Below are 113,469 nucleotides of genomic sequence, written 5' to 3' on the forward strand. Positions count from 1 at the left end.
CGCTTTTAGAAAAAGTGCCTGTGGAGTTTAAAAAGGATAATGATGCTTTATTTTTGATTTTTATCTTCTTTTTGGTGCTTGCTACTCTTTTGAGCATGGTATTTTTTGCAAGAAAAAGGCAAATGCAAAGATTTCCCATTAGCCCTAAGCCAAATACCAACGCAAATTTAAGCCCACTTGAAAGCACAAATATTAAGCCTGTGATTTCAAATGTAAATTTTGAAGATGTGGCTGGGGTTGATGAGGTCAAGGTTGAGCTGAGCGAAATCGTTGATTTTCTTAAAAATCCTAAAAAATACAAAGACTTTGGTATAAAAATGCCAAAGGGCGTTTTAATGGTAGGACCTCCTGGCGTTGGAAAAACGCTTATTGCTAAGGCTGTTGCAGGGGAAGCTTCTGTGCCTTTTTTTTATCAAAGTGGTTCAAGTTTTGTTGAAATTTATGTGGGCATGGGCGCAAAAAGGGTTCGCGAGCTTTTTAGCAGAGCAAAAATGATGGCTCCAAGTATCATTTTTATCGATGAGATCGATGCCGTGGGCAAGGCAAGAGGCGAGATGTCAAATGTCGAGCGAGATAGCACCTTAAATCAGCTTTTAACCCAAATGGACGGCTTTGAGGATAATAGCGGAGTCATAGTCATAGCTGCCACAAATAAAATCGAACTTATGGATCCAGCACTGCTTCGCTCCGGGCGTTTTGATAGGAGGATCTTTTTATCCTTGCCTGATTTTAAGGATAGGCTTAAAATCTTAGAAATTTATATGAAAGATAAGAAAAATAATGTAAATTTAAGCAATATCGCTAAAGCAAGCGTTGGTTTTAGCGGAGCAGGGCTTGAAACCTTGGTGAATGAAGCAGCGATTAATACCCTGCGAAGAGGCGGGGACTTGGTCGAGGAGAGCGATTTTTATGCTGTTTTTAACAAGGTGCTTTTAGGAAAGAAAAAGATCCTTACTCTAAGTGAAGATGAAAAGAAAATTCAAGCCACTTATCAAGCAGCTAAGGCATTAGCGGCGTATTATTTTGATGTGGGCTTTGAAAAGATCACCTTGATAGAGGATCGTTTTAAAGAATATGAGCATAATATCCAGTCAAAATCAGAGCTTTTAAATAAGATAAAAGTTTATCTAGCAGGTATTTCGGCAATGAAGCTTATTTATAATGAAAGCTATACAAACTCACAAAATGACTTTTTAAAGGCAAAAGAGCTTTTAAATTTCATGCTTAGCTATGATATGGTAGGAGAGCTTACCTTGCAAGAACAAAAGCATGAGATAGAGTTTTATCTTGAAAAAATGCAAGATAAAATTTTAAAACTTGCCGAAATGCTTTTAGAGCAAGAAAAATTAGAAAGCACAGATGTGGCTAAAATCATCAATGAAGCCTAAGCTAAAATATAAAAATCAAAAATATTTTTGATTTTTATTAAAAGCTTAAAAACTTCACATTAACTTCACAAAATTTTTATACACTTTCACTATCAAACATTTTTAAAGGAGAAAAAATGAAAATTAAATTAGCTTTAGCAAGTTTAGCTTGTGCAGGTGCATTATTTGCAGATATCGTGGTTGCTCCAACAGCACTTCCAGCAAATGCTCAAAATTTTGTCAAGCAGTATTTTGGTGGCGCTCAAATCGCTCTTGTAAAACAAGATATTGATTCTTTTGATGTGGTGCTAAATGATGGTACTGAGATTGATTTTTTGATCAATGGTCAGTGGAAAGAAGTAGATGCAAAGTATAAGCCTTTAAACACAGCTTTTTTGCCTCAAGCCGTTGTTGCCAAGGTTAAAGCTGCTCAACCAAATGCAGCGATTATTAAAGTAGAAAAAAAGATCAATATGTATAAATTTAAGCTCAATAATATGATGGAAGTTTATGCTGATCTTAATGGAAATATCCTAGGACAAAAATTTGATGACTAGATTTTAAGCCCTATTTTGGGCTTAAAATCATTTCTTTTTAGGACGAAAAATTTTTATCACTTCTTCATTAGCTTCTATATAAGAAGCTTCTATCAAATCAAGACAATACGGCACAGCAGGAAAAACAGGCTCTAAGCATTCTCTTATAGCTTTTGGATTGCCCGGTAGGTTAATGATAAGAGATTTTTTGCAAATGCCTGCACTTTGCCTTGAAAGTATAGCAGTTGGCACACTTTCAAGGCTTTTTAGACGCATGAGTTCTCCAAAGCCCGGAAGCATTTTTTCGCACACAGCCTTGGTTGCTTCAGGCGTTACATCTCTTAAAGCAGGTCCAGTACCTCCACTTGTGATGATAAGATCGCATTTTTGTTCAACTAAAAATAAAAGCTTTTCCTTGATAAGCTCAAACTCATCAGCAATAAGCTCACAAACAAATTTAAGCTCATTTTTGATGTAAGAGCTAAGAATTTTTTGAATTTCAGGAGTTGCTTTATCTTCATAAATTCCAGCACTTGCTCTATCGCTGAGTGTGAGAATTCCTATTTTGATATCTTGCATTTTTATCCTTCAAAGACTTATAAAATTTTTAGAAAATTATACTCTAAAATTATTTAAAGATAATTTAAGTATCATAAGCTTATAATTCTATCTTAGTTTTTATAATTTTTATCAAAATAAAAGGAGTTTTATGGATATTCAAAAGAAAATTTGTTTTTCTATCGTTCTTTCTTCTTTACTTTTTGCAGAAACAAATACTACGATAGAAAATGGGGGGGGGGGCTTCAACTTATAAGCTTGATGCTTCTGTTGTAAATGCAAATGCCTTTGCTTATCAATCAGGACAAGAAATAAACTCCCAAACTTTAAAAACTATCCCAAATGGCAATGGGGATATAACTTCTACTTTAAAAATGCTTCCTAATGTGCAGTTTGATAGCAATCAAATGAACTCAAATACTCCTGGCGAAATAGATCCAGCAAATGTAAGTATATCAGGTGGACTTTATTATCAAAACTCATTCTTGCTTGATGGTAAAAGTATGAATAATGATTTGAGTGGGGTAAATGTAGCAGCTCGTCAAAGTGGTGTACCTGATCCCGGAAATTTTAGAACAGATAGGATAGGTCGCTCCCAAGGACTTAACATTGATACCTTTTTGCTTAAAAGTATCAAGGTGCAAGATAGTAATGTAGGAGCAAGTTATGGACATTTTACAGGTGGGGTTATAGAAGCTGAGACCAAAAGAGCTGAAAAGGACTTTGGAGTAAATTTTGCTTATCAAATTTCTCAAGGAAATGCAAATGATGGAGCTTTTTCACTCACAAGGTATCATGTTTATGGAGATAAGCAAAATTTCTTAAATTCAAGTAATGCAGAAAATCAACCTAAATTTGTAAAGCACTCATTCCGCTCAAGCCTTGAAAGTAAAATAAATGATAAATTTGGAGTGATAGCTAGTTTTACCACCACTCAAAGCTTTATACCTTTGCGCGTAGCAAATGATAAGGATTTGACAACTGATTTTTCTTATGAAACAAGGACGCAAAAAAGACAAGCTTATAATTTCTTTATCAAAGGAAGTTATCAAGCAAGTGATGATGTATTAGTTGATACAAGTTATACCTACGCACCTCAATTTGGCATTTATTATCAAGATAAAGCCAAAAACTCAAAAACCACAATGAAAAATGGCGGTCATCAACTGGGCGCTGATCTTACTATAAATAACTCTCTTGGCTTTGCAAGTATCAATACCTCTTTTTCCTATCTTGAAGAATCAAGGCGTAGTGATAGTGCAACAAATATAAATTGGCTATACTCTCCAAGTAAAAATTGGGGACAACCTGAAGGAGAATCTCCTGAGGGAAGCTTTGGCGATGAGGATAATAAACAAAGTGATTTAAGTCTCAAGCTTGCTCAAAATTTTGAGCCTTACTATAATGATAGCTTTGAAAATGGTTTTAATATAGGAGCTGAGTTTTCTTATACTTATGCGTATTTTAAAAGGCTTAAGGATTCTTATGATGCAACTAATTTTCAAGCTTTGGCTAATTATGAGGATATTTATGGAGCAGGCTCAGGTATGTATAATAATTATAACGCAAATTGTGTTGATCAGTTTTGTGATAAAACACCTTTGGGTTACGATCCTATGGGAGATAATCTAGATACAAGTGGGCAATACGCATACACAGTACAAGAATACAAAGCAGGAAAAGTCGACTTAGATAATACACAAACTTCGGCATTCTTAGAAAATGAAAGCAAATTTGATTTGGGTGAAAAAGGCAATATTAGTGCAAGAGTGGGTCTAAGGCTAGACTATGATACATACATGCAAAAAGCTCCTATTGCTCCAAGGTTTAGTGCAAACTATACAGCTCCTTGGGGAAAAGATGAGTTTAGATATAACACAAGCTTTACTTTTGGAGCAAACCGCTACTATGGACGCAATATGTTTGCTTATAAGCTTTCTCAAGGTAAAGACAAATTAGAAACAACTTATATTAGAAATAATGCTAATTTAAGCCTATGGAATTTACCAGATCTTTCAACTTGTGAAACGATCACAGATCCCACTCAACAAATGGATTGCTTTTCTAATCATAAAAGCCATGATGCATATGCTTTTGATTTTACAAAGCTTAAAATCCCTTATAGCGATGAGCTTATGTTTGGAGTGGTGCAAGAAATAGGGCTTTTTAGTATCAGTTCAAAATATATTCATCGCTTTGGTCGAGATGAGATTCGTACAGTTTGTGGAAGAAAAATTGGTAATCAATGTCTTGCTTATACTTATGATAATCAAGATAAATCAGATACTGATGTTGTTACCTTAACTATCGGTAATAACGCGCCTTTTATGGCTGGGGCGATGTCAAATTTCTTTAATTTTGCCTTTGATTATACTAATACAAAAAGATCTTATAATGACTACTCATATAATGATCGAAAAAGCGATCCAACAGCTGAAGAATGGGTATCGTATAATGGTAAAATGTATAGAAGATCTGATTTGCCTGTTACAAATTTTGCTCAGCCTTTAAGCTTTAGATTTTCAACTACCCATGCTATCAATCTTTTACGAACAGATTGGACTCTAAATAATTTCTTTAGGGTGAGAATGCCTTATAATACAACAGTTTGGGAAAGAGATGCAGCGGGCAATACTATAGGTAGAGGTACTTGGGCAAATCCTTATCGCTATAAAGATGAGCGTATCCCAACCCGTTTTACTTGGGATTTAAGACTTGGTATAGAAAAGGCTGTGTATGGGAAAAATATTTTTTATACAAACATAGATGTTTATAATGTCTTGGATAAGGTAAATTCAACAGTTCAAAATAGCAACAATAAATCTGCTATATTAACCTACGAACTTGGGCGTCAATTTTGGCTTGAGATAGGGTATAGATACTAAATTAAGCTAAAAGCCATATTAAAAGCTCTTAAAAGTCAAAGTATTTTTATGCTTTGACTTTTTGCTCTAGTTTGTTTAATAAATAAAGATCAAATACGCTAAAATAAGCTTGAAATTTAAATTTTTTATTCTCATTTAAAGGCTATTAAAGCAAAATAAAGCTAAAATTATGCCTTTAAATCAAATCATAAAGGGAAAATGAGTGTTTGAGCTTATCGGTTCTTCGTTTAAAAATGCTGTTTCAAAGCTTCGTTTTGTCGATGATGAAAAGGCTTTAAAAAATGCACTTGAAACACTGAAAAAATCCCTCCTAAAAGCTGATGTTCATCATAAAGTCGTTAAGGAACTTTTAAATTATATAGAAGATGATGTAAAACAAGCTGGTATAGGACAAAAGAATTTTTTAGAATCCATAAAAATCAATTTAGAAAAAATTTTAGAAAAGGGCGGTAAAACAAGTAGTTTTACCTTTGCTTCTAAGCCTCCAACTATAGTTTTAATGGCTGGCTTGCAAGGTGGAGGAAAAACAACAAGCACAGTTAAGCTTGCTCATTATCTTAAACTTCGAGGCAAAAGAGTTTTAATCGTAGCTTGTGATTTGCAAAGACTTGCAGCGGTTGAGCAACTCAAGCAACTTTGTGAGGCAAATGAGTTTGATTTATTTTATCTTGAAAATGAAAGTGATGCCTTAAAAGTAGCCAAAAAAGCTCTAGAAAAAGCTAGTGCCTATGATGTTTTGCTTGTGGATACGGCTGGGCGTTTAGCTATAGATGAGGCTTTAATGCAGGAGCTAAAAGAGATTAAAAATATTCTTAATCCTCATGAAATTTTTTATGTAGCTGATGCGATGAGTGGGCAAGCTGGAGTTAAAACAGCCTCAAGTTTTCACGAGGCTTTGGGTCTAAGTGGGGTGATCTTATCTAAATTTGATGCTGACACTAAGGGAGGTGTAGCACTTGGTATAGCTTATCAAACGGCTGTACCTTTGAGATTTATCGGTGTTGGAGAAAAGGTTGCTGATCTTGAACCTTTTATACCTGAGCGTATTGTTGGGCGTATCATGGGCGAGGGGGATTTGGCTACTTTGGCTGAAAAAACTGCAGCCGTGATCGATGAAAAAGAGGCGAAAAAGATCACTCAAAAGATCAAAAAAGGCGAATTTAATTTTGATGATTTTCTTGCTCAAATGCAAAGCTTAAGTAAGCTTGGAAGTATGAAATCCTTGATTGGTATGTTACCTGGTATGGGAAATCTTGCTTCTCAGATCAAGGATCTTGATCTTGAAAACTCAAGCCAAATGGTGCATATCAAAGCAATGATCAGCTCTATGACGGCTAAGGAAAGAAAAGAACCAAGCTTGCTCAATAATTCTCGAAAAAAACGCATAGCACAAGGGGCTGGACTTTCTCAAATGGAAGTGAATCGTTTTTTAAAGCAGTTTGATAATGCCGCTAAGCTTGCTAAGAAATTTTCTGGTAAAAGAGGAATGGATAGTTTTATGCAGATGATGAATCAAAATAAAAGAGGATTTTAAAATTTATTTATAAGCATTTTGGTGCTTAGAAATGAATTTTAAAAGGAGAAAAAACAATGACAGTTATCAGACTTACAAGAATGGGACGCAAGAAAAGACCTTTTTATCGTATAGTTGTAACAGATAGTAGAAAAAGAAGAGATGGTGCTTGGATAGAAAGTATAGGGTATTATAATCCTATGGTAGAACCTGAATTGATCAAATTTGATGCTGAGCGTTTGGCATACTGGAAAGGTGTGGGTGCAAAACTTAGCGATAAAGTGGCTTCTATTACTAGTAAATAAGGCTTTTTATGGTTGAGGAATTTTTAAAAACTTATGCAAGATTGATTGCTGATTATCCTCAAAAAATTACAACAAAACGCATTGATTTAAATGATGATTTTGCTGAGATTATCATCTATGCTGATAAGATCGATGCCGGAAAGCTTATAGGAAAAAATGGCAAAATGATTAATGCTATAAAAACTGTTATCTCAGCTTGCAAGAGTAAGGACAAAACGAGTTACAGGGTAAGTGTAAAAAGCATAGATGAATAAACTTGCCGTTGCAAAGCTTGGAAGAGCTGTTGGGCTGAAAGGCTTTGTGAGATTTGTTGATTTGAGTGATTTTGCAAAGCAGTTTAAAAAGGGGGCTCGTTTTTATGGAAAGAATGATGAAATTTATACCATCAAAGATGTGAATAAAAATAATGCAACCTTGCTTTTTGAAGGTTTTGAAAGCCTTGAGCTTGCCAAAAATCTTACAAATACAATACTTTATAAAAGTATAGAGCAAACAAGGGCTGAAAATAAGCTCAAAAAAGATGAATATTTTTATTTTGATATCTTGGGATCTTGTGTTTTTGAAAATGAGCTTTTGCTTGGCAAGATAAGTGATATCATGCAAACTTCAGCTTCTTATCTCCTTCTTGTGCAAACAGATGAAAAACTTATTCAAAATGGCTTAAGCAAGGAATTTTATTTGCCTTATGCTGATTTTTATATCCAAAGTGTTGATATTCAAAATTCAAGGATTTTTACTCAAAATGCTCTTGTGTTGCTTAAAAGTTTAAGTTCATGAAATTTAGTTTTGTTACTCTTTTTGAGGGTCTTATCAAGCCTTATTTTGAGGAGAGTATATTAAAAAAAGCACTTGAAAAAGAGCTGATTAGCATTGAATGTATTAATCCTCGAACATTTAGCAAGGATAAACATAAAAGGGTTGATGAGTATAAATTTGGAGGCGGAGCAGGGCTTTTAATGCAACTTGAACCACTTTTTGAAGTCTTAAGTAAGCTTAGAGAAGAATCTCCAAAAGCACATATCATTTTTCCAAGTCCTGTAGCAAAGCCCTTTAGACAAATTGATGCAAAAAGACTTGCCAAAAAAGAACATATCGTTTTTGTTTGTGGTCGGTACGAAGGCATTGATGAAAGGGTAATAGAAGAATTTGCTGATGAGCTTTTTAGTGTGGGGGATTTTGTTTTAATGGGAGGAGAACTTCCTGCTTTAGTATTTAGTGAGGCTATTTCAAGAAATATCAAAGCCGTTTTGGGCAATGAGATGAGTCTTGATGAGGAAAGTTTTGAAAGCCATATGCTTGAAGCACCTTCCTTTGCTAAACCTCTAGTTTTTCATAAAAACGATAAAAAATTGCATGCAAATTCAGTATTTTTAAAGGGTAATCACGCTAGAATTGCAAACTTAAAATTTAACTTAGCATTGTGTAAAACGAAGTTTTTTCGTCCAGATTTATACAGACGCTGTAAGATAGAGGAAAACCATGAAAAACAAATACATAGAACAATTTGAAGCAAAACAGCTTGAGGGAAAGAAAGTTCCTGATTTCCGTGCAGGAGATACTTTAAAGCTTGCTATCCGCATCAAAGAAGGGGATAAAAGTAGAATACAAAATTTTGAAGGTCTTTGCATAGCTCGTAGAGGAAATGGCGTTGATGAAACTTTTATGGTGCGTAAAATGGGTGCAAATAATGTAGGCGTCGAAAGAATTTTTCCAATTTATAGTGAAAGTTTGGAAAGCATTACCGTTCTAAGAAGAGGGCGTGTTCGCCGTGCAAAACTTTTTTATCTTAGAGATAGACGCGGTAAGGCTGCTCGTATAAAAGAACTTAAAAAATAAACTCCATTAAGCCTTTTGTGAAGATTAGTGATGACTTGGACTAAGGATTCTTGGAAGAATTTTCCCATAAAACAACAACCCCACTATGAAGATCAAGAGGAGCTTAAAAGGGTCTTAGCAAGGCTTGAGAAGCTTCCGCCTTTGATTTTTGCTGGGGAGGTGCGTAATCTTAAGGAAAGATTGAAACTCGTCAATCAAAAAAAGGCTTTTTTGCTTCAAGGTGGTGATTGTGCCGAAAGTTTTGAGAATTTCGGTGCTGTAAATATCAGAGATATGTTCAAACTTTTCTTACAAATGGCTATAGTGCTTACTTTTGCAGGTGGCGCTCCTGTCGTGAAGATAGGGCGTGTTGCTGGGCAGTTTGCTAAACCTAGAAGCTCTGATTTTGAAGAGCTTGATGGAAAATCTTTGCCAAGTTATAGAGGCGATATTATTAACGGCTTTGAATTTGATGAGGGTGCTAGGAGAGCTGATGCAAAAAGAATGCTAGAGGCATATTATCAAAGTGCGACGAGTTTAAATCTTTTAAGAGCCTTTGCTAAGGGTGGTTTAGCTGATTTACATCAGGTTCATCGTTGGAATTTAGGTTTTTTGAAAAAGGCAGAGCTAGGAAAGAAATTTGAAGAATTAAGTGAGAAGATAACACAGGCTTTGGATTTTATGCAAGCTTGTGGGATTAGCTCCAAAAATACACCAACCCTAAGAGAAACAAGTATTTATACTTCTCACGAGGCTCTACTTTTGCCTTATGAAGAGGCTTTAACTAGGGTTGATAGTATGAGTGGGGAGCTGTATGACTGCTCAGCTCATATGCTTTGGATAGGCGAAAGAACAAGAGGGATTGATGAAGCACATGTGCATTTTTTGAGCGGAGTTCAAAATCCAATCGGCGTAAAAATAGGACCAAATGCTAGTGCTTTGGATATTATCAAACTTGCAAATATTCTTAATCCTAACAATGAAGAAGGTAGGCTTAATATCATCATAAGAATGGGTGCGGAAAAAATTAAACAAAATTTACCAAAAATCTTTAAAGAGATCCAAAAAGAGGGTTTAAATATTATTTATAGCACAGATCCTATGCATGGCAATACCGTCAAGGCTGGAAAATACAAAACAAGAGAATTTAACGATATCATGAGTGAGGTTTCAAGCTTTTTTGAAATAGCTATGGCTGAGAATATCTATCCGGGCGGTGTTCATCTTGAAATGACAGGGCAAGATGTTACAGAATGCCTTGGTGGGAGTTTTGGGCTTACTGAGGAGGGTCTGCAAAGTCGCTATGAAACTCAGTGCGATCCAAGACTAAATGCTGATCAAGCTTTAGAGCTTGCTTTTTTGATTGCTGATTTAGTAAAAAAGGCTAGAGCGTGCTAAGGATTTATGGGATTAAAAATTGCTCTAGTGTTAAAAAGGGACTTGATTTTTTGAATGAAAGAACTTTGGAGTTTGAATTTTTGGATATAAAAAAACTTGATGAAAAAACCTTAAATTTATGGCTCCAAAAAAGAAGTTTTCAAGAACTTATAAACACAGCAGGAACAACAGCCAAAAAACTTGGTTTAAATAAAGAAAAGCTTTTAGCCTTAACAGATAGTGATTTAAAGAAGCTTGTTTTAGATAACCCAAGCCTTATTAAAAGACCCATTATAGAACTTCAGGGGCAAATTTATATCGGTAAAGAGTATGAAAATATATGATTTATCTTAAAATGAATAAATCTTTAAAATGAACAAATACTTTCAACATATCTATATATTTATCTTTTATCCTTTGAATTAAGAGTTTTTAAATGATCAAATCGGTATTGCTATTTATACTTGCTGCATTTTTAGAAGTAGGCGGTGGGTATTTGGTATGGCTTTGTTTGAAAGAGAATAAGGGTTTATTTGTAGGTATTATTGGAGGAGTTTTCCTTGTTCTTTATGCAGTGGTGGCAAGTTTTCAAAATGAAAGCTTTGGGAGAGTTTTTGCTGCATATGGAGGGATTTTTATAGTATTTAGTATATTTTGGGCTATGTATTTTGACGGATTTAAACCTGATATTTATGATATTTTAGGAGCTTTGTTTTCGTTATTTGGTGTTTGGCTTATGATGTATGCTCCAAGGAATGCTTAATTTTGCTAAAATCTTACATAAAAAATCAAGATTTTAGCTTTTAAAACTTTTTATTTTTCTTGCAAGATCAAATATCATTAAAAAATATAAATTTAAAATTTTTAAAAATTAGACTCAATACTTGTTGTTAGGTAATTTTAGATTTGTTGTTTCATAAAAGCTCTTTTGACTTGACTAAATTTAGGGAGTAAAATTTAAGATAAATTGTTCATTGCTAAAAAAGAGCTAAAAATATTCATTTTTATTCTTTTGGCTAAAATTGAATGTATTTTAAGTTCTACTTACAAATCAAGATTTTTAGAGAATTTTTATTTATGTAGTATTATATTTTTAAATAAAAGCTTGATTTAAGTCTCGTTTTTTGGTGTTGAAATTATAAATTAAAGCTTTTACATCCATTCTAAAACTTGGCTTAATTCTTTGGCGACAAAGCACTTAAGCCCTGTTTCCTCAAGAGGTTTTGCCGGCACGATAGCGTTTTTAAATTTTTGCATTTTTGCTTCTTTTAATCTCGTATCAAGACTAAAAACCTCGCGAATTTCGCCATTTAAACTAAGTTCGCCGATAAAAACGCTATCCTTGCTTAAAGGACGATTTTTAAAACTTGAGATGATAGCAGCAACCACAGCCAAATCAGCCGCCGTCTCGCTTACCTTAACCCCACCGCTAACATTGATAAAAACATCATAATGACCAAGTGGAATTTCAAGCTTGCGTTCTAAAAGTGCTAAAAGCATGTCAAGGCGGTTTTTTTCATAGCCTGTGGCACTTCGTTTAGGATAAGAGCTTTCACAAACTAAGGCTTGAATTTCAAGCACCAAAGCCCTGCTTCCTTCCATAACTATACCTATGGCACTGCCAGCAACGCCTTTTCCTCTAGTAAAAAAGCGATTTGCCACATCTTTTGCACTCAAAAGTCCCTTAGAGCTCATCTCAAAAATTCCCACCTCGCTTGTGCCTCCAAAGCGGTTTTTAAAGCCTCTTAAAAGTCTGATTTCTTTTGTGGCATCTCCTTCAAAGTAAAGCACCACATCAACCATATGCTCAAGCACGCGAGGACCAGCGATAGCGCCCTCTTTGGTGATATGTCCGATGATGAAAGTTGAGATATTTTTTGCCTTGCTAAGACGCATAAGCTCAAAGGTGATCTCTCTTACCTGCGTGATAGAGCCTGCTGCGGAGGCGATTTTGTTAGAATAAAGCGTTTGTATAGAATCAATTATGAGTATCTTATAATCATCTTTTAAAAGCTCTTCAAGTATATTTTCAAGGCAAAGTTCCGTAAGCAAAAATAAATTTGGCGTATTTGCTTCAAGGCGGTCAGCCCTAAGCTTGATCTGGCTTTTGCTCTCCTCGCCACTTACATAAAGAACTCTTTGTGAGTTTTTGGCTAAATTTGAAGCGATTTTTAATAAAAGCGTGGATTTGCCGACTCCGGGACTTCCTCCTATAAGCACAAGAGAACCCTCCACAAGCCCACCACCTAAAACTAAATCAAGCTCACTATCGCCTGTGCTTTGGCGGTTAAAATGCTCGATTTTTACATCTTCTATACAAACAGCCTCACTTGGCGTAGTGCTTGCCTTAGCGATTTCTTTTAAGACCTCAATTTGCTCGCTTTTAAGCTCTATAAAGCTATTAAAAGCACCACAATCAGGGCACTTTCCAAGCCATTTTGCTTGCTGATTTCCGCAAGCTTCACATTCAAAAAGCACCGTTTTTTTTGCCATGATTTGCCTTATTTTTATTGAGATTATAACAAATTTAAGTTTGAATATAACTTGATTTTATGTTTGAGAATGTTTGATTTAAATTGAAAATAATGAGAATTAAGTTACAATTTGTGTGTCTTATTTAATTAAGCTTTTTTGCAAATCGTTTTTATTTTAATAAGCCAAAATAGCCTAAAATTTCTTTAACAAATTTAAGTCTGTAATTTAAAAAACACATTGAGATATCCTAAAATCAAAGAAATCAAGAGACCTTTCAAATCTCTTGATCTTGCCTAAAAAGCTAGCAGCAACGCATTCCGCTTCCGCCACCATATCTTGCTTCTAGGGCTTCTTTGAAAAATTCTCTTCTTGAGAGAATTTCTTTTTCTGGGTGCTTGGTTTTCATATGTTCAACATACTTATCATAGCTTGGCATTCCCACAAGCAAGTTGATAAAACGATCGCTTTTTTGATAAAGCTTTCTAAATTTATCAAGCAAGCTTTCTCCGCTAAGATTTAGCGGAGCGGGTAGGGTGTTTGTGCGTTTTATAAGTGCTGTTCCCATTTTAAACCTCAGTAAGTATAATCACTAGCCTTTTTGTAGGCTTCTTCTTTAAGTGGCCAAGCTTCCGCCTTTCCCTTTGTGATGAGGTAGCAAATTTTAAGCGTTTCAAAAAGAACCACAAAAACAACTATCATGAAAAATCCACAAAGCACGGCATCTAGGACATTGTTATGAATGATGGCATTTGCTCTTTGAACAAGAGCTTCATTTCCAGCTGCCAAAGCTTCAGCTTTCTTTTGTATCCAAATTTGAGCTGTTGCAACATGGCTTACAGCATCGTGGATTTTTTCGCCATTTGCTGGTAAGAGTTTTTGAAAACTTGCCCAAAGTGTGGTTAAAAGCACCCAAAATGCTGGCACTATAGTAACCCAGCTGTATTTTTCCTTGCCCATTTTGAAAAGCACCACAGTAGCAAGTAAAAGAGCTATGCCTGCAAGCATTTGATTTGCCGCACCAAATAAAGGCCACAAAGTATAAATTCCGCCAAGTGGATCAATCGTTCCTTGATAGAGCAAATAGCCCCAACCACACACGCAAATAAAGCTTGCGACTACGCCCCAAAGAAAGTTTTTAGTATCAGCCATTGGTTTATAGATATTTCCTAGTATATCTTGGATCAAAAAGCGTCCTGATCTAGTGCCTGCATCAACAGCTGTGAGGATAAACAAGGCTTCAAAGAGTATAGCAAAATGATACCAAAACGCCATAGCTTCCTTACCGCCTGCGATTTCGTGCATGATATGAGTAAGACCGATGGCAAAAGTTGGAGCTCCACCTGTTCTTGAAAGTATGGTTGTTTCGCCAATTTGAGCAGCTTGAGCTGGAATTCCTTGTGCAAAATTTTGTTCTAAAATACTCAAAGTTTCAGGTGTCATCGCAAAACCTGCATTTTGCAAGATGTGCTTTAAGTTTTCTTCAACTGTTGCTAAATTTGCCATTGTAGCACTTGTAGCTGTAGGATCAAGTGTGGCTAAAGGCGAATTTAGTGCAAAATAAAGTCCCGGCTCTAAAATGCAAGCTGCCACCAAAGCCATAATACCCACTAAGCTTTCCATAAGCATAGAACCATATCCAACCATGCGAGCATGACTTTCTTTTTCGAGCATTTTAGGGCTTGTTCCGCTAGAAATGAGTGCGTGAAAACCGCTGATCGCACCGCATGCTATCGTGATGAAAAGGAAAGGAAAGATAGAGCCTGCAAAAACAGTGCCTGTTCCGTCTATAAATTCGGTGATTTTTAGCATTTTAAGCTCAGGATTTACCCAGATGATCCCAGCTGCCATGATAACAATAACGCCTATTTTAAGGAAGGTGCTAAGATAATCTCTTGGAGCAAGCAAGAACCAAACCGGTAAAATTGAAGCAATAAAGCCATAAGCGATGATGATTAAGGCTAGGCTTTGTTTAGAAAGTAAGAAAGCATTGTGCCAAGCGTGGTTTGGATCAGCTACTGCATGTCCATAATAAAGAGCCAAAAGCAAAAGAACAAAACCTATAATACTAGCCTCGCCAACTCTTCCGGGTCTTAAAAATCTCATATAAATTCCCATAAAAATGGCGATAGGAATAGTCATAGCTATCGTAAATAGCCCCCAAGCAGACTCAGCTAAGGCATTAACCACAACCATAGCCAAAATCGCAACGATGATGAACATGATAAATAAAATTCCCACCATAGCAATGCCACCGGTTACCTTGCCCATTTCCTCTTTTATCATCTCGCCCAAAGACTTTCCGTTGCGTCTCATGGAAAGGAAAAGCACGGCAAAATCATGCACTGCACCAGCTAAAACAACGCCTACCAAAAGCCAAATCATACTTGGCAAATAACCCATTTGAGCAGCTAAGATAGGACCTACTAAGGGACCAGCTCCTGCAATGGCTGCAAAATGGTGTCCAAAAAGAATGGCTTTGTGAGTTGGGACAAAGTCTTTTCCGTCGTTGTTTATAAGAGCTGGAGTAGCTCTTTTGTCATCGAGTTCAAAAACCTTTTCTGCGATAAACCTGCTATAAAATCTATAACCGATCATATAAATACAAATCGCAGCGACAACAAGCCAAGTAGCACTAACGCTTTCGCCCTTATTTAGTGCTAACATACCAAAGTAAAAAGCTGCAACAATGGCAACTAAAACCCAAAACAAATTTGCAACAATTTTGTTCAACTGATCCTCCTTTTTTAAAGTTAATAAAAATATAACATGACTTTTGTAAAAAGCTTTTAAAAATGAAACAAAATAAAGTCCTAATATCTGTTTAATGTTTCATATAGTAACTATATCAAATCATATATACACTAAAATATTGAAAAATATAAGTTTTATAGTGGTGGTATTTAGAGAAAAGCAAACAAATTTTTTATAAATATAAATTAAATAAAAAATTAATAGCAAGATGAAAATATTTTTATTACATTGATATTAAAAATACTTTAGTAAAAAAGGGGAGGAAAATTTAAAACAAATAGCTTAAATTTAAGCTATTTGTTTGAGTGAGGTTACTCAGCAAGTCTTTTTGCAGCGTTTTCGCCCATTCTTTCATAGCCTTGAAAATTTTGGAAATAATCCTTAACAATAGTTCCTTTTTTAGCTGGATTATAAGCATCTTTTTTCTTATCGCGTTTTTTAATCTCTTCTTCGTAATACGCCACCTTTGCATTGAGCTTATCAAGAGCTTTTTGGTAGGATTCTAAAATTTTAAAGGTTTCATCTCTTTGTGCTTTAATGATATTGAGTCTTTCTTCAAAGCTTTCATCTCCTTTTAAGCAAAGATAAACATATTCTTTTATAGCTTCTAAACTAAGTCCACTTTGACGCAAACAATGCACCATAGCAACCCAGCCCAAATCACTTTCACTAAAATATCTAACACTTGCAGCACCAGCTCTTTCAATACCCGGAAATAAGCCATTTTTTGCCCAAAATCTTATGGTATGAGCTGAAATTCCTGTCTTTTTCTCAACTTCTTTGATTGTGTATGCCATAAAATCTCCTTTAAATTGAACTTTGATGAATTTTAACTTATTTTATTTAATATTAGGCTTTGTATATTTAAAAATTTTTTAATGTGTAAATTTGTTAAAAAATGGTTTTTAACCTTACTCTTAGATATTGAAATGAACTTTGATTTATTTAAAATTAGTTAATTTTTGTTACAATATGATTAAAATCTCACTTTATAGGAAAATGATACATGAAGAAGATTAAAAAGATTATAGAGCTTAGTCTTTTGGGTGGTTTGAGTGCGGTTGCAGCAGGAGCTTTAGTTGCTTGCTCGCAGGACGAGTTTTCTGGGGGTCAAAATGAGGCTCAGCAGGGCGGTGCCTTTGTTATCATAGAAGAAGTAGCTCCAAATCAATACAAGATAAAAGAGCAATTTCCAAGTGCTGAAACTAGGGTTGTTTTACAAGCGCTTGATGGCACAGAAAGAGTGCTTAGCAAAGAAGAAATGGACACACTCATAAAGGCTGAAGAAGCTAAAATAGATAATGGTACTTCAAATTTAACAAATGAAAATGCACAAATGCATAGCGGAGGTTTAAGTTTGGGCGAGACCATACTTGCAAGTGCAGCAGGGGCGATTTTGGGCTCTTATATAGGCTCAAAGCTTTTCAATAATCAAAATTTTGCTAATCAACAAAGAGGGGCATTTTCAAATCAAAGTGCTTATCAAAGAAGTATGAACAGCTTTAATCAAGCTAAAAGTGGTGCAAAGACAAATTCAGGTCGATCAGGCTTTTTTGGAGGCGGTTCAAAGTCTAGTCAATCTTCATCTTTTGGTTCTTAAAAGGATAAAAATGAATTTTTTAAAAATAGAACCCTTAAAAAAAGAATATCTAGAGCAAATGGGCTTTTCTTGGCACACAGACAAGGACGGAAGCTCTTATATAAGTGATGAGCTAATTTGTCTTAGCCAAAAAGAGGCAAATAAGTTTTATGAGGCTGCAAATGAGCTTTATGATATGTTTGTAAAAGCTGCCCAACATGTCATAGATCAAAACCGCTTTGATGAGCTTGGCATACCCTTCAATCTCATCGAGGCTATTAAGATGAGCTGGGAAAATGAGGTGCATTGGCATTTATATGGTCGTTTTGATCTAGCTGGGGGTCTTGATGATAAGCCTATAAAGCTCATTGAATTTAACGCTGATACGCCAACAGCCTTGTTTGAAACAGCCATTTTACAATGGATGCTTTTAAAGCAAAATGCTCTTGATGAGAGCCTTCAATTTAATAGCCTTTATGAGAGCCTAAGGGATAATTTTAAAAGGCTCATCACTTTGCAAGAAAGCATAAAGGACTTTGAAAGGCTTTATCAGGGCTGGAAGATAGCCTTTAGCTGTGTGGCAGGAAATGCTGAAGAAGAGCTAACCACCAAGCTTTTAGAACATATTGCTAAAGAGGCTGGCTTTAAAACCTGCTTTTCTTATATAGATGAGCTTGAATTTAGTAGTGAGGGCATTTTTAAAGAGGGCATAAATTATGAATATCTTTTCAAACTCATTCCTTGGGAGGCTATAGCCATAGAAGAGGGCGATTTAGCTATGCTTTTAACCCAAATTATGCAAAATCAAAAGGCAATTATCCTAAATCCAGCCTACAGCTTACTTTTTCAAAGCAAGGGTATAATGAAAATTTTATATGAGCTTTATAAGGATCATCCCTTGCTTTTAAAAACTAGCGACAAGCCCTTAGAAGGACTTAAATGCGTTAGAAAGCCTGTATTTGGCAGAGAAGGAGCTAATATAGCCATCATAGAAAAAAACGGACAAACTAGCTTTGAAAATTTAGGCGAGTATGCAAATAATAAGATGATTTATCAAGAATTTGTAGACTTTAACAAAGAGGGGGAAAACTTTTATCAAGCTGGGGTCTTTTTTGCTTATGAAGCCTGTGCTTTAGGCTTTAGAAAAGGAGGGCTTGTGCTTGATAATATGTCTAAATTTACAGGGCATATCATAAGGGAGTGAGTATGGATTTAAAAAAGCAGGATTTAAAGATAGTATGCTTAGATGCAGCTACGCTTGGAAATGTGGATCTTAGCATCTTTGAGAGTGCGGGCTCTTTTGTAAGCTATGATTTTAGCACAAAGGCTGAGGCCATTGAAAGGTTGCAAGGTGCTGATGTAGTTATCATCAATAAGATAGTCATAGACAAGGAGCTAATTGACAAGACAAAATTAAAGCTTATCCTAATCACAGCCACAGGCACAAATAATATAGATTTAGAATACGCAGCTAAAAATAATATAGTGGTTAAAAATGTGGCTGGTTATTCAACCACAAGCGTAGCCCAGCATACCTTTGCCCTTCTTTTTGCCTTTTTAAATCAAATTTTATATTATGATAAATTCACTAAAGATGGGCTTTGGTGCAAAAGCCCTGTTTTTTCTGATTTTTCAAAGACCCTTTATACGCTTGAGGGTAAGAAATATGGCATTATAGGACTTGGGGCTATTGGAAGAGAGGTTGCTAAGATAGCCTCTGTTTTTAAAGCTAAGATCTTTTATAGCTCTCTTAGTGGGGTAAAAAGAAAAGAAGACTATGAAGAACTTAGTCTAGAAGAGCTTTTAAAAGAATGTGATATCATAAGCATACACTCGCCCTTAAATGAAAAAACAAGGAATTTAATCACCAAAAAAGAACTTAGCCTTTTAAAAAAAGGAGCGATCTTGATAAATGTTGGAAGAGGGGGCATTATCAATGAGGAGGATCTAGCCTTAATGCTTGATGAAAGAGATTTTAGAGTGGGTCTTGATGTGCTTGAGTTTGAGCCTATGAAAGAAGGACATCCTCTTTTAAACATAAAGAAAAAGCATAATTTGCTAATAACCCCTCACATAGCCTTTGCAGCCAAAGAAAGCCTTGATAGGCTCATAGCAATGACCTTTTCAAATTTAAAGGATTTTATTGATGGCAGAGCATAGTTTTGATATAAGTGGGGCTGTTGATAGCGGGGAGCTTAAAAACGCCCTAGAACAAGCTAAAAAAGAGCTTGAAAGCAGGTATGATTTAAAGGGCATTAAAAGCGAGCTTGAACTTGATGAAAAAGAGGGGCTTTTTAAGCTAGCTTGCTCAAGTGAGGCTAAGCTTGAGGTGCTAAAGGATATCATCATTTCAAAGCTCATTAAAAGAGGGATTAATGCTAGAGGCATAAGTGAGCTTAATAAAGAAAGCGGGGCCTTATTTAGGCTAAATTTAAAGGTGGCAAATAGCATAGATAGCGAAAATGCCAAAAAAATAAACAAGGCCATTAAGGATAGCAAGCTTAAGGTAAGCTCTCAAATAAGAGGAGAAGAGCTTAGAATTAGTGCTAAACAAATTGATGATTTACAAGCTGTGATGAGGCTTGTTAAAGGGCTTGATTTAGAGCTAAATTTAAGCTTTAAGAATTTAAAATAAATTTATAATGCAAATTAGATCCCTTGTAATTTTATTTTTTATTTTTGGTCTTTGTTTTTTTGTGGCTTGTTCTTCAAAAAAGCCAGCACAGAGTAGGACTTTAAGTCTTAGTATAAATTCGCCCTTGATTAAATTTAGCGAACAAGGTTTCTTGTATGAGGATAAGACTTCTTTAAAGCTCGAAGTTTATAAGCTTGGACAAATTTTCTTTGCCTTAAATATAAGGGATAAAATTTGTATCAATCAAGTATGCTATGAAAAAAAAGTATTTAATGAGAAATTTTTTAAATTTACTCATTATGAGGATTTAATGCAGGATATTTTAAAATTTCAGCCCATATATGAGGGGAAAAATGTGATACAAAATGAATGTGGTTTTATACAAGAAATTCAAGCTTCAAATTTTAATATTTTATATGAAGTTTGTGAGAATAGACTTGAATTTAAAGATCTTTTAAACCATCTTTTTGTGAAGATTAAAAAATAAGGCTTATTATGAAAGAACTTAAGGCGTTTTTAAAGAGTAAAGATGTGAGCAAAAGTGAAATTTTTAAAGCTCTTAAAATTTCTTATGATGAGGGGCTTATTTTACAATATCTTTGTCAACTTTTTTTTGGTTCTATACCAAATATAAGTATTTTAAATTTATTGCAAGGTCTTTTTAAAGATAAGGAGGAATTTTCTTATCTTGATCATCTTAAAGATATTAGGCATCTCATGGAACTTGGGCTTGTAAAAACCGGTTATTCTATGCTTCAAGATCAAAATAAAGAGAGTTTGTTTAGCCTCTTGCATATGGATATTAGTCTAAGCGAATATTTTTTGCAGTTTTTAGAAAATAAAAAGCCTTTGGATTTAAGTATAAATGTAGCTTATGAAAATCATTTAGAGTATTTAAAAGATGAGTTTGAACGTATAAAACTTTATACAAGGCTTTCTTTTAATCCTCAAAATTTAGACTTTAAAAAAGATATTCAAGCTTATGAAGCACATATTAAAAAACGCTTGGCAAAGTCTAAATTTTACAATGTCTTGGCTGAAATTTTTAAGGAAAATAAGCTTTCAAAAAAAGAGCAAATCATCTTTATAGCTCTTTTAAAAGAAGAATATTCTCTTAAGAACGAGGAAAGTTCTTCAAGAGAGCTAAATTCGCTTTTAGCACTTGTAAGTGAAAATGAGCTTGAAAAGCTTAAAAATAGAGCCTTGCTTGATGAAAATTCTAAGCTTATAGAAAAAAATTTGATTGATTATGATGAGTTTTCTAATCATTTTTATCTTAGTGAGAGTATTTTACAACGCATTGTTAATTTTAAAAGGCTTGATAAGGACAAGCAATTGCGTTTAGAAAATGCTTTAAAAGATCAAGAAATTTTTGAGCTTATAGAGCCAAATACAGATATCAATGATGTGATCATGCCTGCAAAAACCAAAGAATTACTTGAAAATATACTCAAACAGCAGGATAAAAAAGTGCTTGAAAGGCTTAGTCTATGGGGGATTAAAAATTCTAAGGAAGTAGAAGCAAAGATTATTTTTTATGGACCTGCTGGCACAGGTAAAACTATGTCTGCTTTAAGTATGGCAAAATCAATGAAGAAGGTAGTTTTAAGCTTTGATTGCTCTAAAATTTTGAGTAAGTGGGTTGGTGAGAGCGAGCAAAATGTAAGAAAGATTTTTGATACTTATAAAGAAATTGCACAAAATTGCAAACAAAGCCCTATCTTGCTTTTAAATGAGGCTGATCAGTTTTTAAGTACAAGGGTGGAAAGTGGTGCAAGTGCTGATAAGATGCACAATCAAATGCAAAATATTTTTTTAGAGCAAATAGAAAAATTTAGCGGGGTTATCATCGCCACTACAAATTTCTTAGAAAGTCTTGATAGCGCCTTTTCTCGCCGTTTTGAATATAAGATCGAGTTTAAAAAGCCTAATTTTAAAGAAAGATTTTTGATTTGGCAAAAGGCTTTGCCTAAAAATGCTGAATTTAGTGAAGATTTTAAGCTTGATGACTTGGCTCAGTATGAGTTAAGTGGGGCTCAAATTTTTATGGTGGTTAAGAATACAGCCCTAAAGGTCGCTGTATCTAAGGACGGAATTTTTAGTATGCAAGATTTTAGAGAAAGTATAGAAAAAGAGCTTAGTTCGAGTTTTGATAAGAGTAAAATCGTAGGTTTTTAGGTTTATAACGCCAAAGTATATAAAAAATCGCAAGAGCTAGGGCTGTATATTCCCAAAACATAGGCACTTTCGGCGTTAAAAAATAATGATAACTTGCACAAAGTAAGCACAGATATGCTAGTTTCCGAATCTTGTGCATTTTTTTAAAAAATTTAAAAGAACTTATAAACATGAGCATGAGTAAAACAAAGGAGATAAAACCACTTGCTTCCAAAAAACGCTTGGATATATCATCTAAAAGTCTTAAAAGTTGTGCATTTTTGTCAAAAATAAAATAATTTAAAAAATGTAAAATTGCCCAAATACTTGCAAATATACCCAAAAGTCTAGGATAAACCCTCGTTTTTTTAAAGCTAAATAAAGAAAAGAAAAGGCTTAAATTTAAAAAAATCAGAGCAAAAAGTCCTGTATAGATATAGGCTTCTTTGACGAAGTCAAAGGCTTGAAAGATCATATAAAAGCCATATACTAGGCTTAGGAAAAAAATGACAAGGGCTAAAAGCTTGAAATGCCTTTCTTGCATCAGTAATTTTTCCTAAGATCCATTCCTGCATAAAGAGAACTCACTTCTTTTTCATAGCCATTAAACATTAAAGTAGGCTGAGTAAAGAAGTCTCCTAAGGCTCGCTCATGTGCTTGAGACCATCTAGGGTGTGCAACTTCTGGATTGACATTGGCATAAAAGCCGTATTCATTTGGAGCGTATTTTTCCCAAGTGCTTTTTGGTTGCTCTTTAACAAATTCGATTTTAACTATGGATTTGATACTTTTAAAGCCATATTTCCAAGGAACAACGAGGCGTATAGGTGCTCCATTTTGAGGTTTAAGTGCTTTTTTATACATACCAACAGCAAGTAAGGTAAGTGGATGCATAGCTTCGTCCATTCTTAAGCCCTCTACATAAGGGTATTCAACCACCGGAAAAAATGAGGCTTGATCTGGAAATTGCTTTTTATCAAGAAGTGTAGTAAATTTCACAAATTTGGCTTCACTTGTAGGTTTTGCCATATCAATCAAACGCCTTAACTCAAAACCAACCCAAGGAACGACCATAGACCAAGTTTCTACGCAACGAAAGCGATAAATTTTTTCTTCTAAAGGAAATTTCAATATATCTTCCATACTAAGACTTAAAGGTTTTTCTATTTCTCCACTTAGTTCTATTTTCCAGTTTTGGGTATTAAAATTTTGAGCAAGGGCTACGGCTCTTTTTTTGTTTGTTGAAAATTCATAGAAATTTACATAATTTGTTGCAAGTTCTTCATCGCTGATCTTGAGCTTTTTTGTATTTGTATCACTTGTGAAATTTAAGGCTAAGAGCTTTGAACTTAGTAAGCTTGAACTTATCAATGCTCCTGCACCAAGTTTCATAAATTCTCTTCGTTTTTTATAAAGTGCTTCAGGAGTTATCATAAATTTTTCCTTTTTAAAAAGTTTTATTGTTTATATCACAGCTGTTTTAATGTAGGATTAATTAAGAGTTTTTTAAAAACTCTTAAGGATAATTTAAGTTCTATTCTAGATAATAAACTGCACAAACCTTTTCTTCAAGTAGGGCAGATTTAAATTTAATACCTTGTTCTTCAAGGCTTTGCATGAGATTTAAGCGATTATCTAGTCTTTGTCTTGTGATCTTTTTATATGGATCAAAAAGATAATTAACTATGTTAAAAATATAAGCGATTTTCATGAGTTCTTGAGGAGAATTTTGCGGATCTTTAAGATGATGCAAGCTTGAAATAAGTCTTGGATCGCTTTTGTATCTTTCAAATAAAAATTCTAAAAACTCTATATGATCAAGCCCTAAAAATTTTTTCTCCACTTCCCAAACATTGTTAAAATCCCCCTCAGCTAGTTCTTGATGAAAGTCTTCATGCAGGTTTTGAAAGATAAGGATTTGAGAAAAGATGATTAGTCCTAAACGCATGAGCATTATAGTTGGTATGAGAGTATGATACTGCTTATCTTCGGCTAAAAGCCAAGTTGTGATCACTTCAAGTTCTTTTGAGCAGTCTTTTAAGAAGCTTTCTCCATTTAAGCCATAAGGAGAAAGATCGCACATACATTTGATATCCATTTGCATTTTATTTCCCTCAGTATCTCTTGGGAAGATATTAAATTTAAAAACATTGCTAATCACTTCAGCCATGAGTATATTTTTGATCGTGATAGAGCCTAAAAGGGTTACAACTCTTCTTAGTTCCACATCTTGGGGAAAATTGTATAAAGATGATTTTGCGACTTCAAGAACGATTTTTTTATCATGTTCATTAAATTCAAGTATTTTTAACATTTCATCATTTGGCATGGTAAGTCCATGTTCTCTTACATAATCATTAAATTTAACTACAGTCGCAGGTAGCTCCGGCAAGGCTTCAACAGCTTGCATTACAAAATCTTTCATTGGTATTTCCTCTTGAAAATAATATAAGATTATAATTTAAGGATAGAAATTATATTAAAGTTAAAATAAAATTTTTATTAAAAAAAGCGTTTTTTTTTTTTTGAAAAATCGAATTTTTGAAGAACAAGAAGAATTAAATTCTTCTTGTTTTAATCTTATTTTGTAGCTTGAGCTATTTCTTCTATCATAGCCTTAAAAGAAAGTAAACCGCCACCTGAAAGATACCAATAATTTGGATCAAGGTAAATAATTTTACCATTTTGTGCAGCATTTGTTTTGGCTATAAGCTCGTTATCTAAGATACTTTGTGCTCTTTCTTGATTGCCCACGATAACATTTCTATCAACAACAAAGATAAAATCAGGGTTAATGCTGAGGATATATTCAGAGTTTATGCTATTTCCATGAGTACCCACTTTTATGTTTTCATCAGCAGCACCTAGACCCAAAACATCATGTATAATGCCAAATCTTGAAGAAGGTCCAAAAGCTGACATTTTGTTAGAATTTGTAAGCACAATCAAGGCTTTTTTGCTAGGATCGATATTTTGTTTTATATTTTGTGCCTCATCTTTTAAAGCATTAAGTTTTATGGTCGCTTCATCTTCTTTGTCGTAAAGTTTTGCTAGGCTTAGGACTTTGTTTTCAAAAGATGAGATGAAATTTGCATTATCAAGACTTACAAAAAGTGTTGGGGCTATGGCATTAAGCTTGTCGTAAAATTTGGTTAATCTTCCTGAAATGATGATAAGATCAGGTTGAAGTTCATTGATTTTTTCCAAATTTGGTTCGACTACTGAGCCTGTACTTTCTTTACTTTTAAAGCTTTCAAGATAAGGAGGAAGTGTTTTTGCAGGAACTCCAACCACCTTATCACTTAAACCAAGATCTTCAAGTGTATCTAAAGCACCAAGATCAAAGGCTACGATTTTGCTTGGATTTTTTACCACTTCTATCGTTCCTAAAGAATGCGTGATTTCAAATTTATCACCCTTATCAACAAGCTCTATGCTTTTGTATTCAACCGATGGGCGGTCTTTTTTTGGTGCTTGCGCATTGCTTGTTTCATTTGATTCCGTATTTGAAACATCATTTGAAACATTTTGTTCAGTGCTTTTATTATTGTCATTGCAACCAATAAAAGCAAAAACTGCTAAAACTATGCTAAAAATTAGCTTTTTCATTTGTTCTCCTTTTTAAAATGTGTTTTTTTAATCAAAATAAATACAGATTTTTTTCCCTTCAACCTCCTTTATTTTGATATCCATATCATAAATTTCTTTTAAAAGCTCGCTTTGTATAAGCTCTTGTGTGCTTGCTTTTTTAAAGATTTTTCCATCTTTCATTGCTACGATTTCATCAGAATAAACCGAAGCAAAATTAATATCATGAAGCACGCAAATAATGCCCTTGTTAAAATCTTGGATAAGTTTTTTTAAAATTTTCATGATAGAAACGCAGTGTTTCATGTCAAGATTATTTAAGGGTTCATCAAGTAAGATATATTCCGTATCTTGAGCAATAATCATAGCGATAAAAGCTCTTTGTTTTTGTCCTCCACTTAAAGAATCCAAAAAATGATCTTGTAGCTCACAAAGTCCCATGTATTCTATGGCTTCGTTGATTTTGATTTTATCTTCAGCATTTAAAGAATTTGCCGAATGAGGAAAGCGTCCAAAGCTTACAAGCTCTTTGACTGTTAGTCTTATATTAAGATGATTTGTTTGTTTGAGTATGGAAATTTTTTTCGCAAGTTCATTGCTTTTAAAATGCGAAAGCTCAGTTTCATCGTAATAAATTTGCCCACTATCAGGCTTTATAAGCCTACTTGCTATACCTAAAAGCGTGCTTTTTCCAGCTCCATTTGCACCGATTAAAGAGCTAAATTTGCCTTTTTGAAAACTTACGCTAATGTCTTTTAAAACCTCAGTTTTTTCATAGTTTTTGCAGATATTTTGTAGTCTTATCATATTTTGTTGCCTTTAAGAACAAGGAAGATAAAGTAAATTCCTCCTATGAAATTAATGATGACGCTTATAGTGGTATTAAAATCAAAGATCCTTGAAACGATAAAAACGCCACCTACTAGGGTAATGATACTGATAAAAGAAGAAGTAAGAAACAAAATACCATGCTTATAGGTTTTCATCAGTTCATAAGAAATATTTGCCACTAAAAGTCCAAGAAAGGTTATAGGTCCCACAAGAGCCGTGCTTATACTAACTAAAACAGCCACGATGATCATTAATCTTTTGACTAAAAATTCATATTCTATGCCTAAATTTATTGCTAAGTCTTTGTTTAGAGCAAGAGGGTCAAGAAATTTGTAATACCTAGCAATCATCGCAAAGCAAAGAAGCATAAGTATAAGAGCAAGTATTAAAACCTCGGTTTGTATATTACTAAAGCTAGCAAACATACGACCTTGCACAACCATGAATTCATCAGGATCAATAAGTACTTCAAAAAATAAGCTCAACGAAGAAAAAAGTGTGCCAAAAATAAAGCCTAAAAGCAAGATAAAATAAATACTTCGTCCATCTTTAAATAAAATTTTATACAAAAGTAAGGTAAAAATCATCATCGCCATAACGCTGATAATAAAATTTGTATTTGCCTCATAAACGCTTAAATTTGCAGAACCTAGAGTAAAGATCAAAAAGGTTTGCGTGAGCATATATAAAGAATCAAGCCCTATGATGCTAGGAGTTAAAATTTTGTTATTGGCTATGGTTTGAAAGATGATAGTTGAAACACTGATACAAACTCCAACTACGACCATGGCTAGAACTTGTATGCTTCTGTTTTCAAGTACATAGGCTGGAAATTTGCCCATTTGAGTAAAAATAAAAAGAATAATGACAAATAGCGTGATGATAAAAAGTATGAGGAGTTTTTTAAGCATGGGCTTTTCTTTTAAATAAAATCAGTATAAAGATAAAAGAGCCAATTATACCAACAACAAGGCTTATAGGCACTTCAAAGGGATAGATGATCAATCTTGAAAAAATATCACAAATAAGCAAGAAAACAGCCCCAAAAAGAGCTATGTAGATAAGGTTTTTTTTGAGATTATCCCCCTTATAAATAGATATAATGTTTGGTACTATAAGTCCTAAAAAAGGTATAATGCCAACACTAAGAATAATCACTGAGGTGATAACACCTACGATAATGAGTCCTAAATTAAGAATAAATTTATAAGAAATTCCCAAATTTAAAGCCACATCTTCGCCCATACCAGCTATGGTAATTTTATTGGCAAATAAGTAAGCAAGCAAAAGTAGGGGTAAGGTAATATAAACTTGCTCATAACTTCCTTGTATGACATTTGAAAAATCTCCTTGTAACCATGAGTTGATATTTTGAATAAGATTGAGTTGATAAGCAAAAAAGGTTGTGATCGCTGAGACAATACCACCAAACATAAGTCCTATAAGAGGAACAAAGATCATATCCTTAAGTTTAATTTTTTGTAAAATTTGTATAAAAATGAGCGTGCCTACTATGGCAAAAACTGAAGAAATAGTAACTTGAATGATAAAGGCAAGATGAGCAAAAAAAATCATACTTACCAAAATACCAAGCTTAGCACAATCCATAGTTCCAGCCGTAGTTGGGGAGACAAATTTATTTTGAGTGAGTTGTTGCATGATAAGTCCGCAAATGCTTAGGCTCATTCCTGTGATAATGATGCTTAGGGTTCGTGGAAGTCGTGTAAGGCTTAATATACCATGAACATCAAAAGAAGATGAGAAAATTTGTGCTAATCTAAGCTCACTCACCCCAACAAAAAGGCTAATAAAAGATAAGACAAACAATAAAAACAATAAAATTTTAAGATCAAATAAAAATTTAAAAAACAAAGATAACCTTAATACGAAAATATTGAAATATAGATAATAATTATTGTAAATATTGTATTAAATTAAAGATAAAAATTCGATTAAAAATAAGATAATTATAGAGTATTTTTCAAGAAGTAACACAAATTTTTTACTTAGATTTATCTTAATAAGCTAGGATAAATTAAAAGTAGTTATTGATAATAACTTTTGATCATGAGATTAATTGCTTGTTCGGTAACGAAACTGCCCTTTTTTAAAGACCATAGATAAGCCTCCTATGCTAAAAAGCCAGCGATTTTCTATAGTGTTTTTCATGAAAGCTGCGATTTCACCCCAAAGTTCTTTACCATAAACTATCCCCACTCCATCAGTATGTCCTATAGAACAAACAGTTCCTCTATGTTTAAAGACAAAAGGCTTGTTAAATTCATGTCCCTTGACAAGTTCACTAATCATCGTTCCTACAAATTCGCCCATTTGAGATGAAAGCTGAGCCGTTGGAGCATGTATAGCATCTTTTGTTGTGGGTTGAGCACTATCTCCAACAACAAAAATATTATTATAATTTAGGGCTCTGAGTTGGAAATCAACTTGAATTTTACCCTTTTTGTTTGGAATGCTTGATTTTTCTATGACATCGCTACCTTTTACTCCAGCTCCCCAAAGTACGGTATTGCCTTTGATTTCTATAAGTTTAGAATCCTTTTCTACGATCACTCCATCTTCTTTAATCTCTTTTACTGTGCCATTTGTTATCAGCTCAACACTCATTTTTTTGAGCTTTTCAACCGCTTTTGAGCTTAGTTTTTCGCTAAAAACAGGCAAAATTTGATTACTCCTACCTATGCAAGTGATTTTGGGGATACTTCTATCAATTCCACAAATTTCGCAAAATTCATCAAGCTGAGAGCCAAGTTCTGCTGCAAATTCTATACTTGTAAAACCTGTTCCGCAAACTATAAAACTAAGATCTAAAGGATTTTGGGTGTGGATAAAGTCCTTAAATTTATTTTCTATATGTTCACTAAGCTTTACAGCTCTATTAAGAGTAGAGAGTTTAAAGGCATGCTGGGCAACTCCTGGTATGTTAAAATCATCTGCCCTAAAGCCAAGAGCTATAACTAAAATATCATAATCATATCTTCCTCCATTGCCATAAACACAATGATTTTCAGGATCTAGACTTTTAATTTTATCTTTTACAAATTTGACCTTATTAGCCTTTAAAATTTTTCTATAATAAATTCTTGCCTTACGCACTGAAAGCGTGCCTACTGCAACCTTATGCAAAAGCGTAGTTTGATAGTGGTAGTCGTGCTTGTTGATGAGTGTAACTTGAGGTTTATTTTCTTGAGTAAAATCAAGTGAGCTTTGAAGCTTCAAAGCTGTCATTAAACCAGCATATCCACCTCCTATGATCAAAATTTTTGGATTTTTAGGGAGTTTAAGTTTGTCTAGGCTACAAACATCGAATTCTACATCTTTTGACATGGATTTGTCCTTAAATTTAAGCATATTTTAGATAAGGATTATACAAAAAATATATTTATTTTTTTATTAAAGAATAAGATATTTTTTCACTTTTAATGCTAAGGATAGAAAATTTTACTCAAATAAAGCCCACTTGCTGGAGCTAAGGTTCTTGAAAAGCTTTTTTGAGCATTAAGTTGTAAAAGTAGGTCTTCTTTACTTAATTTTCCCTGCAAGATTTTGAGGACAAAATCAACACTCATTCGAATTTGCGCCCTTAAAAAGCCATTAGCCTTAAATTTAAAAATGCTTAAATTTTTATACTCAAAGGCTCTTGCTTCAAACATTGTTCTTACGCTTGTTTTATTCTTTTCCAAAAGCTTTGAAAAAAGTAAAAAATCTTTTTGTCCCTCAAAGTAACTTAAAAGTTCATTAGCTTTTGCAATATCAATTTTTGGATAAAAATGATAATACTTTGCTAAAAAGGGGCTAAAATTTGCGTGATTTAAAACATAATAATACTGCCTTGCTTTTGCCTCAAAGCGAACCTCGAAATTTGAGGGGATTTTTTGTATATTTTTGATATAAAGATGAGGTTTTGCAAATTTGTTGAGCGTATTTTTAAGATAGTCAAAATCTTTAAAATGATCCCCACAATCAACCTGTGCCACGGCTTTTAAAGCATGCACGCCCTTATCTGTCCTTGAAGCAAATAAGGGCTTTTCAAAGATACCAACATGACCTAAAACTTCTTGCAGATAATCTTGAACGCTATTTTTATGAGGCTGGGTGGCTGAACCCTCAAAAGAAGAACCATCATAAGAAAAAACAAGCTTTAAACGCATCAGTATTTACTTAGAATTTTTTTCTTAAAATAAATCACTGAAGCGATAAAAAAGCTTGCAAAAATCAGCATTACGCTAAGAAGCGGAGGCTTATAAAATAAACTAAAAATACCAAAATAAAGCCCTATGATAATAAAAATGCCAAAATACACCATGCCCTTATCATAGCGGTAAGTTACAAGCCCAAAAGAAAGTGCAAATAAAGCACTTGCCATAGGAAAAAGAGCAATGAGAGTATAAATCACAAATTCTTTAGCCCTATCATCATCACTAAACATTTTTTTCCAATACTGATAAATATTTTCTTCTCTAGGATCTAAATCACTAAGCTCGCTATTAATGGTCATATCATTAAAATGTCCTACATGCCAAGAAAGACTTTCGTTAAAATTATATACATTGCCATCGATGAGTCTAAAAGAAAGGCTATTTTGATCCCTTTGAAGTAAGCCTTCTTTTGCGATGATGAATTGCTCTTTGTCCTTATCTTTTGTTTGGGGATTATACATGATGATATTTTTATATTTCACGCCGTCATTTTCTTCGATAAAGATCATCCAACCTAAGAAATTTTGTCCAAATTCGCCGGTTTTGAGATTAAGCTTGACTTGAGTTTTTTTATACTCAACGAAATTTTTTTGCAGTTTTGAGGCTAAAGGCACGAAGATTAAACTGACAATAAGCATAAAACAACTAACAACAAAGGCTAGGGCTAAAAAAAACCTTCCCAGATATTTTGGAGAAAATCCTAAGGCAAAGCATACTATGCTTTCATTTTCCCTTGAAAGCTTGTGAAGCATGAGTGCTAAAGAGATGAAAAAGCTTACAGGCAGGGTGAAGATCAAAATTCTAGGGATCATAAAGCTATAAAGCTTTAAAAAGTCCATAAAACCGATCTCAATGCTTGCAGTAAGCCTTGCAAGCTGGATAAAAAAGACCATGGATACGATGAGAAAAAGCACAGAAAACAAAGAAAGATTTGTGCTAAAAAAGTGGTTTAAAAAGTATTTATAGATAAGTCTCATGGATTAACTCTGTGGTTAAGATCATAACAAAAGCTAGGCTTAAAAAAGGAATCATAGCGATTTTAACAAGTTTTTTTCTTTGTATGAGGGCTGTTAATATGACAAAAGCAAGACCAAGGCAAGCTGATAAAAAAATGAGCAAAAGTCCAAATTTAAAGCCCAAAATCCCAGCCATGCTAGAAATGATAACAATATCAGCTTCTCCTAAGCTTTGAGTTTCTTGCTTATACTTAAGGCTTAAAAAAAAGTCTAGGAACATTTTAAGCAAAAACATCGCACCACAAAAACATAAACTATAAAGCAAAAAGCCATTTGAAAAATTTTCAAATAAGATCAATTCTTTTAATTCATCTAGGGAAAAAGAATGCACAAGGGCAAAAACAAAGGCAAGTAAGAGTAAATTTAAAGGAACAGCCTTTAAGATAAGATCGATCAAACTTAAAAGCAAAAGAGTGCTTAAAAATAGGCTCAAAAAGCAAAACTCAAGCCAAGAAGTGCTACAAAGATAAGCAAGGATAAATAAAGCTCCACAAAAAAGTTCTACAAAAAAGCATTTTTTATCTATCTTGTCCTTACAAAAACCACATTTTCCCCTTAGAAATATAAAAGAAAATAAGGGCAAAATTTGATAGGTTTTGAGCTGATTTTGACAAGAAAAACAAAAGGATCTTGGAGCAAAAAGAGCTTTTTGATGAACAAATCTATCAGCATAAGTGTTGATAAAAGAGCCAACGCATAAGCCTAGTATAAAGAAAAAAGCTATCATCATTTTCCAAAGGTTCTTTCTCTTTTTCTAAATTCTTTGATGATCTTTTTGAACTCTCTTTTTGTAAGTCCGGGAAATAAAGTTTCACTAAAATAAATTTCAGCATAACTTGACTGCCATAACAAAAAATTTGAAAGCCTTTTGGCATTTCCAACACGAAGCATAAGATCAACATCTAAGGGCAAATCCAAATTTTCGCTGATATTTTGCTCAGTGATAGGCAAACCCTTTTCGATGAGTTTTTTTACCGAGCGAACGATCTCATCTTTAGAGCCATAGCTTATAGCAAGATTAACGCATAAAAGCGTGCAGTGTTTTGTGGCTTCTTCTACTTGTTTGATTTTTAATTTTAAGTGTTCATCAAGTCTGCTTAAATCTCCGATAGCCCTTAAGCGAACATTATTAGCGGCAAATCTTTGCAAGGCATCATCTAAACATTTATCAAGGAGATTAAAAATAAAATCTATCTCATCTTTTGGACGACTCCAATTTTCAGTGCTAAAGGCAAAGAGGCTTAAATTTGAAATTTTTTCTTCTACGCAAGCTTGCATGAGTCTTTCTATGGTTTTTACGCCTTGAGAATAACCAAGTTTTTCTAAAAAACCATTTTTTTTAGCCCAACGCCTGTTGCCGTCCATAACTACTGCAAGATGATTAAGAGTGTTCATTTTTAGCCTTTAAAATCTAGGAGTTTTTGAAATTCAAAAAAAGCTTTGACATTTTTATCATAAATAAGTTCTATATCACTATGTGAGCTTAAAAACTCTCCTACCTTATTAAAAGGAGTATGCAAGCTTTTTTTATCATCTTGCATGAGTAGTTTTAAGCCGCCAAAAACATTAAAATACAAAAAAAGTTCGGCGTATTTTTGTTTTTTTCTAAGTTGAAACAAACAAGGCTTATTTTCGAACACAAAAGGGATATGATAGATATTTTCAAAGCTAGCAAAAAGCATTTCTTTATAAATTTTAAAACTCTCTTTATCTTTTGAGTTGATTAAAGCTTCGATGATAAAGCTTTTAAAGTCAAATTTTTGCTCCAAAAGTTTGATGATAAGCTCAAGTCCTTCTTCAAAAAAAGGAATTTTAGGAATTCTGGTTAAATTTTTAAAGCTTGTAATCCCACCTTTTTCATTGTAAAGTTCAGCTAAATATTCTGAATTTAAGTCAAGTTCTATCATGCTTTTGGTATGAATTTTTTGATGATTTAAAAGTAGGGTATAGCGGTTGTAACCTGATTTTTCAATCACCTTTATGTGTATTGGCAGAGTTGAATTAATCAGCTTATGCATACTTAGAGTTCTTTACAAAGTTTAGCAAGCACAAAAGCAAGCTCCTTTTTGCTTTTGCGTCCTGAATGAACAACCTTATCTTTAGTGATAAAATCTAGTTCATTAAAATCAGATCCAAAGATATCTTTATCATGACTTAAGATATTTAGGCAAATCATATCAAGCCCTTTTTTATCAAGACTTTTTTTAGCGTGTTCTAGGGCATTTTTTTGATCAAGTTCTACCTTAAAGCCGATTTTTTTACCCTGTATTTTGAAGTTTTCTAGTAGGTCCTTACTATGTTTGAGGTGTAAATTTAAGCCTTTTGGATGCTCATCTTTTTTGATTTTTCCATCTATTTTTTCGCAGGTAAAATCACTTACAGCAGCTGCCATGATCAAAAAATCACATTCTTTGTGTAAATTCATTAAATTTTCAAGCTCATCAACACTTTCAAAATGAGCTATTTCGTAAGGAACTTCAAATTCTACACTGCTTAAAAAAGTTACCCTAGCACCAAGAAGATGAAAAGCATCAGCAACTGCTTTTGCCATTTTTCCACTTGAAAAATTGCTCATACAACGAACATCATCTATCTTTTCTTTTGTACCACCTCCTGTAACGAGGACTTTTTTATCCTTAAAAAATTCTTCTTTAAAAAGTTGTCTTTTACACTCGTATAAAATTTGAGTTGTATTTGCTAAAGCTCCTACGCCTTTATCTTTGCAAGCAAGCATTTTATGAACAGGATAGACTATGGAAGCTCCATGTTTTTCTAAGAGTTCTAAAGATCTTTGCGTGCTAAAGTGCAAAAACATATTGGTATTTGCAGCAGGAGCTATAACTAAAGGAAGTTTTGAAGCTGCGATGAGGGTTTGCATGAAAAGATTATCAGCTATTCCTGAGGCAAGCTTGTTGATAGAATTTATGGTTGCAGGAGCAAATACAACTAAATCACAATCCTTACTAAAAGAAATATGATTAAATTTCTTGCTCCAGCTTTCATTTTCAGAACACAAAACTCCATCACTCAAAGCTTCAAAGCTTAGTCTTGAGCCAAATTTTAAGGCTCCATCGCTAAGTAAAACCTTGATTTTAAACCCTTCTTTCTTAAAAAGAGAGATCAACTCATAAGCTTTGTAAAATGCTATGCTACCACTTACAGCAAGAAGTATAGTTTTCATTCTTTTTTTCCAAATTTTTGATAAAAATAATCTTTAATGATCTGCCCCTGAGCCCTACTGATAAACAAAGAGCCTTTAGGGATATTTGTACTAACGCAACTTCCAGCAGCTATAAGAACATCATCTTCTATAACCACAGGGGCTATGAGCTGTGTATCTGAGCCTATGAAAGCATTTTTACCGATTTTAGTTGGGTGTTTTTTGAGACCATCGTAATTACAAGTTATGGTTCCACAGCCTATATTTGTCCCCTCATCTATCTCACAATCACCCAAATAGCTTAAATGCCCAGCCTTAACCTTATATAGTTTTGCATTTTTGCACTCAACAAAATTACCGATATGAGTATCTACGATCTCGCATTTTGGACGCACATGTGCTAGAGGACCTATATCTGAGTTTTTGATTATAGAATTTTCTACAACACTTGAACTTTTAATGATGGAATTTTCAATGAAGCTTTTCCCCTCTAAACGCACGCTTTCATAAATTTCGCATTCTCCCTTAAATTCGACATCAGCTCCTATGAAGCTTGTTTGTGGCAAATGAAAGATCACGCCTTGCTCAGCCCAATGTTTTTTGATACGCTCTTGCATTAAATTTTCTGCCCTTGCAAGCTCAAATTTATCATTTACGCCCATAAATTCATCTTCATCAACATAGACAGGATTAACCTGAATGCCTTTTTCTACGGCAAGTTTTACACTATCTGTGAGGTAGTATTCTTTAGAGGCATTTTGGTTGTTGATTTGAGGGAGTAGTTCTTTTAAAATTTGAGTATCTATACTATAAACTCCAGCATTACAAATTTGTAATGCCTTTTCACTTTCGCTAGCATCTTTAAATTCGACGATTTTTTGAACTTTTTTATTTTCTATGATAACTCTTCCGTAGTTTTTGGCATTTTGTGTTTGAAAGACCGCTAAAGAAAAAGAAGAATTTTGATCACTTAAAGTTTTTAAACTTGTCGTTTGAATCAAGGGCATGTCCCCACATAAGATAAGAACCTTATCTCCTTTTGGCATGTAGTTTTTTACCGCTCCAGCAGTTCCTGGAAAATTTTGCAAATCTTGTTCTATAAATTGCGTTTGAGGATAGGCTTTTTTGATTTCTTCTTCTATATTTTCTTTTTGGTAAGAAAGCACAACGCTTACATCATCACTGATTTGAAATGCTTGTTTTAAGATATGTAAAATCATACTTTTTCCGCAAAGTTCTTGTAAAACTTTGGGTTTGTTTGATTTCATTCTTGTGCCAAGTCCAGCTGCTAAAATCAAAACGGAAATTTTCATCATTAAAGCCTTTAATAAAATTATTGTAATTCTAACAATTTAAAGTAAAAATTATGCTAAGTTTAAAATGAAAAATTATCTTATTTTTTAAAACTTAACCCAAATTTCAGTGTGTAAATATTACAATTACATTTTTTAAATTTAAGAGTTGGGTTATAAATTTTGAAGCTAGTTTTTTTATTTTTAGTAAGCTCTGTTTTACTTTTTGCAGCACCTGAGGCGACTATTCCTACCGTAAATTTAAGCTTAAGCGCTCCAAATAACCCTCAACAACTCGTAACCACTTTAAATATCATCATTGTTTTGACCATACTAGCACTAGCGCCAACGATCATTTTTATCATGACTTCTTTTTTGCGTTTGATTGTTGTGTTTTCTTTTTTAAGACAGGCTATGGGAACGCAAACTATGCCGCCAAATGTGGTTTTGATGACCATGGCTTTGATCTTAACCTTTTTTATCATGGAGCCAGTAGCTACAAAGTCTTATAATGAAGGGATTAGACCATATCTAGCTGAGCAAATAGGCTATGAAGAAGCCTTTGAAAGAGGTGTTAAACCTTTTAAAGAATTTATGATAAAAAACACAAGGGAAAAGGATCTTGCTCTTTTTTATCGCATAAGAGATCTGCCAAATCCTCAAACCGTTGATGATGTTCCACTCACTATCATTGTGCCTGCTTTTATGATTTCAGAGCTTAAAACTGCTTTCGAGATAGGATTTTTGATTTATTTGCCTTTTTTAGTCATTGATATGGTTGTAAGTTCAGTTTTGATGTCTATGGGTATGATGATGCTTCCTCCTGTTATGATTTCTCTGCCCTTTAAACTTTTGATTTTTGTGCTTGTTGATGGGTGGAATTTGCTCATTCAAAAACTTGTTGAAAGTTTTGTATATTAGCTAAATTTACTCTTTTTTCTTATAATACGCCTTAGTATATTGATATTATTTTAAGGAAAAATTATGAACGCTTTTAAGTCTATTTATTTATTTTTGCTCGCAGCTGTGGCTGGTATAGAGCTTTTTAGTGGTATTGTTGTTGCTTCTGCTGTATTTTACACGCCTTTATCTTTAGAGGATACGCCTGTAATTGATTTTTTTGGAAGAGGACTTATCATGGGGCAAATTTTTTATAAACTTGCTTTTGTTATTCTCGCAGTTTCTCTTTTTAGCGTGATTTATGAGCTATTTGCCTTGAGGCAAAATTATACAAAATTTGAAAAAATTTTAAAAATTTTACTCGTTTTGGCAATCTTGGCACTATCTTTGCTTTTTTTGTTTTATTACACACAACCTATGGTTTATTTACAAACTGAGATTTTGCAAGGAATCAAAAGTGTAGATGTTTTAGCCTCAGATGAGTTTAAAACTTTACATAAACAAAGCGAGTTGTGTGTTAAGGTGCTTTTGGTTTTACAAGTGATCTTGTTTTTCTTAAGCTATAAATCAGTCAAGAAAGAGTATAATTAATCAAGCTTTAAATGTAAGGAGTTTTACATGACAGTCAATAACAATCCAACAGCTTTACAACAAAATAGCTATCTTAGTCAGGCTCAAAAGTCTTCAGAAAAGGCTTTAGGTAATATCGCTGCCATTCGTGCTATCAGTGGGGTCGATAATGCTGATTTAGCCATAGCTGATTCTTTAAGGTCTCAATCAAGCACTATTGATCAAGGTGTAGCAAATGCTTATGATGCGATCGGTGTTTTACAGATTGCTGATTCGAGTTTATCGCAGATTACACAGAGTGCAGATAGGTTAAATGAGCTTTCCGTTCAAATGAATAGTGCTGTTTTGAACGATAAACAAAAAGATATGCTTTACACTCAAGCTACTGCTATCATCGGTTCAATCAATGATGCTTTTAATAATGCTCAGTATAATGGAAAAAATGTTTTTCAAACTATGGATTTTGTTGTTGGGGTTGATTCAGTAGAAACAACAAATCTTAATCCTGTTAATACTACAGGTTTGAGTTTGGATAACCAAGAGGGAATTCAAAATTTTTCCGATCAGGTTTCAAGACTAAGAGCTGATATTGGTGCTGGGATAAATGCTATCACTTCAAATATCAATTCAAGTGTCCAAGCAAGCGTCAATGTTAAGGCAGCTGAGGGTAGCTTGCTTAATGATGATGTGGCTCAAAATGTGAGCGATTTTGATGCAGGATATTTAAAGCAAAACTCCACAGCCTTTGCTATGGCTCATCAAAATGAAGTTCTTCAAAGTAAAATAGCTACCTTACTTCAATAATCTTTATATCAAAGCCCCTTTTATAAGGGCTTTGACTTTTTTATTTTTTCAGAGTTTGAGTTTAGATAAGATTTCCCCACTTTGTTGCTCTAAAATTTTGATATTTTCGATGATTTTATTATAAGAGTTTTGATCTATAGTTTCTTTGGCAAGTTTTGATGATTCTTGAGCACAGTTTTCTAAAAGTTTCTTGCATTGGTTAAAGTGTTCTTTGGATATCAAAGTAATGATGAGATTTTTAATCTTTGTATTATCATTTAAGATAGCAAATGAATCTTCTTCTTCAAAATCTTGACCACTATTAAGATTTAAATATAAATGTGATTTATAAAGTATATGGTTGATTCTTGTGGTGCATAGCATTAAATTTTGTGCGAATATACTGAATTCTTGCAGTAAGTTTTTATTATTTGTTTCAATATTTTCAAAGCTTTCATTAAAGTCTGTAAGCTGTTCTTGAGACTTTGAAGTGATCTCAAAGACTTCTTCTGTATTATGTTTGATTTCGGAAAAATCTTGTTGCATAGTTTTTATAGTCATTGAAATTTCATTTGTGGATTTTTGTGTTCTTTCGGCAAGTTTTTTAATCTCTTCAGCTACAACAGAAAAGCCCTTTCCATGAACCCCTGCACGAGCTGCTTCAATAGCTGCATTAAGTGCCAAAAGATCGGTTTGCTTTGCTATATCATTGATAATGTCGATGATAGAGGTAATACTTTTGGAATTTTGAACAAAATTTTCAACTCTGCTTTTGTTTGAATTTGACATTTCGCTTAGGGTATTGATATTTTGACTTAAAATTTGAATACTTTGTCTACTTTGTTCTGAAGTTGTTGAGTTAAGATCAATGATATGAGAAATATTATCCATGGAAATAATCTCAGCATTTAAGGTATTTGAAATTTTTGAAAGATCTTTGTTTTGATTATTTAGACTAAGATCAAGCAAGGCTTTTGAAAGTGCATTTGGAAAGTGGGATTTTGATGTTTCTTCTATATTTTTTAAGGAAGTATTTATAAAATTAATATTTTGTGAAAAAATTCCTTTTAATCCTTGAGACAAAGCTTTTCTATAAAATTCATTATGACTAGAGCAAGAAATAGAGGTATTGATTTCTCGAAGATAAGCCTCAAGATGATCAATAGCGTTATTTATATTGTCGCAAATACCTTTTAGATGAGGATTATAGGCTCTAAAATAAATGATTCTTTCGTTAAATTCTCCATCTTTGAGATTTTGAGATAGGGCTAAAAGTTTTTTAATGATCTTTGAATCACTAAGATATAAATAAGCAAGGATTGCGTTAAAACCAAAAGCAATGCAAATAAAGCTTAAGGTAAGATAATTTTGAAAAATTATAGCCAAGATTAAAACACAGATATAAAAAGCAAAAAGCAAATAAAAAACTATTTTCATGTTTATTCCTAAAGACTATTTTCTTGTAAGCGAAATATAAGCTCATTGTAGCTCATTTTGTAAGATCTAACTATATCAAAAAGTGCTTTTGCAGAACCTTTCATTCCTTCTTTTTTTTCTATATTTATTAAGTCGGTGTAAATAGTTTCTATCAGTTTGACAGCCTCTAAATTTGGAGCTCGTCTTACAGAATAATACCCTATGATATTTTTATTCATATCAAAAGAAGGTGTGATATTTGCAAATACCCAATAAAAATCATTTTCTTTCGTTTTATTTTTAACAAAGGCAAAAAATTCTTTCCCGCCTTGAATTTGCTCCCATAATGCCTTATAAGCAATCTTTGGCATATCAGGATGTCTTAAGATATTATGGTTTTTAAACAAAAGATCTTTCAGTTTATAGCCTGAGTATTTTATAAAATCATCATTTGCATAAGTAATAAAACCCTTAGTATCAGTTTTTGATGTGATCAGTGTATCTGCCTCAAGGTAAATTTGCTGGTTCATGAGCGTTTATCCTCAAATAAAGTAAAATTAGGAAAATTTACGAGTTATATTTTAACACAAAAAAGTAAAATATTTCAAACTCACGATAATTTAAGAATATAAATTAAAATTATATTTAATTTACCTTAATTTATTAGAATTTGTTCCAAATAAAATAAATGTCAGTTGATGAAAACTATACACATTAAGCAAGTAAAAAAAGGTTATCGCTATAATACCTACTCTTTGATACTTTATGATTTTGCAAGGAGTTTGCAACCCAAAAATGAACTTTTGGATATAGGTTGTGGTTGTGGTATTGTGGGTATTTTATTGAAAAATGAATTCAAAGATGTGAGGCTTCATTTGCTTGATATTGATAAAGCTAATTGCGAGCTAGCAAGGTATAATCTTAGCCAAAATGACTTGGAAGCTGAGGTGCTTTGCAAGGATTTTACTTGCTTTAAAAGTGAGAAAAAATTTGATTTTTTGGTTTGTAATCCTCCTTTTTATAGACAAGGGGCGTTAAAAACTTCAAATTTGCAGGAAAATCAAAGTAAATTTCAAGAATTTTTACCCTTTGATGCCTTGTTGAGTTCTGTAAATTTGATTATCAAGCCTTTGGGAAGATTTGTTTTTTGCTATGAGGCTACGGCTTTAGATATGCTTTGTATGAGTTTGAGGGAAAAAAAATTTAAGATTGTTAAAATGCAGTTTGTGCATAGTGATACGCACAAAAAAGCAAAACTCGTTCTTATCGAAGCAAGAAAGGGCGTTAAAAGCATGTGCGAAATTTTACCTCCTTTTTTTGTTTTAAAAGAGGGAATAAAAAGCAAGATGATGCGAGAGCTTGAAGAAAGGTTAAATATAATTAGCGATGATTAAAAATGAAGATTTTGATTATGCTTTTGATGAGAGCGCTTGCAAGGCTTGTGGAGGCAAGTGTTGCACGGGAGAAAGTGGTTATATTTTTGCCGATGAAGAAGAGCTTGAAAAAATAAGAATTTTTTTAAATTTAGAAAAAGAAGAGTTTCAAAAAAGTTTTTTAAAGAAAATTGGGATAAAATATAGCTTTAAAGAAGTGAAATTTGAAGATGGTTTTGCTTGCATTTTCTTTGATCAAAACAAGCGAAATTGTAGTATTTACGAATTTCGTCCTAGACAATGTAAGACTTTTCCATTTTGGAAATACTATAAAACACATAAAGAGGAACTACAAAAAGAATGTATAGGGGTTTATTTTTAGGGATATGTTTGTTGTTTTGTGCTTGTGCAAAACATGAATCCATAGCAGGTGTTCAAGATAATAATTTTACAGGACTTTCTTTTAAGCCAAGTAAGGAGTATTATTTTGATCAAGAGATGATGAAAGCGTATGCTTATGAGTTTTCAGGCGAGTATGCTCAAGCTGTAGATATTTATAAAAAGCTCTTTTTAGAGTATGAAAATTCTCTTTTGCTTGAGAGTGCTTTTCTTATCAGTCTTAATAACAACTTGCCATCAAAAAATGAGCTAAATCAAATGGCGAGTAAGTATTGGGATAAGAACTTAAATTTGGCAAGATTGAGTGCTTTTTATTATCTTTCAAATGGAGATTTAAACAAAGCTGAAGCCTTGCTCAATAAAACCTTGATCAAAGAAAAAGACACGAGAACATATGAGCTTTTGGGCGATATTTATGTGCAGAAAAGAGATTTTAATAAGGCTTTAAATTATTATCATCTAGCAAGAAAAAATTTAGAAGCTAATGACTTGCAAGTAGAAAATCTCACGATAAAAATTGCTGAAGTACAAATTTTTTCAGGAAATAAAAACAAAGCCAAACAAGAACTTCAAGCCTATATCAAACAAAATTCTTGCACACCAAAAATTTGTATATTTTTGGCTAAAATGTATAGTGATGAAAATAATATAAAGGGCTTAAAAAACCTTTATATAAAGCTTTATGAAGCAACTTTAGACGAAAAGATTATCTATGGTTTGATTGAAATTTTAATCCAAGAAGAAAACTATCAAGAAGCCTTAAATTTAAGCCTCAAATATGAACTCAATGATGAACTTGTTTTGTTTTTATATCAAGGTTTAAAAAGGATTGATGAAGCCTATATGCTGGCTTTGAAAATTTATAATGAAAAAAAAGATAAAAAATACTTACTTTTAGCGGCTGTGCTTGAGTTTGAAAGAGCCACAGAAAAAAAACAAATCGATGATAAGGTTTTAAAATCAACGATTTTAAAATTTGAAGAGGGTATTGATGAAAATAGTGAGTCAATGTATCTTAATTATTATGGATATTTGTTGATTGATTATGATCTTGACATTAAAAAAGGTATAAAACTCGTTGAAAGAGCCTTAGAGGTAGAGCCTGATAATTTTTACTATATGGATTCTTTGGCTTGGGGGTATTATAAGCTTAAAGATTGCAACAAAGCAAGGGATATTATGCTTCAAACCTTACATGATGAAGAGTTTGCAAATATCAAGGAAACCAAAGATCATGTCAAAGCAATTAGCGAGTGTGTGACAAAATAAATGATACTTGAAGATATTTTCAGACAAAGCAAACAAGATCTTGAACGCACAAAAGAAAAAGTAAGTTTTAAGCACTTGGAAAAAAAATTTGAAGAGCTTAGTTTTAGGAAAAATCCAAAAGATATTTGCACCTTGCTTAGAAAAAATCCTCATAAAATAAATATCATCGCTGAGGTTAAAAAAGCAAGTCCTAGCAAGGGCGTTATAAGAGAGGATTTTAAACCCCTGCAAATTGCTTTAAATTACGCTTCTAACTCAGCTTGTGCTATTTCTGTTTTAACAGAGTCTCATTTTTTTCAAGGAGAGCTTTCTTTTTTGCAAGAAATTCGTAAAAGTGTTGATATTCCTTTACTTAGAAAGGATTTTATTTTTGATTTGTATCAAATTTTACAAAGTGCGGTTTGTGGGGCTGATTTTATTTTGCTTATTGCTAAAATGCTTGATGAAAAGAGCTTGAAAAATTTATTTGAATATGCTAGAAATTTAGGCTTAGAAGTGCTTTTTGAAGTGCATTCAAAAGAAGATTTACAAAAGGCTTTTTTTGCAGGAGCAAATATCATAGGTATAAATCATAGGGATTTGAATGATTTTTCCATGAATATGAGCCTTTGCGAAGAACTTATGCAAGATATCCCCAAGGATAAAATCATCGTTGCTGAAAGTGGGCTTGATGATAGAAATATCCACAAACTTGATGATTTGGGCGTTGATGCCTTTTTGATAGGTGAATATTTAATGAGGGAAAAAGATGAAGGCTTGGCACTTTCAAAGCTTAAGAGGAGGCTTTGATGCAGTATTTATACGCACCTTGGAGATCGCAGTATTTTAGTAAAGAAAAAGATATATGTCCTTTTTGTTTAGATCAAAGAAATTTAAGTAATGAAGAAATGGGAGTGATTTTTAGGGCTAAATTTTGCTTTGGGATCATGAATGCTTATCCTTATTCTCCAGCTCATTTTATGGTTGTTCCTTATTTGCATGAAGAAAATATAGAAAATTTAGACCCACAAACTTGGCAAGAAATGAGTAAATATGTCCAAAAAGGTGTTCAAATTTTAAAAGAGCAAGTTCATGCCAAGGGTGTAAATATAGGAATGAATTTAGGTGAGCAAGCAGGTGCTGGCATTGCCAAACATTGTCATTATCATCTTGTGCCAAGATGGTTTGGAGATACAAATTTCATCACAACTATCGCTGATACTAGGGTTTGTGGCAGAGATCTAAATGAAATTTATAAGAAACTTTGTTTTGCGTTTGGAGATTTATGATTATTAAAAATTAACTCTTATCAATTTTAAATTTGATAAAAGATGTTACAATCCATGAAAATTAACCAAAAAGGAAGCAAATGCAAGCAATCTACCCTTATTTTCTAACCATACATTTAATTTGTGCGATTATTTTTTTAGGTTTTATTTTTACTGATGTGGTGCTTTTGAGTAGAGTTAAAAAAGTTTTAGGAGAAGAACTTGGACAAAAGCTTATTCAAGTTGTTACCCAAAGAGGCGTTAAGATTATGCCTTTATGTGTGCTTTTACTTGTTTTAAGTGGCGGAGCTATGATAAGCCGTTATATCAGCTTTGAGAGTTTTTGGGATAGTCCTTTACAAAAACTTTTGATGATAAAATTATGCTTAGCCTTACTTATTGTTATTCTTGTTTTAAATGCCTTATTTCATAAGCTTATTCTCAAGAAACCAAATCCAATCGGTGCGTATACGCATATCATCGTTTTCGTGCTTGGTTTCGGAATCGTTGTATTAGCAAAGTTAGCTTTTTTTGTTAATTAGCTTAAATTCAGCAAAAATTTGCTACAATAAAGACTTGCTTTATGCAAAATCCTTGCCTGTGCAAATGGGCTATATATCCATAAGGAGAAAGAATGAGACATTATGAGGTTTTATTTATCTTAAAACCCACACTGACAGAAGAAGAAGTTAGTGCGAAGTTGGAATTTGTAAAAGAAATTCTTAGTAAAAATGGTGCAAGTATTGAAAGTGTTGTTGAGATGGGTACTAGAAAGCTTGCGTATAAGATCAAGAAGTATGAAAGAGGAACTTATTTCGTGATTTATTTTAAGGCAGAGCCTAGTTTGATCAACGAACTTGAAAGAGTTCTTAGAATCACTGAAGAGGTGATTAGATTTCTTATCGTCAAATATGAAAATAAAAAAGAAATCGCTGCTTGGGAAAAATTAAGTCATGGAATCAAGCAAACAAAGAAAGAAATCAAGCCCCTAGAGTCTCCTGAAGTTTAAGGAAAAAACTATGTTTAATAAGGTTGTTTTGGTAGGAAATTTAACAAGAGATATTGAGATGCGTTACACTCCATTAGGTGCAGCTATCGGATCTTCTGGTATTGCTGTTACGAGGAGATTTAATGCTTCAAGCGGAGAAAAAAAGGAAGAAACTTGTTTCATTGATATTACTTTCTTTGGTCGTTCTGCTGAGGTAGCAAATCAATACCTAAATAAGGGAAGTAAGGTTTTGATCGAGGGGAGATTAAAATTTGATCAGTGGAGTGATCAAAATGGACAAAATCGCTCTAAACATAGCGTTTATGTAGAAAGTATGGAGATGCTCGGTTCAAATCCTCAATCAAGCGGAAATTTTGGACAAAATCATAACCAAAAACAAAACCAAAATTACGATCCTTATGAAACAAGGGAAGCAAAAGTTTCTCAAGCTCGTCCTACCCAAAACTATCAAGAAGAAAAGATCAAAGAAATCGATATTGATGATTTTGATGATGATAAGACAGAATTACCATTTTAGAAGGAAAAATTATGGCAGAAAAAAGAAAATACTCACGCAAATATTGCAAATACACTGAAGCGAAAGTTGAATTTATTGATTACAAGGATACAGCGTTGCTAAAGTATGCTTTATCTGAAAGATTTAAAATCATGCCTCGTCGCTTGACAGGCACAAGCAAAAAATACCAAGAAATGGTAGAAGTTGCGATCAAAAGAGCTAGACATGTAGCTTTGATCCCTTATATCGTAGATCGTAAAAATGTAGTTACAAATCCTTTTGAGGGTTTATAATTTTTTACTCAGGGCTTAAAGCCTTGAGTAAAATTTGGATATATAACAAAGTTTTTACTGATAAAAATTTCTTCATTTACCGCTGTATCAGTATTTAAAAGCACGCTAACATTTACTATAATGCTAAAATCTTTGCTTAAATTCGCATCTGTATTTAAATTTACAAGTTTAAAATTTTTACACTCTGCCAAAGGATAAAAATAAGATATTTTAATTTTGTCATTTGCATTTGGATAATGAAATTCGACAAAATCCAAGCATTCTTTTTGAGCCTTTCTTGTTTCGTATAGAAAATATTTTGCAAGTTCTTTTGAGTCGCTTGCCAAAATTTGAGCTTGGGTATATAAAAATGTATCTTTTGTTTGTCTTGGAATATAACTTGAAGTATTTATGAGCAAGATCATAAGGCTTGAAAGTATAAGCAATATGAGTGTAAATACCAGCATGTAAGCTTTTTTCAAAGACTTATCCTTTCAAAGCAAGCAGGAGTAATTTTTTGATTATTTTCAAAAAGACAAAGTTTGATGATGAGATAATCATTTTGTTTTAAAATTTCAAAGCTTTGAACCCCATTTATCAGTAATGTTTTTTGTTTTAAGCTAGATTTAAGATGAGGCTCAAGCTCATAGTAAAGTTTCTCATCTTGTATAAAAAAATGAATTCTAGCTTCAATAAGCTTAAAAAAGCCCTCAAAAGAAGCATTATTAAAACTTATATTTTCATCATCAATAACACTAAGCTCATAAATTTGTTTTTTTGAAAGCGAGTAAAATAAGAGTGTATTATTTTTAAAGCCATAAAGATCTTGGTGATTTTTTAAAATCTGCAAAAGCTTAGCTTTAGGTACATAAAAATCAGTATGATTTTTTAGAATCAAAGAGGAGTTAGCGATAAAAATGTTTTGGTTTTTTTGCATGAGTAAATTTACTCTGTCCTCTAAGAAACAGCTTAAATCTTGAAAATTTATACTCTCTTTGAGGCAGTTTTGCAAGATTTTATCTATTTGTATAAGTGTAATATTTGCATTTTGAAAAGCGTTTATAAATTTTTCTTGAGAGTTTGTAAAATAAAAGAGATTTTTAAAAAGTATAAAAATAATACCTATAAGTAACGAGCTTATCACTAAAGCAAGTAGGCATTCAAATAAACTAAAAGCTTTTTTCATCTTTGAAAAATACCTCATAGTCTTGATTTTTTGGCTTTAGACTTTGAAGTTGAATATCTTGGGTCAAAAGCTCAAAAAGGATAAAATCTTGAATATTTGTTTTGATCTTGGTATCTGAGAGTTTTGCTTGCTTGTTGTAGAGTTGCATTTCGTTTTGTTTTATAAGTGAATGAAGATGAAGATTTTGTGAATTTTTGATAATCTGGGCATAAGAAAGATAAAAAAAACTAAAGATGATCCCTAAAATGATAATGCTAAAAAGTACTTCTACTAAAGAAAAAGCTCTTTTTATCATGAAGAGCTTGTAATAATGGCTTGCATGAGAGCCGATCTTAGCTTATGATCTTCTAAAATCTTTACACCTTTTATCGTAACTCCAGCAGGAGAGCAAATTTGTTCTTTTATCATCGCTGGGTGCTCGTGTTTAAGTAAGCTCGCAAGACTTTCAAAAATGCCTTGTGTAAGCTCATAACTTAAATTTTTATTAAGTCCTTGATAAACCCCTCCATTAGCAATGCTTTCTGCAATCATAGCTAAAAATGCAGGTGCACATCCACTAATAGCCATCGCAGCATTCATTTGCTCTTCGTTATCAAGCTCAACAGCCTTGCCAAAGGTATTTAAAATCTCAAGAATTTCTTCTTTAAATTGATCATTTTGCAGTATAAAAGGAGTGGTTGAGGTTTTAAATTTAGCAGCCATATTAGGCATGATCCTTGCGTAGTTTTGCGCCTTAAAACAGCTAAGTGTTTTAAGATCAGTATTTGCAAGAACTGAGATGATAAGCCTTGCTTCATCTTTGATCTTACTTGCAACACTTTGCAAAGCATAGGGTTTAAAAGCTAAGATAAGTATCTTGTCTTTTGCATTAAATTCATCATAAAGCAAGGTTTTAAAACCTTGCTCAGCCAAAGAAGCAAGCTTAAATTTTGTCCTACCTACGATAGTAACGCTATAACTATCTTTTAAGCCAAAGGCTAAAGCACTCGCCATAGCCCCATTAGCTAGGATATAAATTTCTTTCATATCTTATTTATGATGAAAATAATTTGAAATTTTATCTGCTTGAAAAAAGTCTGGATAATTCACACTATCTAAAATCACTTGAACCATAGAATTGTTATCCAAGTTGACAACAATAGGTGCAAGAAAATTAACACAAGAATCTTCCACAGTTTTGTTTAAAGCCACGATAACATAAACTTGATATTTTGTATTTTCATTGAGATTGAGTAATTCTTGATAATAAGTTGCCACTTCAAACTCATAATCAGTTCTAAGTAAGGTAGGATCTATCAAAACAAAATCAAAGTCCTGTCCATCAAGACTATGTAACCTAAAAAATATCTCATCAATAGGTTCAAGCTCCATATTTTTAGTATCTTCAAATCCCAAAATAGGACATTTAACGCTTAATTTCATCATTTTCTCCTTAGTATCTGTAAGATTATTCTAGCATAAATAAGCAATATTAATTCCAAAAATTTTAAATTATTTATTTTATTTGATTATAATTTCAAGAAAAATAAATAATTTTAGGCTAGTATATAATGAAAAATGCTTTCATAACATTGTTAATAGGACTTTTTTTCTTTGCTTGCAGTGCAAAAAATTCAGAAGATTTATATAATTTAAGTGCTATGCAGTGGTATAAACAAATCATTAAAGATTTACAAGATAGAGATCTAGAAAAAGCAGATTTGCATTATACTTCTATGTCTAGCGAGCATGTCGCTGATGCCTTGCTTGAACCTGTTTTGTTGATCTTGGCACAAGCTCATATTGATGAAGAAGAATACAAGCTTGCTGATTTTTATCTTGAAGAATACGCAAAAAAATTTGGAAGCTCAAAAAATTTAGACTTTATCCGCTATATGCAGATCAAGGCTAAATTTGAGTCCTTTACCCAGCCTTATAGGGATCAGGCTTTGTTGCTTGAGGGTTTAAAACAGATTGAAAATTTTTCTCAAAATTATCCTCAAACTCAGTTTGAACCTTTAATGAGTACTATGCTTACGAAATTTAAACTCGCTGTTTTCGTGCTTGATGAAAATATTGCTTCCTTATATAAAAGGATAGGTAAAGATGAAAGCTATGCTGTTTATGAAGAAAGACTTGCAAATTCTGAATTTAAGGATTCAAATATTATTAAGCCGAAAATATCTTGGTATAGACGAATTTTTGAATAAATAAGGAAAAAAATGCAAATACAAAACTCACAAACTTATCCTGCCTCGCTTCCTGTTTTAGTTGAAGATGAGCTTTTTTTGTATCCGTTTATGATCACGCCGATTTTTTTAGATGATGATCAAAATATCTCAGCCTTAAATTTAGCCCTTAAAGAAGATACGATGATCTTTGTTGCTCCGTCTAAATTTGAGGGTGCAAGAAGTTTTGATGAAATTTATGATTGTGGTGTTATTGGTACTATCATGCGTAAAGTTCCCTTGCCTGATGGACGGATTAAAATTTTATTTCAAGGCTTTTCTAAGGCAAAGATCGTTAAGAAAATTTCAAACAAACCCTTAAGAGCCCTTGTTGATCTTATTCATCAAAAGAGCATAGAAGCAAGTAAAAATGACGCCTTGCTTGGGGTTTTAAAAGAAAAAGTGAGAGTTTTGGCTGGAGTAAGTCATTATTTTTCTCCTGATTTATTAAGAACGATTGAAGAAGGCGTTGATGCTGAGAGGATTTGCGATCTTGTCTTAAATACTATCCGCATAAAAAAGCAAGTTGCTTATGAGTTTTTTATAGAAAATGATTTAGAGGTAAAAACCCTTAAGCTCATTGATTTGATAGCTGAAGAAATAGAAACAAGCAAGCTTCAAAAAGAGATCAAAAGCAAGGTGCATTCAAGGATAGATCAGGTTAATAAAGAGTATTTTTTAAAAGAGCAACTAAGACAAATTCAAAAAGAGCTTGGCTCTGATAACCAAAAAGAAGATGAAACAAGAGAGTATTATAAAAAGCTCGAGACAAAAAAAGCTTATATGCATGAAGACGCATATAAAGAAATCAAAAAGCAAATCGAAAAATTTGAAAGGATAAATCAAGATAATTCCGAAGCTTCCATGCTTCAAACCTATATCGAAACGGCTTTAGAAGTGCCTTTTGAAAAGGTGGCAAAGAAAAAGCTTGATATCAAAGAGGTTAGCAAACAGCTTAATGCTGATCACTACGCTTTAACCAAGCCAAAAGAGCGTATAGAGGAGTATTTTGCAGTTAGACAGCTCTTAGAAAAACGCAAGATCGAAGATAAGGACGGAGCAAAGGTTATTTTATGTTTATATGGACCTCCGGGAGTTGGTAAAACTTCTTTGGCAAATTCTGTGGCTAAGGCTTTAAAAAGGGAGCTTATACGCATAGCCTTAGGAGGGCTTGAAGATGTTAATGAGCTAAGAGGACATAGAAGAACTTATATCGGTGCTATGCCAGGACGCATTGTGCAAGGGCTTATAGAAGCAAAACAGATCAATCCTGTTGTCGTGCTTGATGAGATCGATAAGCTTAGTAGAAACTACAGAGGCGATCCAAGTGCCGTGCTTTTAGAAATTCTTGATCCTGAGCAAAATGTGAAATTTAGGGATTATTATTTAAATTTCAATATAGACTTAAGCAAGGTGATTTTCATCGCCACAGCTAATGATGTGAGCAATATCCCAAGTGCTTTAAGGGATAGAATGGAATTTATCGAGCTTAGCTCTTATACTCCAAGTGAAAAATTTGAAATCACCAAAAAATACCTTATCCCAGATGAGCTTAAAAAACACGGCTTAAAAGCAAGCGAACTTAGCGTTAGTAAAGAAGCTATAGAGCTTATCATCAGCGAATACACAAGAGAATCAGGCGTAAGAAATTTACGTAGGAAGATTTCTGAGCTTTGCCGTAAGGCTGTAAAGAAAATTCTTCTTGAAGAAAGTAAGAAAATTGCCATTACTCCAAAAAATTTACATGAGTTTTTAGATAAAAAGGCTTACGAGATAGAAAAGCAAGACGGAGAAAATAAAATCGGCGTTGTCAATGGTCTTGCTTGGACTGCTGTGGGTGGAGATGTGCTTAAGGTTGAGGCGATCAAGATCAAGGGCAAGGGCGAGCTTATGCTGACAGGAAGCTTGGGCGATGTGATGAAAGAATCAGCACGCATAGCCTTTAGTGTGATCAAGGTTTTGATCGATGAAAAGCAAGTGAAAGTGCCTAAAAGCTCCTTTTATAAAGAAAAAGAAAACATTTATGATCAATACAACCTACATATCCATGTTCCAGACGGAGCAACTCCTAAAGATGGACCAAGTGCGGGCATTACGATGTGTGTGGCTATTGCCTCAGTTTTTAGCGAAAAGAAAGTTAAATCAAGCGTTGCGATGACAGGCGAGGTGGATTTAACGGGTAGGGTTTTGCCTATAGGAGGCTTAAAAGAAAAGCTTATCGCTGCTTATAAGGCTGAGATCAAAACAGCTTTGATCCCTCAAAAAAACTATGATAGGGATTTAAAGGATATCCCAAATGAGGTTAAAGATAATATGCAAATCATTGCCGTAAAAAGCTTAGAAGAGGTTTTAGATCTTGCTTTGGAGAATTAAGCTCCCTTATAAATATAGAGTTTATAAGGGAATGTTTTTTGTAAGTTAGAGCTAGGATAAATTTATCCTAGCTTAGTTTTTTATATCTTGGATCGCTTTTAAGCAAGTTTCTTTATCTACAAGCTCTATTTTAGCTCTACCTTGCAACCAGCCTTGAGCTACCGAGCTTTCAAAGCAGTAAATTTTATTTATTTGTGGGAAAAAGTTTATTCTAGTCTCTGATTCTGAGCGAGCAAAAAGATAGGCTTGTTTTGCGTTGCTTGACTCTAAGTCTATATGAGCATAGTTATTTCTTGATGAGCTGAAAAAATTACCCAAGTTTTCATCATCTAAGCCGACACTTACTGCGTATTTTATCGCTAGACCCATTATAGAACCCCCTCTATAAATGTAAATTCTTGATTTATTTTCAGGTGGATTAGCTAATACATCTTCATTTTCAACATTAAATGCGTATTGATCTGTTTGTTCTTTTGTGTAGTTTATGCTATGATTTGATACACAAGCACTTACCAAAATACCTAAGATTGAAACCACAAGTAAATTTAAGATTTTTTCATTCATTATCCTTATTATAATCCCTTATAATTTTATAAGCGATTGATATTATTTGATTTTTGTGAGTTTTGAGCGTTGTTCATCTGTTAGATCTTCTATCAAAGTGATGACAACTTCTTTATCATTTCCACTAACTCCTTCTCCCTCAGGCTTTAAGACATACATAGCACCCGTTATAGGATCAAATACAAGCCAACCGATAAAACCTCCGTAAACAAGATTTCCAGCTAAATACCAACCGCTTAGTCTGGAGTTAAGCTCAAAGCTTACTGTTTTATAGCCTTGTTTTGTTACTTCTATGGTGTATTTTTGAGCTTTAAAATATCCATTGCCTCTTTCCAGTTTGACCCTAGTTGGAGTTGTATAGTTGCCTACATTCACTCCATTGGCATTTTTTATAACTATGCTCGCACCGCTTGGATTAGAAGTAAAATTTGTAGTTTGATCAGAACCATTTATAAAAGTGGCACAAGCACTCACCAAAATACCTAAGATTGAAACCGCAAGTAAATTTAAGATTTTTTTCATTTTTTCTCCTTATTTTTAAAATTCAAAGTCATAAATGTAGCGTACAAGAATTGAGAAATTTTCTTTCACACTTACTTTATAGGTATTTGTTTCACCCATAACAATCTCATTAGAAAAAGGAATTTTAGCTCCTACTTCTAAATTACTATTTTGCTCTTTCATTCTCCAGCCTAAATTTAAGCCCATAGAGCCACCACTTTTATCTTTGTTTGCTGGAAAAACATCAGTAAAGGTATCACTATAAGAATAATTTGTGTAATTTAGACCTGCAAAAATACCTTGAGAGCTTTTGGACTTATCTTTATAGTTCCAAAGCACATCAATATTAGCCCCAAATTTTGTATAAGGGGCATATTCTCTGTCTCCCCAGCCATTTTCTACTACGGAAGTATTGCCATTAGCCTCGGCATAGGCACGAAGTCCAAGAGTATCCGTAAAGAAGTGTTTGTAGCCAAGTAAGACACCAAGACCCACACTCGAGCCCATGCTTGAGCCTGTGCCTTTATATACAAAGATCCCTCCATTTGTGTATTCACCCTCAGCTTCACGGGTTACCATACCTATATTTACTTGTCCGCCTACAAAAATAGCACTTTTTTCCGCATGGACAAAAGGACATAGCGATAATACAGCAAAAATCGCAACTAAAATTTTTTTCAACTTTCCTCCTTTTAAAAAAATATAAACTTGGTATTTTTTCTAGATTTTCCTTAAAATAAAACACTTGATATATGCTATTTATAAATATAAAAATATTGAATATTTCAAGTGTTTTTTATAAAGAAATTTTTATGTAGAATAAAAATCAAAAAAATTGATTTTGAGGATAAAAGTGGCTAAAAAAACTAAGCGTGATATGGCTTATCATTTAGATGTAGATGTAAGCACCTTGTATAATTGGCGTAAATATAAGCCAAATTTATATCGTATCGTTATGCTTGGTTTTAAATTTGATGAACTTTTAGAACAAAGCAAGAAAAATTATGAGGATTTGTTAAATTTAGACGAGCTTATCAAAGATGAAATCCAAAAATTTAAAAACTAACTATATTTGCTACAATACCTTAATCTAGCCTATCCATGGCTTTTTAAGTTAATTTTAAAAACGGCATTTTACAAGGGCTATTGATTAAAAAAAGATCTTAAAAATAGTTATATTATAAAATGATGATAAAAGCTTATCATCATTTATCTTTTAAATAGCTTCAAAGCGTAAAAACTAAGCCTTTTAAGAAGGCTTTTTTTAGAAGATTGAAGTAAAAACTGAGCCACTTCTTTTCGCCCAAACATTACCGCAAAAGTGTAGGGCGTCATTCCTAAGCCATTGTTTTCATCGATATTTGCTCCGTGTCCTACCAAAAGTTCGCACATTTTTAGGTGTCCCTTAAAACAAACTCCAGCCAAAGGAGTTTGCCCACGATCGTTTTTCTCATCAACCCTTGCGCCGTTTTCTAGGAGCATTTTAGCTGTGTTAAAAGAATTATTATAAGCTGCTAGCATTAAAAGGCTGTCACCTTTGTGTGTTTTTAAATTTACGCTAAGTCCTGCTTTTATCATCATTTCAAGATTTTCGCATTCATCATTTCTAGCGTAATCAAAAGCCATTTTTGCAAGCTCTTTAAATCTTTTTTCTTCTTCCTCACTCAAAAAATTATCTTTTAAATTTGTATTTGCACTCATTTTTCTTCCTTTTATGAACTTTATCCTGCCAACTTAAGGAGCTACAAAGTTAGCAGGTAAAACTCATTAAGCTTTTAAAGCGTTTTCAACACCTTTTTTATACTCAGGTGCGATTTTTTCAAAATGAGCTAAAGCCTTATCGATGATAGCCTTTTCAACGCCTTGCATAGAAGCTGCGATATTAGCAAAAAGCTGATTTTTTTGACTTTCATTCATGATATTAAAGAGTGCGCGTGGCTGGGTGTAAAAGTCATTATCAAGCGGAGCGTATCTTTGAGCGCCACCCTCTAAATTTAAATCAGGCTCAAGATAGCTTTTATCTTCTTTTGGACTATCGCTAAAGCTGTTTGGCTCATAATACGCCGCACCATTTTTATAAGTATCAAAATTCATTGCACCTGCGACATTGTAGGTATTTACCTCGCTTCTGGCACGATTTACAGGAAGCAAGTGATAGTTTGTCCCTATGCGGTATCTTTGAGCGTCAGGATAGCTAAAAATTCTTGCTTGAAGCATTTTATCAGGGCTAAATCCAATGCCCGGGACTATATTGCTAGGACTAAAGGCAGCTTGCTCAACTTCGTTAAAGTAGTTTTCTGGGTTTTTGTTAAGTACCATTTCGCCAACATCAATCAAAGGCACTATGCTGTGTGGCCAAATTTTAGTAAGATCAAAAGGATTAAAACCAAGTTTATCAGTGTCATTTTCAGCTAAAATTTGAAGTTGGACCTTCCATTTTGGAAAATCTCCTTTATCTATGGCTTCATAAAGATCTCTTTGATGACTTTCTCTATCTTTTGCGATGAGTGCTTCAGCTTCAGCATTTGTAAGATTTTTGATACCTTGCATGGTTTTAAAGTGAAATTTTACCCAAAATCTTTCGTTTTTATCGTTGATAAAGCTATAAGTATGGCTTCCAAAGCCGTGCATGTGGCGGTAGCTTGCAGGGATACCACGATCACTCATCAAAATGGTAACTTGATGAAGTGCTTCAGGGCAAAGTGTCCAAAAGTCCCAAGCTGCATTTGCATTTCTTAAGTGAGTTCGTGGATCTCTTTTTTGGGTATGAATAAAATCAGGGAATTTATACGCATCGCGTATGAAAAAAGTAGGGGTGTTATTGCCTACCAAATCCCAATTTCCCTCGCGTGTATAAAATTTGATCGCAAAGCCACGAACATCTCTTTCTCCATCAGCTGCACCTGCTTCTCCTGCAACGGTTGAAAAGCGTAAAAAAAGTGGGGTTACCTCGCCCTTAGCAAAAACCTTTGCCTTGGTAAATTTACTTAAATCAGCTGTGATTTTAAGCTCTCCATAAGCAGCACTTCCCTTAGCATGAACAGTTCTTTCTGGGATTCTTTCTCTGTTTTGATGAGCAAGTTTTTCAAGCAAAAGATAATCTTGCATTAAAAGAGGTCCTTTTGCACCTGCGCTGAGTGAGTTTTGGTTATCAGCGATGATATTACCAAAATCGTTAGTCATTTTTTTCATTTTTTTCTCCTAAACAATAATTTTTATTGATTGAGAAATTATATCTATATAAAATTAAAATTTTATTAAATAATAAAATTTATTAATTATTTTTTAATTGTCCTAGCCTATAAAGAGCAAAATCATATTTACAAGGATCATTTGGGCTAAATTTTTTAAGAGCAAAGGTAAGTTCTTCTACAGCCTTAAAATCATAAATTTTTCTTGTCATGAGCTTAAAATCAAGAGAAACCCTATGAGTATGAGTATCTAAGGGTATAAGTAAATCTTTAGTATGTATCTTAGTAAAAAGTCCCATATCTAGCTCATCTTTTCTAACCATCCACCTAAGATACATATTTATGCGTTTGAAAGTACTTTTTGGTATGGTATCAAAGATTTTTCCAAAGAAAAAATTGTAACCGTAACTTTGATAAGGATTGAGTTTATAAATTTTTTCTAAAAAAGCTTTTATAGCCTCAGTGATATTTTCATTTTTCAAATACGCTTTTGTAAAAAGCTCATTTAAAGAAATTTCTTGCTTTAATCTTCTTAAGCTAATAAAAATTTGAGCAATATCTTTTTCATTTTGAAATCTATATTTTAAACCCTTGCTTTCTTTTATGATTTTATTTTCATTTGAATCAAGCAAGGAAAAGTCAAGTTTTTTAAGAAAATTGAGTATATTTCTTGCATTTCCATAGGCGAATAAAGCACACAGCAAGGCTATGAACTCATCATTATAAATTTTAGCTATTTGCAGAGGATCAGCTTCTTCATAAAGAGCTTGAATGTTGTTTTTATCAGCACTCAAGCTATCTAAAAGTGCTTTCACTAGGATTTTAGTCCAAGTAGGGTATCAAGCATTTGATCAACAGTGGTAACAACCTTTGAAGCAGCCCCATAACTTGTTTGGTATTGAATGAGTGCTGCAAGTTCTTCGTTGGTATTAACTCCATTTAAGGATTGAAATTCCTCATACACAGCATTATAAAGTGCTGTGTTGGTATTATGAGTCATATTATTTGCTTCTCCTGTTGAAGCTATGCTTCCTGTAAATTTTCTATAATAACCATCTAAAGACTTTGTATCTACTGTGCCATCTGGATTATAAAAATTTATTTTTTGATATTGTAACTGAAGCATAGCATTAGCTATATCATTATCTCCGTCAGTCCCATTTTTACTTGCCTTAAGAACACTTGGATCTGTTATAAGTTCGTCTCTTACGCGGATATTATTTGCATTTGTTCCGCTAAAAAAGCCTCCTATGCTAAAAGCTCCTGCAAAATTTGTCCCATTATCTTGTATGGCAACTTTAAAACCGGGATTTTTAAAATTAATTTGAAAAACTCCATTATTGTTTCTAAAATCATAATTATAATTTGCCGTAAGATAGTCATCAACATCGTTTGTGGTGTTATTGTCATTATTATCATCTGTGTTTGAATTTATTTGATCTACGATATCTTGCATTGTTGTATTGATGTTGATAGTAATGGTTTTTTTATTTACTTCTTGTCCCTTATCATCATAGATAATCACATCAAAAGTTCCTGTTTGGATATTTTTATCATAATTAGTTAAAGTTGTATCATCAGTAAGATATGATAAAGTGTCAGATTGAACAGAACTTTTTGCTGATGAGGCGTAGATATTATTTGCATGAGTGATCAAGGTTTTTGCAAAGGTATTTAAATCGTCCTTGTAGCCTTGCAAAATGCCTCCATCATATCTTTGGGTTTTCTTATCATATGTCCTTCCTCTAAGTTCCAGCTGAGCACCAATTTTTCCACCTGAAAGCTTATCTGTCATATCAACTATCTTCTCATCTCTCGTTTGATAGACTATCCTATGATCGCCACTGACTTCATCTGTAATGATTTGCAAAGGGATAAAGCTTTCCCCATCAACTAAAACATGTCCTTCAAGAGTAAGATTGTAGTTTCTTCCTCCATCAGTCATGGTGGATTCAAAACGACTAGTTTGAGTTAATATGCTTTTTGAGGCTACTCCACTAACGAGCTTTGAAAGTGTAAGTTCAAGCTCATCTCTTCTATCTCTTAGCTCATTAGCATGATCAGTATCCAAAACTTCTTGTCTTCCAATCTGCTTGTTTAAATTTGCGATTTCCTTACCTACGCGATTGATTTCATCAACGGTATTAAAAATATCCTCATTGATTGTTTTTTGAATTTTATCAAGATCAGCATAACTTCTGTTAAGGCTTTCAGTAAGAGTTTGAGCAACTTTGATTAAATTTTGTTTTACAGCCCCATCATTTGGGTTTGAGGCAAAATTATTCCAAGCTGCATTATAGTTTTCTAAATCCGCCAAAACACCGCTTAACTGAACATCAGGAAATCTTTTTGCAATTTCTTCAAGCTTGGTTTTCATATAAGAGGTGTATTCAACCTTTGTTGTTCCATCTTTGAGTTTAACATAGGAGTATTCATCATGCAAACGAACTATGGCATCTATGTTTGTTCCCATGCCAAGTTCTAGCCCATTTCCTATGTTGTAAAATCCTGCCGTTGTTTGTATGGCTTTTTGTCTTGTATAAAAGGTACTATTGGCATTGGTTATGTTATTTCCGGTTGTAGAAATTTGAATTTCAGAAGCTTTTAAGCCTGTAACGCCTTTATCTAAGGTAGCAAAAATATTATTTCCCATTTTTTATCCTTTTTTATACATTAAGCTTGAACAACGACTCAGGAGTTGTCTTTTTATCTCCATAAGCATTATTCGTTCCACTTCCGTTATCAAACATAGTATTTAATAAACCATCTAAAAAATCTTTCACGATCAGCACATATTTTGCGTATTCTTTATTGATTTTATGAAGTTCTTGAAGTCTTTGTTTAAAAGAAGCAAGCTTTTCCTTGTCCTCATCATCTAAAATTTCAGCTAAATTCTTACTTCCATTTTCGCTAAGCTCTAGCAAGCTTTGGTCAATTTGTTTTTTTACATTTGTAAATTTTTGAATAAGGGCTGTTTTTTTATCTACACTAGCTTTGACGCCGGAGTGTTTTCCAGCTTGAATTTGAGTGATATCATCTTCAGTAAGAGCGATAAGCTCATCAAGTATTGTATTTGCGTTTTCTAGATATGTTTTGATCATTTTATTTTCCCTTCTTTTAGATGAACTCAAAAAAGGGAAAATAACTTAAAGCAAAGAATCAGCAATAGCTTCAGCAGTAGCTTTGGTGTCTAATTTATATTCACCATTTTTGATTTGCTCAGCTATTTTTGCTAGCTTCGTATTTTCAGTTTTTTGAGTCTCGTTCGTTTTTGACTCTTTATCTGTTTTGTTTATATTTGCGTTATTTATGCTTGAAGCATAACTTTGATTTATCCCGCTAATCATCTTTGTCTCCTTAGTTTTTATGCTTTTAAGCTAAATCGACAAAACCTAAAAAAACTTAACCCCTTTCTTTTAAAAAATCAAATAATAATTGAGAAAAACCTATACCCCCACTCAAAGCCTTGCTCATGGTATCATTATACATAGATGAGTAAATATCATCACTAGCATCTTTTTCAAAGATACTCGCCTTGTTTTTCATGGAAATATCAAGCACGGTTTTAATCAAAAAACTTTCAAAAGCATCTGTTTGTTCTTTTAAAGCCTTGTCAAATTCCTCTTCTTTTTTACTATCTTTGCTCGAAAACTCCGCCTTAGAGTAGTTTTTACTTGCCTCATAAGAGCGTTTAGAGCTGTCATTTAATATAGCATTGCTATTATAATTTGCTAAAAAATTATCTACTTTCATTAGATCACCTCCAACTCGGCATTTATAGCCCCAGCTCTTTTTAAATTTTCCATGATAGTAATGATATCATTTGCACTTGCACCTATTTTATTTAACATTCTTGCTATATTTGCTACCGTGGTTTTAGCAGATGTTATCCTTAGGGTGTTTGAATTTGGATCTATTATACCGCCATCTTTCATATCAACCTCGCCAGCTGCAAGTTCTGCTTGGCTATTTGGTTCTATTTTTATCGTGATACCCTTGTTTGTGATGACTATGGGCTCAACTTCTATATTTACTCCAGCGATTATAGTCCCACTTCTTTCATCTATGATGATTTTATTTTCAGGCGTATAGCTTATATCTTGTTCTAAAACTTGAGCCATAAAATCAACCGCTGACATATCATCAGGTCTCATAAGCTTAATGGTTCTTGAATCCACTGCTTGTGCAACTTGATTGCCAAAAGATTCGTTTAAAATTCTTTCTATATCACTTGCTGTTTTAAAATCAGCATTTTTAAGGCTAAGGCTTAGATCTTGCGTATCAACAAAATTTCTTGGAATTTCTCTTTCAACATTTGCTCCTGCTATGATAGAAGCACTTGTGGAGTGATTTCCTCCACGCCCACCAGCTCCACCTGAAATACCTCCAACAGAAATAGATCCTTGTGCTATGGCATAAATTTCTCCATCAATCCCTCTTAAAGCGGTAAGTAGGAGTGTTCCGCCTTGCAAAGATTTTGCATCTCCCATTGAAGAAACGGTTATATCAAGCTTATCTCCACTTTTTGCAAAGGCTGGAAGTTTCGCTGTTACCATAACTGCTGCTGTATTTTTGGATTTGATATCACTTGGATTGACCTTAATGTTCATACCTTGAAGTAAATTTGATATGGATTGAATGGTAAATTCGCTATTTGAGCCATCACCTGTACCATTTAGCCCCATAACCAAGCCATATCCTATGAGTTGATTATCTCTAACACCTACTGTGTTGGCTATATTTTTTATCTGCACTGCATTTAAACCGAGGCTTAAAAGCAAAACTCCTAATAAAGCTTTCATTGATTGTCCCCTAATCTTATTTTATGCTTATAAAGCAAAAAGAGTTCCAAATTTTAATTTAATAAGGATTTTTGATTTATAAATATAATTTCTCGGCTTAAATTTATATTTTAATTTTTTAAAAATCTTAAATTATTTGCTTAAATATAAATCAAGATTTATTATAAAATTTGAGATTTATTTTTAACTTTTGTGTTTTTTAATTCTTTGTTATTTTTGGTCATAGTGTTTAATGTTTAATTTTCGTAAAGCAAATGAAAGATTAATATTCTGCTATAGTAAATTTGCCTGATGAGATTTTACTACTTTTGAAATATTTTAGAAATTTTAAGATAAATACTTGAGTATTTTCACTTCTTGTTTTAACTTAAACATTAAATCTAAAATGCATAACATCGCCGTCATTTACGACATAGTCCTTGCCCTCAAGGCGTAGTTTTCCAGCTTCTTTAGCCTTTGCTTCGCCGCCAAATTTAACAAAATCCTCATAAGAAATCACTTCAGCTTTGATAAAGCCCTTTTCAAAGTCATTATGTATCACGCTTGCAGCCTTTGGAGCTTTAAAGCCCTTTGTGATAGTCCATGAGCGAACTTCGATTTCTCCAGCTGTAAAATAGCTAATAAGCCCAAGCTTAGCAAAGGCTACGCGAATAATTTGCTCAAGTCCGCTATCTTCAGCACCTAAGGACTTTAAAAGCTCGTTACTTTCACTATCGCTTAGGGCTATCATCTCTTCTTCGATCTTTGCACAAAGTTTGATCACTTCGTGATTGTTTTTGGTGGCATAATCTTTCAAAGCTTTTACAAAGTCATTATCTCTTAAAAGTCCGTCTTCATCGACATTTGCCCCATAAATTACCTCTTTTGCTGAAAGTAGTCTTAGTTCTTTATTTAAAGCCTTAAAAATTTCACTATCTTTAGCCTCAAAAGAGCTTGCACTAAGCCCTTTGTTTAGGTGTTCGAGCAAGGAATTTGCAAGCTCTAAGCTTTCTTTTGCACCCTTTAAATTTGCCTTGGCGTCTTTTGCAAGCCTTTCTATTTTTTTACTCACTTGTTCGATATCAGCTAAAATAAGTTCTGTATTGATAATCTCAATATCCCTGATAGGATCAACTCCACCTTCAACATGTGTGATATTTTCATCTTCAAAACAGCGAACGATATGCAAGATAAGTTCGGTTTCTCTTATGTTTGAAAGAAATTTATTGCCCAGACCCTCGCCCTTGCTTGCACCTTTAACAAGTCCTGCGATATCTACAAATTCAATGACAGAATGCACGATCTTAGAAGGCTTTGCTATTTTTGCAAGTGCTTTTAAGCGAGGATCAGGTACAGGAACTAAAGCCTTATTTGGCTCTATAGTGCAAAAAGGGTAGTTGGCACTTTCAGCATTTTGCGCCCTTGTAAGAGCATTAAAAGTCGTGGATTTACCCACATTTGGTAAGCCTACAATGCCAACTGAAAGACCCATTATTTGCTCCTTGAAAGTTTAAGTAAATATGCAAGACACATTCTTACACCAGCACCGCCAGCTCCAAAACTAGTATAACCCCAATTTTTCTCCACATAAGCAGGACCTGCGATATCAAGATGTAGCCACTTGTCTTTATACTCTTTGCGTATAAATTTATCAAGGAAAAGCCCAGCGGTTAAAGCACCACCATAACGACTTGAAGAAGAATTACTCACATCAGCGACATTTGAGTCTATAAGTTCATGTAAATATGGATTAAAATGAAGAACGCAAGTGTATTCTCCACTTCTTTTACTTGTTTCATAGAAAGCATTTTGAAGCTCTTCATTGTTGCCTATAATAGCACTTGTATATTCTCCAAGTCCCACTACGCAAGCTCCTGTTAAGGTTGCCATATCAATGAGTAAATCAGGTTTTAAATCCTGTGCATAAGAAAGACAATCAGCCAAAACTAAACGCCCTTCAGCATCTGTATTTTTAACCTCTATACTTACACCCTCTCTAGAAATAAGTACATCATCAGGTTTATAAGCATTACCACCGACCATATTTTCAGCTGCACCCAAGATAGAATGCACTTCAAGGTTTAAATTAAGTTCGCTTACAGCTTTTATGATCGCCATAGCTGCTGCTGCACCGCTTTTATCAGCTTTCATTGTAAGCATATTTGCAGCTTGTTTTAAGCTCAAGCCCCCTGTATCATAAGTTAAGCCCTTTCCAACAAAGATAATTCTTTGTTTGGCTGTTTTTGGTTTATAGCTTAGATGAATGAGGCGTGGAGGGTGAACAGAAGCGCGGTTTACTGATAAAAACGCATTCATTTTTTCTTTTTCTAAGAATTTTTCATCATAGATTTTGCAAGTGATATTTTTATGTGTTTTTGCTAAATTCTCAGCATCCTTTGCCATAGTCAAGGAGGTATAGTTTTGCGGTGTTTCATTGACTATATCTTTAGCAAAATTTGTTGCGTTTGCTGTGATTTCACCAATTTCAAGTCCAAGTTTAGCTTCTTCAATGTCAAATTTTTGATTATTAAGCTCTGTGCTTGAAACGATGATTTTTTCAAGAGCTGTGCTTTTTTTCTCAGCCTTATATTTATCAAATTTGTAGTTTGCAAATTTAAAACCCTGCACAAGACTAGCAAAGCTCATAACGACGCATTTTCCAAGTATGCTCGGTGTTTTTAGACTTTTAACATTAAGTTTTTCTAAAGTTTTATAAGCAGAACAAAAAGCAAGTCTAATATCTTCGTACTCAATTCCCTTAAGTTCAACAAAAAGCCTTTTATTTGCAAGATCAAGACAAACTCCTTCGCCTTTGTAATTTGTAAGCTCAAAAAGCGTTTTTGCGTCCTTGAATGCTTTTATATTCTTATCTTGAACAAAGACAAGTTCAAAGTCAGCCTTTATAGCTTCCAACTTTTTGTTTTGTAATTCAAATTTCATGTTTTCTCCTTGTATTGTGTTAGATTGTGATGAGAAGCATCTCGTTTTTTTAGTATCGATTTTTCCATTTGTTTAAAGCCAAAAATCATCAAAGATAAAAATCCAAGAATTAGCATTGCAGCATAATACCAATGTTGCTCAGCCCATTTTACAAATTTCCAAATTTCTTCTCCAAAATACCAAGCCAAAAGTATAGTTATACTTGCCCAAGCCCATGCACTAAAAAGGTTGATAATAGCAAATTTCTTAGCACTATAACGAGTAATACCTATGCTCATAGGTATAATGGTTCTAAAGCCATACATGTAGCGTTGTATAAAGATGATAGGCCAGCCAAATTTTTGCAAAAGCAAATGTGCAACGGCAAATTTACGGCGTTGGGTTTTGAGCTTTTTTTGAATATATTTTTTATTGTAGCGACCTATATAAAAATAAATTTGATCACCCACAAAGCCTCCAAGTCCTGCTACAAATATGATCATGGCGATATTAACATGTCCTTCATGAGCAAAAATTCCACCCAAGATCAAGGCAAGCTCGCCCTCTAAAATGCACCATAAAAAGATGATAAGATAAGCCAAGTGTTGATAGTTAAAAAGGAGTTCTTTTAAATATTCTTCCATGAACTAAAACTCCACAACACTATAAACTGAAGTATAATCAGTAAGTTTCTTAGATCCACCAAGCCCAACCAAGTCGATCAAAAAACAAGCCTCTACACACTGAGCTTTAGCTTTTTTGATCAGCTCATAAGAAGCAATAGCTGTGCCTCCTGTAGCTATGAGATCGTCAACCAAAAGCACCCTAGCATCCTTTATCCCACAAAAAGCATCTTGATGAATTTCTATTTTGTCTGTTCCGTATTCAAGCTCATAGGAGCAAGAAAAGGTTGCACTTGGAAGTTTTCCTGGTTTTCTTATAGGAACAAAGGGGATATTAAGTTTTGCACACAACAAGGCAGCAAAGATAAAACCTCTGCTTTCAGTACCTGCTATAAAATCAAGCTCCATATTTTTATATCTTTTTTGAAGATGATCAAGGAGAAAAAACAAAACTTTTTTATTATTTAATAAAGTGGTGATATCTCTAAAAATTATGCCCTCTTTTGGGAAATTTGGCACAACGCGTATAGCATCTGTTATGAGTTTTTTTTCTTCTGGTTTTAAGGTAATGTCTGTCATAGTAGAGCCTCGATTTTTGCTTCTAGTTCTTTGATTCTTTGTCTAAGTTTATCATTTTCAAGTCTATATTGAGAGTTTCTTGTTCTAAGCGAGGTAAGATCTGCTTTGATTTTATTTAATTCTTCGGTCAAGATGTCTATATTTCCAAGGCTTCTTTGAAGTTGGAGTTGAAGCTTTCTAATGATGATTTCGGTGTCATCGAGATTTTTTTTGATAAAGTCTTTAGAATTTTTTTCTTTGGTTAATAGCGTCTTGTAATACAAAAGCATGACAAGTAGGTAAAGACAAGCACAAATGAGTAAAGTGAGTGTTAACCAGTCAGTTAGCATTGATTTTCCTCGATCTTTTGAATTCTTTTCATGTGTCTGTTTCCCTCAAATTTAGTGTTGATAAAAATTTTTACAAGCTCACAGGCAAGCTCTATACCGATAAGTCTGCCACCTAGAGCCAAAACATTAGCATCATTGTGTCTTCTAGCAAGACTTGCACTTAAGCTTTCATTGCATAAGGCACAGCGGATATTTTTATGTCGATTTGCCGCGATTGAAATCCCTATGCCTGTACCACAAATCAAAATCCCAAAACTTTTTTCATCAATTTTTGAGCTTAGCAAGTGAGCAAAGTCTGGATAATCACAACATTCGTTTGTATGAGTTCCTAAATTTTCAAAAGCAATGTCATATTTTTCCAAAAAGGAACAAATTTTTTCTTTGAGTTCAAAACCTGCATGATCACTAGCAATGAAAATTTTTTCTCTGAGCATAAATTTCCTAAAATTATTTTAAAAAGTCTCATTCTAGCATAATAAAATATACAATAAGTTTCACTTTGACGAAATTTTGCAATTTTTTCATTTTTTTAAGCAAAAATATAAAATGTTTATGCAAGAATTCTGTGTTCTAATACGAGTTTTAAGGAAATGTTAATGAAAATTATATTGATAGGCTCTTCAACAGGGGGTCCTAATCAACTTAAATTTTTGCTCAATGATGTGGATATCAAAACTTGCAGTGTTGTTATCGCTCAGCATATGAGTGTAAAATTTATCCCTTCTTTTATCAACCAGTTTGACAAAGAGGCTGTAAGTAAAGTAAGCATGTTAAAAGACAAGGAAAGCTTGAGTAATCAAATTTATATTTGTCAAAGAAATACGATTTTAACAGGGAATTTAAATTTAAGTGCCGAATTTTCTGAGGAGCAAACAACTTTTAACCCAAATATCAATCTTCTTTTTGATTCAGCTGTGCCTTTAAGTAAAACTAATAAAATTTTAGCCATAGTCTTGACAGGAATGGGAGATGATGGAGCTTCAGGTTTGTTTAATCTCTACAAGGCAGGGGTAAAGTGTCTGTGTGAAAATGAGGAAGATTGCGTTGTTTATGGCATGCCAAAAAGAGCGAAGGATCTTAATCCTAATCTTAGACCAATGAGCTTAATAGAAATCAAAACAGAAATTGTAAAATTTATCAATCAGGAATAATATAAATGGAACAAAAAAAATTTAGTGATATGGAATTTAATGAGTTTATCAAATACATTAACGACATTAGCGGTATTGACTTAAGTGAAAAGAGAAATGCCCTAGATATCAAGATCACAAGCTTTTTAAAAGAGATGAATTTACAAAGTATTAGGGAATTTTTAAATAAAATAAGATATGACAAGGAGCTTAGACAAAAAACGCTTGATTTTGTAACCGTTAATGAGACCTATTTTTACAGAGAACTTTCTCAGCTTAAAGAAGCTGTATATTATATAAAGAGTTTAAATCGCCCAACAAGTGTTTTAAGTGCACCCTGTTCAAGTGGAGAAGAGGTGTATTCCTTTGCTATACTTGCAGCTTTAAATGCTGTCAAAGACTTGCATATTACAGGCATTGATATAAATAGAAAAATGATACAAGAGTGTAAAAATGCAAGTTATGAGGGACGTAGCTTGGATCGTTTAGGTGAGGCTGAAAAAAGAAGATATTTTACCAATGATGAGGGTTCTGTTTATAAGGTAAAAAAACAAGAATTGTGTCGTTGTCGCTTTGAGCTTTGTAATGTTTTTGATGATGGCTTTTTAAGACTTGGAAATTTTGATGTGATTTTGTCAAGAAATATGATGATTTATTTTGATTATGAGAGTAGAGTAGAGCTTATGCAAAGATTTCACAAGATCGGTAATGCTGGAGCAAGATTTTATGCCGGCAACTCGGATCAGATCCCTGATACACCGTATTTTACAAAGGTTTTTGTGCCAAGGGGTGGAAGCTATTATGTGCGTAATGAAATTTAAGTGAGTAAATTTTGCTTTTTATCTAAACTTTCTCATACCCTTTTATCCATTTTGACTTGAAATTTAAACAAAATTCTGTTATAATCCTAAATAATACTAATTTACTCAAGGATAAATTAATTGATAGAACTCAAGAATGTAAATAAATACTACGGCAAGCATCATGTCTTAAAAAACATAAATTTAAGCGTTAAGGACGGAGAAAAACTCGTCATCATAGGACCTAGTGGAAGCGGGAAAAGCACGACTATTCGTTGTATGAACGGGCTTGAGGAGGTAAGTTCTGGCGAGGTCATCGTTGGAGGCATTAAGCTTACGGCTAAAACCAAGACTGAAATTTGCAGAAAGTATTGTGCTATGGTATTTCAGCATTTTAATCTTTACCCTCATATGAGCGTTTTAGAAAATTTAACCCTAGCTCCTATAAAGCTTCAAAAAAAGAGCAAAAAAGAAGCCGAAGAAACTGCTTTTAAGTATCTTAAAGTCGTGGGCTTAGAAAATAAAGCAAATGTCTATCCCGCTACGCTTTCAGGCGGACAACAACAGCGTGTTGCTATAGCAAGAAGTCTTTGCACTAAAAAGCCTTATATACTCTTTGATGAGCCTACCTCAGCACTTGATCCAGAAACCATACAAGAGGTTTTAGATGTCATGCGTGAAATTTCTCATCAAAGCAATACAACCATGGTCGTAGTAACTCATGAAATGGGTTTTGCAAAAGAGGTGGCTGATAGAGTTGTATTCATGGAAGATGGTGCGATCATCGAAGAAAATACTCCGGCAAATTTCTTTGAAAATCCACAAAGTGAAAGAACGAAGATCTTTTTAAGCAAGATTTTAAAACATTAAATTTATAAAAAGGAGAAAAAATGAAAAAACTATATGTAGGTTTAATGCTTGGATTTGGGCTTTTAGCCTTTACAGCTTGTGGTGGTGGCACAGAAAACAAAGCAGGCAATGCGACAGGACTTGAGGCGATCAAGGCTAAGAACGAACTTGTTGTGGGTGTTAAAAATGATGTTCCTCATTACGCACTCTTAGATCAAGCAACAGGCGAGATTAAAGGCTTTGAAATTGATATTGCCAAGGCTTTGACAAAGGAGATTTTAGGCGATGAAACTAAGCTCAAACTCGTGCCTGTGAATGCCAAAACAAGAGGACCCTTGCTTGATAATGGTAGTGTTGATGTTGTGATAGCAACCTTTACTATAACAGAAGAAAGGAAAAAGGCTTTTAATTTTTCTAAGCCGTATTATCAAGATGCTATAGGGCTTTTGGTACTTAAGGAAAAAGGTTTTAAAAGTATAGAAGATATGAATGAAGCAACGATAGGTGTAGCTCAAGGAGCAACAACCAGAAAGCTTGTGGGCGATTCAGCCAAGGATAAGGGCGTGAATGTCAAATTTAGCGAATTTCCTGATTATCCAAGTATAAAATCAGCCCTTGATGCAAAAAGAGTTGATGCTTTTGCTGTAGATAAGTCGATTTTGCTTGGTTATGTCGATGAAAAAAGTGAAATTTTACCAGATTCTTTTGCCCCGCAAGATTATGGCATAGTTAGTAAAAAAAGTAATGCAGAACTTGCTACTTTTATCGATCAATTTGTTGATAATAATACGGCTTTATTTGAAGAACTTGAAGCAAAATGGGAGCTTAAATAAGTCTTATGTTAAGAGATTTTTTAGCTCCGTTTATTGATGAGCAAAGCACTAATCCTTTTGCTGTTTCTAAATTTGTAAGCACCTTAGAACATGCGGAGTATTTTCTTAGTGGCTTTGCTTATACCTTGTCGGTAAGCTTTTTAGCCCTAGCTATAGCTTTGATCTTTGGTACTATTGGCGGGGTTATGGCTACAAGTAAGAGTAAGATTTTACGAGCTTATACTAGGATTTATGTTGAAATTTTCCAAAATACTCCTTTAGTCATACAAATTTTCTTTTTGTATTTTGCTTTGCCACCCTTGGGGATACATTTAGATGTGTTTTTGGTCGGAGTTTTAGGCGTTGGAGCTTATCATGGTGCTTATGTTAGTGAGGTCGTAAGAAGTGGGATACAATCAGTTCCTAAAGGACAATTTGAAGCCGCAAGCTCTCAAGGCTTTACCTATGTGCAACAAATGCGTTATATCATCGTGCCTCAAACCATAAAAATCATCTTGCCACCGCTTACAAATCAAATGGTCAATTTAATCAAAAATACCTCGGTTTTACTCATAGTCGCAGGAGGAGAGCTGATGTATCAAGCTGATATTTACGCAGGGGATAGCTTAAATTACGCTCCAGCTTATATCATCGCTGCGATTTTGTATTTTATCATTTGCTATCCTTTGGCGTATTTTGCAAAATTTTATGAAGATAGACTTAAAAAAGCTCATTTAGCGAGGTAAAATTATGGAAAATGTTTTTAATATACAAAATTTAGAGTTTTTATTTAAGGGTCTTGTTTTAAGTCTTATCATCGCCCTTGCAACCTGTGTTATTTCTGTGATTTTGGGAACTTTTTTAGCAATCACTAGAAATTATGGGGATAAAATAAGCAGAAAACTTGCCGCTTTTTATGTTGAGGTTTTTAGAAATTCTCCTTTACTTCTTTGGATGCTGGCTGCTGTTTTTGTTTTGCCTAGTTTTTTTCCTTTGCCGAGTTTTATTAGCAATGATTATGCGAGTGCTTTTTGGGGAACTATAGGCTTTAGTCTTTATACAAGCTCGGTTATGGCAGAAATCATACGCGGAGGTTTAAACTCAGTTCCTAAAGGACAATTTGAAGCTGCTTATTCTCAGGGCTTTTCTTCCTTTTTTACGCTTTTTTATATCATTTTACCACAAGCTTTTAGAAAGGCAATTCCTTCCATGCTTTCTCAAGTTGTCACCACTGTCAAGGATACCTCGTTTTTAGCAGGGCTTCAAATCGCAGAACTTACTTATCAATCAAAAATTTTGCTTGCTCAATTAAAAAGTTTTGAAGAAATTTTAGCTATGTTGGCTCTTGTTGCTACGATTTATTTTGTGATTTGTTTCTTTCTTTCCGTGCTTGTGAGGTATTATGAGAAAAAAACAGCTTATGCTTTTTAGCTTGTTTCCTAACATTTAAAGCCTGTTATTAAAGCAAGGTTTAACGAATTTTGTATTAAAATAGGCTCTAAATTTCTAAAAGGTTTTTATATGCGTGGTTATAAAATTTTCTCAGGCTCAGCAAATATAGAATTTGCAAAGTTAATCTCAAAATACCTTTCCTTACCACTAAGCGATGCGGGGATTAAGCGTTTTAGTGATGGAGAAATCAGTGTTCAAATCGATGAAAGCGTTCGTGGTAAAGATGTTTTCATTATCCAAAGCACTTGCGTTCCTACAAATGACAATCTCATGGAGCTTCTTATCTTAACTGATGCTTTAAAGCGTTCAAGTGCAAGCTCAATCACAGCTATTATCCCTTATTTTGGCTATGCAAGACAGGATAGAAAAAGCACCCCAAGAGTTCCTATCACAGCTAAGCTTGTGGCAAATTTGATCCAAACAGCTGGCATTGATAGAGTGGCTACTATTGATTTGCATGCTGGACAAATTCAAGGTTTTTTTGATATTCCTGTGGATAATCTTTATGGAAGTATTATTTTTAATGATTATATTAGGGCTAAAAATTTTAAAGATCCTATTATCGCAAGTCCTGATATAGGTGGTATTGCAAGGGCTAGAAGTGTTGCTAAGAGTTTTGATTTGGATATTGTTATTGTTGATAAACGCCGTGAAAGGGCAAATGAAAGCGAGGTTATGAATATCATCGGCAATGTCAAGGATAAAGATGTCATTTTAGTTGATGATATTATCGATACAGCAGGAACGATCACTAAGGCTGCAGAAGTTTTTAAGGAAAAAGGTGCAAAATCCGTCATGGCATGTTGCACGCACGCTGTTTTGAGCGGACCAGCTTATGAGAGAATTTCAAGTGGTGCCTTAGATGAACTTGTGGTTACTGATACTATCCCACTTAAACAAGAGCATTCAAAGATCAAGGTTTTAAGTGTAGCACCTATTTTTGGCGAGGTTATACGCAGGGTTTATCACAATGAAAGCGTAAATTCGCTTTTTATTTAAGAAGTTTTATCCCTGCTAGCTTGGCAGGGAATTATACAAATTTAAAGGCTTAAATTTTCCAAAACTATCTTTTTGCCATTTTCATCAAGGCTCACGAAGACTGATTTTGCACTAACTAATTTTTCATGCAAAATAAAACCTTCTTTTTGTAGTCTCTTGATGTCAATTTTCAAATCAATGCTGATTGATGTTCTTCCTGTTTTGGCTATATTGGCATAGCAAAGTATTAGATCCCCAACTAATATAGGCTTATGAAAACAAATTTCATCAAAGGACACGGTTACACTTCTTTTTTGCGTGAATTCTTTTACGGCTATACCTGCTGCTAGATCAAGTTGAGAAAGTATCCAGCCCGTTTTCATAATCCCGTAAGAATCAGCATCGCAAGCCATAGCTATCGTTTTAACTTGAGGACACTGCATTAAATAAATCCGTGAATTTTTTTAAGCTCAGGATCAATAGCCTTTTTCTTTCCATCTTTCGTAACACTTACAAAAGTTACTGTAGCTGAGGTTACAGGGACACAAAGCGTAAAGCCTTCTTTGTTGACACGATCAGCTATAACCTCTACTCTTATCGTCATTGAGGTATTGCCAACGGCTATGATTTTAGCATAACAGCATACGATATCGCCAACATAAACAGGTTCTTTAAAAACAACCTTATCCATACTCACGGTTACAGCTCTTTCAGGTGCAAGTTCCCTAGCTGCGATGCTTGCAGCTAAATCCACCTGAGACATGATCCAACCTCCAAAGATATTGCCTGCAGGATTTGTATCACTTGGCATAGCGACTATTTTAAGTTTTGCTTCACCCATATCTTTTATAGCTATTTGCTGTATGTTTTCTTGCATTATTACTCCTTATTTTGAAAAAAGTATTATAATAAAAATTCTATAACAAATAAGGATAAAAAATGAATAATTTTAAAGAACTTGCCAAGCTTGTCAAAAAACGCAAAGAAAAGATTAATGCTTTATATGAAAGTAGCCTAAAAACACAAAATTTAAGCGGAGAACTCCTCGAAGCTCTTCATCTTTGCGAGTTAAAACCCAGCAAAACTTTAATTTTAGCTATTTTACGCCGTTTTGTGGATATGAAAGAAGAAAATTTAGTGGAAGAATTTAAAAAAAATCATTTCTCAAAAGAAAAAATTATAAGTTTAAAGCACCAAATTTATGATCTTGTGTGCAAGTTTTATACTAAAGAACATGAGGCTTTGATCGCCCAAATACAAGATGAAAAGCTTGTTGATGATTTTTATCTTGCTTTGATACAAGGAGTGCATGAAATAGGGCTTGTGATGAATGATTTTCAAAAGGTTTGGACAAAACAGATCATCGAAACTAATAATGAAATTCTAGCAACCCAATTTCAAAGTCTTGATGAGGCTTTAGCTTTTTTGAAAAAGCAAAATTTATATCAAAAGGATAGAAACAACGAGCCTTGCGAAAGATGTTATGCAGCCTTAGTTAGGATAGGGCAGATGTGGAAAATTTCTCCTTATGCACAAATTTTTGAAAACGAAATTCTGCGTTTAGAATACGCTTTTGATGTGATGATACAAAGGCTTCAAAATTTAGCAAAGCAAGAAGATGAATACGCTTATATAACCTATCTTGAAAAATTAAAACTTGCTTTTTGTCAAAAGGATAATGATGAAGTGATACGATCTTGGCAAGAAGCTGAACTTGCTTGGATGAGCGTAAGATCGCCTTTGCAAATCGGACACCCTTTGGAGTATTATGAGGATAATTATACGCATGCAGTCGCTCTTGAATGGGACATTAGACTTGCTGATGAGAGTGATTTTGATGCTAAAGAATTTAACACACAAATCAAAGAAAGCTTTAACAAGCTTTATAACAATACAAATTTACAAGATGAAAATTTACAAACTGAGGTCATGTCAAACCTTGAAAAAACACAGCTTTATATCTGCATGCCTATGATTTATTATGGTGCTGAAATGAATGGACTTTTTTCAGCTCAGGTTGTCCCAAATGATGAATTTGTAAGTTCTAAGGCGGGTAAGAAAATTTTTGCATTTTTAAATTTTGTATATGAAAATGCAAAAACTAAGCCCTTTATGAAAATTTCAAGTCAGGTTTTTGATAAGGAATTTTTGGACTATGGGAGGGAAATTTTATTTTATAAAGAAGAAATTTGGAAAAAGGTTTATGAAGTTTCAACCATAGGTCATGAGTTTGGGCATATCTTTTTTATAGCTAAGGATAGTGAAAAAAAGATGAATGAAAGCGGAGTTTTTAAAAACATAGAAGAATTTAAGGCAACAAGTGGAGGGCTGATGAATTTCTTTTTTCATGAAAAAGAAGAGCTTAAAATGCCTGTTTTTCATGAACTCATTAAAAGAGCTGTGGGGCTTATTGCTTGGCAAAGGGTTGAGGAGGTAAAGCCTTATTATACTGAGGGCTTGATACATCTTAGCATACTTTTTAGAAGTGGAGTTTTGGAATTTGAAGGCAATCAATTAAAAGTTGATTTTTCTTTAAGATCTTATGAAAACTTTAAAGAAGAAATGATAAGAGTATATATCAAGCTTGCGAAATGCTATATGAAAAGGCTTGATGCTTGGGAGTTTTTAAAGCATTTTTGTAAATTTGAGGATCAAATTTTTCTTCCTCTTGATGAAAAGTGTGAAAAATTTGTAAAATATTATTATGATTTACATGAACAAATGGGCAATGAAATCGATGAAAGTGGAGAATTTGAAAAATATAAGGCTAAAATTGCATAAATTTTTCGACAAAATGCAATAAAATAGCCATTTTTTACAAAAAATTATGAAAAAAAGCCTAAATTCTCTTGCTAAGTCTTTTAAAATGTGCTAGAATTAGGAACTTTAATTTTAGAAAAGGAGCTTTTATGACTAAAGCAGATTTCATTTCAAAAGTTGCTCAATCTTCTGGGCTAACAAAAAAAGATGCTACTGCAGCAACTGATGCGGTTATTGCTACAATTACTGAGGTTTTAACTAAGGGTGATACAATCAGCTTCATCGGTTTTGGAACATTTTCAACAGCAAAAAGAGCTGCTAGAACAGCTAGAGTACCAAGTACAGGAAAAACTATCGAAGTTCCAGCTACTAAGGTTGCTAAATTTAAAGTAGGTAAAAACCTTAAAGAAGCTGTTGCTGGCGTTAAAGCTAAAAAGAAAAAATAATTTTTTAGGCTAGATTTTCTAGCCTCCCTTTCACTTTCTCCTTACTTATTCTCAATTTTATCCTAATTTTATCTCTTTTAAAGTTTAAGATTGTAAAATTTATGCACAAAAATCTTAAATAAGGAGCTTTCATGAAAGTTTATGATAATGTTACCGAACTTATCGGTAGGACACCTTTAGTGGCTTTAAAAGGTTTTGGTGAAAATTTATATGGCAAATGCGAGTTTTTAAATCCTAGCCATTCTATCAAAGATAGGGCTGCTTTTGCTATGCTTAAAAGAGCATTAGATGAGGGTAAGATTAATAAAGACACGACCATTATAGAATGCACAAGTGGAAATATGGGTATATCTTTAGCTATGATAGTTGCGGCTTTGGGATTAAAGCTTATTATTACTATGCCTGAGTCTATGAGTATAGAAAGACGAAAAATGATGATACTTTTTGGTGCAAAGCTTGAACTTACTCCAGCAAGTGAGGGTATGAAAGGAGCTTATGATAAGGCTTTAGCGCTTCAAAAAGAAATTCCAAATTCTTTTATTCCGGCTCAGTTTGAAAACGAAGCAAATAAAAATACGCACAGAGAAAATACAGCTATGGAAATTTTAAATGATTTGGATGGTAAAATTGATATTTTCGTGGCAGGTTTTGGAACAGGTGGGACTATTAGCGGTGTTGGCGAGGTTTTAAAAGAAAAACTCAAAGATAAGATAAAAGTCATCGGCATAGAGCCTGTAAGCTCTCCTTTACTTAGCGAAGGAAAGGCTGGTCCTCATAAAATTCAAGGCATAGGAGCGAATTTTATCCCAGCTATTCTTAATAAGGGTGTGATTGATGAGATCAAAACTATATCTAATGAAGATGCGATCAAAACAGCCCAAGAACTAGCACGCAAAAATGGTTTAATGGTGGGTATTTCAAGCGGTGCAAATGTCTTTATTGCTTCACAGCTTGCTTTAGAAAATCCAAACAAGATCATTGTAACCATGCTTAATGATACAGCAGAAAGATATCTTTCAACCGATCTTTTTAATACCCTGTAGCTTGGGATAAAAATTTAAATTTATCTTTAAATTTATTTTTCAAGAAAAGCTTTCAAGTCTCTTTGTAAGCTTTTTTGGCTTAGATCTTTGATTATTTTTACAAGCTTTCCTTTTTCATCAAACAAAAAAATATCATTACTATGAGCGATAGTATATTCAAGTGCAGAGTCTTCAAGTTTTATTTTTTCATAAGCGACATTATAATTTCGCGTTATTTTTTTAAGTTCTTCTTCATTTTCGGCGATCAAAGCGGTAGAATTTGGATAAAAATACGCTAGCCATTCGTTTGTTTGCGTGAGCTTATTATCTCTTTGTGGATCAAGGCTGATAAAGAGTAAAAAAGGTTTTTCATCAAAGTTTTTAAGCTCTTTTGAAAGTAGGGCAAGGGTAGCAGGGCAAACATCAGGACAAAAAGAAAATCCAAAATACACAATAACTTTTTGTCCCCTAAAATTTGCTAATCCTAATTCCCCTTGAGCTGATCGCAATCTAAAATCATAGCGATCAAGACTATCACACGCTACAAAATAAGATAAAGTTAATACTAACGAAAGATAAAAAACTATTTTTTTCAAATTCATTTCTTTACATCAAAATCAAAATAAAATCCTAAAGGCTTATCTCCATCAAAAAGTTCAGCCCTATAACGCATAAGATCTAAGGGACAAGTGCTGATAACTATGCTTGATTTATAGTCTTCATGATTTATTTTTTCAAATTCAGGAATAATTTCCCCCATATACATGTTAAGGGCATATATTTTTGCATTTAGATGATTATAATTGCCTAAATTTTTGATATATAAGATATTTTCATCAAGACTTTGTATAGGTTTTTTTTGAAACTCAACAAATATTTGTCTTTCTTTAAAATTATACTCGCAAGATTTTTGATTTAAATCACAACTTAAGCTTTGTAGATTTTTAGTATCTATTAGCTCTCTTTTTCCTTGATTTTGCTCGGTTTGATAATTTTTTAGCATAAGAAAGGCAAAAATCAAAACAAGAGCGAAGATTAAAAGTGGAAAAATTTTTCTTATCAATGCAACATACTTTTGGCTGAGATATTTTTAATTTCAAAATTTGAGCCATCGTCAAATCGTAAGATAAGATCAATTTTATCTTTGTCGCTAATAGGTTTTTTAAGATTTAAGAGCATGATATGATCGCCATGTGATTCAAATTTATGCGTGGTATGAGGCTTTATAAGTATTGATTGAAGTTTGAGCATGATCATTTGCCCCTTTTCTTTTTTATGGGTGTGAAGTTCGACAAGTTCGGCATTTTGAGTGCTTGCTCCTATAAGTTTGAGTTCTTTATCGCTATGATTGATAAGATCAAGAAAGATGGCTGAGTTTGTTTGATTTGGTGCGGTAGTAAGAACAAAGGCGTTTTTGATTTCGATTAACTGGTGCATTTCTTCTGCTTTTGTTATGGACATAAGGAAAAAAAGACATAAGATAAGGAATTTTTTCATTGTATTTAGCCCTTTTTTGGTAAAAGATAATTTTTGGGCTTTATTGTAGCATATTATCGATAATATTTCTATTATTTTAACAAATTTATAGTATAATCACACTTTAAAATTTCACAAAGGAAAAAAATGCTAAAGAAAATAATATTTTTTCTTGCTTTGACGGCTTCTTTTTTAAACGCTAGTGATTTGGCTAGGATTTATCTTAATGAGGGTTTAGAAGCAGTAGGCAGAGAACTTGAAAAAGAACTTGCAAATAAAAGCTTTTGGGCAGAAGAAATAAAAGATAAAGATGTATCGCTTGGGTATTATGATGAGGATTCTACTATAGTTCTTACAAATAAGACAGATAAAACCTTTAAGGTGTATTTTTATAACAATGGAAAACTTACTCAAGAATTTGAGAAAAAAGATGTTTTAACAGGACTTATGGGCGATAAAGAAGTAGAGGGAGATCTAAAAACTCCTATCGGTTTTTATGAGCTTGGGCGTCAGTTTGATCCTAGAAATACCTACTATGGTCCTTTTGCCTTTGCAACAACTTATCCAAATTTATACGATCAGCTTCAAAACAAAACAGGAGGTGGAATTTGGATACATGGCTACCCTCTTGATGGCACAAGGATAGATGAGTATAAAACTAGGGGTTGTGTTGCCCTGCTTAACGATGATTTAAAAGACTTTGGCAAGCTCATAGCTGGCAGAAAGGCTGTTTTTGCCATGACTGAAGAAAAAGATGCCGTAAGAGCAAGCACAGATGATATCGCTAGCATTTTGGCTTCCTTGTTTGAATGGAAGCAAAGCTGGACGATCAACGATACAAAAACTTATCTTAGCTTTTATGATGAAAAGGATTTTCGCCGTTTTGATAGGAAAAAATTTAGCGAATTTTCAGCCATGAAAGAAAGAATTTTTGCAAAAAAAGAAAGAAAAAGCATTAAATTTTCTAAGATCTCTATCAGCCCATATCCAAATGTTAAGGGCGAAAAAATGTTTCGCATAGCTTTTTATGAGGATTATTATGCTCCAAGCTATCAGTTTAGAGGGGATAAACTTCTTTATGTGAAACTTGATAAAAATGGAAAGATGAAAATTTTAGCTGAACAATAATGGCTATCATCAAACTAAACCAAAAGGCTTACAAACATAATCTTTGCCAAATCGCCTCAAAAGCTGGCGGTTTTAAAAGGCTTATCTGCGTTTTTAAAAATAATGCTTATGGACATGGCGTAAAGCTTTTAGCTCCCATAGCAAAAGAACTTGGAGTTTGTTTTATCGCTCTTAAAAACGAAAGAGAGGCTTTAGAATTTGAGGATTTTTTTGATCATATCTTGATCTTATCTCATATCCCAAATGGCAAGGAAAATCCAAAATTTATTTATGCCTTAAATGATATAAAAAATCTTGCCCTACTTAAAAAAGGCACAAGAATTCATCTTGCCATTGATACAGGAATGCACAGAAATGGCGTAAAACTTCAAGATATCAAAGAAGCTTTTGATGAGGCTAAAAAGCTTGGATTACGCATAGAGGGTATTTTCACGCATTTTTTGGGGAGTGATGAAATGGATGCAAGCTTTTTTGTCCAAAGACAAAAATTTAATGAGGCTAAAAAAATCGCTTCAAGCATAAGTGAGACAAAGCTTACATTTCATGCTTGCAACTCCTCAGCACTTTTTAGATCCCAAGCACTAGAAAAAGATGAGCTTTGTAGGGTCGGCTTGGCACAATTTGGCTACGCTCAGTTTAGTTCAAATTTAAAAAAGGTTCTTTCTTTGTATGCTCATAAGCTTAGCTCAAGAGTTTTGCAAGCAGGGCAAAGTGTGGGTTATGGGGGGAAATTTTGTGCAAAAGAAGCTATGAAGATCGCCACTTATGATCTAGGCTATGCTGACGGGCTTTTTCGCTTTGATGGCAAGGGCAAGCTAAGGCTTGCAAATGGAGCTTTTTTACTTGGAAAAATGTCTATGGATAGCTTTTCTTGCGAGGATTTTGGCGAAGAACTTTGTGTTTTTGATGATGCTAATGTTTGGGCTGAGTTTTTTCATACTATAGACTATGAAATTTTAGCCAAACTTTCGCCTTTTATACCGCGAGTTTTGGTTTAAAATCACTTAAAAATATTTTTAAGTGATTTTCAAAGGCTAGTATTAAAAAATTCATTTTTAAATGCAAATTTGTATGTTAAGCTTTTGCGTAAAAACTTAAATATTTTTTAAAAAATTAAGTATTTTATAAACTCAAACAATTTTCAAAACTCAATTTTAAATTTCGTTTTAAATGAAATTTAAAAATAGCGTGGCTGTAGTCTTTGTTTAAAGTTTAGCTCAATCTAGCTTTAAAATATCAAGGATAAACTCTTTTGCTTTTTCAATAATATCCTCTTTGATAATATCTTTTTCGTCGTGTTTTAAAATGTATTTACTCTCTTTATTTTCGCTATCTTTTTCTAGCTTAAATTTTTCAATCACAAGATCTTTAGAGCTAAATTTGTCAAATTGTATTTTCCAGCCATTTTCTAGACAAGAAATTATTTTAATTTTATTATCTATATTTAACTTTTCTTTACCTTCTTCGTAATAGATTTGAAGTTTTTCTTCTGGTATTTGTTTTTCTTTTCGCAGTATTTCACAGAGCATTTTTACATATGCATTAGTATATTTGCTTCCCATTGTGTCGCCATACATTTTATCTATATTAAATTTTTCGTTTTTGTCATACCGAGCAAAATAATTTTTATCCTTATCTTCTTCGTTGTTAAAAATTTGTTCTCCATATTTGATAAAATAATAAATCCAAGAAGAATAATTCTTTTTGTATTCAAGATATTTTTTTATCATTTCTTGTAATATTTGAGTTGGACATTCGGTTGATTTTTCTTTTGCAAGGTGGCGGTATTTTTCGAAAAAGTCCGTAAAAAAATCTTTCGTATCTTGATTATAAGTTGTTAATAAAATTTCCCATTTTCCCTTAGCACCAAAAAACCATTTTGCACCACCACTAGCTGTGCCTATATTTCTTGCATAACCATCATTTTCGCTTCTATCATAGCAAGTTGCCAATAAAGCTCTAATGATTAGCTGAGTTTCGCTCTCAAAAATACCCGCTATATGCTTACTTGTAAATTCTAATAAATCCTTATCCTCTTTAAATAAAAAATTACTTAAATCCCCACGGATATAGTTGCAATCTTCGATTTTATGGATAAATCCTTTTGCTTCACTATACTTTAAGATATATTCAGCTTTTTCTATCTCTTGCTCTAAGGATTTTCTTGCTATATCTGTATTTGATAGCGTGTCTAATAACTCTTTATCCAGCAGTTTGATATAAATATTTTCTTTAGTGTTGATTAGGGATAAATTTAAGATAAAATGTAAATTTTCATAAGCTAAAGTAGAAGTATAATCTATCCGTCCTATCCGTCCTTGTTTTAAGCCTCTAATCCTTTGGATTAAATTTCTCATAACTCTAAGTTTATCTAATAAATTTTCATCGTTTTTTTCTTTATTTTCTACAATATCCTTTACAAGGATAAAGAGCAGTATTTTTTGTCCCAAGTTAATCAAATTACCCTCTTCATTTTTGATGATTTTTTCCAATAAATTTGGCTTTTCATCAAATAAAGCAAGTTTGCCCTCGCTAAAATCTGTTGAAAAATAAGTTTCATTAAATTTATTTATTTCTTCTAAATTCTCTATACTTTTAAATAAAAAATCAATATTTTCATCTTTAGTATAAACACTCTCGCATAATTTACTGATATTTTTTCGCAAAGCTTCAAAATCACTAGCCTTAGCTTCTTTATCATCTCTTATATAAAGCATTTCACTAATGAAATAAAAATAATTCATAAAGGCACTATCGATTAAATGCTTATCATCTTTTTTAAATTCCCAAAATAAATCCGTCCAATAAGTATCCATCTCGTCTGAAAATTTCTTTTTAAATTCAGTTTTTCCTTTTTCAATCAAAAATTTTTCAAATTCAGCCTTAAAAATTTCAAAATCACTCAGCCTTTTGCCTCTAGCATTCATTTTTATGTATAAGTCATCATCTAAGCCAAAATCTTCTAGCTTAATAAATTTAAACTCAATTAAATTTAAGCTTTCAAAGCGGATTTCATTATCTTTAGCCTTTTCATGTATCGCATCGATCATGATTAGCATAGCCTTAACAGTAGGATCTTTATCCCAAAAATACATAAACCAAGCACTATCTTTTATCTTGGCTGAAAGCTCATCTTTAGCCTCAAAATCACTACTTTTAAACTCAGCACTTACTAAATTTTGACAAAATTGTCTCGAACTAGCCCTAGTTTCATAGCTAAATTTTTTTAAAAAATCTATATTTTTCCCCTCTTTTTTCCCAAAATACCAATAAAGCAAAAAAAGCGTCGTTAATCTTTGCTGTCCATCAAGAGGCAAAAAGGTTTTATCTTCGGTATCTTCATAAGTTTTAACACTTCCATAAATAAAATCAAGATACAACTTTTTATCCTCTTTTAAATGCGAAAAAATGCTGGTTAAAAATTTTTCTCTAACAAGTTCAGCGTCTTTTCTTCCTTGGGCATAATCCCTTTGTAAGATAGGAATTTCTATTTTATATCTTTCAATTAAATCTTTAAAATTTATACTAGTGTTTGACATTTATTCCCCCTTTAATAAAGCTTCTAGGCTTTTTTCAATGGCATTTATGTAGGATTTTTGATCTTCATCAGTCCAGAAATATAAGGTCTTAATATCCTTGCTGTAATATTTCATAAAGACATTTTTGGTGCATAAGGGGATAAATTTTCCCTCTTTTTCCACCTCTTTAATTTTTTCTTTTTTTATGGCAAAGATATGATTGCTTAACTTACTATTTTCACTAGCTGAAAGCAAACTTAAATTTTCTATATTATGCTTATCCTCGCATTTAAAATATTCAAAAACTTTTTCAATTATCTTAGCAAATTCATCATCTGTCATTTTTTCTTCTTTAATTTCTTTCTCAAGTCTTTCTAACAAATCCTTTTGCCCGTCGCTTGTCTGTGCTAAATTTACTCGCTCTTGTGAGACTTTTTTTAAAATATTAATAATCTCACTTATCCACTCTTTTCTATTTTTATCGTTTTTAATGGAAAAATCTGATTGCGGATTTATATGCTCTAAACTCCATTTATCTTTTGCAAATTTATGAAAAGAAAATCTTAATTCACTTTTTATATATGTGCTTATGTTAAATAGTAATAAAATATTTTGCAACTCCTTGTTATTCTTGCCATAGCTTAAATTTTTTATATACTCCATATTAATTTTTTCGTTTTCATAAAGCTTGGTTTTATCATTTATTTGGTTAATTTTGCCGATTAAAAAGTTTTCAAATTCTTTTTTACCACTTTTTTCAGCCTCCTTGTAAAGTTCGTGCAAGGATACTTTTTTTGCGTGGATTAAATAGCCTATTAAATGATAAAGTTTGTGATCTTCATACCAAAACCTAAGGGTAAAAAATATCTTCCTTATTTCTTGCCAAAGTTCATTCAAAGCCTTAAATTTATCTTTATTTTCGCTTAATTTTTCAGCAAAAAATCGATAAGTTTTGTAAAGGTCGGTTTTATCATAGGCTTTAGAAGGATTAGTTTTATCAGCCAAATTCTTTGTTTGAAAATAAATTTCAAACAAAAGCTCTATCCTTGCTGGATAATCTTTTTTTGTCAAAAAGCCCCAAATTTCATCATTTTGCAGGGTGTATTCCATTTCGTCCCATTCTTTGGAAAGTTCGATTTGTCTAAATTTGATTTCTTCTTCTTGAAAATTATTGCTGTTTAAAAAAAGTGCTTTGATAAGCTCAGCATTGCTTAAGGGGATTTTGCCACTATTAATCCTTGAAAAAACCTCTCTTTCATCTTCATTTTCTATCTCATGCCATATGATTTGAATTTCTTTAGAATTTGTTAAAATTTCAATAAATTTATCTTTTTTGGCTTTATCCTCGTTAAACCATTCTTCCGCGCATTCATAAGCCTCACTCATAAAGTAAAAATCAATATTTTTTGAGCCTTTGTCCTTTTTTCTATCCTCTTTTATATTTTCTAAAACTTCCTTGCTATCCGGTCTGGCTTCATATTCGATTTCAAATTTTTCACTACCCAGATAAGAAAGTATGATATGTATGCTTGTTAGTCTTTGTTGCCCATCAACTAGGATAAATCCTTCTTTATCTTTATCTTTTTTTACGATAATGGGTTGCAAGCAATAATACTTACCTTTATGCTCAGTATAAAATTCCCAAATATCATCAAGCAAATCTTTCACTTGCACTCTATCCCACCTATAACCTCTTTGATAAGAGGGGATAAAAAATTTTAGTCCAAACAAGTCCTTTATTGATCGAGTATCATTCATTAAAACTTCCTTAAAATTTAAAAATATTTGTGCATTATATCAAAAAATATAAGATTACTAAATTTAAGCTTAAAACTTAAGACAAAAATACAAGCAAAGCTACGCAAATAATGCAGGAGATAAAAAACAAAACCGCTTTATTTTCAAAGCTAAATTTCAAAAATAAAATCAGCAAAATGAGGGCTATAAAAATGAGGATTATAAGCACTGCTGTTGGCATGTTGATAAATTTAAGACTTGGCAGTAAATACCAGCCCTCGCTATAAAGTCCGTTTTTAAAATTTCCCTCCTTAGTGCCTACAAAAAATTCTTGCAAGGTGCTTAAATTTGCATCTTCAGGAACTATAGGATAATCAAAGCCACAAATCCCACTAGGCTTAAAAAGATCTTCAAGCCACTCATGCAAGGCTAGATCAAAAGCAAAGCTAGGAATTTCTTTACAAGTAACCCCACCAAATAAATTCATACTTAAAACCGCTTCATAGGCTTTTTGCAAGATCAAAGCATGCTCTATACCATAAATAACCCCATAAAAAGCAAGAACAAAGGCTATAAATTTCAAAAAAATATTTTTTGGATTTAAAAAAGCAAAAAAAGCACCCAAGGCGATCGCAAAAACGGCAAATCTTATATAAACGCATTGTTCGCAAGGTCTCATAAACAAATAATTTTGAAAAAAACCATGTGCTATAAAAAGCATACAAAGAGCAAGAAGCAAGATAAAAAGCCAAATCAGCCTTTTTTCTTGCTTACTTTGAGTATCAAAGATCATTTTTTACTAAGTTCTTCTATAACTTTGATGAATTGTTCTAAAGAAGTGATGTTGTTGAGTAAAACTTGGTATTTTCCATTGACTATGAAAGCTGGTGTGCCTGTATTTTTCGCAGGTTCAAGAGCCTTATCAAAAGATGATAAAATTTCCTTTCCCTCTTTGCTTACGAGAAAATTTTGAAGCGTGTTATAATCAATGCCTAAAATTTTAAGCCCCAACTCATAAAAAGCCTTAGGATTTTTTCCGTCATTCCAAGTCATTCTTCTTTCAAAATATGCCGTAAAATACGCATCATTGATCTTGTGCATAAGGCTTTTGCTATCTGTTACATCAAGATTGCTTTGACTATCTTTGTAGCTTGCATAGGCGTAAAGATTAGCAAATTCATTGCCATAGCTTGCCATTTGTTTTACAGGATAAGCCTTATAGCTTAAATTTGGTAATTTTTGCTTTAGTAAAGCTAGGGTGTTTTGCTTGTGTTGGTTAAAGCAGTGAATGCAACCATAGCTAAATACCTCAGTAACTGAATTTTGTGCGTTTGAAAAGGGCTGTTGTAAAACTAAATAATCCTTACCCTCATCTAAAGAAAAGGCACAGCTATATATAAAAAGTGTTAAAAAAAGAGCCTTTAAAGCTTTCATTTTCTATCCTTTCATGGTAAAATCAAAAAGCAAATTATAAAACACTTTATAAAACAAAAAGTATTTTCCTTAAGAAAATATATGTGAAATTTCGTTATATGCTTGGGATTTTTTGATTTATCTTCTTATAAGTTTATAAATTTCTAAGAAATCACAAGGTATAATAAGGCTTAAAAACCTACAAAAAAGGGATTAGCGTATGAAAGATTTGTTTTTGTTTAGTTCTCTTATAGAATCTAGCCATACTTTTGCGTATTTTTTTCATTTGGGCTTAGTTGTGATTATCTCGGTGATCCTTGCGAGATTTGCAACCAGATCAATGCAACTTGTACCAAGAGGAACTCAAAATTTGGCTGAAGCTTATATGGAGGGTATTTTAAGCATGGGACGCGATACTATGGGAAGCGAAGAAGCAGCTAGAAAATACTTACCCCTAGTGGCTACCATAGGCTTTATAGTGTTTTTTAGCAATATCATAGGCATAATTCCCGGTTTTGAAGCTCCAAGTGCGAGCTTAAATTTAACAGCGACTTTAGCTATCGTGGTATTTTTATACTATCATTTTGAGGGTATTAGAACTCAAGGTGTTGTAAAGTACTTTGCACATTTCATGGGTCCTGTGAAGCTGATCGCTCCTTTAATGTTTCCTATCGAGATCGTTTCTCATTTTTCTCGTGTGATTTCTTTATCTTTTCGTTTGTTTGGAAATATCAAGGGCGATGATTTATTTTTAGCTGTAATCCTAGCCTTAGTTCCATGGATAGCACCTCTTCCTGCTTATGTTTTGCTTACTTTCATGGCTTTTTTGCAAACCTTTATTTTTATGATCTTAACCTATGTTTATTTAGCTGGTGCAACTGTGGTTGAGGAAGGTCATTGATCTATTTTTTTGAGTTTTTAAAGGGTGCATCTTGGGCTTTTATGCTCTTTGGTGCATCTTATTTTTTTGTTATCAATGAATTTAAGCTTGTTTTTGCCTGTTTTGGTGCGTTGCCCGGCTTTGCTTTACTTATCATCTCCTTTTTACTTATAGAAAATCACGAATTAAAAGAAAAAATTTCTAAATAAAAATTCAAAATCTCACAAAAACAAATTTTGGTCTTTCTAAAGCTTTCTTTTAAACAATTTTCGTTAAAATAAGGCTTTGTTTTATTATTATAAAGAGGAAATTTAAATGTTTGAAGTCGTTATCGGGCTTGAAGTTCATACCCAGCTTAATACCAAAACCAAGATTTTTTGCTCTTGTGCTACTTCCTTTGGAGAAGCACCAAATACCAATGTTTGCCCCACTTGCCTTGCCTTGCCCGGAGCCTTGCCTGTTTTAAACGAAGAAGCCGTGAAAAAGGCTATTTCCTTTGGAAAAGCTGTTAATGCAAAGATAAATAAAAAAAGCGTTTTTAACCGCAAAAATTATTTTTATCCAGACTTGCCAAAGGCTTATCAAATTTCTCAATTTGACATTCCTATCGTAGAGGGCGGAGAGCTTTTCATAAGTGTAGAAGGACAAAATAAACGCATAGGTATCACGAGAGCACATTTAGAAGAAGATGCGGGTAAAAACATACATGAAAGCGAGTTTTCAAAGGTGGATCTAAACCGCGCAGGAACGCCCTTGCTTGAGATAGTTAGCGAGCCAGAGCTTAGAAGCAGCGATGAGGCTGTGGCTTATCTTAAAAAGCTTCATTCTATCATAAGATTTTTAGATATTTCAGATGCAAATATGCAAGAAGGTAGCTTTCGCTGCGATGCGAATGTGAGCATTCGTCCAAAGGGCGATAACAAGCTTTATACGAGGGTGGAAATCAAAAATCTTAACTCTTTTCGCTTTATACAAAAGGCTATTGATTATGAGGTGAAAAGACAGAGCGAGGCTTGGGAAGATGGTACTTATGAAAAAGAAGTTGTGCAAGAAACAAGGCTTTTTGATACGACAAATTTAGTTACAAGAAGTATGCGTGGCAAAGAAGAAGCTGCTGAGTATCGCTATTTTCCTGATCCTGATTTACTTCCCGTGCTTTTAGAAGATGAGATGTTGCAAGCACCTATTGCTGAGCTTCCAGATGAGAAAAAGCAAAGATTTATCAAGGATTTTGGTGTTAAGGAAAGCGATGCTGAAATTCTCATCTCAAGCCTTGAAATGAGCCGTTTTTTTGAAAGTTTGGTGGCAAAAAATTTAAGCCCTAAGCTTTGCGTAACTTGGCTAAATACCGAACTTATGGGACTTTTAAAAGCAGATCTTAGCATAGAAAATTCCCCTGTAAGTTCTGCTAAGCTTGGGGACTTGATAGGACGCATTGAAGATGGTACGGTTAGTAATAAAGCCGCTAAAGAGGTTTTAGCCTTTGTCTTTGAAAATGAGGGCGTAGAAATTGATGAAGCCATTGAAAAACTAGGGCTTAAGCAAGTTAGTGATGATGGGGCAATCGAAAAAATCATCGATGAAATTCTAAGCAAAAACGCCGATAAAGTCGCTGAGTATAAAAGTGGTAAAGATAAACTCTTTGGCTTTTTTGTGGGTCAAGCGATGAAAGAGGGCAAGGGTGCTTTTAATCCAGCCAAAGTTAATGAAATTTTAAAAGCAAAGCTTGGGTGAGTTGCTAAGTAAAGTAAATAAGACTTGGCAAAATGATCGATATGCTGGGTTTATCTTTAAGGTAAAAGACCTAAGAAAAGTTAAAAAATAAAGGATAAATAAAAAATATGTTACAATTCAAACCAAAAACAAATAGGAAAATGCTGATGCTTTATAGAGCAAAATTCTCCGTTGGGGGGGGGGCTTAGGTCTTTACTTCTTCTTTTATCCCTTAAATTCTTATCTTTTTTAAGTTCTAAAGGGCTTAAAGATGAGTAAGAAAATCGCTATTTTACTTTTTGGACACCTAAGAACTTACGAAAGAACTTATCCTTATTTTATCAAAAATCTTTTAAAACCACAGCTTGAAAGTGGCTATGAAGTTGATATTTTCTTGCATACTTGGGACGAGCTTACAAGTTCTCAAGGCTCTTGGTATGAAAAAAATAATCATACCCTTAAAATTAACATTGAGTTAGAAAATAAAAGCTTAAGCGAACAAGATAGGCAAAATATCATAAATTTTTACTCTCCAAAGGTTTATTTGATAGAGCAAAGAAAGCCTGAGTTTAACCAACACACAAGCAGAGAAAGGCTTGCAAAGCTTTGCAAGGACTATGAATTAGCACAAAATTTCAAGTATGAGTATTATTTTTTTACCAGACCTGATATTTTATTTTGGAATGAATTTAGACTTGAGAATTATTTGAAAGAGTATGAAAATGGATCTACAAGGCATTTAAATTTACCTTTAAAGCATATCTTTTTTGCAAATGGCGTTTTTAGGCGTTCTAAAATCGTTGATTTTAGAAGTATTAATGAGGGCGATTTGTTTTATATCAGTTCTTTTTTGTTGGTAAGTCCTTTTGCTATTGATAGGGAATGCTTGCTTGTGTTGCTTGACTATCGTTTAAATAGGCAGTTTTTTATATGGCGTTATGAGAGCAAATTTGAAGAGATTAATCCTATCATCGATGTTAAATGGACTAATTGTATAAAATATATCTTTACGCCAAAGGCTATTCTAATAAGATTTTATGAATACAAAGAGAAAATTATAAATTGGTTTAACAAGAAATTTAAGGCTAAAGCCAAATGAAACGCCTTTTAATAGATCTTGATGGCACTCTTACTATAGATGAAGAAAATGTGGCTTATGAGGATAAAAGAGCGAATTTAGCCCTCATAGAAAGACTAAAGGAGTATAAAAAAGAGGGCTTTATCATTAGCATTTTTACAAGTCGCAATATGAGAAGCTTTAAAGGCGATATGAAAAGGCTTGAAAAGCACACCCTGCCTATGATTAAAGCTTGGCTTAAAAAGCATGAAGTGCCATATGATGAGATCATTTTGGGTAAGGCTTGGTGTGGGTTTGAGGGCTTTTATGTAGATGATAGAGCCATTAGGCCAAGTGAGTTTGTAAGCAAAGGCTATGATGAGATTAAAGAGCTTTTAAACGCAGAAAATCCTCTTAAAAAAGGAGGTGAGCAATGATCTTAATCACCTCAGCCAAATACTGCCCGCCTGAGTTTTTGATCGAATTTGGAAAGCTTCCGCCAAGCTTTTTGCCTCTTGGCACAAAAAGGCTTTATGAGTATCAAGCAGCACTTTTTAAGCACTTTAAAGAAAACATTTTCCTTTCCTTACCCAAAAGTTTTGAACCAAGCAAGGCTGATAGAAAAAAGCTTAAAAATTTAGGCATAAAAACTCTTTTTGTAGATGAGAACTTAAGCCTTGGGCAAAGCATTATTCACTGCCTTAATATGAGCTTGCCTATCAACGAAAGCCTTAAAATTTTGCATGGGGATACTTTGATTTCAAATCTTGGCAAAAGCCCTAACTCTCTTGGGGTTACTAGGGTTTTAAATAATTATAATTGGAGCTTTTTAAAAAAGGATAAAAAGCTTTGCTATAAGCTTAAAGATTTTGATTACAAAGAGCTTGATAGCCTTATACTTAACGGCTTTTTTAGCATAGAAAAGCCTTATGAGTTTATGAGAGCTTTAAGCGTTGCAAACTATGATTTCTTAGAAGGGCTAAATGCCTACTCAGCTGGGAATGCTTTTGAGCTTAGTTTTGATGAGTTTTGGCTTGATTTTGGGCTGGTGAGCTCTTATTTTCAAAGCAAAAAGGCAATGACTACTCAAAGAATCTTTAATGAGCTTAAGATCAAGCAAAATTGGGTTGAAAAATCCTCAAAGTTAAAGAACAAGATAGAAGCTGAAATATCTTGGTTTGAAGCCTTACCAAAGGAACTTAGCTTTTATGTGCCTAAGATTCAAAAAGATGAAAAAAGCTATAAAAGCGAGTATTTGTATCTTAACACCTTAAGCGAGCTTTTTGTCTTTGGGAGGCTACCAGCTCTTGTTTGGGAGCAAATTTTTAAAAGCATAAAAGCCTTTTTAGAAAAACTTCATTCTTACAAAACAAAGCAAAAAATTAATTTTTCTTATAAGCAAAAAAGCCTTGAAAGGCTAGAACTTTTTGCTAAGCAAAGTGGCTTTGATCTAGAAAAAAGCTTGAAATTTGAAGAAAAGGGCGAGCTTTATGCTTTGCCAAATTTAAGGCAAATTTTAAACGAACTTGATGATTTTTTAAGTGGGAATTTAAAGCCTTGCTTTATACACGGGGATTTTTGCTTTTCTAATTTAATGTTTGATTTTAGATCAAATGAGCTTAAGTGTTTTGATCCTAGGGGGCTTGATTTTAGCGGGAAAATCACGCCCTTTGGGGATAAAAATTATGATTATGCAAAATTAACTCATTCTGTTTTAGGTCGCTATGATTTTATCATCGCTGGCTTTTATGAGCTAAGCCAAAAGGATGGAGTTTTTAGCCTTAGTTTTGAAGAAGATGAAAATTTAAAGGCAATTCAGGCTAAATTTAAAGAAATCTTTAAGTCAAGTAAAGAGATCTTAGCCATAGAGGTTCATCTTTTTTTATCAATGCTTCCTTTACACAGCGACAATAAAACTAGGCAATTTGCCCTACTGGCTAATGCCCTAAGGCTTTTTAAGGAGCTAAAATGCTTATAATCTTTCCTATGGCAGGACTTTCTAGCCGTTTTTTAAAGGCTGGCTATAAGGAGCCTAAATACATGCTTGAGCTTAAGGGCAAAAGCCTTTTTGCAAGGGCTGTTTCAAGCTTTAAGCAGTATTTTGATAAGTTTGATTTTTTATTTATTTATAGGAATTTGCAGGATTCTGAAAGCTTCATCAAAAAAGAATGCGAGGGTTTAAATTTAAAGCGTTTTGAAATGATAGAGCTTGAAAAGCCAACCCTAGGTCAGGCTCACACCTGCTTTTTAGGGCTTCTTAAGGCTAAGATCAAAGATGATGAGAGCTTGCTTATCTTTAATATAGACAGCTTTTATTTGGACTTTTCCCTGCCAAAAGAACTTGATATTATCGATGGCTATTTGGAGGTTTTTAAAGGAAAAGGACAGCAGTGGAGTTTTGTAAAAACCCTGCCAAACTCAAATAGGGTCATTCAAACAGCTGAAAAAGAGCCTATTAGCAAGCTTTGTAGCACGGGGCTTTATTATTTTAAAAAAGCAAGCGATTTTAAGGAAGTTTTTTTGCAAATGCAAAAAGCAAATGACAAAAGTAAAAACGAGTTTTACATAGCGCCTATGTATAATTATTTAATCACTCAAAACAAAGACATAAGAGCCTTTGAAATAGACATTAAAAAGCTTGTTTTTTGTGGTTTGCCAAGCGAGTATGAGGAGCTTTTAAAAGATGAGAGCTTTAAATAAATTCATTTCTTCAAAAGCAAATTTTTAATCAAAACACGCTAAAATTTAAGCACCTAATCAAAAGAAAGATAAAAATGAATCAAATTGCAATCATAGGTGCTGGCAAATGGGGCAGTGCCTTAAAAGATGCTTTAAGCGTGAAAAATTCATGCCTCATCACCTCGCATTCAAAGCATGATGTTAAGGATTTTGTAAGCATTGATGAGGCTTTGAAGTGTGAGTATCTAGTCTTTGCGCTAAGTTCTCAGGGGCTTCATTCTTGGCTTTTAAAAAATTTTAAAAATAAAGGGCAAAAAATCCTCCTCGCCTCCAAAGGCATCGAAACTTCCACTTGTAAATTCTTAGATGAAATCTTTTTAGAATTTGTCAGGCAGGATCAAATTTGTGTTTTAAGTGGTCCATCTTTTGCAGCTGAAGTAGCTCAAAAGCTTCCTTGTGCTTTAGTCGTAAGCGGAAGCGATGAGGTGCTTTGTAAGGAATTTGCAAGCTTTTTTCCTGACTATATCAAGGCTTATGTGAGCGATGATGTGCGTGGGGCTGAGGTGTGTGGGGCTTATAAAAATGTTTTGGCTATCGCAAGTGGGATTAGCGATGGCTTAAAGCTTGGAAACAACGCAAGAGCAAGCCTCATCGCAAGGGGACTTGTGGAAATGCACCGCTTTGGCAAGGTTTTTGGCGCGAAAGAAGAGACTTTTTTGGGGCTTAGTGGGGCTGGAGATTTGTTTTTAACTGCTTCAAGCACGCTTTCAAGAAACTACCGCGCTGGGCTTTTGCTCGCCAAAGGGCTTGATAAAGAGCAGATCAAAGCCGAGCTTAAGGAAGTCATTGAGGGCATTGATACGGCTTTTGCGATCGATAAAATTTCTAAATCAAGGCAAATTTACACGCCTATAGTCGCTGCTGTGGTGGGGATTTTAAACGGACAAAGCGTGAATTTAGTAGTTCAAAACATGCTCAAACAAAGGTAAAAGGAGCTTAAAATGCTGATTAAAAATGCGAAAATTTACGGACAAGAGTTAAAAGATGTGCTGATTAAAAATGGCAAGATTGAAAAAATAGGCGAAAATTTACAAGATAATGAGGTTTTTGACGCCAAAGAAGCTTGCTTGCTTCCTTCTTTTGTGGATTTGTGTGTAAGCCTTAAAAATGATAAATTCTCTCTTTCAAATTTAGAAAATTTAGAGCAAGATTGCCTTAAAAGCGGTGTTTGTGCGGTGCTTTTAAGGGATTGTATGGACTTTGATGAGGAGAGTTTGGCTTTGTTTTTGCATGATCTTAAGCAAAGAAAATTAAGCATTTTTTCAAGCGTTAAAGCTCTAAATAAGCAAGCCGAGCTTAGGAATTTAGCCACGCTTTTAAACAAGGGGGCTAAGGCTTTGGAGCTTGATAGTGCTTCAAATGCTAACACCTTGCGTGCGAGCATGCAGTATGCTTTGATGAAAGAAGCCTTTGTTTTTGTGCGTTGCTTTGAGCCTGATTTTGATGATAAGGGCGTGATGAATGATAGTCAAACGAGCTTTGAGCTTGGACTCATCGGCATGAGCAAGGTTAGTGAGCTTAGCGAAGTGGCTAAAATGCGTGAGGTGGCTAAAAGCTACGGCACAAGGGTCGTTTTTGATCTTTTGAGCCTTAAAGACTCTTTAAATTTGCTTGAAAATGAACTTGTGCTTGTAAGCATTCATCATCTTTTTAAGGACGATACGGCTTGTGCTGGCTTTAATACCGCTGCAAAAATACTGCCACCTTTAAGAAGCAAAGAGGATCAAAACTTCCTTAAAAACGCTCTAAAAGAGGGCAAAATAAGCTTTTTAAGCTCGCTTCATAGTCCAAAATCTTTAAGCTTAAAAGATTTAGCCTTTGATGAGGCTGCTTATGGAATTCATAGCATTTGCGAGTTTATCAGCCTTTGTTATAGCTTTTTGATCAAGGATAAATTTATGACTTGGCAAGAGCTTTGCAAATTTACGAGCCTAAATCCTAGTGAATTTCTTGGCTTAAACAGCGGAAAGATCGAGGAGGGAAGACTTGCAAATTTAGTGCTTTTTGATGAAAATGCAAGCCTTAAAGCCCCAAAAAATTCCCTTTATGCAAATGATGAATTAAAAGGCGTGGTAAAAGCTCATTTTATAAAAGGCGAAAGGGTGTTTTGATGAAAACTTGCTTGAAAAGCCTAAATTTTAGGTTTAAGTTTAAGATTGATAGTTTTAAGCCTTGCTAGTACTTATAGATCAGTATTTCATTTATAAATAGTGGCTTAGGAATTTTATTCTTTTAAAGCTGTAAATGTTTTATTTGAAAGCGGATTTATTAAATTTATAATTCTCCTAAAGTTTATATATTTTAAAATAATTCATTCATGTTATTAGTCTATAAATTGGTATAATGAGGGATTTTATTTTTTAAAAAAGCCTAATGTTTGGTAAAGTTTTGGGTGCGAATTTCACCTTTTTAGAAACTAGTTTTAAATTCTAATACACCATTGATCTTAAGCCTTTATCTTTACTCTCTTGCTTCTTTTGACATAATCTTTACTGAGAGGGTTTAGCTCGTCTTTGCTCTTTTTTATCATCTTATCGTAATAATCAAGTTTAAAATCAAGCTTTTCAAGTACATTTTTTAAATTCTCCATGTCCTTTAGCACCTTTTGTTTTTGCTCCAAAATGATCTCACGCCTAGCAGCAGCTGTTTTTTCACCCATAGCACAAAGTGCGATATAAGCTTTGATCTGCTCGATACTCATGCCAATTTGGCGGTAACAATCCACCCAAAGCACCCACTGCAAGTCATTTTCACTAAAATACCGAATGCCATTTTCATCTTTTTCAACATAAGGAAAAAGTCCCTTATCAAGCCAAAAGCGAATGGTGCGTGAAGCAACGCCTGTTTTTCTTTCAACCTCGATGATAGTATAAGCCATTTTTGCCCTCCTTATAAAGTTATGAAATTATACAAGCTTACACCTAGTGTTTGTCAAGGGCTAAGCTTGAAAATTTTTAATTTGTAAATGAATGTATGAAATTCTCATAACTATCAAGTGGCATAATGTCTATGCTAAATTCCGCGCTAGAATCTTTAGAATCTTTCGTAATTATCACACTATCAAAGCCTAAATTTTGCATGTGCGTATATGTAGCGACTTCTTTTTCTTGTAAATTTAGTGCGGTTTTTAGTAGCCAATTTGACAACGCAGTATTTGGATTGCTCATTAAAGCCTTGCTATTATCTTGACAAAGTTTCACATTTAAGATTTCATTATTTGGTGTTTTTAACGTAAAGGGTATATCACGCGGTGGGAAAAACTTAGGGCAGTGCTTGTGTATAAAAGTAGGGATAGGGATATAGACTTCTCCATAGCTTCTTCGCCTACCTCCTGCATTCCATTGATTTAGTCCGCTTCTTAAAGGCACTTTCTTTGTTTCACCCTTTGTGCTATATAGTGGCAAAATCACAAAATCAACACCAGCTACTTGCTTTTTAGCCTTATTTGCATTAAGGATTAAATCTTTTAGACTAAGCAAAATATCAAAAGGATTTTCAATAATTTCTATATTTATACTAAAATATTTTTTAGGTATATGAAATTTCCTTTGTAGCACTGATTTAGAGCGATTGAAATGATATTCATTTGTAGAATCTTTAAAGCTTATACTGGCCTTTGTAGCCTTAATATCTCTAATATTACTAATATCAATTTTATCATAATCACTCTCAAAAAATAGCAATTTATTATCTTGTCTAGCGATGATATGATATATAGAATCTTTTATACCATAAATATTATTAGCTAATTCTATCCTATCATTTCTAAGTCTAGCTAACTCAAAAGCTAAGTCTTCATCACTGATATTTTGCAAATTTTTAGAATCTTTGTTAAACTCGGCAATTTTTTCAATACTAGAATCTTTTTGGCAAATAAAAGTCTTTAACCCCACGCCCAAATCACCAATTTGAGCATCAAATGCAGTATCAGAGCGACTTAGATTCTTAGCATTAAAGCACGAACAAAATAGATTCTCCATAACTCTATAATGCAAAAATGGTGTATTGTTTTTGCTAAAAAGTCGTGATAGACTAGCCATAACCGATATAGATTCTAAATATTTATCATTAAAAAACTTACTCATACTAAAACCTTAAAAATATTTTCTACTACCCTTGTAACCAAAGGTAGAGTTATAGAATTTCCAGCTTGCATATAAAGCTTTGAGTTTGCAATGTCTGGCAATTTAAAAGAGGGCGGATAACCTTGAAAATTAAAACATTCTCTAGGTGTTAGTTTGCGGATACCAAAATCATCTTTAATAAGTGGCACATTATGTCCGCCTGTTCCCATGTTTGCGGTAAGTGTAGGACAAAGATTTGATTTGTTTTCTCTAACATAAATTCTACGGAGCTGATAAATCGTATCCTTTTTGATAAGATCTCTTACAAGCCAATCATAATACTTACTTTTTGGTGTATAGTAAAAAATATCATCTTGTTTTTGCAAATCAAGGCATGAGTGTATTGTTTTAGCAAGTTTTATGGGCTGTGGAAAAGTAAAATCTTTATGATTTTTCACTTCTTTTGTATCAAAGGCTACGATAAAAATCCGCTCTCTATTTTGTGGGATATTTGCGTGTGTGGCAGAGTTTAAAATATCATAATATACCACATAACCTAAATTTGTAAGAGTGGTTTTTATAATTTTAAAAGTGTTTCCATTATCGTGGGTTTTTAAATTTTTTACATTTTCTAATAACAAAACCTTAGGTTTATGTTTTTTCGCAATCTTTGCAATCTCAAAAAATAGCGTACCCCTAGTATCTTTAAAGCCTCTTTGATACCCGGCAATACTAAAGGCTTGACAAGGAAACCCAGCACATAAAATATCAAAATCTTTAGCAATTTTATTTTGATTTTTCATATCTGTAATATCACCAAAAAGCGGTGTATTAGGGAAATTTAGAGCATAAGTTTTACTAGCATTTATATCGATTTCACTTGCAAATATACATTTTAGTTTCTGTGTATTGTTATTAAAAGTTTTGTAAGCTTGTTTTATAGCTAAATGAAACCCACCAACACCTGCAAACAAATCGATAAAGTTAAGCATTTTTAAAACCCATTTCTAGTTTTTTATAAGTTTTTACAAAAATAATTTTACTTTAAAAAATATTTCAAAAAGCTAAAATTTAACTAAGCCCTGATTTTAAAGCCTTTGTTTTTTGACATGATCTTTACGATTTAGCCCATCTTTGCTCTTTTTTATCATCTTATGTTAGGGGCTAAATTTAAGTTTTTGCGTGAAAATCCAAATTTAAAAAACAAGTTTTAGTAGTCTTTGACTATTTTCTTGCGTTTGTTTGCACAAAGGTTGTTGCAGTCTTTGCTAAGCATATTTAAGCGTTCATATCATCAGCGATAAGTTTTTGATAGTATTTTATCTTAAAGTCCAAGGTTGGCAGGGTGGATTGAAGCTTATCAATGTCTTTTTAAACCCTTTGTCTTTGCTTTAAGATGATATCAAGCATTGTTTTGGCTGTTTTCTTACCACCTGCACAAAGAGTGATATAAGCTTTGATTTGCTTTAAACTCATGCCACTTTTGCACTAGCACTGTATCCAATGCACCCATTCTATATCTTTTTTACTAAAATACCTCACCTCATTTTCGTCCTTTTCCAAAAAAGGAAAAAGCCCCTTATTTGCCCAAAAACGAAGTGTGCGAGAGGGCATTTTGGTAAGCCTTTCAACCTCGATGATAGTATAAGTCATTTTGCCCTCCTTATAAAGTTATGAAATTATACAAGCTTAAACCTAGTGTTTGTCAAGAGTTAAGCTTAAAAATTTGTAAATTTTTACGAAAATTTGTATTAAATTTTCTAGGTTCTTAGCTGTATTTGATCATTCTTAAGTAAGATATAAAAGATTGATATTAAGATAAAGGGCATATCTTTAATTTTTATCAACAGGGGCTATGGTAAAACTACGATTTGATTCACAAAAAGAAATTTTGAACAAGGTATGAAAGCTATTTAGTCTTGATTTTCTAGGGTCTAATTCAGCCCTCGCTTTTTTCTAAAACCTCAAAATATACATGTTCTAATGTTTCAAGTTCTTCTTGTGCCTTTGTAAGCTTTTCATAAAGACTTGTAATGCCTTGTTCTTTATAAATGCTTTCATTGCTTAGATCTTGTTGAAGTTTTATGATCTGTTTTTCTAAAAGATCTATTTTTTCTGGATAGTTTTGCAAAATTTCATTTTCTTTATAGCTTAGTTTTTTGGTGGTTTTTTCTTTTGCAACAAGGCTTTTTTCATCATTAAGCTTTTGCACATATTCGCCAAATTCTTTAAGTTCGTTTTCATTTTCAAGATACTGAGTATAAGGGATATGTTGGATATTTATCACTCCATCTTCAAAAGCATAAAGCTTAGTAGCGATCTTATCGATAAAATACCTATCATGAGACACAAGCAAGATAGCTCCTTCAAAAGCAAGCAAATACTCCTCTAAAATGTTAATCGTTGCTATATCAAGATCATTTGTTGGCTCATCAAGCACCAAAACATCGTATTCTTTAGTAAAAAGCAAGGCTAAAGCCACTCGGTTTTTTTCGCCACCGCTAAGCACGCTCACAGGCTTATCAAGAAATTCTTTAGGAAATAAAAACTGCTTCAAATACCCATAAACATGCATATTTTTATCCCTTACCTGCACTCTATCCCCACCATTTGGACAAAAAATTTCAAGCAAGGTTTTATCTGTGTTTAGCAAGGCTCTTGCTTGATCAAAATACCCTATCCTAACATCGCCCCTTTGCACGCTTCCACTATCTGCTTCAAGTTGTCCTAAAAGCACTTTTAAAAAGCTTGATTTACCACAACCATTTTTACCCACTATGCCGATACGCTCTTTTTGCAAAATCCTTGCGTTAAAGTCTTTGAAAAGAATTTTTGAATTTATGCTTTTGCTTAAATTTTTAAGCTCAAAAAGCATTTTTTGGCGATTTGTGCTTTGGGTTTGGTTAAAAGCCTTGTTTGCCCTTGAAATTTCAAGCTTGAGCTTATTTATAAGAGAGGGATTTTTCTTTGCTTCCTCACGCATTTTAAAAATCCGCTCTTTTCGTCCCTCATTTCTTTTAAGCCTTGCTTTAACCCCACGCCTAAGCCATTCTTCCTCGCTTTTAAGTTGCTTGAGCAAGGTTTCATGACTTTTTGCAAGGGAGGCTAAAAGAGCTGCTTTTTGGCTAAGATAGCTTGTATAACCGCCGTTAAAAACCCTTATCTTGCCGTCCTCAACCTCGACGCATTTTTGTGCCACTTCATCGATAAAATACCTATCATGAGAGATGAAAATCACGCACATTTTGGAGTTTTTTAGCATATTTTCTAAAAAAGCACTCATATAAACATCAAGATGATTTGTAGGCTCATCTAAAAGTAAAATATCAGGATTTTTTAACAAAAGCACGCAAAGTCCTATCCTGCGGATTTCTCCACCGCTTAAGGTGCTAATATTTCTATTTTTATACTCAAAAAGTTTAAATTCTTTTAAAATTCGTTCAATCTTACTTTCAAGATCCCAAGCATCTTTACTATCAATGAAAGCCATAAGCTCATCGATTTGCTTGAGTAAGGTTTTGTTGTTTGGATCATCATGAAGTTTATTTTGAGCTTGTTCGTATTCTTGAAGCATGCTATAAATTTCATTTAATTCTTGTTTGATCGCATCATTTACGCTAAGATTGAGATTAAAATCCACATTTTGAGAAAGCATAGCTATGCTTTTGTTATTTTGTTTAATAACTCGACCCTCATCAGGGATTAAAGTTCCCAAAAGTGCTTTTAAAAAGCTTGATTTTCCCGCTCCATTTTTTCCTATAATGGCTATTTTTTCATGTTCATTTGCACTAAAGCTTATTTTATCTAATATAAGTTTTGTACCAAATCTTTTTGAAACTTCAAGCATGTCTATAAGTGCCATATAAAACCTTTATGAATGAAATTTAAAACCAAAAATAGATCCTTGTGCATTGCTTTGAATTTGTAAATAAGTCTTATGTATGCTTAGGATCTTTTTGACTAAGAAAAGCCCTATACCTAGAGAATTTTCACTTTTTTCATCAATCTTATAAAATTTTTTAGTGATAAGTTTGATTTGATCTAAGGCTATACCTTTGCCAAAGTCTTGAACGCAAAGTTCTTGGTCTTTTATATGTAAAATAACTTCTTTTTGGCTATATTTTAAAGCATTTGAAAGTAAGTTAATGATCACTTGTTCGATAAGAAATATATCAGCTTTGATTTTTGTATTTTGCCCCTGTAAAATAACTCTTTCAAAACCCGGATTTTTGATGATTTTTTTGCCAAGTTCAAAAAGATCGAATTCTTGTAGATGAAGTGTTGTGGGATTAAATACGCTATTTAGTTTTTTAGTTAAAAAATCAAGTTTTTTGCTCTGTCTTGAAATTTTATCAAGGAGTTCTTGTTTTAAGTTTTCATCTTGATTTGGCTCTTTTAAAATCTCAATACTTAGATCAATGACGCTTAGAGGATTTTTAAGTTCATGGGAAATAGCTGAAATCACATTTTTAAGTTGAGCATTTTTCAGAGCTATTTTATTATGTTGTTTTTTATTTTTTAGGGCTTTTTTGAGAATTTTTTCCTTTGTTTTGTAAAGTTTTTGATGTAGTATATTAAACTCTTGAAATAAGGATTTTGGAAGATATATTGAGGATTTATCATCGATTTTATCAAGGAATTCAAGAATGATTTTAAAACTTTTATTAAGCTTTCTTTCTATAAAAAAGATAAGAAATAAAAAAAAGGCTATAAAAGATATGAAAATGATACCTAAAAACCACCAAAATGCGTTTAAATCGCTAAATTTAGGATAAACGATAATCATATATTTTATATCATCATACATAAAACTTTGAGCGAAAATTTTTTTTGAATTTAGGCTTGTGATCTTACCCTTTTCAATAGAGTGAATGTCATTAAGATCGATAAGCGAGCTTAAAATTTGATCTCTAGTTTGTATCCAAAAATCAGCTCTTGTATATTGTGCTAGTTCATGAACGCTTTTTTCATCAAGTTCTTTAAGTAAAGAAAAACGCAAAACATCATCAAGGCTTTTGATTTTTTGTTCATATTGTTTACTGAGTAAAAGCTCAAGTTGTAAATAGCTTATAGTAAAAAAAGCACATAAAAAGCATAAAATAAGAACGCAATACAAAAGGAAGAAAATTGTCTTTGTTTTTAGCATAGTTTATAGCCCACACCTCTTATGCTTAGTATATGGGTTTTGATTTGGGGAAGCTTATTTTTAAGTCTTGATAGAGCTATGTTAATGCTTTTATCGCTAGTAAGATCGTTTTGCCAAACATTTTCGCTTAAAAATTGGCGACTAAGAAGTGTATTTTGATTTTCAAAAAAACATTTTAAAAGCTCAAATTCTAGGTTTGAAAGTTTGATTTCTCGATCATCATGGAATAAATTTCTATTTTCAAGATCTAAGATAAAATTTTTGAAATTAAGCTTATCAAATACTCTTTGACTTCGTTTTAGCAAAGCTTTGATACGAACAAGCAGTTCATTAAATTTAAAGGGTTTGCAAATATAATCATCGCACCCACCTTCAAAGCCATCAAGTAAGTCCTCATGTAAGGTTTTTGCTGTGAGAAAAATAACAGGTTCTATAAAGCCTTTTTTTCTTAAAATCTTTAGTTTTTCAAGGCTATCACCACTAGGTAAATTTCTATCTATGAGCACAAGATCAAAGCTTTCTTTACTTAATAAATCCTCAATACCCACAAAATCAAAAAGCGTTACTATGTCATAAGTATTTGATCTAAGTTTTAAGGCTAGTAGTTGGCTTAAATCTTCATCATCTTCTATGATGAGAATACGAGCCTTAGAGTTCGACATACTCGACAAAAACACAAACTTCTAGCTTGTTTAGCTCTTCTATGATCTCTTTTTTGATATATGTATCAACCAAAACGACAGCTAAAGCAAAACCAAAACCATCTCGCCCTAAGCGAAAATCAGCTATATTGATATTTTTAGATGCTAAAAGTGAGGTAATTTTAGCAATAACTCCGGGAATATCTTTATTTTTAAAAATAATCATTTTGCCTTTTGGCTTAAAATCTGTTTTAAAGCCATTTATGCCCACTATCCTCTGCTCGTTATCATTAAATATAGTTCCTGAAATGCTGATATTAGAATTATTTGTAATGATTTTTACGCTTAATTTATTATTGTAGCCACTATTTGGTAAAACTTCACTTGAAAGCTCTATACCTTTTTCTTGAGCGACAAATTCAGCATTAACATAGTTGATTTTTTCGCCTAAAATTCTACCCAAAGCTCCAACTACTGCGAAAGTGAGCATGGATTTGGTATATTGTGCTATATCACCCTCAGCTTCTAGTTTTATACTTTTTATCTGTGTTTTATCCATTTGAACAGCTAAAAAAGCCATTTTGGATACAAGTTCGATATAAGGAGCGACGAAAGGAGGTAAATCCTCGGTTTTTATCGGTAAATTTAAAGCATTTGGATAAGAAATCCCTCTTGTAGCACTTAGGGCTTGCTCGCAAGCTTGAATAGCGATATTTCTTTGACTTTCAAGCGTATTAGCACCAAGATGAGCTGTAACGGAAACATTCTCAAAGTCTAAAAGTGGGTTATTTGTGGCTGGTTCTTTATCAAATACATCAATACCAAGCCAAGCAATTTTACCACTTTTTAAGCCCTCGCACAAAGCTTCTTCAGTGTATAAGCCACCTCTTGCGCAGTTTATCAAACGAATGCCATCTTTCATCTTTTGAAGCTCTTCTAAACCTATCATAGCGGTAGTTTCTTTAGTTTTTGGCGTATGAATGGTAATAAAATCACTTTGGACTAAAATTTCATCTAAGCTTGAGCTTACTTTCATATCTAAATCCGTGATTTTGGAGGCTGGAACATAAGGATCATAAGCTAAAATGTTCATTCCAAAGGCTTTAGCTCTGATAGCTACTCTTGAGCCTATATTTCCAAAGCCTATCACACCCAAGGTTTTACCCATAAGTTCAACACCATACCATTTTTCTCTTTCCCATTTTCGTTCTTGTTTAAGATGAGCACAGGCATTTGTAAAGCTTCTTGCTGCACAAAGTAAGTGTGCCATGGTAAGTTCAACAGCTGCGATAGTATTTGCCGTTGGGACATTCATCACGATAACGCCAAGTTTTGAAGCAGTGTTGATATCAACATTATCCACACCAACACCGGCACGAATAAGGGCTTTTAGCTTTTTAGCATGACTTAGAAATTTCTCATCAACATCAGTCGAACTTCTAGTAATCGCCACATCAACATTATCAAGCTTGGTTAATAGCTCGTCTTTAGGAAGCTTAGCCGCCTCGATAAGTTCGATATCATCAGCTTCTCTTAAAAGTTTCACGCCCTCATCTAAAATCGCATCGCAGACGATAATCTTTTTTTTCATAACCATATCTCCTTTACTTGAGTATTGATATTGTATTTTTTGAGTTCTTTTTGTATGCTTTCTAGTAGGGTTATATTATCGGTATCAAGGAAAATTTCTGTATTTTTATCTACATGAGTGAGATTATATTTTACAGAAAAAGCATTTAAGGTTTGCTTGAGGCAGAACAAAGAATAAAGATCATTTTTATCTACTATGAGCTGATAGAATTTACTCTTTGGCTCTAAACCACTTTTATCAACATGAAAGCTCATAGAATATCTTTGAGTAGCAGGGCTATAGTCCTTTGAACTCAGGCTTATAAATTTATCTTGCCACTGGGGCTTTCTTTGTGTATCTTCAAGACTAAGTTCCTTACTTTCATCGTATAGTCCCTGAGGCAAAATACCAACAGCACTTCCAAAGCCGATGATAAGATAAACAATCACGGCAACAAGTGCTAAAAACAATATAGCTAGAATGCCAAATAAGCTATATTTTTTAACCATATCTTTGCTTTTTATGAAAGCTGTTCTTTGATGATATCGCCTAAGGTTACTTTGTCGTTATTATTGATTTCATTTAAAACTTCGCGTTCTTTAATTTTATTTAAATTTTTTACACTTAGGCGAATTTTATTTTTTTTCTCATCAACAAAGGCAATTGCCGCTTCAATTTCGTCTTCAAGCTTTAATTCTTCTAATTCTTTAACACTAATATCTTCTTTATGAATAAGTGCATCAACGCCTGGTTCAAGCTCTACAAAAATACCAAAATCTTTTTTATCCTTTATCTTTGCCTTAACAATTTCTCCAATTTTATGATCTTTAATATAGTTTTGTACCGGACTTTGAGTAAGCTCTCTAAGACTTAGAGAAATTTTTTGATTTTCTGTGTCTATTTTGATGATTTTAACTTCTATTTCATCGCCTATTTTAAATAGTTCTTTACATTTAACATTTCTATCCCAAGAAGAATCCTCATTATGAAGTAAGCCTTCAACACCATCTATTTTTACAAAAGCACCAAAAACGGTAAGAGAGGTTATCTTTCCTTTGACTACATCACCAACCTTATGTTTTTTGATAAATTCGTCAAAAGGTTTTAATAAAAGATTTTTTAAAGAAACCCTTAAGCGTTTTTGTGATGGATTAATCTCAATCACTTCAACCTCAAGTTCTTGATTTTTGCTTATATATTCTTTTGGGTGTTTGATATTTTTATCCCAAGAAATTTCACTGATATGCAAAAAGCCCTCTATATCATTGCCTAAATCAACGAAAGCACCATATGGCTCAATGTTTGAAACAATGACCTTAATCGTATCTCCCACTTCTAAGCCATCTTTAATCTCATTCCAAGGATCAGGCATTGCAGCCTTGATAGATAGGGAAAGGTGTTTTTTATCTTTATCGTATTTAATCGCTTTAACAGCAACTTCATCGCCTTCTTTATATAAAGCACTAGGATTTACATGACCCTTATATGAAATTTCACTATAATGAACAAGCCCATCTACGCCACCAACATCAACAAACATACCATAACTTGTAATTTTTTTAATAGTCCCATTAATGGTTTCATCGCTTTGTAAAACATTATTGATGAGATCTTTTCGTTTTTTGCGTTCATCATCAACGATCTTTTTACGCGATACAACTATGCTTTGAGTGTCTTTATCTACCTTGATAATCTTTACTTTCAAGCTTTTATTTAGAGTGTTGCTATCTTTTGAAGAATACTGAGATTTTGGTAAGAAAAACTCAACAGCATTATCATCAACAACAACGAAACCACCTTTATTTTTTCCTATAATTTTTACTTCTATGACCTTTTCATCATCTTCATTATAGTTTTGGATAAATTCAAGAACCTTTTGTTTTCTTAAAGCCTTTTTATGGGATACTAAGGGTTTCCCCCCACGATAACCTATTATTGCAACTTCAAGCTTATCTCCTTCTTTGAATATAAGCTCTTCCTTATCATTTTGTAATTCGTTTATAGGCAAAATGCCTTCCGATTTTTCGCCTATATCCACATAAGCTTCATCATTTTTTATCGCTACTATAACACCTTGTACTACAGAACCTCTATCTTCTTTTTCATACTCGGCAAGTAGTTGTTCAAAATCTTCATTTTCCATGAGATCATCAAAATTTTCTTGAAGCTTTTTATTCCCCTCGTTCATCGTGGTCCTTCTGTATAAAATAAAATCGCTAAATTATATCCTAAATTAGCTTTGATTAGGATTAATCGAGCTTAATTTTTCAATTTTTGCAATCACTGCTTGTATAATCCAATCAGGAGTGCTTGCCCCAGCACTGATCCCACAATGCTTTTTGCCCTCAAACCAAGCTTTTTCAAGCTCATTTTCAGTTTCTATCAAGTAACTATCCTCGCAGTAGTTTTTGGAGATCAAAAAAAGTTGTTTGGTATTAGCTGAGTTTTTGCCACCCACGATGATCATCACATCACTTTTTTTAGAAAGCTCGGTAATGGCTTCTTGATTTTTAAAAGTTGCGTCACAAATGGTGTTAAAAACCCGCACTTCCTTAACTCTAAGCATGAGAAAATTAACAATTTGCATAAAGGCTTCAACCTTTTTTGTTGTTTGGCTAACAACAGCTATTTTGCTTGGTAGCTTAATGTTTTCAAGTTCGCTTTTATCAAGCACGACATAAGCTTTCGTGCTTACATAGCTTTTTACACCCTTAACTTCTGGGTGATTTTCATCGCCAAAAATCACAACCTCATAGCCCTCATTACTCATCTTTTCGCAAATTTGCTGAGGTTTGGTTACAAAGGGGCAGGTTGCATCAAAAATTTCAATATCTTTTTTCTTAAGCTTAGCCAAATCATCTTTTGTGATCCCATGTGTTCTTATGATAGCTTTTTTTTCATCTTTTAGTTCGTGTATGTTTTGTAAGGTTTTGACATTAAAACTGCTTTTAAGCCTTGAAATTTCCTCGTTATTGTGGATAAGAGGACCTATGGTCGCGGCATCTTTGATCTGCTCAGCTTTTTTAATCGCCCTTTTTACGCCAAAACAAAAGCCGTAATTCTTAGCTAGCTCAATAATCAATCTTAGCCCCCAAACCTAGTAATAAATCCTTAAAATTTGGAAAAGAGGTATTAATGCACTCACTCTCATCAATGCTCACCCCACAAAACAAGCCCAAAACTGCAAAACTCATCGCTATCCTGTGATCGCCATAGCTTTGAATCTGTGCAAATTTAGGCTTTCCACCTATAATCTCAAAGCCATCTTCAAGCTCCCTAGCTTCAATGCCGCATTTTTGTAAATTTGTAACCACAGCCTTGATCCTATCGCTTTCTTTTACGCGAAGTTCTTTGGCATTTTTTAAAACACTTTTTCCCTTAGCAAAGGCAAAAGCTATGGCAAGAGCAGGTGCTTCATCGATGAGCCAAGCGATATTTTCGCTTACACAAATGCCCTGAAGCTCGCTACTTTGGGCTGAAATTTCGCCAATTTGCTCAAAGCTGTTTTCATAAAATTTATACTCAATCTTTGCACCCATAGCTTGCAAAACCTTGTAAGCTTCGATACGAGTGGGATTTAGCAAGATATTTTTAAGCGTGATTTTTGAATTTGGCAAGATAAGAGCTGCTAAGATAAAATAAAATGCTGATGAGGGATCATTTGGAATGGTGATATCAAGGGGATCTAAAGCCTTTTTAAGAGGCGAAATTTCAAGACTTAAGCCATCTTGTGAGCTTTTTAACGGAGCATTCATCGCTTTAAGCATCAGTTCGCTATGGTTTCGGCTAAGACTTGGCTCTTTAAAATAGCAAGTTTTATCCGCATTAAAAGCAGCTAAGATCATCGCTGTTTTAACCTGAGCTGAGGCGATTTTGCTTTCATAATCAAAGCTTTTAAGCTTATTTGCCTGTATGCAAAGAGGAGCTAAATTTGCATTTTCCCTTCCATAAATTTGCGCACCTATTTGTTTTAGAGGCTCGCTAAGCCTTTTCATCGGGCGTTTGTTCAAGTACTCATCTCCACTTAAGACAAAAAAGCCCTCAAAACCGCTTAAAAAGCCCATCATTAAACGCATGGCAGTTCCTGAATTGCCACATTCTAAAACACAATCAGGCTCTTTGATCTTTAAAGGCGGAGTTATAGCAACTTCATCTTTATCGCACGTAACTTTTGCGCCTAAGTTTTCTATGATCTTAAGAGTATTTAGCGTATCTTGTGCTAAAAGATAGTTTTTTGCTTTGCTTTGTTTGTCGCTTAAAAGTGAAAATATCGCAAAGCGGTGGCTTATGCTTTTATCAGCTGCGATATTTTCTAAGGTAGCATGAAAAGAGCTTAAAGGTAGGATTTTCATCGCAAATTTAGCCCTAAATCTTTTTTCAAAGCATCTAAAATTTTTTGCATAGCCTCATTGATCTCACTATCTTCTAAAGTTTTTTCTAGGTTTTGAAATATAAAATTAATGCTGAGACTAAAATAATCACTTAAACTTTCATCACTATAAAGATCAGTTATCCTAAAACTTTGTAAATTTGGTATTTTAAGCTTAGTGATAAGTTCTTTTATAGGCTCATAACTTAGATTTTTTGGAACAAGTATGCTTAAATCCCTACTTATGCTTGGAAATTTTGAGTAAGGTTTTGCAACCTTTTCTTTAAATTTAAGCTTGTAAAGATTGATTTCACAAAGATAAGTTTTCGGTAGGTTTCTTTCTTTTTCTATTTTTAAGTGGACTCTTCCCACAAAACCTAAATTTACTCCATTTTGATAGATAAAAGCTTGTTCGTATGGACTTAAGAAATCCTCTTTGCTTTGCTTAAGTTCAAATTTGCCTATAATGCTTTGGATTTCAAATAAAAAGTCATAAAAATCTATAGTCTTTGGTTTGGCTTTGTTTGAAATTTTCGCTTCTTCTTTTAGTCCAGAATTTAAAAAGGCTATTTTATGAATTTCTTGTGTTTCGTAATTAAACACAGCTCCACTTTCAAAGAGTTTAACACTTTTTTTGCCATTACTAATGTTTAAATTTGCAGCGTTTAAAAGATGATTGATTAAAGTTGGACGCAAAGTATCAAGATCGGAGTTTAAAGGATTACTTAGCTTTAACTTGCTTGTACTAAAACCTAGTTTTACAAGCTCTTCTTTGCTGTCAAGTACATAATGCACACTTTCAAAATACCCAAGAGCAACAGCCCTTGATCTAAGCTTTTTAAGTTCTAAATATTCTTTATAGGTATCATTGATACGAGTTTGCTCCTTAAATTCTAAGGCTTTTGAAGCGATATTATCTATGCCCACTATACGCACAATTTCTTCGCATATATCATAAAGATTTTCTACATCACTTCTATGCATAGGCACTTTGACATTGATAAGATTTTCATCGACGATAAAAACTTCAAATTCTAAGCGTTTTAAGATACGAACAATATCGTTTTTATCTATATCCTTGCCGATAATTTTACTCACTTCGCTTGCAGTAATTTTGATTTCTTGTAAAGATTTTTGTAGCTGGATATGTTGAGAGCCTGTGTAGATGCTAATATTATCATATTTTGATATTTTATTGATGAGATAATTCATGCCTATATCAAGCTTAGGCTCACTTCCTCTAAAACTTCTATAAAAAATATTTTCATCAATCTTCTTATAGTGTGGTTTTGCTTGAGCAATGATTTTAGGTATGGTATAACTTGATTCTATAATAATAATTTGTGATTGATCAAGTTTAGAGCATTCTTCTTGATATATCCCAACTGTGTTTAAAAGCTTATCTTCATGATAAACCTTGCTTTCTCCATTTTTTTCTTTTGTGATTTTAAAGATAAGTTCTTCATCTTGATCTTTTTCAAGTGTCTTAAAGTCATAAGCATTAAAAATCACTCCGGTTGCATGTGTGGCATAGTTTAAAAAATTAATCACATCATTTTCGCCTAAATTTTCAATGGTAGCAAGTCTTAGTCTAAGAAGTAAGCTTGTTACGACAGGATTTTTAAATTCTATAATTCTATACTTAAACGAGCTGTTGAGTTCTTTATCAGCTGAAAGTCTAAGCATTCTTCCTATACCTTTTGAATTTTCAGGCTCAACGAAGTCTTTTCGTTTTTTCATATCTATATCATAGGCTGCTGATAAATCTCTTGCTATGCCATACACACTAAGGCAATCTCCACGATTTGGCGTAAGTTCAACCTCTATAAAATCATCATTGAAAAGTGGATAAGCATTCAAAGCCTTACCCGTTATGAGTTCTCCCATGCTATCATCTAAGATCATGATACCATCACATAGCTTTGCAAAACCAAGTTCAGTGCTAGAGCATATCATGCCAAAGCTTTCCACTCCTCTTAATTTTGTTTTTTTTATGCTTGTATCTCCAAGCTTTGCACCAACAAGAGCAACAGCTACAAATTGCCCCTCATCTACATTTTTTGCCCCACAAACGATTTGTAAATCTTCTTCGCCCACATCAACCTTGCAAATGCTAAGCTTATCTGAATTTTCATGTTTTATCTTTTCTTTGACAAAACCTACAACAACCTTATCAGGAACTTTTAAACTATGGGCTTTATCTACTTCTATACCTATAGAATTTAGTGTTTGAACTAAATCCTGTAAAGTTTTTTCGCTAATATCTATAAATTCACTCAGCCAAGTTCTTGTAATGATCATCTAAACTGCTCCAACAATCTTAAATCTCCCTCAAAAAGTGATCTTAAATCAGGAATTTGATGCTTTAACATTGCAAACCTTTCTACTCCAAGTCCAAATGCATATCCGCTGACATTGCTTAATCCAACAAATTTAAAGACATTTGGATCAACAACCCCACACCCTAAAACTTCAAGCCAACCTGTTTGTTTGCAGACTCTACAACCACAACCTTTACAAAAAATACAACTTATATCAACTTCAGCTGAGGGCTCTGTAAAAGGGAAAAAGCTCGGACGAAAACGCACTTTAACATCGCCAAAAAAATAACGCAAAAATTCCTCTAAAATATTTTTTAAATTTGCAAAGCTTACCCTTTGTCCCTCTTCAACAACAAGTCCTTCAACTTGATGAAACATAGGAGTATGAGTAAGATCAAAGTCTCTTCTAAAAACTGTTCCCGGAGTGATCATTCTAATGGGAGGTTTTTGAGTAAGCATAGTACGGATTTGAACAGGTGAAGTGTGTGTTCTTAAAAGCCTGCCATCATCAAAATAAAAAGTATCTTGCATATCTCTTGCTGGGTGGGATTTTGGTAAATTTAGGGCTTCAAAATTATGAAAATCATCTTCTATCAAAGGACCCTTTTCAACACTAAAATTTAGACTTACAAAGTATTCTATAATGAAATCCATGGTTTGCATGACAGGGTGTAAAGCTCCATTATTTAAACTTTCATCAAAGAAACTAAAATGCTGGGCATTTTCTTTCATTTTTTCATCAAAACCAGCTTTTTCAAGCTCTTTAAATTTATCTTCAAAGGCTTTGGTATAACTTTGTTTTTGCTCATTGAGTTTTGCAGCAAGGGTTTTTTTCTCTTCTCCTTGCAGGTCTTTTAGCTTAGCAAATTCAGCACTGAGTGTGCTTTTTTTACCTAAGATACTGATTTTGAGTTTTTCAAGTTCATCTAAATTCTTACAAGTTGTAATTTTTTTGAGTATGTTTTGCAAATCTTTTCCTTATTGGTATTTAAAAAGTTTATTTTAGCTTAACTTTGTTAAAAATATATAAAATTTAAGTTATAATTGTTAAAAATTTATCTTATGAAATTTAAGGAAAAATTATGGCTGAAGAAAAGACAATTTTTGAACTCATCATAGAGGGCAAAATCCCTTGTGATAAGGTCTTTGAAAGTGATGAATTTTTAGCTTTTAAAGATATTAATCCAAAAGCACCTATTCATATTCTCATCGTTCCAAAGGAGCATTTTAAAGATTTTAGCAAGATTCCTCCTGAACTTATGGCAAAGATGACAAGTTTTATCCATGAACTTTGTGCGTTTTTGGATATAAAGGAGTTTAAACTTCTTACAAATTGTGGAAAAAAGGCAGGTCAAGAGGTTTTTCATCTTCATTTTCATCTTCTAAGTGGCTTTTAAAAAGCCACAAGTTTATACAAACAAACATCTTTACAAAGTTTCAAAATAGAAAATTTGAGATTATTTTTTTATATTTAATCAAATATTCAAGCTTTTTTTGCTTAAATTTAATTTTTGATGAGAAAACTTATCTTAAAATAATTTTAAGTCATATAAAAGGATAAGGCTGTGAGTTCTAAATTTTCTAAAATAGGCTTTGTTTTAGCCGTGGCTGGTTCAGCTGTAGGGCTTGGCAATGCATGGAAGTTCCCTACCTTAGTGGGGCAAAATGGTGGTTCAGCCTTTGTGCTTTTGTATTTGATCTTAACTCTTGGCGTGGGTTTTGTTATCTTTTTAGCCGAGCTTAGTATAGGAAAACTTAGCGAAAAAGATCCTGTAAATGCTTATAAAAACCTAGCTCCATCGCATAAAAAGGCTTGGAGTATAGCTGGATTTTCTATCATTGGTGCTATTATGATCGTTTCTTTTTATAGCGTGGTGATTGGCTGGGTGGTGAAGTATTTTATCGATAGCTTTGGAATTTGGGGCTTTTTAGAAGGCTCTAATTCGCTTTTTTCTTTTAGAAATTTAACCAGCGATTTGGCTTTAAGTGAAGCAAATTTCACGCATTTTTTAAGCGAGGATATCTTAACGCAAATGCTTTGCTTTATTTTTGTGTTCTTTTTTATCTTTTTTGTGGTTTCAAAGGGCATAAAAGATGGCATTGAAAAGCTAAATGTCTGGATGATGCCCACACTTTTTATCTTGCTTGTTTTGTTGCTTATTTATGCTGCTTTTATACATGAGGGCTTTGTGGGCGCTCTTGAGTTTTTGTTTGTGCCTGATTTTTCAAAGCTTAGTGGAGATTCTGTTCTTATAGCACTTGGACTTGCTTTTTTTAGTCTTTCTTTGGGAGTTGGGACTATCATCACTTATTCTGCTTCCTTGCCCGATAGCACAAATTTCATCACAAGCACGCTTTGGATTATTTTCATTAACATTTTGATCGGTCTAATGATGGGACTTATCGTTTTTACCTTTATCTTTGCTTATGGTGGCGATCCAAGTGCTTCAGGACCGGGACTTATTTTTATATCTTTGGTTACACTTTTTGCAAAACTTGGAGTGGTGGGAAATGTCCTTGCATTAGCCTTTTTTATCTCGCTTTTTTTTGCAGGCGTAACCTCTGCTGTATCGATGATAGAGCCTTTTACCTTTTATCTTATCAACTCTTTTGGAATGAGTCGCAAAAAGGCCCTTGTTTATATCGGTATCGTTGTTTTCATACTCGGCACACTTTGCGTGCTTTCAAGTGCTAAGGCTACGAGTTTTACGCTCTTTGACAAAAGCTTTTTTGATGTACTTGACTTTACTTCCTCAAATCTCATCATGCCTTTAAGTGGAATTTGTGCTGCTATTTTTGTGGGTTTTGTGCTGAAAAAAGAAGCTTTGATCATACTTTTTAAACCTTTTATGAGTGGGATTTATTTTGAAATTTGGTATATTTTCTTGCGTTTTATTTCCCCTTTGGCTGTGGTTGTTGTGATGATTAATAATTTTTATCCCATCGAAAAAATGCTAGCTTGGTTTTAAATGAGTTTAAGTTTTATTGATTTTTGTAGTGGGATTGGTGGTGGGCGCTTAGCCCTTAGCTTAAATGGCTTTAACTGCCTTGGTTTTAGCGAGATTGATAAGGCTGCTATTAAAAGCTATGAGAGCTTTTTTGATACTAAAGATGAGCTGAAATTTGGAGATTTAACAAAGATTAGGGCTAAGCATTTACCTGATTTTGATTTGCTTATAAGTGGCTTTCCTTGTCAAAGCTTTAGTATAGTGGGCAAAAGAGAGGGTTTTGAAAATGAAGAAAAGGGACAAATTATTTTTTATTTAGCTGAAATTTTAAGGCAGAAAAAGCCTAAATTTTTAATTTTAGAAAATGTAAAGGGGCTTATAAATCATAATAAGGGACAAAGTTTAAGGGCTATTTTAGAGCTTTTGCAAAATTGTGGCTATAGTGTAGCTTATAAGCTTTTAAATAGCCTTGATTTTGGCTTAGCACAAAGCAGAGAAAGGGTTTATTTTGTAGGAATAAGAAAAGATTTAAATAAAAAATTTAGTTTTGAAAATACGAATTTTTTAGCTAAAAAATCTTCAGATCTTAGACATTTTTTAAGTCCAAATACTGAAAATATTTTTGATCAAAATTCATTAAATTATCAAACTTTTTTAAGCTATCTTAACAATAAGTATAATAAAAATAAATTTAAGCTTAAAGAGCTTTTGCAAAGGGATTTTTTAGTCCTTGATACAAGGCAAAGTGATTTAAGACTTTATGAGGGTAAAATCCCAACATTAAGGAGAGATAGACAGGGTTTATTTTATGTTTTTGATAAAGAACTTTACAAACTTAGTGCTATAGAAGCTCTTAAATTGCAAGGTTTTGATAAAATAGAAAATTTAACACAAAAGATTAAAACCCTTAAAACAAGTGATATTTTAAGGCAGTGCGGTAATGCTATGAGCGTAAATGTCGTTGAAGATATTGCAAGAAATTTAAAAAGGACTTTCTATGGATAAGATAGAACTTGGTTCAAAAACAGCAAAAAATGGCTTTAAAAATGAAATTTTTGTCATTGAAACTTTTAATAATTGGCAAAGCGAAAATTTAGCACAAGAATGGCTAAAAGCTATGGCTTATAATTTGAATGAGATTGAAAGGGTAGAAGCACAGAAAATTAAGGGAAGCTTTAAGGCTGATATTCAAGTAGTTATTAATGTATCAATAAAGCTTAAAAAACTTCAAGATGTGCAAAATATACAAGTAAAGCTTGTTTCAAATTTGCAAGGTTTTAATCAAATTGATAAAAGATATTTACAATCCTATGAAAAATTATGGAATATTCCTAGTGATGTTTTAAAAATTTTGCAATATTTTGTTGGCGAAAAAGCACCAAAAATAAATAATCCCAAAGATGAAAGAAGAATGTTTTTTGATGAGTTTGAAAAAAGAGGAGCAAGATAAAATTTT

General features: G+C 33.3%; 126 protein-coding genes (2 of these 126 only partly in view). 59 read left to right on the forward strand and 67 right to left on the reverse strand.

Going from position 1 to position 113,469, the window contains the following annotated elements; translation table 11 throughout:
- Together DMB92_RS00595 and DMB92_RS00600 are read left to right on the forward strand one after the other, a co-directional pair.
- Positions 1-1,388, forward strand: partial view of an ATP-dependent metallopeptidase FtsH/Yme1/Tma family protein gene (locus DMB92_RS00595; RefSeq protein ID WP_260604682.1) — the 3' portion only. It extends 223 nt beyond the left edge of the window; 1,388 of the gene's 1,611 nt are visible here — the last part of the coding sequence; its start codon lies beyond the left edge, outside the window; its stop codon occupies positions 1,386-1,388.
- A 116-nt stretch (positions 1,389-1,504) separates the two neighbouring features.
- Entirely contained in the window at positions 1,505-1,924 is a 420-nt protein-coding gene (locus tag DMB92_RS00600) for a PepSY-like domain-containing protein (protein ID WP_142681103.1), read from the forward strand.
- Between the two features lie 27 nt (positions 1,925-1,951).
- On the opposite strand, the gene mog is transcribed toward DMB92_RS00600, so the two are convergent.
- Positions 1,952-2,482, reverse strand: coding sequence for a molybdopterin adenylyltransferase (mog, locus tag DMB92_RS00605; protein ID WP_142681104.1), 531 nt, complete (start codon positions 2,480-2,482; stop codon positions 1,952-1,954).
- 209 nt (positions 2,483-2,691) lie between these two features.
- On the opposite strand from mog, the gene DMB92_RS00610 reads away from it, so the two are divergent.
- The 10 genes from DMB92_RS00610 to DMB92_RS00655 all read left to right on the forward strand — a co-directional run bounded on the left by DMB92_RS00610 (position 2,692) and on the right by DMB92_RS00655 (position 11,119).
- Positions 2,692-5,346 (forward strand): TonB-dependent receptor plug domain-containing protein, encoded by a 2,655-nt coding sequence (locus DMB92_RS00610; RefSeq protein WP_142681105.1) that lies wholly within the window; start codon positions 2,692-2,694, stop codon positions 5,344-5,346.
- Positions 5,347-5,548: 202 nt separating this feature from the next.
- Positions 5,549-6,880: a signal recognition particle protein gene (gene ffh / locus DMB92_RS00615; protein WP_142681106.1), complete on the forward strand. Its 1,332-nt coding sequence runs from the start codon at positions 5,549-5,551 to the stop codon at positions 6,878-6,880.
- Positions 6,881-6,936: 56 nt separating this feature from the next.
- Positions 6,937-7,164 (forward strand): 30S ribosomal protein S16, encoded by a 228-nt coding sequence (rpsP, locus tag DMB92_RS00620; protein WP_142681107.1) that lies wholly within the window; start codon positions 6,937-6,939, stop codon positions 7,162-7,164.
- An 8-nt stretch (positions 7,165-7,172) separates the two neighbouring features.
- A complete protein-coding gene (locus DMB92_RS00625; protein ID WP_142681108.1) occupies positions 7,173-7,418 on the forward strand; it encodes a KH domain-containing protein in 246 nt (81 codons plus the stop codon).
- Positions 7,411-7,941, forward strand: coding sequence for a ribosome maturation factor RimM (gene rimM / locus DMB92_RS00630; protein WP_142681109.1), 531 nt, complete (start codon positions 7,411-7,413; stop codon positions 7,939-7,941). Before DMB92_RS00625 ends, rimM begins: the two co-directional genes overlap by 8 nt.
- Entirely contained in the window at positions 7,938-8,672 is a 735-nt protein-coding gene (gene trmD, locus DMB92_RS00635; RefSeq protein WP_142681110.1) for a tRNA (guanosine(37)-N1)-methyltransferase TrmD, read from the forward strand. Before rimM ends, trmD begins: the two co-directional genes overlap by 4 nt.
- Positions 8,644-9,000 carry a 50S ribosomal protein L19 gene (gene rplS, locus DMB92_RS00640; protein WP_142681111.1) on the forward strand — a complete coding sequence of 119 codons (357 nt, stop codon included), beginning with the start codon at positions 8,644-8,646 and terminating at the stop codon, positions 8,998-9,000. The genes trmD and rplS overlap by 29 nt, the downstream gene beginning before the upstream one ends.
- A gap of 30 nt (positions 9,001-9,030) precedes the next feature.
- The gene (locus DMB92_RS00645; protein WP_142681112.1) at positions 9,031-10,377 is read left to right on the forward strand and encodes a class II 3-deoxy-7-phosphoheptulonate synthase; all 1,347 of its coding nucleotides are present in this window, start codon (positions 9,031-9,033) and stop codon (positions 10,375-10,377) included.
- Positions 10,371-10,700: an arsenate reductase family protein gene (locus tag DMB92_RS00650; RefSeq protein ID WP_142681113.1), complete on the forward strand. Its 330-nt coding sequence runs from the start codon at positions 10,371-10,373 to the stop codon at positions 10,698-10,700. Before DMB92_RS00645 ends, DMB92_RS00650 begins: the two co-directional genes overlap by 7 nt.
- Positions 10,701-10,792: 92 nt before the next feature.
- Entirely contained in the window at positions 10,793-11,119 is a 327-nt protein-coding gene (locus tag DMB92_RS00655; protein ID WP_142681114.1) for a YnfA family protein, read from the forward strand.
- A 389-nt stretch (positions 11,120-11,508) separates the two neighbouring features.
- Here DMB92_RS00655 and radA read toward each other — a convergent pair whose 3' ends face one another.
- The 4 genes from radA to DMB92_RS00675 form a co-directional block, all read right to left on the reverse strand.
- A complete protein-coding gene (gene radA, locus DMB92_RS00660) occupies positions 11,509-12,849 on the reverse strand; it encodes a DNA repair protein RadA (protein ID WP_142681115.1) in 1,341 nt (446 codons plus the stop codon).
- A 283-nt stretch (positions 12,850-13,132) separates the two neighbouring features.
- Positions 13,133-13,330, reverse strand: coding sequence for a KCU-star family selenoprotein (gene kcuS, locus DMB92_RS00665; protein WP_185900148.1), 198 nt, complete (start codon positions 13,328-13,330; stop codon positions 13,133-13,135).
- Between the two features lie 74 nt (positions 13,331-13,404).
- The gene (locus DMB92_RS00670; RefSeq protein WP_142681117.1) at positions 13,405-15,561 is read right to left on the reverse strand and encodes a carbon starvation CstA family protein; all 2,157 of its coding nucleotides are present in this window, start codon (positions 15,559-15,561) and stop codon (positions 13,405-13,407) included.
- A 332-nt stretch (positions 15,562-15,893) separates the two neighbouring features.
- On the reverse strand, positions 15,894-16,379 hold the full coding sequence (locus tag DMB92_RS00675; RefSeq protein ID WP_142681118.1) for a MerR family transcriptional regulator: 486 nt from the start codon (positions 16,377-16,379) through the stop codon (positions 15,894-15,896).
- A gap of 209 nt (positions 16,380-16,588) precedes the next feature.
- Between DMB92_RS00675 and DMB92_RS00680 the strand changes: the two genes are divergently transcribed.
- Genes DMB92_RS00680 through DMB92_RS00705 form a run of 6 tightly spaced genes read left to right on the forward strand, consistent with a single transcriptional unit; the run spans position 16,589 to position 21,974 of the window.
- Entirely contained in the window at positions 16,589-17,182 is a 594-nt protein-coding gene (locus DMB92_RS00680) for a UPF0323 family lipoprotein (RefSeq protein WP_142681119.1), read from the forward strand.
- Between the two features lie 10 nt (positions 17,183-17,192).
- Positions 17,193-18,365, forward strand: coding sequence for a glutathionylspermidine synthase family protein (locus tag DMB92_RS00685; protein WP_142681120.1), 1,173 nt, complete (start codon positions 17,193-17,195; stop codon positions 18,363-18,365).
- A gap of 2 nt (positions 18,366-18,367) precedes the next feature.
- Complete coding sequence (locus DMB92_RS00690) at positions 18,368-19,321, forward strand: D-2-hydroxyacid dehydrogenase (protein ID WP_142681121.1); 954 nt, start codon at positions 18,368-18,370, stop codon at positions 19,319-19,321.
- Positions 19,305-19,796, forward strand: coding sequence for a YajQ family cyclic di-GMP-binding protein (locus tag DMB92_RS00695; protein ID WP_142681122.1), 492 nt, complete (start codon positions 19,305-19,307; stop codon positions 19,794-19,796). The genes DMB92_RS00690 and DMB92_RS00695 overlap by 17 nt, the downstream gene beginning before the upstream one ends.
- A 7-nt stretch (positions 19,797-19,803) precedes the next feature.
- Positions 19,804-20,283: a hypothetical protein gene (locus DMB92_RS00700; protein ID WP_260604691.1), complete on the forward strand. Its 480-nt coding sequence runs from the start codon at positions 19,804-19,806 to the stop codon at positions 20,281-20,283.
- An 8-nt stretch (positions 20,284-20,291) separates the two neighbouring features.
- Positions 20,292-21,974: an ATP-binding protein gene (locus DMB92_RS00705; protein ID WP_142681123.1), complete on the forward strand. Its 1,683-nt coding sequence runs from the start codon at positions 20,292-20,294 to the stop codon at positions 21,972-21,974.
- Here DMB92_RS00705 and DMB92_RS00710 read toward each other — a convergent pair.
- The 15 genes from DMB92_RS00710 to glmU all read right to left on the reverse strand — a co-directional run bounded on the left by DMB92_RS00710 (position 21,934) and on the right by glmU (position 36,078).
- Positions 21,934-22,497, reverse strand: coding sequence for a ferric reductase-like transmembrane domain-containing protein (locus DMB92_RS00710; RefSeq protein WP_142681124.1), 564 nt, complete (start codon positions 22,495-22,497; stop codon positions 21,934-21,936). The genes DMB92_RS00705 and DMB92_RS00710 overlap by 41 nt on opposite strands.
- Positions 22,497-23,387, reverse strand: a complete 891-nt coding sequence (gene msrP, locus DMB92_RS00715; protein ID WP_142681125.1) for a protein-methionine-sulfoxide reductase catalytic subunit MsrP — start codon at positions 23,385-23,387, stop codon at positions 22,497-22,499. Before msrP ends, DMB92_RS00710 begins: the two co-directional genes overlap by 1 nt.
- A gap of 100 nt (positions 23,388-23,487) precedes the next feature.
- Complete coding sequence (locus DMB92_RS00720; protein WP_142681126.1) at positions 23,488-24,378, reverse strand: hypothetical protein; 891 nt, start codon at positions 24,376-24,378, stop codon at positions 23,488-23,490.
- Positions 24,379-24,533: 155 nt separating this feature from the next.
- On the reverse strand, positions 24,534-25,562 hold the full coding sequence (locus DMB92_RS00725; RefSeq protein ID WP_142681127.1) for a siderophore ABC transporter substrate-binding protein: 1,029 nt from the start codon (positions 25,560-25,562) through the stop codon (positions 24,534-24,536).
- Between the two features lie 27 nt (positions 25,563-25,589).
- The gene (locus tag DMB92_RS00730) at positions 25,590-26,348 is read right to left on the reverse strand and encodes an ABC transporter ATP-binding protein (protein ID WP_142681128.1); all 759 of its coding nucleotides are present in this window, start codon (positions 26,346-26,348) and stop codon (positions 25,590-25,592) included.
- Positions 26,345-27,283 carry an iron chelate uptake ABC transporter family permease subunit gene (locus tag DMB92_RS00735; protein WP_142681129.1) on the reverse strand — a complete coding sequence of 313 codons (939 nt, stop codon included), beginning with the start codon at positions 27,281-27,283 and terminating at the stop codon, positions 26,345-26,347. The genes DMB92_RS00730 and DMB92_RS00735 overlap by 4 nt, the downstream gene beginning before the upstream one ends.
- Entirely contained in the window at positions 27,276-28,244 is a 969-nt protein-coding gene (locus DMB92_RS00740) for an ABC transporter permease (protein ID WP_142681130.1), read from the reverse strand. Before DMB92_RS00740 ends, DMB92_RS00735 begins: the two co-directional genes overlap by 8 nt.
- A 201-nt stretch (positions 28,245-28,445) precedes the next feature.
- Entirely contained in the window at positions 28,446-29,717 is a 1,272-nt protein-coding gene (locus tag DMB92_RS00745) for an NAD(P)/FAD-dependent oxidoreductase (RefSeq protein ID WP_142681131.1), read from the reverse strand.
- A gap of 98 nt (positions 29,718-29,815) precedes the next feature.
- Positions 29,816-30,541 carry a tRNA pseudouridine(38-40) synthase TruA gene (truA, locus tag DMB92_RS00750; protein WP_142681132.1) on the reverse strand — a complete coding sequence of 242 codons (726 nt, stop codon included), beginning with the start codon at positions 30,539-30,541 and terminating at the stop codon, positions 29,816-29,818.
- Positions 30,541-31,566, reverse strand: coding sequence for an LptF/LptG family permease (locus DMB92_RS00755; protein WP_142681133.1), 1,026 nt, complete (start codon positions 31,564-31,566; stop codon positions 30,541-30,543). The genes truA and DMB92_RS00755 overlap by 1 nt, the downstream gene beginning before the upstream one ends.
- On the reverse strand, positions 31,550-32,332 hold the full coding sequence (locus DMB92_RS00760) for an A24 family peptidase (protein WP_185900138.1): 783 nt from the start codon (positions 32,330-32,332) through the stop codon (positions 31,550-31,552). The genes DMB92_RS00755 and DMB92_RS00760 overlap by 17 nt, the downstream gene beginning before the upstream one ends.
- The gene (uppS, locus tag DMB92_RS00765) at positions 32,332-33,000 is read right to left on the reverse strand and encodes a polyprenyl diphosphate synthase (RefSeq protein ID WP_142681135.1); all 669 of its coding nucleotides are present in this window, start codon (positions 32,998-33,000) and stop codon (positions 32,332-32,334) included. The genes DMB92_RS00760 and uppS overlap by 1 nt, the downstream gene beginning before the upstream one ends.
- A gap of 2 nt (positions 33,001-33,002) precedes the next feature.
- Positions 33,003-33,623 carry a hypothetical protein gene (locus DMB92_RS00770; protein WP_142681136.1) on the reverse strand — a complete coding sequence of 207 codons (621 nt, stop codon included), beginning with the start codon at positions 33,621-33,623 and terminating at the stop codon, positions 33,003-33,005.
- Positions 33,624-33,625: 2 nt separating this feature from the next.
- Complete coding sequence (coaBC, locus tag DMB92_RS00775) at positions 33,626-34,786, reverse strand: bifunctional phosphopantothenoylcysteine decarboxylase/phosphopantothenate--cysteine ligase CoaBC (protein WP_142681137.1); 1,161 nt, start codon at positions 34,784-34,786, stop codon at positions 33,626-33,628.
- Positions 34,783-36,078 (reverse strand): bifunctional UDP-N-acetylglucosamine diphosphorylase/glucosamine-1-phosphate N-acetyltransferase GlmU, encoded by a 1,296-nt coding sequence (gene glmU / locus DMB92_RS00780; RefSeq protein ID WP_142681138.1) that lies wholly within the window; start codon positions 36,076-36,078, stop codon positions 34,783-34,785. Before glmU ends, coaBC begins: the two co-directional genes overlap by 4 nt.
- Before the next feature lie 162 nt (positions 36,079-36,240).
- Between glmU and fliP the strand changes: the two genes are divergently transcribed.
- The 3 genes from fliP to DMB92_RS00795 all read left to right on the forward strand — a co-directional run bounded on the left by fliP (position 36,241) and on the right by DMB92_RS00795 (position 38,331).
- Positions 36,241-36,978, forward strand: a complete 738-nt coding sequence (gene fliP / locus DMB92_RS00785) for a flagellar type III secretion system pore protein FliP (protein WP_142681139.1) — start codon at positions 36,241-36,243, stop codon at positions 36,976-36,978.
- A gap of 63 nt (positions 36,979-37,041) precedes the next feature.
- Positions 37,042-37,548, forward strand: a complete 507-nt coding sequence (locus DMB92_RS00790) for a DUF4149 domain-containing protein (RefSeq protein ID WP_142681140.1) — start codon at positions 37,042-37,044, stop codon at positions 37,546-37,548.
- A 27-nt stretch (positions 37,549-37,575) separates the two neighbouring features.
- Positions 37,576-38,331, forward strand: coding sequence for a flagellin (locus DMB92_RS00795; protein WP_142681141.1), 756 nt, complete (start codon positions 37,576-37,578; stop codon positions 38,329-38,331).
- Between the two features lie 48 nt (positions 38,332-38,379).
- On the opposite strand, the gene DMB92_RS09460 is transcribed toward DMB92_RS00795, so the two are convergent.
- The gene (locus tag DMB92_RS09460; protein ID WP_142681142.1) at positions 38,380-39,747 is read right to left on the reverse strand and encodes a methyl-accepting chemotaxis protein; all 1,368 of its coding nucleotides are present in this window, start codon (positions 39,745-39,747) and stop codon (positions 38,380-38,382) included.
- Positions 39,748-39,755: 8 nt separating this feature from the next.
- Entirely contained in the window at positions 39,756-40,256 is a 501-nt protein-coding gene (locus tag DMB92_RS00805) for a PAS domain-containing protein (RefSeq protein WP_142681143.1), read from the reverse strand.
- Between the two features lie 168 nt (positions 40,257-40,424).
- On the opposite strand from DMB92_RS00805, the gene DMB92_RS00810 reads away from it, so the two are divergent.
- The 9 genes from DMB92_RS00810 (at position 40,425) to rpsR (ending at position 45,812) form a co-directional block, all read left to right on the forward strand.
- Positions 40,425-41,120: a tRNA1(Val) (adenine(37)-N6)-methyltransferase gene (locus tag DMB92_RS00810; RefSeq protein ID WP_260604692.1), complete on the forward strand. Its 696-nt coding sequence runs from the start codon at positions 40,425-40,427 to the stop codon at positions 41,118-41,120.
- Entirely contained in the window at positions 41,113-41,481 is a 369-nt protein-coding gene (locus tag DMB92_RS00815; RefSeq protein ID WP_142681145.1) for a YkgJ family cysteine cluster protein, read from the forward strand. Before DMB92_RS00810 ends, DMB92_RS00815 begins: the two co-directional genes overlap by 8 nt.
- Complete coding sequence (locus DMB92_RS00820; protein WP_142681146.1) at positions 41,460-42,767, forward strand: tetratricopeptide repeat protein; 1,308 nt, start codon at positions 41,460-41,462, stop codon at positions 42,765-42,767. Before DMB92_RS00815 ends, DMB92_RS00820 begins: the two co-directional genes overlap by 22 nt.
- Complete coding sequence (trpC, locus tag DMB92_RS00825; protein WP_142681147.1) at positions 42,768-43,556, forward strand: indole-3-glycerol phosphate synthase TrpC; 789 nt, start codon at positions 42,768-42,770, stop codon at positions 43,554-43,556.
- A complete protein-coding gene (locus DMB92_RS00830) occupies positions 43,556-44,035 on the forward strand; it encodes an HIT domain-containing protein (RefSeq protein ID WP_142681148.1) in 480 nt (159 codons plus the stop codon). The genes trpC and DMB92_RS00830 overlap by 1 nt, the downstream gene beginning before the upstream one ends.
- A gap of 80 nt (positions 44,036-44,115) precedes the next feature.
- Positions 44,116-44,556 (forward strand): copper resistance protein CopD, encoded by a 441-nt coding sequence (locus DMB92_RS00835; protein WP_142681149.1) that lies wholly within the window; start codon positions 44,116-44,118, stop codon positions 44,554-44,556.
- Positions 44,557-44,648: 92 nt separating this feature from the next.
- Positions 44,649-45,023 (forward strand): 30S ribosomal protein S6, encoded by a 375-nt coding sequence (gene rpsF / locus DMB92_RS00840; protein WP_142681150.1) that lies wholly within the window; start codon positions 44,649-44,651, stop codon positions 45,021-45,023.
- A 10-nt stretch (positions 45,024-45,033) separates the two neighbouring features.
- A complete protein-coding gene (locus tag DMB92_RS00845) occupies positions 45,034-45,540 on the forward strand; it encodes a single-stranded DNA-binding protein (protein WP_142681151.1) in 507 nt (168 codons plus the stop codon).
- A gap of 11 nt (positions 45,541-45,551) precedes the next feature.
- Entirely contained in the window at positions 45,552-45,812 is a 261-nt protein-coding gene (gene rpsR / locus DMB92_RS00850; protein WP_142681152.1) for a 30S ribosomal protein S18, read from the forward strand.
- Positions 45,813-45,820: 8 nt separating this feature from the next.
- On the opposite strand, the gene DMB92_RS00855 is transcribed toward rpsR, so the two are convergent.
- The 5 genes from DMB92_RS00855 to fliW are packed head-to-tail and all read right to left on the reverse strand — an operon-like array spanning position 45,821 to position 48,399.
- A complete protein-coding gene (locus tag DMB92_RS00855; RefSeq protein ID WP_142681153.1) occupies positions 45,821-46,273 on the reverse strand; it encodes a hypothetical protein in 453 nt (150 codons plus the stop codon).
- A complete protein-coding gene (locus tag DMB92_RS00860; RefSeq protein ID WP_142681154.1) occupies positions 46,270-46,977 on the reverse strand; it encodes a hypothetical protein in 708 nt (235 codons plus the stop codon). The genes DMB92_RS00855 and DMB92_RS00860 overlap by 4 nt, the downstream gene beginning before the upstream one ends.
- Positions 46,961-47,272, reverse strand: coding sequence for a type II secretion system protein (locus tag DMB92_RS00865; RefSeq protein ID WP_142681155.1), 312 nt, complete (start codon positions 47,270-47,272; stop codon positions 46,961-46,963). The genes DMB92_RS00860 and DMB92_RS00865 overlap by 17 nt, the downstream gene beginning before the upstream one ends.
- Positions 47,269-48,003, reverse strand: coding sequence for a pyrroline-5-carboxylate reductase (locus DMB92_RS00870; protein WP_142681156.1), 735 nt, complete (start codon positions 48,001-48,003; stop codon positions 47,269-47,271). The genes DMB92_RS00865 and DMB92_RS00870 overlap by 4 nt, the downstream gene beginning before the upstream one ends.
- Before the next feature lie 3 nt (positions 48,004-48,006).
- Positions 48,007-48,399, reverse strand: coding sequence for a flagellar assembly protein FliW (gene fliW, locus DMB92_RS00875; protein WP_142681157.1), 393 nt, complete (start codon positions 48,397-48,399; stop codon positions 48,007-48,009).
- 125 nt (positions 48,400-48,524) lie between these two features.
- Between fliW and bamD the strand changes: the two genes are divergently transcribed.
- Positions 48,525-49,166, forward strand: coding sequence for an outer membrane protein assembly factor BamD (bamD, locus tag DMB92_RS00880; RefSeq protein ID WP_260604717.1), 642 nt, complete (start codon positions 48,525-48,527; stop codon positions 49,164-49,166).
- A gap of 12 nt (positions 49,167-49,178) precedes the next feature.
- Positions 49,179-51,557, forward strand: a complete 2,379-nt coding sequence (gene lon, locus DMB92_RS00885) for an endopeptidase La (RefSeq protein WP_142681159.1) — start codon at positions 49,179-49,181, stop codon at positions 51,555-51,557.
- A gap of 72 nt (positions 51,558-51,629) precedes the next feature.
- Here lon and DMB92_RS00890 read toward each other — a convergent pair whose 3' ends face one another.
- Genes DMB92_RS00890 through DMB92_RS00900 form a run of 3 tightly spaced genes read right to left on the reverse strand, consistent with a single transcriptional unit; the run spans position 51,630 to position 53,303 of the window.
- Positions 51,630-52,121, reverse strand: a complete 492-nt coding sequence (locus tag DMB92_RS00890; protein WP_142681160.1) for a hypothetical protein — start codon at positions 52,119-52,121, stop codon at positions 51,630-51,632.
- Between the two features lie 42 nt (positions 52,122-52,163).
- Positions 52,164-52,643 (reverse strand): hypothetical protein, encoded by a 480-nt coding sequence (locus DMB92_RS00895; RefSeq protein WP_142681161.1) that lies wholly within the window; start codon positions 52,641-52,643, stop codon positions 52,164-52,166.
- A gap of 15 nt (positions 52,644-52,658) precedes the next feature.
- A complete protein-coding gene (locus DMB92_RS00900) occupies positions 52,659-53,303 on the reverse strand; it encodes an outer membrane beta-barrel protein (protein WP_142681162.1) in 645 nt (214 codons plus the stop codon).
- 172 nt (positions 53,304-53,475) lie between these two features.
- On the opposite strand from DMB92_RS00900, the gene DMB92_RS00905 reads away from it, so the two are divergent.
- Positions 53,476-53,688: a transcriptional regulator gene (locus DMB92_RS00905; RefSeq protein ID WP_142681163.1), complete on the forward strand. Its 213-nt coding sequence runs from the start codon at positions 53,476-53,478 to the stop codon at positions 53,686-53,688.
- A gap of 143 nt (positions 53,689-53,831) precedes the next feature.
- Here DMB92_RS00905 and DMB92_RS00910 read toward each other — a convergent pair whose 3' ends face one another.
- The 14 genes from DMB92_RS00910 to rpiB all read right to left on the reverse strand — a co-directional run bounded on the left by DMB92_RS00910 (position 53,832) and on the right by rpiB (position 65,478).
- Positions 53,832-54,323: an ankyrin repeat domain-containing protein gene (locus tag DMB92_RS00910; RefSeq protein ID WP_142681164.1), complete on the reverse strand. Its 492-nt coding sequence runs from the start codon at positions 54,321-54,323 to the stop codon at positions 53,832-53,834.
- Between the two features lie 66 nt (positions 54,324-54,389).
- Positions 54,390-55,814 (reverse strand): catalase, encoded by a 1,425-nt coding sequence (locus tag DMB92_RS00915; RefSeq protein WP_142681165.1) that lies wholly within the window; start codon positions 55,812-55,814, stop codon positions 54,390-54,392.
- Between the two features lie 82 nt (positions 55,815-55,896).
- Positions 55,897-56,634, reverse strand: a complete 738-nt coding sequence (locus tag DMB92_RS00920; protein WP_142681166.1) for a TIGR02757 family protein — start codon at positions 56,632-56,634, stop codon at positions 55,897-55,899.
- Positions 56,628-58,466, reverse strand: a complete 1,839-nt coding sequence (gene flgK, locus DMB92_RS00925) for a flagellar hook-associated protein FlgK (RefSeq protein WP_142681167.1) — start codon at positions 58,464-58,466, stop codon at positions 56,628-56,630. The genes DMB92_RS00920 and flgK overlap by 7 nt, the downstream gene beginning before the upstream one ends.
- 13 nt (positions 58,467-58,479) lie before the next feature.
- Positions 58,480-58,914 (reverse strand): flagellar export chaperone FlgN, encoded by a 435-nt coding sequence (flgN, locus tag DMB92_RS00930; RefSeq protein WP_142681168.1) that lies wholly within the window; start codon positions 58,912-58,914, stop codon positions 58,480-58,482.
- A 45-nt stretch (positions 58,915-58,959) separates the two neighbouring features.
- Complete coding sequence (locus DMB92_RS00935) at positions 58,960-59,160, reverse strand: flagellar biosynthesis anti-sigma factor FlgM (protein ID WP_142681169.1); 201 nt, start codon at positions 59,158-59,160, stop codon at positions 58,960-58,962.
- A 55-nt stretch (positions 59,161-59,215) separates the two neighbouring features.
- Positions 59,216-59,566: a hypothetical protein gene (locus DMB92_RS00940; protein WP_142681170.1), complete on the reverse strand. Its 351-nt coding sequence runs from the start codon at positions 59,564-59,566 to the stop codon at positions 59,216-59,218.
- Complete coding sequence (locus DMB92_RS00945) at positions 59,566-60,615, reverse strand: flagellar basal body P-ring protein FlgI (protein WP_142681171.1); 1,050 nt, start codon at positions 60,613-60,615, stop codon at positions 59,566-59,568. The genes DMB92_RS00940 and DMB92_RS00945 overlap by 1 nt, the downstream gene beginning before the upstream one ends.
- Before the next feature lie 367 nt (positions 60,616-60,982).
- On the reverse strand, positions 60,983-62,086 hold the full coding sequence (gene ychF / locus DMB92_RS00950) for a redox-regulated ATPase YchF (protein WP_142681172.1): 1,104 nt from the start codon (positions 62,084-62,086) through the stop codon (positions 60,983-60,985).
- A complete protein-coding gene (locus DMB92_RS00955) occupies positions 62,086-63,534 on the reverse strand; it encodes a leucyl aminopeptidase (RefSeq protein ID WP_142681173.1) in 1,449 nt (482 codons plus the stop codon). The genes ychF and DMB92_RS00955 overlap by 1 nt, the downstream gene beginning before the upstream one ends.
- Positions 63,531-64,157 (reverse strand): DedA family protein, encoded by a 627-nt coding sequence (locus DMB92_RS09105; protein WP_185900139.1) that lies wholly within the window; start codon positions 64,155-64,157, stop codon positions 63,531-63,533. Before DMB92_RS09105 ends, DMB92_RS00955 begins: the two co-directional genes overlap by 4 nt.
- A 3-nt stretch (positions 64,158-64,160) precedes the next feature.
- Positions 64,161-64,715, reverse strand: coding sequence for an adenine phosphoribosyltransferase (gene apt / locus DMB92_RS09110; protein ID WP_185900140.1), 555 nt, complete (start codon positions 64,713-64,715; stop codon positions 64,161-64,163).
- Positions 64,712-65,044, reverse strand: coding sequence for a hypothetical protein (locus DMB92_RS00965; protein ID WP_142681174.1), 333 nt, complete (start codon positions 65,042-65,044; stop codon positions 64,712-64,714). The genes apt and DMB92_RS00965 overlap by 4 nt, the downstream gene beginning before the upstream one ends.
- Positions 65,038-65,478 carry a ribose 5-phosphate isomerase B gene (gene rpiB, locus DMB92_RS00970; protein WP_142681175.1) on the reverse strand — a complete coding sequence of 147 codons (441 nt, stop codon included), beginning with the start codon at positions 65,476-65,478 and terminating at the stop codon, positions 65,038-65,040. The genes DMB92_RS00965 and rpiB overlap by 7 nt, the downstream gene beginning before the upstream one ends.
- A gap of 162 nt (positions 65,479-65,640) precedes the next feature.
- Here rpiB and DMB92_RS00975 point away from each other — a divergent pair, with 162 nt between their 5' ends.
- The 7 genes from DMB92_RS00975 to DMB92_RS01005 all read left to right on the forward strand — a co-directional run bounded on the left by DMB92_RS00975 (position 65,641) and on the right by DMB92_RS01005 (position 71,086).
- Complete coding sequence (locus DMB92_RS00975) at positions 65,641-66,195, forward strand: CheB methylesterase domain-containing protein (RefSeq protein WP_142681176.1); 555 nt, start codon at positions 65,641-65,643, stop codon at positions 66,193-66,195.
- Between the two features lie 5 nt (positions 66,196-66,200).
- On the forward strand, positions 66,201-66,995 hold the full coding sequence (locus DMB92_RS00980) for a CheR family methyltransferase (protein WP_142681177.1): 795 nt from the start codon (positions 66,201-66,203) through the stop codon (positions 66,993-66,995).
- 120 nt (positions 66,996-67,115) lie between these two features.
- Complete coding sequence (locus DMB92_RS00985) at positions 67,116-67,844, forward strand: amino acid ABC transporter ATP-binding protein (protein WP_142681178.1); 729 nt, start codon at positions 67,116-67,118, stop codon at positions 67,842-67,844.
- Between the two features lie 20 nt (positions 67,845-67,864).
- Positions 67,865-68,656 (forward strand): transporter substrate-binding domain-containing protein, encoded by a 792-nt coding sequence (locus tag DMB92_RS00990; RefSeq protein WP_260604700.1) that lies wholly within the window; start codon positions 67,865-67,867, stop codon positions 68,654-68,656.
- Positions 68,657-68,661: 5 nt separating this feature from the next.
- Positions 68,662-69,381, forward strand: a complete 720-nt coding sequence (locus tag DMB92_RS00995) for an amino acid ABC transporter permease (protein ID WP_142681179.1) — start codon at positions 68,662-68,664, stop codon at positions 69,379-69,381.
- 4 nt (positions 69,382-69,385) lie between these two features.
- Positions 69,386-70,066, forward strand: a complete 681-nt coding sequence (locus DMB92_RS01000) for an amino acid ABC transporter permease (protein WP_142681180.1) — start codon at positions 69,386-69,388, stop codon at positions 70,064-70,066.
- 90 nt (positions 70,067-70,156) lie between these two features.
- Positions 70,157-71,086 carry a ribose-phosphate pyrophosphokinase gene (locus DMB92_RS01005; RefSeq protein WP_142681181.1) on the forward strand — a complete coding sequence of 310 codons (930 nt, stop codon included), beginning with the start codon at positions 70,157-70,159 and terminating at the stop codon, positions 71,084-71,086.
- Between the two features lie 41 nt (positions 71,087-71,127).
- Here the strand turns inward: DMB92_RS01005 and DMB92_RS01010 are convergent, their stop codons facing one another.
- Both DMB92_RS01010 and DMB92_RS01015 read right to left on the reverse strand, forming a co-directional pair.
- On the reverse strand, positions 71,128-71,508 hold the full coding sequence (locus DMB92_RS01010) for an acyl-CoA thioesterase (RefSeq protein WP_142681182.1): 381 nt from the start codon (positions 71,506-71,508) through the stop codon (positions 71,128-71,130).
- Positions 71,508-71,915, reverse strand: a complete 408-nt coding sequence (locus tag DMB92_RS01015) for an acyl-CoA thioesterase (RefSeq protein WP_142681346.1) — start codon at positions 71,913-71,915, stop codon at positions 71,508-71,510. The genes DMB92_RS01010 and DMB92_RS01015 overlap by 1 nt, the downstream gene beginning before the upstream one ends.
- Before the next feature lie 89 nt (positions 71,916-72,004).
- Between DMB92_RS01015 and ciaB the strand changes: the two genes are divergently transcribed.
- The 3 genes from ciaB (at position 72,005) to cysK (ending at position 75,314) form a co-directional block, all read left to right on the forward strand.
- Positions 72,005-73,846, forward strand: coding sequence for an invasion protein CiaB (gene ciaB / locus DMB92_RS01020; protein ID WP_142681183.1), 1,842 nt, complete (start codon positions 72,005-72,007; stop codon positions 73,844-73,846).
- A 128-nt stretch (positions 73,847-73,974) separates the two neighbouring features.
- The gene (locus tag DMB92_RS01025; RefSeq protein WP_142681184.1) at positions 73,975-74,271 is read left to right on the forward strand and encodes an HU family DNA-binding protein; all 297 of its coding nucleotides are present in this window, start codon (positions 73,975-73,977) and stop codon (positions 74,269-74,271) included.
- Between the two features lie 131 nt (positions 74,272-74,402).
- Positions 74,403-75,314 (forward strand): cysteine synthase A, encoded by a 912-nt coding sequence (gene cysK / locus DMB92_RS01030; protein ID WP_142681185.1) that lies wholly within the window; start codon positions 74,403-74,405, stop codon positions 75,312-75,314.
- Between the two features lie 32 nt (positions 75,315-75,346).
- Here the strand turns inward: cysK and DMB92_RS01035 are convergent, their stop codons facing one another.
- The 3 genes from DMB92_RS01035 to DMB92_RS01045 are packed head-to-tail and all read right to left on the reverse strand — an operon-like array spanning position 75,347 to position 76,730.
- The gene (locus DMB92_RS01035; protein ID WP_260604701.1) at positions 75,347-75,889 is read right to left on the reverse strand and encodes an SCO family protein; all 543 of its coding nucleotides are present in this window, start codon (positions 75,887-75,889) and stop codon (positions 75,347-75,349) included.
- A gap of 2 nt (positions 75,890-75,891) precedes the next feature.
- Positions 75,892-76,356: a hypothetical protein gene (locus DMB92_RS01040; protein ID WP_260604702.1), complete on the reverse strand. Its 465-nt coding sequence runs from the start codon at positions 76,354-76,356 to the stop codon at positions 75,892-75,894.
- The gene (locus tag DMB92_RS01045) at positions 76,353-76,730 is read right to left on the reverse strand and encodes a copper chaperone PCu(A)C (RefSeq protein ID WP_185900141.1); all 378 of its coding nucleotides are present in this window, start codon (positions 76,728-76,730) and stop codon (positions 76,353-76,355) included. Before DMB92_RS01045 ends, DMB92_RS01040 begins: the two co-directional genes overlap by 4 nt.
- A 186-nt stretch (positions 76,731-76,916) precedes the next feature.
- On the opposite strand from DMB92_RS01045, the gene DMB92_RS01050 reads away from it, so the two are divergent.
- Together DMB92_RS01050 and DMB92_RS01055 are read left to right on the forward strand one after the other, a co-directional pair.
- Positions 76,917-77,897: a murein L,D-transpeptidase family protein gene (locus tag DMB92_RS01050; protein WP_142681188.1), complete on the forward strand. Its 981-nt coding sequence runs from the start codon at positions 76,917-76,919 to the stop codon at positions 77,895-77,897.
- The gene (locus DMB92_RS01055; RefSeq protein WP_142681189.1) at positions 77,897-78,895 is read left to right on the forward strand and encodes an alanine racemase; all 999 of its coding nucleotides are present in this window, start codon (positions 77,897-77,899) and stop codon (positions 78,893-78,895) included. Before DMB92_RS01050 ends, DMB92_RS01055 begins: the two co-directional genes overlap by 1 nt.
- A 219-nt stretch (positions 78,896-79,114) precedes the next feature.
- On the opposite strand, the gene DMB92_RS01060 is transcribed toward DMB92_RS01055, so the two are convergent.
- From DMB92_RS01060 to DMB92_RS01075, 4 genes are all read right to left on the reverse strand, one after another.
- Positions 79,115-81,436 (reverse strand): DUF262 domain-containing protein, encoded by a 2,322-nt coding sequence (locus DMB92_RS01060; protein WP_142681190.1) that lies wholly within the window; start codon positions 81,434-81,436, stop codon positions 79,115-79,117.
- Positions 81,437-83,173 (reverse strand): DUF262 domain-containing protein, encoded by a 1,737-nt coding sequence (locus DMB92_RS01065; RefSeq protein ID WP_142681191.1) that lies wholly within the window; start codon positions 83,171-83,173, stop codon positions 81,437-81,439. It abuts the gene before it with no gap.
- A 76-nt stretch (positions 83,174-83,249) separates the two neighbouring features.
- The gene (gene dsbI / locus DMB92_RS01070; RefSeq protein WP_142681192.1) at positions 83,250-83,945 is read right to left on the reverse strand and encodes a protein-disulfide oxidoreductase DsbI; all 696 of its coding nucleotides are present in this window, start codon (positions 83,943-83,945) and stop codon (positions 83,250-83,252) included.
- The gene (locus DMB92_RS01075) at positions 83,942-84,586 is read right to left on the reverse strand and encodes a thiol:disulfide interchange protein DsbA/DsbL (RefSeq protein ID WP_142681193.1); all 645 of its coding nucleotides are present in this window, start codon (positions 84,584-84,586) and stop codon (positions 83,942-83,944) included. Before DMB92_RS01075 ends, dsbI begins: the two co-directional genes overlap by 4 nt.
- 199 nt (positions 84,587-84,785) lie before the next feature.
- Between DMB92_RS01075 and DMB92_RS01080 the strand changes: the two genes are divergently transcribed.
- From DMB92_RS01080 to DMB92_RS01120, 9 genes are all read left to right on the forward strand, one after another.
- Entirely contained in the window at positions 84,786-85,466 is a 681-nt protein-coding gene (locus tag DMB92_RS01080) for a F0F1 ATP synthase subunit A (protein ID WP_142681194.1), read from the forward strand.
- Positions 85,463-85,654: a hypothetical protein gene (locus DMB92_RS01085; protein ID WP_142681195.1), complete on the forward strand. Its 192-nt coding sequence runs from the start codon at positions 85,463-85,465 to the stop codon at positions 85,652-85,654. Before DMB92_RS01080 ends, DMB92_RS01085 begins: the two co-directional genes overlap by 4 nt.
- A gap of 106 nt (positions 85,655-85,760) precedes the next feature.
- Positions 85,761-87,179 carry an Asp-tRNA(Asn)/Glu-tRNA(Gln) amidotransferase subunit GatB gene (gene gatB / locus DMB92_RS01090; protein WP_142681196.1) on the forward strand — a complete coding sequence of 473 codons (1,419 nt, stop codon included), beginning with the start codon at positions 85,761-85,763 and terminating at the stop codon, positions 87,177-87,179.
- A gap of 250 nt (positions 87,180-87,429) precedes the next feature.
- Positions 87,430-88,257: a hypothetical protein gene (locus tag DMB92_RS01095; RefSeq protein WP_142681197.1), complete on the forward strand. Its 828-nt coding sequence runs from the start codon at positions 87,430-87,432 to the stop codon at positions 88,255-88,257.
- Positions 88,254-88,652 carry an HAD-IIIC family phosphatase gene (locus DMB92_RS01100; protein ID WP_142681198.1) on the forward strand — a complete coding sequence of 133 codons (399 nt, stop codon included), beginning with the start codon at positions 88,254-88,256 and terminating at the stop codon, positions 88,650-88,652. The genes DMB92_RS01095 and DMB92_RS01100 overlap by 4 nt, the downstream gene beginning before the upstream one ends.
- Positions 88,649-90,193, forward strand: coding sequence for a phosphotransferase (locus DMB92_RS01105; protein ID WP_142681199.1), 1,545 nt, complete (start codon positions 88,649-88,651; stop codon positions 90,191-90,193). Before DMB92_RS01100 ends, DMB92_RS01105 begins: the two co-directional genes overlap by 4 nt.
- A complete protein-coding gene (locus DMB92_RS01110) occupies positions 90,184-90,915 on the forward strand; it encodes a glycosyltransferase family 2 protein (protein WP_142681200.1) in 732 nt (243 codons plus the stop codon). Before DMB92_RS01105 ends, DMB92_RS01110 begins: the two co-directional genes overlap by 10 nt.
- Positions 90,916-90,989: 74 nt before the next feature.
- Positions 90,990-91,883, forward strand: coding sequence for an NAD(P)H-dependent glycerol-3-phosphate dehydrogenase (locus DMB92_RS01115; RefSeq protein ID WP_142681201.1), 894 nt, complete (start codon positions 90,990-90,992; stop codon positions 91,881-91,883).
- 12 nt (positions 91,884-91,895) lie between these two features.
- Positions 91,896-93,065, forward strand: a complete 1,170-nt coding sequence (locus DMB92_RS01120) for a metal-dependent hydrolase (protein WP_142681202.1) — start codon at positions 91,896-91,898, stop codon at positions 93,063-93,065.
- 335 nt (positions 93,066-93,400) lie between these two features.
- Here DMB92_RS01120 and DMB92_RS01125 read toward each other — a convergent pair whose 3' ends face one another.
- The 14 genes from DMB92_RS01125 to pheS all read right to left on the reverse strand — a co-directional run bounded on the left by DMB92_RS01125 (position 93,401) and on the right by pheS (position 110,034).
- Positions 93,401-93,832 (reverse strand): MerR family transcriptional regulator, encoded by a 432-nt coding sequence (locus DMB92_RS01125; protein ID WP_142681203.1) that lies wholly within the window; start codon positions 93,830-93,832, stop codon positions 93,401-93,403.
- Positions 93,833-93,908: 76 nt separating this feature from the next.
- The gene (locus tag DMB92_RS01130; RefSeq protein ID WP_142681204.1) at positions 93,909-95,039 is read right to left on the reverse strand and encodes a restriction endonuclease; all 1,131 of its coding nucleotides are present in this window, start codon (positions 95,037-95,039) and stop codon (positions 93,909-93,911) included.
- Positions 95,036-96,010: a DNA (cytosine-5-)-methyltransferase gene (dcm, locus tag DMB92_RS01135; RefSeq protein WP_142681205.1), complete on the reverse strand. Its 975-nt coding sequence runs from the start codon at positions 96,008-96,010 to the stop codon at positions 95,036-95,038. Before dcm (DMB92_RS01135) ends, DMB92_RS01130 begins: the two co-directional genes overlap by 4 nt.
- Positions 96,011-96,506: 496 nt before the next feature.
- Complete coding sequence (locus DMB92_RS09320) at positions 96,507-96,671, reverse strand: MerR family transcriptional regulator (RefSeq protein WP_260604707.1); 165 nt, start codon at positions 96,669-96,671, stop codon at positions 96,507-96,509.
- Between the two features lie 286 nt (positions 96,672-96,957).
- Positions 96,958-98,880 carry a ribosomal protection-like ABC-F family protein gene (gene abc-f / locus DMB92_RS01145; protein WP_142681206.1) on the reverse strand — a complete coding sequence of 641 codons (1,923 nt, stop codon included), beginning with the start codon at positions 98,878-98,880 and terminating at the stop codon, positions 96,958-96,960.
- Positions 98,881-98,889: 9 nt separating this feature from the next.
- On the reverse strand, positions 98,890-100,164 hold the full coding sequence (locus DMB92_RS01150) for a sensor histidine kinase (protein ID WP_142681207.1): 1,275 nt from the start codon (positions 100,162-100,164) through the stop codon (positions 98,890-98,892).
- Positions 100,158-100,826, reverse strand: coding sequence for a response regulator transcription factor (locus DMB92_RS01155; protein ID WP_142681348.1), 669 nt, complete (start codon positions 100,824-100,826; stop codon positions 100,158-100,160). The genes DMB92_RS01150 and DMB92_RS01155 overlap by 7 nt, the downstream gene beginning before the upstream one ends.
- Positions 100,813-102,396, reverse strand: a complete 1,584-nt coding sequence (gene serA / locus DMB92_RS01160; RefSeq protein ID WP_142681208.1) for a phosphoglycerate dehydrogenase — start codon at positions 102,394-102,396, stop codon at positions 100,813-100,815. The genes DMB92_RS01155 and serA overlap by 14 nt, the downstream gene beginning before the upstream one ends.
- The gene (locus DMB92_RS01165) at positions 102,393-102,884 is read right to left on the reverse strand and encodes a hypothetical protein (RefSeq protein WP_142681209.1); all 492 of its coding nucleotides are present in this window, start codon (positions 102,882-102,884) and stop codon (positions 102,393-102,395) included. Before DMB92_RS01165 ends, serA begins: the two co-directional genes overlap by 4 nt.
- Before the next feature lie 11 nt (positions 102,885-102,895).
- The gene (locus DMB92_RS01170; RefSeq protein WP_142681210.1) at positions 102,896-104,563 is read right to left on the reverse strand and encodes a 30S ribosomal protein S1; all 1,668 of its coding nucleotides are present in this window, start codon (positions 104,561-104,563) and stop codon (positions 102,896-102,898) included.
- A gap of 45 nt (positions 104,564-104,608) precedes the next feature.
- Positions 104,609-105,457, reverse strand: a complete 849-nt coding sequence (locus DMB92_RS01175; RefSeq protein ID WP_142681211.1) for a 4-hydroxy-3-methylbut-2-enyl diphosphate reductase — start codon at positions 105,455-105,457, stop codon at positions 104,609-104,611.
- Positions 105,447-106,727, reverse strand: coding sequence for a 3-phosphoshikimate 1-carboxyvinyltransferase (gene aroA / locus DMB92_RS01180; protein ID WP_142681212.1), 1,281 nt, complete (start codon positions 106,725-106,727; stop codon positions 105,447-105,449). The genes DMB92_RS01175 and aroA overlap by 11 nt, the downstream gene beginning before the upstream one ends.
- Positions 106,724-109,045 (reverse strand): phenylalanine--tRNA ligase subunit beta, encoded by a 2,322-nt coding sequence (pheT, locus tag DMB92_RS01185; RefSeq protein WP_142681213.1) that lies wholly within the window; start codon positions 109,043-109,045, stop codon positions 106,724-106,726. Before pheT ends, aroA begins: the two co-directional genes overlap by 4 nt.
- Complete coding sequence (gene pheS / locus DMB92_RS01190; protein WP_142681214.1) at positions 109,042-110,034, reverse strand: phenylalanine--tRNA ligase subunit alpha; 993 nt, start codon at positions 110,032-110,034, stop codon at positions 109,042-109,044. Before pheS ends, pheT begins: the two co-directional genes overlap by 4 nt.
- Before the next feature lie 113 nt (positions 110,035-110,147).
- Between pheS and DMB92_RS01195 the strand changes: the two genes are divergently transcribed.
- The 5 genes from DMB92_RS01195 to DMB92_RS09470 form a co-directional block, all read left to right on the forward strand.
- Positions 110,148-110,462: a histidine triad nucleotide-binding protein gene (locus DMB92_RS01195; RefSeq protein WP_142681215.1), complete on the forward strand. Its 315-nt coding sequence runs from the start codon at positions 110,148-110,150 to the stop codon at positions 110,460-110,462.
- A gap of 168 nt (positions 110,463-110,630) precedes the next feature.
- Positions 110,631-112,034, forward strand: a complete 1,404-nt coding sequence (locus DMB92_RS01200) for a sodium-dependent transporter (protein ID WP_142681216.1) — start codon at positions 110,631-110,633, stop codon at positions 112,032-112,034.
- Complete coding sequence (gene dcm, locus DMB92_RS01205; RefSeq protein ID WP_142681217.1) at positions 112,035-113,018, forward strand: DNA (cytosine-5-)-methyltransferase; 984 nt, start codon at positions 112,035-112,037, stop codon at positions 113,016-113,018.
- On the forward strand, positions 113,011-113,463 hold the full coding sequence (locus DMB92_RS09465) for a hypothetical protein (protein ID WP_312845137.1): 453 nt from the start codon (positions 113,011-113,013) through the stop codon (positions 113,461-113,463). The genes dcm (DMB92_RS01205) and DMB92_RS09465 overlap by 8 nt, the downstream gene beginning before the upstream one ends.
- Positions 113,435-113,469, forward strand: partial view of a hypothetical protein gene (locus tag DMB92_RS09470; RefSeq protein WP_312845138.1) — the 5' portion only. Its footprint extends 298 nt past the window's final position; only the first 35 of its 333 coding nucleotides appear in the window; the start codon lies at positions 113,435-113,437; its stop codon lies beyond the right edge, outside the window. Before DMB92_RS09465 ends, DMB92_RS09470 begins: the two co-directional genes overlap by 29 nt.

Origin of the sequence: Campylobacter sp. MIT 99-7217 (assembly GCF_006864365.1) — a bacterium.
Lineage (GTDB): Bacteria > Campylobacterota > Campylobacteria > Campylobacterales > Campylobacteraceae > Campylobacter_D.

Bases quoted from the DNA above. Each gene is read 5' to 3' on its own strand.
- DMB92_RS09460 (WP_142681142.1), bottom strand. From the start codon at position 39,747: ATGAAAATAGTTTTTTATTTGCTTTTTGCTTTTTATATCTGTGTTTTA.
- DMB92_RS01000 (WP_142681180.1), top strand. From the start codon at position 69,386: ATGGAAAATGTTTTTAATATACAAAATTTAGAGTTTTTATTTAAGGGT.
- DMB92_RS00675 (WP_142681118.1), bottom strand. From the start codon at position 16,379: ATGGCATACACAATCAAAGAAGTTGAGAAAAAGACAGGAATTTCAGCT.
- mog (WP_142681104.1), bottom strand. From the start codon at position 2,482: ATGCAAGATATCAAAATAGGAATTCTCACACTCAGCGATAGAGCAAGT.
- DMB92_RS00890 (WP_142681160.1), bottom strand. From the start codon at position 52,121: ATGAATGAAAAAATCTTAAATTTACTTGTGGTTTCAATCTTAGGTATT.
- rpiB (WP_142681175.1), bottom strand. From the start codon at position 65,478: ATGCTCAGAGAAAAAATTTTCATTGCTAGTGATCATGCAGGTTTTGAA.
- DMB92_RS00625 (WP_142681108.1), top strand. From the start codon at position 7,173: ATGGTTGAGGAATTTTTAAAAACTTATGCAAGATTGATTGCTGATTAT.
- fliW (WP_142681157.1), bottom strand. From the start codon at position 48,399: ATGAAATTAAGCGTTAAATGTCCTATTTTGGGATTTGAAGATACTAAA.
- DMB92_RS00835 (WP_142681149.1), top strand. From the start codon at position 44,116: ATGCAAGCAATCTACCCTTATTTTCTAACCATACATTTAATTTGTGCG.
- rplS (WP_142681111.1), top strand. From the start codon at position 8,644: ATGAAAAACAAATACATAGAACAATTTGAAGCAAAACAGCTTGAGGGA.
- radA (WP_142681115.1), bottom strand. From the start codon at position 12,849: ATGGCAAAAAAAACGGTGCTTTTTGAATGTGAAGCTTGCGGAAATCAG.
- DMB92_RS00600 (WP_142681103.1), top strand. From the start codon at position 1,505: ATGAAAATTAAATTAGCTTTAGCAAGTTTAGCTTGTGCAGGTGCATTA.
- DMB92_RS00815 (WP_142681145.1), top strand. From the start codon at position 41,113: ATGATTAAAAATGAAGATTTTGATTATGCTTTTGATGAGAGCGCTTGC.
- DMB92_RS01005 (WP_142681181.1), top strand. From the start codon at position 70,157: ATGCGTGGTTATAAAATTTTCTCAGGCTCAGCAAATATAGAATTTGCA.
- DMB92_RS00700 (WP_260604691.1), top strand. From the start codon at position 19,804: ATGCAAATTAGATCCCTTGTAATTTTATTTTTTATTTTTGGTCTTTGT.
- DMB92_RS00790 (WP_142681140.1), top strand. From the start codon at position 37,042: ATGAACGCTTTTAAGTCTATTTATTTATTTTTGCTCGCAGCTGTGGCT.
- DMB92_RS00680 (WP_142681119.1), top strand. From the start codon at position 16,589: ATGAAGAAGATTAAAAAGATTATAGAGCTTAGTCTTTTGGGTGGTTTG.
- DMB92_RS00755 (WP_142681133.1), bottom strand. From the start codon at position 31,566: ATGAGACTTATCTATAAATACTTTTTAAACCACTTTTTTAGCACAAAT.
- DMB92_RS00830 (WP_142681148.1), top strand. From the start codon at position 43,556: ATGCAGTATTTATACGCACCTTGGAGATCGCAGTATTTTAGTAAAGAA.
- DMB92_RS00645 (WP_142681112.1), top strand. From the start codon at position 9,031: ATGACTTGGACTAAGGATTCTTGGAAGAATTTTCCCATAAAACAACAA.
- DMB92_RS00795 (WP_142681141.1), top strand. From the start codon at position 37,576: ATGACAGTCAATAACAATCCAACAGCTTTACAACAAAATAGCTATCTT.
- DMB92_RS00910 (WP_142681164.1), bottom strand. From the start codon at position 54,323: ATGAGTGCAAATACAAATTTAAAAGATAATTTTTTGAGTGAGGAAGAA.
- lon (WP_142681159.1), top strand. From the start codon at position 49,179: ATGCAAATACAAAACTCACAAACTTATCCTGCCTCGCTTCCTGTTTTA.
- DMB92_RS09105 (WP_185900139.1), bottom strand. From the start codon at position 64,157: ATGGAAGAATATTTAAAAGAACTCCTTTTTAACTATCAACACTTGGCT.
- abc-f (WP_142681206.1), bottom strand. From the start codon at position 98,880: ATGGCACTTATAGACATGCTTGAAGTTTCAAAAAGATTTGGTACAAAA.
- apt (WP_185900140.1), bottom strand. From the start codon at position 64,715: ATGACAGACATTACCTTAAAACCAGAAGAAAAAAAACTCATAACAGAT.
- DMB92_RS01165 (WP_142681209.1), bottom strand. From the start codon at position 102,884: ATGGTTAAAAAATATAGCTTATTTGGCATTCTAGCTATATTGTTTTTA.
- DMB92_RS01105 (WP_142681199.1), top strand. From the start codon at position 88,649: ATGATCTTAATCACCTCAGCCAAATACTGCCCGCCTGAGTTTTTGATC.
- DMB92_RS01055 (WP_142681189.1), top strand. From the start codon at position 77,897: ATGGCTATCATCAAACTAAACCAAAAGGCTTACAAACATAATCTTTGC.
- cysK (WP_142681185.1), top strand. From the start codon at position 74,403: ATGAAAGTTTATGATAATGTTACCGAACTTATCGGTAGGACACCTTTA.
- DMB92_RS00975 (WP_142681176.1), top strand. From the start codon at position 65,641: ATGAAAATTATATTGATAGGCTCTTCAACAGGGGGTCCTAATCAACTT.
- DMB92_RS01150 (WP_142681207.1), bottom strand. From the start codon at position 100,164: ATGCTAAAAACAAAGACAATTTTCTTCCTTTTGTATTGCGTTCTTATT.
- rimM (WP_142681109.1), top strand. From the start codon at position 7,411: ATGAATAAACTTGCCGTTGCAAAGCTTGGAAGAGCTGTTGGGCTGAAA.
- rpsR (WP_142681152.1), top strand. From the start codon at position 45,552: ATGGCAGAAAAAAGAAAATACTCACGCAAATATTGCAAATACACTGAA.
- DMB92_RS09320 (WP_260604707.1), bottom strand. From the start codon at position 96,671: ATGACTTATACTATCATCGAGGTTGAAAGGCTTACCAAAATGCCCTCT.
- DMB92_RS00820 (WP_142681146.1), top strand. From the start codon at position 41,460: ATGTATAGGGGTTTATTTTTAGGGATATGTTTGTTGTTTTGTGCTTGT.
- DMB92_RS09465 (WP_312845137.1), top strand. From the start codon at position 113,011: ATGGATAAGATAGAACTTGGTTCAAAAACAGCAAAAAATGGCTTTAAA.
- aroA (WP_142681212.1), bottom strand. From the start codon at position 106,727: ATGAAAATCCTACCTTTAAGCTCTTTTCATGCTACCTTAGAAAATATC.
- DMB92_RS00980 (WP_142681177.1), top strand. From the start codon at position 66,201: ATGGAACAAAAAAAATTTAGTGATATGGAATTTAATGAGTTTATCAAA.
- dcm (WP_142681217.1), top strand. From the start codon at position 112,035: ATGAGTTTAAGTTTTATTGATTTTTGTAGTGGGATTGGTGGTGGGCGC.
- DMB92_RS01155 (WP_142681348.1), bottom strand. From the start codon at position 100,826: ATGTCGAACTCTAAGGCTCGTATTCTCATCATAGAAGATGATGAAGAT.
- msrP (WP_142681125.1), bottom strand. From the start codon at position 23,387: ATGATAACTCCTGAAGCACTTTATAAAAAACGAAGAGAATTTATGAAA.
- rpsP (WP_142681107.1), top strand. From the start codon at position 6,937: ATGACAGTTATCAGACTTACAAGAATGGGACGCAAGAAAAGACCTTTT.
- DMB92_RS01110 (WP_142681200.1), top strand. From the start codon at position 90,184: ATGCTTATAATCTTTCCTATGGCAGGACTTTCTAGCCGTTTTTTAAAG.
- DMB92_RS00805 (WP_142681143.1), bottom strand. From the start codon at position 40,256: ATGAACCAGCAAATTTACCTTGAGGCAGATACACTGATCACATCAAAA.
- DMB92_RS00705 (WP_142681123.1), top strand. From the start codon at position 20,292: ATGAAAGAACTTAAGGCGTTTTTAAAGAGTAAAGATGTGAGCAAAAGT.
- DMB92_RS01065 (WP_142681191.1), bottom strand. From the start codon at position 83,173: ATGAATGATACTCGATCAATAAAGGACTTGTTTGGACTAAAATTTTTT.
- DMB92_RS01075 (WP_142681193.1), bottom strand. From the start codon at position 84,586: ATGAAAGCTTTAAAGGCTCTTTTTTTAACACTTTTTATATATAGCTGT.
- truA (WP_142681132.1), bottom strand. From the start codon at position 30,541: ATGCGTTTAAAGCTTGTTTTTTCTTATGATGGTTCTTCTTTTGAGGGT.
- DMB92_RS00965 (WP_142681174.1), bottom strand. From the start codon at position 65,044: ATGCTAACTGACTGGTTAACACTCACTTTACTCATTTGTGCTTGTCTT.
- DMB92_RS00720 (WP_142681126.1), bottom strand. From the start codon at position 24,378: ATGAAAGATTTTGTAATGCAAGCTGTTGAAGCCTTGCCGGAGCTACCT.
- trmD (WP_142681110.1), top strand. From the start codon at position 7,938: ATGAAATTTAGTTTTGTTACTCTTTTTGAGGGTCTTATCAAGCCTTAT.
- DMB92_RS00690 (WP_142681121.1), top strand. From the start codon at position 18,368: ATGGATTTAAAAAAGCAGGATTTAAAGATAGTATGCTTAGATGCAGCT.
- DMB92_RS00990 (WP_260604700.1), top strand. From the start codon at position 67,865: ATGAAAAAACTATATGTAGGTTTAATGCTTGGATTTGGGCTTTTAGCC.
- flgK (WP_142681167.1), bottom strand. From the start codon at position 58,466: ATGGGAAATAATATTTTTGCTACCTTAGATAAAGGCGTTACAGGCTTA.
- DMB92_RS01060 (WP_142681190.1), bottom strand. From the start codon at position 81,436: ATGTCAAACACTAGTATAAATTTTAAAGATTTAATTGAAAGATATAAA.
- DMB92_RS00860 (WP_142681154.1), bottom strand. From the start codon at position 46,977: ATGAAAAAAGCTTTTAGTTTATTTGAATGCCTACTTGCTTTAGTGATA.
- pheT (WP_142681213.1), bottom strand. From the start codon at position 109,045: ATGATCATTACAAGAACTTGGCTGAGTGAATTTATAGATATTAGCGAA.
- DMB92_RS00895 (WP_142681161.1), bottom strand. From the start codon at position 52,643: ATGAAAAAAATCTTAAATTTACTTGCGGTTTCAATCTTAGGTATTTTG.
- DMB92_RS00870 (WP_142681156.1), bottom strand. From the start codon at position 48,003: ATGAAAGAAATTTATATCCTAGCTAATGGGGCTATGGCGAGTGCTTTA.
- dcm (WP_142681205.1), bottom strand. From the start codon at position 96,010: ATGCTTAACTTTATCGATTTGTTTGCAGGTGTTGGTGGGTTTCATTTA.
- uppS (WP_142681135.1), bottom strand. From the start codon at position 33,000: ATGAACACTCTTAATCATCTTGCAGTAGTTATGGACGGCAACAGGCGT.
- serA (WP_142681208.1), bottom strand. From the start codon at position 102,396: ATGAAAAAAAAGATTATCGTCTGCGATGCGATTTTAGATGAGGGCGTG.
- DMB92_RS00655 (WP_142681114.1), top strand. From the start codon at position 10,793: ATGATCAAATCGGTATTGCTATTTATACTTGCTGCATTTTTAGAAGTA.
- ychF (WP_142681172.1), bottom strand. From the start codon at position 62,086: ATGGGTCTTTCAGTTGGCATTGTAGGCTTACCAAATGTGGGTAAATCC.
- DMB92_RS00610 (WP_142681105.1), top strand. From the start codon at position 2,692: ATGGGGGGGGGGGCTTCAACTTATAAGCTTGATGCTTCTGTTGTAAAT.
- DMB92_RS00760 (WP_185900138.1), bottom strand. From the start codon at position 32,332: ATGATAGCTTTTTTCTTTATACTAGGCTTATGCGTTGGCTCTTTTATC.
- glmU (WP_142681138.1), bottom strand. From the start codon at position 36,078: ATGAAAATTTCCGTTTTGATTTTAGCAGCTGGACTTGGCACAAGAATG.
- DMB92_RS00685 (WP_142681120.1), top strand. From the start codon at position 17,193: ATGAATTTTTTAAAAATAGAACCCTTAAAAAAAGAATATCTAGAGCAA.
- DMB92_RS01195 (WP_142681215.1), top strand. From the start codon at position 110,148: ATGGCTGAAGAAAAGACAATTTTTGAACTCATCATAGAGGGCAAAATC.
- DMB92_RS00995 (WP_142681179.1), top strand. From the start codon at position 68,662: ATGTTAAGAGATTTTTTAGCTCCGTTTATTGATGAGCAAAGCACTAAT.
- DMB92_RS01115 (WP_142681201.1), top strand. From the start codon at position 90,990: ATGAATCAAATTGCAATCATAGGTGCTGGCAAATGGGGCAGTGCCTTA.
- DMB92_RS00915 (WP_142681165.1), bottom strand. From the start codon at position 55,814: ATGAAAAAAATGACTAACGATTTTGGTAATATCATCGCTGATAACCAA.
- DMB92_RS00935 (WP_142681169.1), bottom strand. From the start codon at position 59,160: ATGATTAGCGGGATAAATCAAAGTTATGCTTCAAGCATAAATAACGCA.
- DMB92_RS01095 (WP_142681197.1), top strand. From the start codon at position 87,430: ATGAGTAAGAAAATCGCTATTTTACTTTTTGGACACCTAAGAACTTAC.
- flgN (WP_142681168.1), bottom strand. From the start codon at position 58,914: ATGATCAAAACATATCTAGAAAACGCAAATACAATACTTGATGAGCTT.
- DMB92_RS00865 (WP_142681155.1), bottom strand. From the start codon at position 47,272: ATGATAAAAAGAGCTTTTTCTTTAGTAGAAGTACTTTTTAGCATTATC.
- DMB92_RS00725 (WP_142681127.1), bottom strand. From the start codon at position 25,562: ATGAAAAAGCTAATTTTTAGCATAGTTTTAGCAGTTTTTGCTTTTATT.
- DMB92_RS00940 (WP_142681170.1), bottom strand. From the start codon at position 59,566: ATGAAAGTAGATAATTTTTTAGCAAATTATAATAGCAATGCTATATTA.
- DMB92_RS00735 (WP_142681129.1), bottom strand. From the start codon at position 27,283: ATGCTTAAAAAACTCCTCATACTTTTTATCATCACGCTATTTGTCATT.
- DMB92_RS00710 (WP_142681124.1), bottom strand. From the start codon at position 22,497: ATGCAAGAAAGGCATTTCAAGCTTTTAGCCCTTGTCATTTTTTTCCTA.
- DMB92_RS00810 (WP_260604692.1), top strand. From the start codon at position 40,425: ATGAAAACTATACACATTAAGCAAGTAAAAAAAGGTTATCGCTATAAT.
- DMB92_RS01010 (WP_142681182.1), bottom strand. From the start codon at position 71,508: ATGCAGTGTCCTCAAGTTAAAACGATAGCTATGGCTTGCGATGCTGAT.
- rpsF (WP_142681150.1), top strand. From the start codon at position 44,649: ATGAGACATTATGAGGTTTTATTTATCTTAAAACCCACACTGACAGAA.
- ciaB (WP_142681183.1), top strand. From the start codon at position 72,005: ATGAATAATTTTAAAGAACTTGCCAAGCTTGTCAAAAAACGCAAAGAA.
- trpC (WP_142681147.1), top strand. From the start codon at position 42,768: ATGATACTTGAAGATATTTTCAGACAAAGCAAACAAGATCTTGAACGC.
- DMB92_RS01120 (WP_142681202.1), top strand. From the start codon at position 91,896: ATGCTGATTAAAAATGCGAAAATTTACGGACAAGAGTTAAAAGATGTG.
- coaBC (WP_142681137.1), bottom strand. From the start codon at position 34,786: ATGAAAACTATACTTCTTGCTGTAAGTGGTAGCATAGCATTTTACAAA.
- DMB92_RS00730 (WP_142681128.1), bottom strand. From the start codon at position 26,348: ATGATAAGACTACAAAATATCTGCAAAAACTATGAAAAAACTGAGGTT.
- gatB (WP_142681196.1), top strand. From the start codon at position 85,761: ATGTTTGAAGTCGTTATCGGGCTTGAAGTTCATACCCAGCTTAATACC.
- DMB92_RS01045 (WP_185900141.1), bottom strand. From the start codon at position 76,730: ATGCACCAGTTAATCGAAATCAAAAACGCCTTTGTTCTTACTACCGCA.
- DMB92_RS01050 (WP_142681188.1), top strand. From the start codon at position 76,917: ATGCTAAAGAAAATAATATTTTTTCTTGCTTTGACGGCTTCTTTTTTA.
- DMB92_RS00955 (WP_142681173.1), bottom strand. From the start codon at position 63,534: ATGAAATTTGAATTACAAAACAAAAAGTTGGAAGCTATAAAGGCTGAC.
- DMB92_RS01170 (WP_142681210.1), bottom strand. From the start codon at position 104,563: ATGAACGAGGGGAATAAAAAGCTTCAAGAAAATTTTGATGATCTCATG.
- DMB92_RS01025 (WP_142681184.1), top strand. From the start codon at position 73,975: ATGACTAAAGCAGATTTCATTTCAAAAGTTGCTCAATCTTCTGGGCTA.
- DMB92_RS01080 (WP_142681194.1), top strand. From the start codon at position 84,786: ATGAAAGATTTGTTTTTGTTTAGTTCTCTTATAGAATCTAGCCATACT.
- DMB92_RS00745 (WP_142681131.1), bottom strand. From the start codon at position 29,717: ATGTCAAAAGATGTAGAATTCGATGTTTGTAGCCTAGACAAACTTAAA.
- dsbI (WP_142681192.1), bottom strand. From the start codon at position 83,945: ATGATCTTTGATACTCAAAGTAAGCAAGAAAAAAGGCTGATTTGGCTT.
- DMB92_RS00945 (WP_142681171.1), bottom strand. From the start codon at position 60,615: ATGAAAGCTTTATTAGGAGTTTTGCTTTTAAGCCTCGGTTTAAATGCA.
- DMB92_RS00770 (WP_142681136.1), bottom strand. From the start codon at position 33,623: ATGCATAAGCTGATTAATTCAACTCTGCCAATACACATAAAGGTGATT.
- DMB92_RS01100 (WP_142681198.1), top strand. From the start codon at position 88,254: ATGAAACGCCTTTTAATAGATCTTGATGGCACTCTTACTATAGATGAA.
- DMB92_RS00845 (WP_142681151.1), top strand. From the start codon at position 45,034: ATGTTTAATAAGGTTGTTTTGGTAGGAAATTTAACAAGAGATATTGAG.
- DMB92_RS01130 (WP_142681204.1), bottom strand. From the start codon at position 95,039: ATGAGTAAGTTTTTTAATGATAAATATTTAGAATCTATATCGGTTATG.
- DMB92_RS01125 (WP_142681203.1), bottom strand. From the start codon at position 93,832: ATGGCTTATACTATCATCGAGGTTGAAAGAAAAACAGGCGTTGCTTCA.